Here is a 115,343-nt window from a genome sequence, read left to right as displayed (position 1 = left end):
AAATGACAGGATGCGGCGCGAATTCAGACGACGTGCCTTGCTTGAACTGTATGCCGATCGGCAAATCAATCAACTGACCGACGCCCTGCCCAGATACGGCAATATTTCACCGCAAGGGCTGTGTCAGCATCTGCAGCAGATGTCCGGCCGACGTGCCGCTCTGATCAGTGATCGGCGCCACTTGACCGTGGTGGTCAGCGATGGCAGCCAGCATGCCTATTTCGATGCCAATCTGGGCGAGTGGCGTGGCTATGCCAGTTGGGAGGGGGTGCGGGCGGATCTGGACCGTTGGTTTTTGCGAAGGCATGGTCATACAGGCCAGACCGATGCCACAGGGGCGCCGCTCCTCGACGAGATCCAGCTGATGGATGAAAACGCTGCACAAGCGATGGATCAGGCTTTGCGCCAGGCACTGGCCCGTGGCGACCGGGTCGGTTCGCACGAACTGCTGGGCTGAAAAACGCCGCCCCCGCACTAGGCGGGGGCGGGCAGGGTCAGGCCGGGGTCAGACTCAGTCGCGTTCCAGCGCCAGCGCCACCCCCATGCCGCCGCCGATGCACAGGGTCGCCAGGGCCTTCTTGGCATCACGACGCTGCATTTCGTGCAGCAGGGTGACCAGGATACGGCAGCCGGAAGCGCCGACCGGGTGGCCCAGGGCAATGGCGCCGCCATTGACGTTCAGCTTGGCATTGTCCCACTTCAGTTCACGACCGACGCCCAGTGCCTGGGCGGCAAAGGCTTCGTTGCCTTCGATCAGATCGAGGTCATCCACCGTCCAGCCGGCCTTGGCCAGCACGCGCTGGGTGGCCGGTACCGGGCCCATGCCCATGATCGACGGTTCGACGCCGGCCGAGGCATAGGCCTTGATGCGGGCCAGCGGTTTCAGACCGAGCTGGTCGGCACGGGCGGCGCTCATCATGATCACGGCCGCGGCACCGTCGTTGATGCCGGAGGCATTGCCGGCGGTGACCGTGCCATCCTTCTTGAAGGCGGCGCGCAGCTTGCTCAGACCTTCCAGCGTGGCGCCAGCCTTGATGAACTCATCCTGGGCGAAGGCAATCGGATCGCCCTTGCGCTGCGGGATCAGCACCGGAATGATTTCGTCGACAAAGCGCCCGGCCTTCTGGGCTGCTTCGGCCTTGTTCTGCGAGCTGACCGCAAAGGCATCTTGCTCCTCGCGGCTGATGCCATATTTTTCGGCGATGTTCTCCGCCGTGATGCCCATGTGGTACTGGTTGTAGGCATCGGTCAGCGCGTCATAGACCATGCTGTCGACCAGGGTGGCCGGCCCCATGCGGAAGCCGTCACGCGAGCCCGGCAGCAGGTGCGGGGCGATGCTCATGTTTTCCTGGCCGCCGGCAATCACAATGTCGGCGTCGCCGCAGGCAATGGCCTGGGCGGCCAGATGGGTGACTTTCAGACCGGAGCCGCAGACTTGGTTGATGGTCAGGGCCGGGATCTCGACCGGCAGTCCGGCCTTGATCAGCGCCTGGCGAGCCGGGTTCTGGCCGCAGCCGGCCGTCAGAACCTGACCCATGATCACTTCCGAGACTTGTTCCGGCTTGATGCCGGTCTTTTCCAGCAATGCCTTGATGACGGTGGCGCCCAGTTCATGGGCAGGAATCTTGGCCAGCGAGCCGCCGAAGTTACCGAGGGCAGTGCGGCCTGCTGCGACGATCACGACTTCTTGCATGAGTTTCTCCTGAGAAATGGGGACCGCGACTCAGTCAGGCAGCGCTTGCCGCCACACTGTCACTGCCGCGCCCCAAGTGCCAAACAAGGCGGACATTCTTGTTATGAAAATGCAGGGTGGCGGCCTGCCTGGCGCAGGCCTCCCCCGGGTTACTGAACGTTGGCCAGGGCGGTCGGCATGGCCTTGGCCTTGACATAGCTGCCCGGCGCAGCCTCCAGCGGCGGGAAGCTCTTGTTGCCCAGGGTCTTGGGCGCCGCGACCTTCTTGCCGGATTGCGGGGCGAGCCAGCTGTCCCAGTCCTTCCACCAGCTGCCGGGACGGCTTTCTGCGTGGTCGAACCAGGTCTCGGCATCCAGCGGCAATTCATCGTTGACCCAGTAGTTGCGCTTGTCCTTGGTCACCGGGTTGATCGACCCGGCGATGTGACCGGACGCCCCCAGCACGAAGCGGCGTGAGGGGGCGCCGCTGAAGTACTTCAGACCGGCGCTGGCCGAGGTCCACAGTACGATGTGGTCTTCGCGGGCGGCAAACATGTAGACCGGAATATCGATGGTGCCCAGATCGATCGGCACGCCGCACAGGGTGACGCCACCCGGCTGCACCAGCGCATTGTTGAGGTAGAACTGGCGCAGGAAGAAGGTGTGCATCGGCAGCGGCAGGTCGACGGCATCGTTATTCCAGTAGAGCAGGTCGAACGGTGCCGGGGTCTTGCCGAGCAGATAATTGTTGACCACGTAGTTCCACACCAGGTCGTTGGCACGCAGCGAGGCAAAGGTGCGGCCGATTTCCTTGCCGCTGATGATGCCGCCCTGGGCCATCTTGGCTTCGCGTTGCTCCACCATGTGCTCGTCGATGTACACCTTGATTTCGCCCGGCTCGCTGTGGTCGATCAGCGAGGTCATGAAGGTGGCCGAGTTGACCCAGTCCAGGCCACGGGCCTTCATCACCGCCAGCGAGGTCGCCAGAATCACGCCACCGATACAGAAGCCCAGGGCATTCATCTTCGGCTGGCGGGTAATCTTCTTGACCACTTCGGCGGCTGCCAGCACGCCATCTTCGATGTAATTGTCCCAGGTGAAGTGCTTCATCGACGGCTCGGCCGAGCGCCAGCTGACCAGGAACACCCGGTAACCCTGGGCGACGAAGTGGCGCACCATGGAGTTTTCCGGCTGCAGATCCATCAGGTAGTACTTGTTGATGCAGGGCGGCACGATCAGCAGCGGCATCTCGTACACCTGCTCGGTGGTCGGGGTGTATTGCAGCAGCTCGATCAGCTCGTTGCGGAACACCACCTGGCCCGGGGTGGCGGCGATATTGACGCCGATTTCGAAGCGGCTTTCGTCCGACATCGAAATATGGCCCTTTTCAATATCGGCCATCATGTTCTTCATGCCCTCGACCAGGCTCTCGCCCTTGGTCTCGACGGCATGACGGATCACCTCCGGGTTGGTGAGGATGAAGTTGCTGGGCGACATGGCGTCCAGATACTGGCGGGTGATGAAGGACAGGCGTTCCTTGCTGTCGCCCTCCAGCTGGGCCTGATCGACCATCTGGGTCATCCAGTTGGAGGTCGTGAGGTAGCTCTGCTTGAGATAGCTGTAGAAGGGATGTTCGTTCCATTCCGGCGCGGCGAAACGGCGATCTTTGCTTTCGGGGGCGTCGGCCGCCTGTTGCTGGCCGAGAAACTGCATCCACAGACCCATCTGTTGCTGGTACAGATTATTTTGCAGTGCAAAAAAAGGATTGCTTTCGCTGAACGCCTGGCGCCAGACAGCGAAAGGATTGTTCTGGTCGGCGCCGGACAATGACTCGGTGAACTGCTGGAGCCATTGTTGGTTGGCGGCGGTAAGATTCTCGAAAAACTGATCCAGAGAGACTGTCGTATCCTGACTCAAAATCCACTCCTCAAGCGTGTGTTCGAGAGGGCTGGCGGCCTGGCCGCTGCCCGGGCGCGTCGCTGGAATCTGACGCCGTCATGGACTGACTGTAACAAGAAATTATGACGTTTACACGTTAGCACACATTCATTTACGCAAATTTCCGCTCCTCGGCCCGTCGTCTGTTGCGCAATGCACCATTTTCTTTCTGTTGAAAGCACGGGTGCAAGTGAGATAATCAGACATAATTTTCCAAGGGAGATGTCATGGCACATGTCATGGTAGAGGGCAAACCGACCCAGGTAGGCAGTATTTTCTGTGTCGGACGCAATTACGCCGCCCATATTGCCGAGCTTAACAATGTCCGCGATGCCATGCCGCTGGTTTTTCTGAAGCCGCAGGGGGCCTTGCTGGGGCCGGGGCAGACCTTCTCCTTGCCGGATTATTCGCAGGATGTGCACCACGAGTGCGAGCTGGTGCTGCTGATGGGCGCCGATGCCGATCATGTATCGGCCGAGCAGGCGCTGTCGCTGATTGCCGCTTATGGCATCGGCCTGGATCTGACCGCACGTGATGTGCAGAGCGAACTCAAGGCCAAGGGACATCCCTGGACCCGTGCCAAGGGCTTTCGCGCCTCGGCCTGTGTGTCGGACTTCGTGGCAGCCAGCCGTGTGGCCGATCCGAGCCGTCTGCGCTTTTCCTTCAGCATCAACGGCGAGGTGCGCCAGCGTGGGGATACGGCCATGATGCTGCTCGGCGTGGCCGAGCTGGTGAGCTGGCTGTCGGCGGAATATGGTCTGAAAAAAGGCGATTTGATTTATACCGGTACGCCGGAGGGGGTCGGACCGATCCACGCTGGTGCCGAGCTGGACGCTGAGCTGGAGGGCCTGGTCCGTGCACAATGGGTGGTGGCACGATGAGTCGCAAACCTGCCGAGCCGGTGGAGGAGAGTGGCAAGACCCGGCTGGATAAATGGCTGTGGGCAGCGCGGTTTTTCAAGACCCGCCAGCTGGCGCATGAAGCCATCGAGCTGGGGCGGGTGCTGGTCAACGATGATCGCGTCAAACCTTCGCGGACGGTGAATGTCGGCGACCGTCTGTTCCTGCGACTGAATCAGCTGGAGTACCACGTCACCGTGCTTGGCCTGAGTGCCCAGCGCAAATCGGCCAAGGAGGTGCATCTGCTGTATGAGGAGCGTGCCGAGTCGCTGGCCGCCCGCGAAGAGAAGGCTGCGCTGCTGCGTGCCGAGCGGGCCAGTTTCCCGCATGGAGAAGGGCGTCCGACCAAACGTGCCCGGCGCGACATCATGCGGCTGAAGGATGGCTTTTAGTGACCTCCCTGCTGCCCTTCGCCACGTTCTATTTCTGCTACTTTGCCTATGCCGGGGTATTCAACCCCTTCTGGGGGCTCTACCTCGATTCTCTGTCTTTCTCGCCCTGGCAGATTTCACTGCTGATCGCGCTGTCGACCATGGCGCGTATCGTTGCTCCGGGCTTCTGGGGCTGGCTGGCCGACCGTCGCGGTCAACGCCGGCCGCTGATCATCGTGACCTCGCTGCTGGCTGCGCTGGGTTTTCTGCTGATCTGCCTGCATGACAAGACGTTTGGCTGGGTGTTCGTGTGTCTGGCCGGGGTGCACTTTTTCTGGGCGGCCTCTCTGCCGCTGGTGGAGGCCAGTACCGCGCATCTGACGCGCAGTGAACCCGGGCGTTACAGCCGGGTACGGGTCTGGGGGTCGATCGGTTATCTGATCCTGGTGGTGGCCACCGGTTATGCCCTCGACTGGCTCAAACTCAGTTCGCTGCCCTGGATGGCCTTCGCCTTGCTGTGTGCCGTGCTGTGGTCAGCCTGGCGTCTGCCCGAGGTCGCGGCACCACAGCGGGTGCGCAGTCGGCATTCACTATGGGGCACTCTGCGCCGGCCGGCGGTGATCGCCCTGTTTGCCTGCACCTTCCTCATGGCTTTTGCCTTCGGGCCTTATTACACTTTTTATTCCATTGGCCTGAAGCAGGCCGGTTTTGACAAAAGTCTGATTGGCTGGCTGTGGGCGGTCGGGGTCATGGCCGAGATCGGCGTGTTCTGGTTCATGCCGCGCATCATGCGTGCCATGCCGCTGGAGCGACTGATGCTGCTGTCCCTGCTGGCGGCAGTCGTGCGCTTTGGCGTCATGGCGCTGGCCATCGGCAATCCGCTGCTGGCCGTGCTGGCGCAATTGCTGCATGCGCCAACCTTTGCCATTCATCATGCGGCTTCAATCGGCCTGATTCACCGCCATTTCGAAGAGCAGCATCATGCCAAGGGTCAGGGGCTGTACATCATCTCGTCTTTCGGGATTGGCGGCAGTCTTGGCGGGCTGCTGGCCGGCGCACTCTGGACACACGGCGGGGTGCCGCTGGTTTTCGGTATTTCGGCGGCCGCCGCGCTTGCCGGGGGGCTGGTGGCCTTGCTCGGTTTGCGTCAGACCGTGGGGGCCTCGCCGCGATAGCCCGCTTTTAACCACTTCATTCTGCTGCATTTGGACGTTTCGTCCAACAATTCCGACACCCTGTCCAATGCCCGGTTTTTTCGACAAAAACCGGGCGTTTTGCTGCTTGTAAGCGGTGATGTTGCTATGCAAGAATGGTCAAAATCAAAAAGTTAATAGCCCGTTTGTGCAACATTCCGACCATTCTGATAGTCGAAGCATGCCGGCGGGTGTACTTAAAAATTTGGACAAAGTCGAGAAACCAGAGATGAGCGGACAAACCCTGTACGACAAGCTGTGGGCGCGTCATGTGGTGCATCAGGAGGCTGACGGGACGGTGTTGCTTTACATCGACCGGCATCTGGTGCACGAGGTGACCAGCCCGCAAGCCTTCGAAGGCCTGAAACTGGCCGGGCGCCAGCCGTGGCGCATTCAGTCGGTGGTCGCTACTGCCGATCACAATACCCCTACCGATCATTGGGAGCTGGGCATCCAGGACCCGATTTCGCGTCTGCAGGTCGAAACGCTGGATGCCAATATCCGTGAATATGGTGCGCGTGCCTATTTCCCGTTCCGCGACAGCCGTCAGGGCATCGTGCATGTGATCGGGCCGGAGCAGGGCGCAACGCTGCCGGGCATGACCGTGGTGTGCGGCGACAGCCATACCTCGACTCATGGCGCATTCGGTGCCCTGGCGCATGGCATCGGGACGTCGGAGGTCGAGCATGTCCTGGCGACCCAGTGTCTGGTGGCCAAAAAATCCAAGAACATGCTGGTGCGCGTCGATGGTGTATTGCCTGCCGGCGTGACCGCCAAGGACATGGCACTGGCGATCATCGGCAAGATCGGTACCGCTGGCGGGACAGGCTATGCCATTGAGTTCGGTGGCGCGGCCGTGCGCGCTCTGTCGATGGAAGGTCGCATGACGCTGTGCAATATGGCCATCGAAGCCGGCGCCCGTTCTGGCCTGGTGGCCGTCGATCAGACGACCATCGACTATATCCGGGGTCGTCCGCTGGCGCCGGATGCCGCCCGCTGGGAGGCGGCTGTCGCCGACTGGCTGACCCTGGTGTCCGACGACGATGCGGTGTTCGATGCCGTGGTGACGCTGGATGCCGCCGAGATCGTGCCACAGGTAACCTGGGGTACCTCGCCGGAGATGGTGATCGGTGTGGATGGTCTGGTGCCGGATCCGGCCCGCGAAAGTGACCCGGTCAAACGCGAAAGCATCGAGCGTGCCTTGCACTACATGGGTCTGGCGCCCTACACCCCGATCAGCGAGATTGCCGTCGACAAGGTGTTCATCGGTTCCTGTACCAACTCGCGCATTGAGGATCTGCGAGCGGCCGCTGCCGTGGTGCGTGGCCGCAAGAAGGCCGACAGCGTGCGTCAGGTGCTGGTCGTGCCGGGGTCCGGGCTGGTCAAGGCGCAGGCCGAGGCCGAGGGGCTGCATCAGGTATTTATCGATGCCGGTTTCGAGTGGCGTGAACCGGGCTGCTCGATGTGTCTGGCGATGAATGCCGACCGCCTGGAGGCTGGCGAGCGCTGTGCCGCGACCTCCAACCGCAACTTCGAGGGTCGTCAGGGGCAGGGCGGGCGCACCCATCTGGTGAGTCCGGCCATGGCCGCTGCCGCCGCGGTCAGCGGTCATTTCGTCGACATCCGTACCTTCTGAGGAGCCAGCATGCGAGCCTTTACCACACTCGACGGGCTGGTTTGCCCGCTGGATCGCGCCAATGTCGATACCGACGCGATCATTCCCAAGCAGTTTCTCAAGTCGATCAAGCGCGCCGGTTTCGGTCCGAATCTGTTCGACGAATGGCGTTACCTGGATCATGGCGAGCCCGGCATGGACAATAGCCGCCGCCCGTTGAATGACGATTTCGTGTTGAACATGCCGCGATTCCAGGGCGCACAGATCCTGCTGACGCGCGAGAACTTCGGTTGCGGTTCCAGTCGCGAGCATGCGCCCTGGGCGCTGGAGGATTATGGTTTCCGTGCCGTGATCGCCCCGAGCTTCGCGGATATTTTCTTCAATAACTGCTACAAGAACGGCTTGCTGCCGATTGTGCTCTCGGCGCAGGTGGTCGACCGGCTGTTTGTGGAGTGTGCCACCCACCCCGGGTACCGGTTGACCATCGACCTGGAGAAGCAGGTGGTCAACAGCCCGGCCGGACGCAGTTATCACTTCGAGATTACCGAGCATCGCAAGCATTGCCTGCTCAACGGGCTGGATGAAATCGGCCTGACCTTGCAGCACGCCGACAAGATCCGTGCTTTTGAAACCCGTATCGCGGCCGACAAGCCCTGGTTGCTGTAAGTCGAGGAGACCGACATGAAAATTGCCGTATTGCCCGGTGACGGGATCGGCCCGGAAATTATCGCCCAGGCGTGCCGCGTGCTGGAGGTCCTCAGGGCGGACGGTCTGCCGCTGGAAACCGAATTCGGCGTTTTGGGCGGCGCCGCCTATGACCGCCATGGCGAACCCTATCCCGAGGCGACGCGCCAGCTGGTGCATGCCGCGGATGCCGTGCTGCTCGGTGCCGTCGGCGGGCCGCAGTATGACAAGCTTGACCGTCCCCTGCGCCCCGAGCGTGGCCTGCTGGCCATCCGCAAGGATCTGAACCTGTTTGCCAATCTGCGCCCGGCCGTGCTGTATCCGGAGCTGGCCTCGGCGTCCACCCTCAAGCCGGAGGTGGTGTCCGGACTGGACATCATGATCGTGCGCGAGCTGACGGGTGACATTTACTTTGGCCAGCCGCGCGGCATTTCGGTCAACGAGCTGGGCGAGCGCGAGGCCTACAACACCATGCGCTACAGCGAGAGCGAGGTGCGTCGCATTGCCCATGTGGCCTTTGGCATTGCCATGAAGCGCAACCGCAAGCTGTGCTCGGTCGACAAGGCAAATGTGCTGGAGACCACCGAGTTCTGGAAGGAAATCATGATCGAAGTCGGCCAGGCGTATCCCGAGGTCGAACTCAGTCATATGTATGTGGATAACGCCGCCATGCAGCTGGTGCGCAACCCGAAGCAGTTTGACGTGATGGTGACGGGCAATATCTTCGGCGACATCCTCAGCGATGAAGCCTCGATGCTGACCGGCTCGATCGGCATGCTGCCATCCGCCTCGCTGGACGAGAACAACAAGGGTCTGTACGAGCCCAGTCATGGCTCGGCGCCGGATATCGCCGGACGCGATCTGGCCAACCCGCTGGCGACCATCCTGTCGGCGGCCATGATGTTGCGCTACACCTTCAATCGCAATGACGCTGCCGAACGGGTGGAGAATGCGGTGAAAAAGGTGTTGGCCGCCGGTCTGCGTACCGGGGATATTTATGAGCCGGGCTGTGAAAAGGTCAGCTGCAGTGCCATGGGTGACGCTGTCGTCGCGGCGCTGTGAGCGCCAGACAACAACAGAATGCGAGATTGAAAGGACATCTGATGAGAGTAGGGTTTGTAGGTTGGCGCGGCATGGTCGGCTCGGTGCTGATGCAGCGCATGCAGGAAGAGCGCGATTTTGCCCATATCGATGAGCCGGTGTTTTTCACCACCTCCAATGTCGGCGGCAAGGCACCGGCCATCGGCCGCGAGCTGCCGCCGCTCAAGGATGCCTATGCCATCGCCGAACTGCAGGCGATGGATGTCATCGTGACTTGCCAGGGGGGGGATTACACGAATGAGGTCTATCCCAAGCTGCGAGCTGCCGGCTGGAAGGGCTACTGGATTGATGCCGCCTCGTCGCTGCGCATGGCCGACGACGCGATCATCATCCTCGATCCGGTCAATCGCGATGTGATTGATCGCGGCCTGGGCGAGGGCATCAAGAACTATATTGGCGGAAACTGTACCGTGTCGCTGATGTTGATGTCGTTGTCCGGCCTGTTCCAGCGTGATCTGGTTCAGTGGGTCAGTGCCATGACCTATCAGGCTGCTTCGGGCGGCGGTGCGCAGCACATGCGCGAGCTGCTGACCGGCATGGGCACCCTGCACGGTGCGGTGGCCGCCCAGCTGGCCGATCCGGCCAGCGCCATCCTGGATATTGACCGGGCGGTGACCGCGACCCTGCGCGACGACGCTTTCCCCTGCCAGCAGTTCGGCGTGCCGCTGGCCGGCAGCCTGATCCCCTGGATCGACAAGGATCTGGGTAATGGCCAGTCGAAGGAAGAGTGGAAGGGGCATGCCGAAGCCAACAAGATTCTCGGCCGCGGCGATGACCCGGTGATCGTCGATGGTCTGTGTGTGCGCGTTGGTGCCATGCGTTGCCACAGTCAGGCGCTGACCATCAAGCTGCGTCGTGATGTGCCGCTGGACGAAATCAACGACATGCTGGCCTCGGCGCACCAGTGGGCTCAGGTCGTGCCCAACGAGCGCGAGGCCACCATGCGCGCCCTGAGTCCGGCCGCTGTCAGCGGAACGCTGCGCACCCCGGTGGGACGCCTGCGCAAGCTGGGTATGGGCGGGGAGTATCTCTCGGCCTTTACCGTCGGCGACCAGCTGCTGTGGGGGGCGGCGGAACCGCTGCGTCGCATGCTGCGGATTTTGCTGGAGCGGTAATCAATCCGGACGGACTTTGTAACATTTTCTGATTGAGCGCTAGAATACGGCTTAAATCAGCTCTTATATATCGATCAGGGGCGCGCAAGCGCCCCTGTTGCTTACAGGATTTTCATCATGTCGCAAGCTCTGCAAGTTGCCGTTGTCGGCGCTACCGGTCTGATCGGCCAGGCGCTGCTCGATCTGCTGGCTACCCGCCAGTTCCCCGCCCAGCGTGTCTTTGCCGTTGACGAGTCGCAGCACGAAGGGGAAACGGTCGCCTTTGGCAATCTGGAGCTGGATGTGCAGTCCATCGATGATTTTTCCTTCGAAAACGTCGGCCTGGCGTTTTTTGTCGCCGGCAGCGAACTGTCGCGCCAGCGGGTGCCGGAGGCGCGGGCCGCCGGTGCCAGCGTCATCGATTTCAGTTCGGCGTTTCGCCACGACGAACAGGTAGCTTTTGTCGTGCCGCGCATCAACGGGGCCAGTCTGGCCGCGCAGGAAGACACCTCGCTGGTGTCCGTGCCGAACTGCACGGTCACCCCTCTGGCGGTGGCGCTCAATGCGCTGGCCGGCCATGGCCTGGGCCGGGTGACGGTATCGACCTACCAGTCGGTGTCGGGCAGCGGCCAGCAGGCGCTGGAAACCCTGGCCGACCAGACGACGGCGCTGTTTGCCCAGCGTGAGGTCGAGACGGCGGTTTATCCCAAGCGTATCGCCTTCAACCTGCTGCCGTGCATCGGTGAGGTGGCGGCGGACGGGCACAGCAGCGAAGAGCAGTCGGTGATCGACGAAGTGCGTCGCCTGCTTGGTGTGCCGTCCTTGCCGGTGGAGGTGACCTGCGTGCGGGTGCCGGTGTTCTTTGGTCATGCCTGGGCTGTACATGTGGCACTGGACAAGCCGCTGGAGGTCGATCGGGCCCGCAAGCTGCTGGCTGCCAGCGGCATCCATGTGGTGGATGAGCCGCAACGCGAGGATGGCTATGCCACACCGATGGAAGTGGCCGGCTCCGACCGCATCTGGGTCAGTCGCGTACGCGCTACCCCGGCGGGTTTAGCTTTCTGGCTGACGGCCGATAATGTCCGTGTCGGTGCCGCGCTCAATTGTGTCGAAGTCGCGGAAGTGCTACTCAAGGCCGGCAAGTTGAATTGATGACATAAGGTTTGTGCTGGTCAATTGTTCCAGCACATTCTAATATTGCAGTATTTAGCGCCATTTGGCGTCTGTGCGCCATATGTTGTGTCCCGACCAGCGCGGCGGGTGACGATCTGCCGCGCGAGGAGACGATGTGTTGAGACGATACCTTGCCGGACTGGCCCTGATCCTGTTTGCCGTCTGTGCCCGGGCTGAACTGGGCCCCATCGTGCTGTATTCCCGGCTGGGCGAACCGCTGCGGGCCGAGGTGGCCATTACCCGCCCGGAAGCCATCGACTTCATGCACTGGCGCGTCGGTCTGGCCGATCGGGCCGCCTTCGACAATCTCAACGTGGTGTATCTGCCCGAGCTGGCCGATCTGCGGTTTTCCCTGCGCGCCGGTCCGCGCGGCCCGGTGGTGCTGATCCGTTCGCAAAAGCCGATTCGCACGCCTTATCTGCAATTCGTGCTGGCCCTGAAGACCACCGGCGGGCAGTGGGTAAGCGCTTATGATCTGAAACTCGAGTCGCGTGGCGAGGGGGATGTGGTCGATGTGCCGGTGGAAACCACCCCGGCTGCCAATGCCGCTCCGGCGATGCCGCAGCGGCTGAAGGTCGGCAAGCAGGACAGTCTGGCTTCGCTGGCCGCCCGTGTGCGTCCCAAAGGCGTGGCGCCAGAGCAGGCCATGGCGGCACTGTATCAGGCCAACAAGCGTCAGTTTCTGCCGGGCACTCCGCCGGTGCCGCGCAGTGGCAGTGAACTGCAGGTGCCGTCTGCTGCCGCGATGCGTGCACTGACGCTTGCCCGGGCGCGTGCCATCCTGCATCCGCAAACCCAGGTGGCTGCCCCGCGCAACATTCGTCCTGCGGTCCCCCTGAGCGAACCGCTGCCGCCGCCCGACAAGATTGCCGTGCCGCCGACGGCTGCTGCTCACGCCGCGCCGGCACCGGCACCGGCACCGGCTGGCGCCGCGGCGCATCCGGCCACCGAGGCCCATCCGGCCCCGCCACCGCCGCTCGCGGCCTCACAGATCGCGGCTTATGCCGCTTCCGAGGCGGCTGCGCACGCCAAGATCGATACCCTGCAGCAGCAGGTCCAGCAGCGTGCCGAAGCGCTGAAGAAAGCCAACCAGCATATCGATCAGCTCAACAAGCAGATCAAGTCCTTGCAGGCCTCCGAGGCGGCCACGGCCAATTTGCTGGCCAAGGGTTTCAACTACCGCAACCCGCTGAATCTGGCGATGGCAGCGGGTGCCGTGGCGCTGATTGCCGTGTTGTTCTTCCTGCTCGGGCGTCGCCGTTCGGCCAACGGCAAGAAGAAAGCACCGAAATCTCCGGGCAAGCACCCGCTGGCCACGACCGGCGTGGCCCAGCCCGATCCGGCCGCTGCCGAGGCCAGCGGTCATGGCGATCCGCTGGCGGAGGCAGAGGTGTATCTGGCCTATGGTCATGATGATCAGGCTGAGGACATTCTGCGCAAGGCGCTGGATCAGCATCCGGGACGCCAGGATCTGCGCAGCAAGCTGCTGGAGATCTATGCGGCTCGGCCCGACAAGGTGAAATTCGAAGTGTTGGCGCGTGAGGTGCACGACGCCTATGACGGACGCGGAGCGCTCTGGGAGCGGACCCGCGCCATGGGCGCGGCCATCGATCCGGAAAATCCGCTGTATCTGCCGGAGAACCCGGCGGCGGTGGCGGCCGCGGCGGCGACACCGATGATGGATTTCTCGGCGCTGGAAACGCCGGTGGGTTCGGAGGAGTCCGAAATGTTGCCGGTTTCGCCTGCTGAACCGCCTCTGGCGCTGCCGGAGACTGAACTGCCGGCCGAGGGACAGGTCGAAACCCCTGCAGCTGAAAATTCCGACGGAAACAGCCTGCTGGATTTTGATTTTTCCCTTGAAAACAATGCGTCATTGCCTTCGGCCGAACCGGCATTGGACATCGAGCCTGATTTGTCTATGCTGAATGATCCCGAGCCTGTTGCAGAGGAACCGGTCATTGAGATGCCTCCGGTCGCCGACCCGGTACCGGCCGCTCCCGTTGAAGAGGCGGTGGCCGGGACGGCATCGGCACCTGCCGTCAGCGGTGCCGGAGAGGTCCTGGTGGAAGACATCAGCCTGCCGCCGTCGAAAGACGAGGAGGCCTTGTCGACCAAGCTGGATCTTGCCCAGGTTTATATCGACATGGGCGACAACGAAGGTGCCCGCGAGGTGCTCAACGAACTGATCCGCGAGGCCGGCGGCAAGTTGAAGCAGCGGGCCGAAGACATGTTGGCGCAAGTTGCATGAGTAGCCAGATGAATACGTTGACATTCTGTTTTGTTGCCGCTGCCGGAGGGCAGCAGTGAAGCGTCCGGTACGACGCCAGTTGCTGGCGGTGGCCGTCTCCGGCCTGTTCGCCTGGCCGCATGCCGCCCAGGCAGGGCTGGGGGCGATCGAGGTGCTGTCTGCCCCGGGAGAGGCCTTTACGGCGCTGATTCCCTTTGTGGACGACATGCCGGGCGAGGATGCCGTGGTATCGCTCGCCGATCGCAACCGTTACCCGATGCTGTCTCCCTACAGCAGTTCGGCCGGCCAGCTGCACTTTACCCTGCAAAAATCCGTCGATGGCAAACCGACCGGCATTCTGGTGTTCGGACCGGAGCATTTTGCCGAGAAGGAGCTGGATTTTGCCGTCGCGCTGCGCTGGGCTTCGGGCGGCGCGGTGCGCGAGTACCAGGTCAGCGAACGTCATGCGGCGGCCGGTCAGAAGAAGCGGACGCCGGCTCCTGCGCCGGATCGGAAACCCTCGCTGTTGCCCTCGGTGCATGGCGGTCATGGTCATGTGGCCCTGGGGGACCTGAAGGTCCTGTCCCAGGCGCGTGAACCCCTGCTGGCCGAGGCTCCCCTGCTGGGGGTGGCACCCGCCGATACGGCACGCCTGAAAGTGCGTGTTTCTCCGTTGTCTGCCGCGGGTAAACCCTCTGCCGAGACACTTTCGCTGCTGTCTTCGATGCGCTACTCCGTCATCAGTGGTCCGGATGGCAGCCGGGTGCTGCAGCTGATTTCGACGGAAGCGCTGATGTTGCCGCGGCTGGATTTCCGCCTGGATGTCCGGCTGGATGAAGCGCGGCTGGTTCGCCATTACCAGCTGGACGCGAAGGATCTGCAGATTGTTGTGTCCGAGCAGGCCGAGCCTGCCGCGACCACCGATCTTCAGAGCGAGCGGACAGGCGCCGATGCCGATGGCCGGTTCCTGACCTGGCGCGTTCAGCCAAAGGAGTCCTTGTCGTCGATCGCCAGCCGCTTGCGTCCTGACAGCCTCTCACTGGCCTCGGTCATGCAGCGCCTGTACCGTAACAACCCGGAGGCCTTCATCGCTGGCGATATCAATCGTCTGCGCGCCGGTGTGTTGTTGCGTTATCCGGCACAGTGGTCGCCAAGGCAGGATGCCGCGACGCCGGATGCCTCCCCGGCGTCCGCAGCCGCTGCCGGCCAGCCGGCCGTCGTCCAGCTGAATGCGCCGTTACCCGGCATCGAGGATAGCCAGTCCCGTCTGGCCGACTTGCGCGCCAAGCTGGCGCAGCAAGAGCGCCAACTGTCGGATGCCGACACCATCGCCCGGTCGCTGGAGAAAAAATTGCAGGCCCTGCAGCAGCAAAAATCCGTCGCTGCGCCGCCTGTCGTCAAGGCCAGGTCTTCCTCCTCCATGGTGGCCGCCACCGCCGCCGGGGGCATACTGCTCGCGGCAGCGGTGACGGCCCTGGCTTTGCGCCGCCGCCATCAGCGCCTGCAGGCTCAGCAGGCAGAGGGGCTGGATCGCGGTACCACGGTCGAGGGGATGCGGCAATGGCTGCGCTATGACCCTACCCGGGACGATCTGCGCTATCGCCTGCTGCTGTTGCTGGCCAGTCAGAATGACCGTGAGGGGTTTATCGAGCAGGCTGAAATGGCACGCAGCCGTTTCGATGCGGGGGGCGAGATGTGGCAGGGCGTGTTACGCATGGGTCGCGAGTTGGCGCCGGATCATGACTGGGAGCGTCGTGCGACGGTTGTCGCCCCGGCGGCTGCCGCCATGCCGGAACGCCCTCTGCGCGAGCTGGGTGGCTTGGATGAACTGGCCGATGATCTGGTTGTGTTCCGTGATGCGGCGGTCGATTTTGATACGGCCGAGGCACCGGAATTGCCTCAGCCGATTGATCAGAAAGCCCTGGCACTGCTGTTCCAGGAAATGGGCGATCACAAATCCGCTCAGGAGATGGCACGTCACCCGGGCAGTTGAGCCCGATGCAGAATCTGTCAGGAAGGCCGGACATTTGTCTGGCCTTTTTTATGTCGGCCCCGTGGTCAGACCACCATGGCTTGAGGTAGAGTGAATCATTTGGCGCAGGGATTGGCTGTCGGATCAAGGATGGAATATCAATGAGAATTGCGCTCGGCTTGGAGTATGACGGTCGGGCGTTCGCTGGCTGGCAAACGCAACCGCACGGCAATACGGTACAGGATCAACTCAATCGCGCCCTGAGTGCCATCGCCGGCGTGCCGGTCAGTACCATGGCGGCAGGGCGTACAGATGCCGGGGTGCACGCCTCCAGGCAGGTGGTGCATTTCGATTGCGCCGTGTCGCGCCCGGACAATGCCTGGGTGCGTGGCGTCAACAGCCATCTGCCTGCGGCCATCAGTGTCTTGTGGGCACGTCAGGTTGCGGATGACTTCCATGCACGGTTTTCGGCCTTTTCCCGCAGCTACAGCTACTACCTGCTGACGCATCCGGTGCGTCCGGCCCTGCTGGCAGGCAAGGTGGGCTGGTATCACCAGTCACTGGACGTGGATGCCATGCGCACAGCGGCTGCCTGTCTGATCGGGCGTCATGACTTTTCCAGCTTCCGCGCTGCGGAGTGCCAGGCCAAAAGTCCGGTCAAGGATCTGCAAAAACTGGATCTGGTCGAGCATCAGGGCCTGATTCGCTTCGATCTGCTGGCCGATGCTTTTTTGCATCATATGGTGCGCAATCTGGTGGGGGCGCTGCTGTATGTCGGCAAAGGCGCACTGAGCGTCGATGACATGCGCCAGTTGCTGGCGGCGAGAGATCGCACGACGGCACCGCCGACCTTCATGCCCGATGGGCTGTACCTGACCGGGGTGGGCTATCCGGCGCACTTTAACTTGCCGTCCGAGACGGAGACGGCGCGGCTGACACTATGGAGATGAGGGCATGACCCGGGTGAAGATTTGCGGGATTACCCGCCCTGAAGACGGTGTCGAGGCGGCCCGGCTGGGTGCCGATGCCATCGGGCTGGTGTTCTATCCCAGAAGTCCGCGTCATGTATCGCTGACCGCTGCGCGTCAGGTAGTGGCGGCGCTGCCGCCATTCGTCAGCGTGGTGGCGCTGTTTGTCGATCCGTCGCGCGAGGCGGTCGAGGAGGTCCTGGCCGCCGTGCCGGTGGATGTGCTGCAGTTTCATGGCGATGAGTCTGCCGATTTTTGCCGCGCCTTCGCCCGTCCTTATCTGAAGGCGGTGCGGATGCGGCCGGGGGTGGACTTGCTGGCCCTGGCCGGCGTGTTTCACGATGCAAGAGGCCTGCTGGTGGATGCCTTTGTCGATGGTGTCCACGGAGGGACCGGGACGCGATTCGACTGGTCGTTGTTGCCGGAAAGGTTGCCGGTGCCGCTGATTCTGTCCGGCGGGCTGGATGAGAAAAATGTCGCCGATGCGGTACGGCAGGTGGGTCCTGCTGCCGTGGATGTGTCGAGCGGTGTGGAAGTGTCAAAGGGGATCAAGGATGCCCGCCGCATGGCGGCATTCATTCAAGGAGCAAAGTATGGGTCAGTATGATCTTCCCGATGCCGGGGGCCGTTTCGGCGCCTATGGTGGCATCTATGTGGCCGAAACATTGATGGCGGCCCTTGAGGAACTGAAGGCAGAGTATGCCCGTGCCAAGGCCGATCCGGCCTTCTGGGACGAATACCGTCGCGAGCTGGCGCATTTTGTCGGCCGTCCTTCGCCGATCTACCATGCACGCCGATGGTCGGAAATGCTCGGTGGTGCCCAGATCTATCTCAAGCGGGAAGACCTCAACCATACCGGTGCCCACAAGGTGAACAACACCATTGGCCAGGCCCTGCTGGCCCGCCGCATGGGCAAGAAGCGCGTGATTGCCGAGACCGGTGCCGGTCAGCACGGCGTCGCCTCGGCGACCGTGGCGGCCCGTTACGGCATGGAGTGCGTGGTCTATATGGGGTCGGAAGACATCAAGCGGCAATCGCCCAATGTCTATCGCATGAAACTGCTTGGCGCCACCGTGGTGCCGGTCGAGTCCGGTTCGCGCACGCTGAAGGATGCCCTCAACGAGGCCATGCGCGATTGGGTGACCAATGTCGATACCACGTTCTACATTCTCGGTACGGCTGCCGGTCCGCATCCTTATCCGATGCTGGTGCGTGACTTTCAGCGCGTGATCGGTGAAGAGTGCAAGGTTCAGATGCCGGAAATGATCGGCCGCCAGCCGGATGTGGTGGTGGCGTGCGTCGGGGGAGGCTCCAATGCCATCGGCCTGTTCCATCCCTATATCGATGTGCCGGGCGTGCGCATGGTCGGTGTCGAGGCGGGCGGCGAAGGTCTGGATGGCCTGCGCCATGCCGCGCCGCTGTCAGCCGGTACCCCCGGGGTGCTGCATGGCTTCCGCGGCTATCTGATGCAGGATGCCGATGGCCAGATCATGGAGACCCACTCGGTGTCTGCCGGGCTGGATTACCCCGGCGTCGGTCCGGAGCATTGCTATCTGAAGGACAGTGGTCGCGCCGAATATACCGCCATCAACGATGATGATGCGCTCAAGGCCTTCCATGACTGTTGCCGTATGGAGGGCATCATTCCGGCGCTGGAGTCCAGCCATGCACTCGCCTGGGCCGCCCAGGCGGCGCCAACCATGTCGCGCGACCAGGTGATTCTGGTCAACCTGTCCGGACGGGGCGACAAGGATATCAACACCATTGCCGGCCTGTCCGGCATCAGCCTGTAAGCGGGGGCGCACATGTCGCGAATTGCAGAGTGTTTCAATCGTCTGGCGGGTGAGAAGGCGCTGATTCCGTTTATCACCGCCGGTGATCCCAACCCCAAACTCACCGTCGACCTGATGCATGGTCTGGTGGAGGGCGGGGCGGACATCATCGAACTGGGCGTGCCGTTTTCTGATCCGATGGCGGACGGTCCGGTGATCCAGCGAGCCTCGGAGCGGGCGCTCAAGCACCATGTCAGCCTGACCCAGGTGCTGGAAATGGTCGCCGCATTCCGTCTGGAAAATTCCTATACTCCGGTCGTGCTGATGGGGTATCTCAACCCGGTCTGCGCCATGGGGTTCGAGCGCTTCGCCGAGCGCGCGCGCGCGGTGGGGGTCGATGGCGTGCTGACCGTGGATTGCCCGCCGGAAGAGGCCGAGGCACTGACCGGCGCGCTGACTGCCGCCGGTCTGGATCCGATCTTTCTGGTGGCCCCGACCACGCCGCCGGAGCGGGTGGCGCAGATCGGCCGACTGGCGCGCGGATATGTCTATTATGTGTCGCTAAAAGGCGTAACTGGTGCCGGTCATCTGGACATTGCTGAAGTTACGGGTAAAATTGCCGCCCTTAGGGAGTCAATTCCCGTGCCTATCGGAGTGGGTTTCGGCATTCGTGATGCGGAAACCGCCCGAGCACTGTCAGTCACTGCCGACGCCATTGTGGTGGGCAGCCGACTGGTGCAGGAAATCGAGGCCGCCGAGCCGCAAGCTGCCAAAGGGCGGCTCGCGCGTCTGGTGGCCGAATTGAAATCGGCCATTCGCTAGAGTTTTTGCTCTCTAGCGTGTTGAGCCTGACGTGACGACCCGGCCAGGCCGGGTCGAATTGTCCAAGGAGTCTGCATGAGCTGGTTGAACAAGCTCCTGCCGCCGAAGATCAAGCGCGAAGGTCGCGCGGATCGACCGTCGGCGGTGCCGGAAGGTTTGTGGAGCAAATGCTCCGCATGCGAAGCCGTACTGTATTACACCGATCTCGAGTCCAATCTGCAGGTTTGTCCCAAGTGCGGGCATCATCACCCGCTGCATGCGCGTGCGCGTCTCGAGGTGCTGCTGGATCAGGAAGGCCGGCGCGAAATCGGCAGCGAGGTCAAGCCGGTTGATGTGCTGAAGTTCAAGGACAGCAAGCGTTACATTGACCGCCTGGGTGCCGCCCAGTCCGATACGGCGGAAGACGATGCGCTGGTGGTCATGCAGGGCAGCATCCTGTCGGTACCGGCCGTGGTTGCCGCGTTTGAATTCAAGTTCATCGGCGGTTCGATGGGCTCGGTCGTGGGCGAGCGCTTCGTGCGTGGCGTCCAGGCGGCCGTCGAGGCCCGTGCGCCGTTCATCTGCGTCTCTGCCTCCGGCGGGGCGCGCATGCAGGAAGGGCTGAACTCGCTGATGCAGATGGCCAAGACCAGCGCCGCGCTGGATCTGCTGGCTGAGTCGCGTCTGCCTTTCATCTCCATTCTGACCGATCCCACCATGGGGGGGGTATCGGCATCGTTTGCCTTCCTGGGGGACGTGGTGCTGGCCGAGCCGGGCGCCCTGATCGGCTTCGCCGGCCCGCGCGTCATCGAGCAGACGGTTCGGCAGACCCTGCCGGAAGGTTTTCAGCGTTCCGAGTTCCTGCTGCAGAAGGGCGCCATTGACCAGATCGTCGATCGCCGCGAACTGAAGCAGAAGGTGGCCGACCTGCTGACGCTGCTGATGCGCGAGCCCTCGGTCGCCTGAGTCTGTCCGGCCTGCGCCGGCGATCATGAAAAACGGCAAGCCACACTGGCTTGCCGTTTTTCATGTGTCCGATGCTCAGAAGCGGTCGATGATGTGATTGTCCTGCTCGCCCAGCACATGGGAGGCCGGACCGGTCAGCAACGAGTCCGGCTCGTAGACCACGCGGGTATTCTTGTCCGGGTAGGGCAGGTGCCACAGGAAGTGACGGATGCAGTTGAGGCGCGCCCGCTTCTTGTCATCGGCCTTGATCACGGTCCACGGTGCATCGGCGGTGTCGGTGTGAAAGAACATGGCCTTTTTCGCTGCCGTGTATTCATCCCACTTGTCCAGCGACTGAATGTCGATCGGTGACAGTTTCCAGTGCTTGAGCGGATCGTCCCGGCGCGAAATGAAGCGTCGCAGCTGTTCTTCGCGGCTGACAGAGAACCAGTACTTGAACAGCCTCAGGCCACTGTTGACCAGCATGCGTTCAAACTCCGGTGCCTGGCGCAGGAATTCCAGATACTCGTTCGGTGTGCAGAAGCCCATCACCCGCTCGACCCCGGTGCGGTTGTACCAGGAGCGGTCGAAGAACACCATTTCCCCTGCCGTCGGCAGATGCTGCACATAGCGCTGGAAGTACCACTGGCCGCGCTCGACTTCAGTGGGTTTTTCCAGTGCCACCACCCGGGCGCTGCGCGGGTTGAGGTGCTCCATGAAGCGTTTGATGGTGCCGCCCTTGCCCGCTGCATCGCGCCCCTCGAACAGAATGACGATCCGCTGGCCGGTTTCCCTGACCCAGTTCTGCACCTTGAGCAGTTCGATCTGCAGTTCGGCCTTGATGTGCTCGTACTCCGGCCGGCGCATGCGGGTCTTGTAGGGATAATTGGCCGGCAACGGGGCCGTCGTGCTGTCTTCTGAGGAGCCGCGGGGGGCATGGGCGATCTGCATCGCCATCGGAGACTGGCTGATGGCTTCGATTTCACGCGCTGCCTGGGCTCGGGCCGCAGCGGCGCGCTCGGCCTGGGACGAGCGGGGCTTGCTGCGTGATGCGGTCTTGCTGCGCACCGGTTTGTCACTGCCGGTGGCTGCGGTCTGGGCGTCAGTGGCTTCGGTTGCGGTAGGGGCGGCAACGGGCTCGTCGGCGGGCGAGTCGGGTTGGGGCGTGGTGTCGTTCATGGCAATGACCCTGCAGGAAGCATGGATAGATCTATCCTACTTCTTTGGCATAACGAGGTCGATAGTAATATTGCGCTCTGTCTCGGGTCTGAACTTGGCGCGGCAAATCGGGTACAATCGGCACATTACGCATTAACTCTGGCTACTGATCACATAATGAGCACGGAAAACAACACGCCTGTCGTCAGCAACTTCATCCGCTCCATCATCGACGAGGATCTCGCCTCCGGCAAACATGCCTCGATCGTGACCCGCTTCCCGCCGGAACCGAATGGTTACCTGCACATCGGCCATGCCAAGTCGATCTGCCTGAACTTTGGTCTGGCCGAAGACTACCAGGGGCGCTGCCATCTGCGCATGGACGATACCAACCCGGAAAAGGAATCGGACGAATATGTGCGTTCGATCCAGGACAGCATCCGCTGGCTGGGTTTCCAGTGGGACGGCAATGTGCGTTATGCCTCCGACTACTTTGATGCGCTGTATGACTATGCCGTGGCCCTGATCAAGGCCGGTCACGCCTATGTCTGCGAACTGACGCCGGAGCAGATGCGCGAATACCGCGGCAGCCTGACCGAACCGGGCCGCGACAGTCCGTATCGCAACCGCAGCGTCGAGGAGAACCTCGACCTGTTCACGCGCATGAAGAACGGCGAGTTTCCCGACGGCAGTCGTACGCTGCGCCTGAAGATCGATATGGCCTCCGGCAACGTCAATCTGCGCGACCCGGTGATTTACCGCATCCGCCGCGTGCATCATCACCGTACCGGCGACAAGTGGTGCATCTACCCGATGTACGACTACACCCATTGCATTTCGGATGCGCTGGAAGGCATTACCCACTCGCTGTGCACGCTGGAGTTCGAAGACCATCGCCCGCTGTACGACTGGGTGCTGGATCACCTCGACGTGCCCTGCCACCCGCGCCAGTACGAATTCTCGCGCCTGGAAATGCTCTCGACCCTGACCTCGAAGCGCAAGCTCAATGCCCTGGTGACCGAAGGTCTGGTCAGCGGCTGGGATGATCCGCGCATGCCCACCGTCGAAGGCATGCGTCGCCGTGGCTACAGCCCGGCCGGTATTCGCCTGTTTGCCCAGCGCATCGGCATTTCCAAGAGCAGCAACGTCATCGACATGAGCGTGCTGGAAGGTGCCGTGCGCGAGACGCTGGAGTCGGAAGCACCGCGCATCATGGCCGTGCTCAATCCGATCAAAGTGACGCTGAGCAACTACGATGCCGCCGTGACCGCCTCGCGTAGCGCACCGTTTCATCCGCATCATCCGGAGTTCGGTGAGCGTGATGTGCCGATTGCCCGCCAGATCTGGATCGAGCAGGACGACTTTGCCGAAGTGCCGCCCAAGGGCTGGCAGCGTCTGACGCCGGGGGGTGAGGTGCGTCTGCGTTATTCCTATGTGATCAAGTGCGAAGAGGTGATCAAGGATGAAAGCGGTCGCGTGATCGAACTCAAGTGCTCGATCGACCACGACACGCTGGGCAAGAACCCTGAAGGTCGCAAGGTCAAGGGGGTCATCCACTGGGTCAGCGCCGAGCACGCCATCGAAGCCGAAGTTCGTCTGTACGACCGTCTGTTTACCGAACCGCGCCCGGATGCCATTCGCGGCGAGGACGGTGAATACCTGGACTTCCGTCAGTTCCTCAATCCGGCCTCGCTGGCCGTGACCACGGGCTATCTCGAGGCCTCGGCACTGAATGTGCAGCCGGAGAGCCGCTATCAGTTCGAGCGTCTCGGCTACTTTGTTGCGGATCGCTACGATCACCAGCCGGGCAAGAGGGCGGTATTCAATCGCGCCGTCGGGCTGCGTGATACCTGGAGCAAGTAAGTCTTTCGACATGGCGAACCTCGGTTCGCCATTTTTTTTACTTTGAACGGGATCGTCGCTATGCAGTGTCGTCTTTCCAGTCTGTTGGTCCTGGGGTTGCTGGCCGGCAGCTGGGCGCAGGCCGCTCAGCCGGGCAAAACCTATGATTTCACCATCGTGCACACCAATGATCTGCATGGTCGCTTCTGGCCGGATGCGGACGGTGAGTATGGCCTGGCGGCCCAGAAGGCGCTCATCGACCAGATCCGTGCCGAGGTGCGGCAGGCGGGCGGGCGCACCCTGGTGCTCAATGCCGGTGACGTGAATACCGGTGTGCCCGAGTCGGACATGCAGGACGCCGAGCCGATGTTCCGTGGCATGAATGCCATTGCCTACGATGCCATGGCGCTGGGTAATCACGAGTTCGACAAGCCGCGCAGCGTGTTGCTGCGGCAAAAAGGCTGGGCTGCGTTTCCATTGCTGTCGGCCAATCTCTATCAGGGAAAGACCCGTCCGTTTGCCGCCACGGCCCAATTCGACCTGGGGGGGCTCAAGGTGGCGGTGCTGGGACTGACCACCCCGGATACGCCCAAGCTGGTCAATCCGCAAAACCTGTCCGGCGCACATTTTGTCGCTCCGGAGCGTGAAGCCGCCAAACTGGTGCCGGCCCTGCGCCGCAAGGCCGATGTGGTGATTGCCCTGACGCACCTGGGGTACTACCCCGATGGTCAGCATGGCGTGAATGCCCCGGGCGACGTGGAACTGGCGCGCACGGTACCCGGTATTGACGTCATTGTCGGCGGGCACAGCCATACCGCCGTATGCATGTCCGGTCCCAATCAGCTGGAGACCACCCATCAGCCGGGGGCGCCTTGCCGGCCGGATCAGCAGAATGGCACCTGGATCATGCAGACCGGGGAGTGGGGCAAGTCGGTGGGGTGCGCCGACTTCCGCTACCAGCAGGGTAAGCTGACGCTGGTGCGTTACACCCTGATTCCGGTCAATCTCAAGCATGCCGTGACCAGTCCGGATGGCAAAACCAGCAAGGTGACCTGGGGGGCGCCGATTACGCCGGATCCGGTCATGGTCAGCCTGCTCACGCCGTACCAGCAGAAAGGTCAGCAGGTGCTCTCCCAGCCGGTCGGTCAGCTGGACAGCCCGCTGGATGGTGCCCGTGAGCATGTGCGCAGCCAGCCGACCAGTATGGGACGCTTTGCCGGCGAGGCCTTCATGGCACAGACCGGTGCCGATCTGGCGCTGATGAATGGTGGCGGGGTGCGGGACTCGCTGCCTGCCGGTGCCGTCAGTTATCGGGATGTGCTCAAGGTCTTCCCCTTCGGCAGTACCGTGGTGACGGTCGAACTGCGTGGCGATGCGCTGCTGGACTTGCTGACCAAGGCAGCGCTCATGACGCCGGGCAGTGGCGGCTACCCGCAGATGGCCGGCGTGCGCCTGATCCGGCAGGAGGGCAAACTGACCGGCGTTGAGGTCGGCGGCAAGCCGCTTGATCCGCAGCGTCAGTACAAGCTGGTCACCAACAGCTTTCTCGCGGCGGGGGGCGATGGTTATCCCAGGCTGAATCGTTTGCCCGGCTATGTGGATACCGGGTTTGTCGATGCCGATGTGCTGAAAAACTATCTGGCGGCCAGGAGCCCGATCAAGGCGGCGGATTACGCCCCCTGATCCTGCGGCGCGCTGGCGCGGGCGAAACGCCCGGCCCGGCGCGCCGGACTTCTGCTACAATTCTCGGTCAGTCAACCTCCCTCAACGTCGAATCACCATGCTGAAGCTCTACAATACCCTGTCCAGACAGAAAGAAGTCTTTACCCCGATCGAGGCCAACAAGGTACGTATGTACGTCTGCGGCATGACCGTCTACGACTTCTGCCATCTCGGTCATGCGCGGGTGATGGTGGTATTCGACATGGTGGCGCGCTGGTTGCGGGCCAGTGGTTATGACGTCAACTACGTGCGCAACATCACCGATATTGATGACAAGATCATTCGCCGCGCGGCCGAGAACGGTGAAAGCATCGGCGCGCTGACGCAACGCTTCATTACCGCCATGGATGAAGACAGCGCAGCGCTTGGCGTCGAGCGGCCGAACCACGAACCGCGTGCCACGGCCTATGTGCCGGGGATGATCCACATGATCGAGACCCTGATCGGCAACGGTCATGCCTATGCGGCCAAGAATGGCGATGTGTACTACGCCGTGCATGCTTTCGAGGGCTATGGCAAGTTGTCCGGCAAGAGTCTGGAAGACCTGCGCGCCGGGGAGCGGGTCGAAGTCGATCCGCACAAGCGCGACCCGATGGACTTCGTTTTGTGGAAGGCAGCCAAACCGGGTGAGCCGAGCTGGGATTCCCCCTGGGGGCCGGGCCGTCCGGGCTGGCACATCGAATGCTCTGTCATGAGCGAGCACCTGCTGGGCGAGCATTTCGACATTCATGGCGGCGGCGCGGATCTGCAGTTCCCGCATCATGAGAACGAGATTGCCCAGTCCGAGGGCGCGCATGGTCATGGCTTCGTCAATTACTGGATGCATAACGGCTTCATTCGTGTCGACGATGAAAAAATGTCCAAGTCCCTGGGCAATTTCTTCACCATCCGCGAAGTGCTGCAAAAGTATGATGCCGAAGTGGTGCGCTTCTTTATCCTGCGTGCCCACTATCGCAGTCCGCTGAATTATTCCGATGCTCATCTGGACGATGCGCGTGCCGCCCTGACCCGCCTGTATACGGCACTGAAGAACGTACCGCCGGTGGACGTTCCTCTGGAGTGGCACGATGAGTATGCCGTGCGCTTCAAGGCGGCCATGGATGATGATTTCAATACCGTCGAGGCCATGGCCGTGCTGTTCGATCTGGCCAACGAGGTTCACAAGACTCAGTCGGCCGAGCTGTCCGGTCTGCTGCGTGCGCTCGCCGGTGTACTCGGCCTGCTGCACCGTGATCCGGTGGCGTTCCTGCAAGGCGGGCAGGGCGGGGCGGGCCAGCTGGCCGCCGAAGACATCGAGGCGCTGATTGAGCAGCGCCGCGCCGCGCGAGCCGCCAAGAACTGGGCCGAGTCCGACCGAATTCGCGACCAACTGGCGGCAGAGGGCGTGATCCTGGAAGACAGTGCCGGTGTGACAACCTGGCGTCGTGGCTGATTCCATGGCGGGGTCTTGTCAAGATGAGGTAATCGGCGGATAATCGTCGGTTTCGTCATGCAGTACAGGCAAAACCCCTGTACCCGAGTAAAGGAACGCATCATGCGCAATGATATTCATCCGTCTTACACAGACGTCGCTGTGACCTGCTCCTGCGGCAACACCTTCGTGACCAAGTCCACGATGGCCAAGGAAGCCTTCCACATCGAAGTTTGCTCCAACTGCCACCCGTTCTACACCGGCAAGCAGAAGATCGTCGACACCGCCGGTCGCGTTGACAAGTTCAACCAGAAGTTCGGCAGCTTCTTCAAGCGCGGCTAATTCGCGTCGAAGACTCCAGAAAAGGCAGCCCAGGCTGCCTTTTTTGTTCCTGATGCCATTCATGCTAAGCTGTGGGGCTTCTGAGCAAGTGATTTCCACGGCGTTTGAAGGCAAAAGAGATAACCTGTTCAGAGGGTCCCTGACCCGCAAGCCATTCCGAGGCTGAACATCGCATGCTGACCTATTCCCCTGATCACCAGAACAATCTGCCGCGCCCGACCGAAAAGCCCTGGGTGCTCCTGCTGCTGGCGTTCATCTGGCTGTGGCCGGCCATTATCGGCCATGACCCCTGGAAGCCGGACGAGCCGTTCGTGCTGGCGGTGGTGCAGGACATGCTGGCCCATGGCCACTGGCTGGTGCCCACGTTCCAGGGCGAGCCCTGGCTGAGCAATCCCCCGCTGTATTACTGGGTGGCCAGCTTCTTCGTGCGGCTGTTCTCGCCCTGGCTGCTGCCGGCGCACGATGCGGCGCGGCTGGCGACCCCGTTATTCATGGCGCTGGCGCTGACTTGTGTCGGCGGGGCGGCACGGGAGCTCATCGGACGGCGGCACGGCCGCAGTGCCGTGCTGATTCTGATCGGCTGCATCGGTCTGGTGGAAACCGGTCACCAGATGACCTCCAGCGTGGCCAGTTTTACCGGTTATGCGGCCGCCTTCTACGCGCTGGCTCTGTGCCTGCGCCTGCCGGCACTGTCCGGCGCCCTGCTGGGCCTGGCCAGTACGGTGCTGTTCCTGTCCTCCAGTCTGCTGGATCTGATGCTGCTCTGGTCCGTGGTACTGCTCCTGCCGCTGTTTCCGGCCTGGCGCAACAAGCGTTATGCCATCACGGTGACCATGGCCCTGCTGTTCGGCTTGCCCCTGTTGCTGGTCTGGCCGGTGGCCTTTGCCCGCTACTATCCGGCACTGTTCGATCTGTGGTGGCACGATTATGCCCTGGGTGAACTGGCCGGATTTTCCCGTCCGGACTTCTTCCATGACTCGGGTTATTACCTGAAAACCGCGCTGTGGTATGCCTGGCCTGCCTGGCCGCTGGCGGGGTGGACGCTCTACCGCCGTCGTCATTTTGACAAGCCGATGATGCAGCTGCCGGGTTTGTTCTTTGCCGTGATCATCATCCTGTTGACCCTGTCCGGCATGCAGGCCACCAAGAACACCATGCCACTCCTGCTGCCCCTGGCGCTGATGGCTGCGATCGAGCTGGATACCCTGCGTCGCGGGGCCGCGGCGGCGTTGAACTGGTTTGCCCTGATGACCTTTGGCTTTTTCGGCCTGCTGGTCTGGTTTGGCTGGGCGGCAATGAACTTTGGCTGGCCGGAGCGACTGGCCGGACGGGCACATTATTTCAGCCCCTACTATGTACCGCATGTATCGGTGGCCATGGCGCTGTGCGGCCTGTTTGCCACACTGGTCTGGATCTGGGCCCTGACGCGGCGCAATCTGCGCGGCCGCCAGGCGGTCACCAACTGGGCTGCCGGCCTCACCCTGCTGTGGGGGCTGATCGGCAGCCTCTGGCTGCCCTGGCTGGATGCCCTCAAGAGTTATCGCCCGGTGGTGGTCGACATGGTACGCCACCTGCCGGCGGATGCCGGCTGTGTCTCCACCGGGGTAGGCAATCTGATGGGACGGGTGAGCTGGCAATACTATGCCGGGATGAACCTGTCCTTGCGCGAGTCCGCTTGCGAATTGCGGCTGATCATCCGCCCGCGCAGCATTCTGCCTGATCCGGCCTGGCAGGTGATCTGGCAAGGCAGCCGCCCGCGGGAAGACGACGAGATTTTCGTTCTGGAACGCCGGCGAGCCCACTAGCCAGGTCTGACAGAGACGAGGGCAGCAAGCAGGGGGTCAGGTCTTGAATTTTGCAGCAGGCCGCAAAATTCAAGACCTGACCCCCTGCTTGCGTCTTGAATCAAGTGCGCAGGATGGCCAGGTTTTCGTACAGCTTCAGGGATTCCGGGTTGGCCAGGGCGCCAAGGTTTTGCACCGGTTGTTGGTGCAGGACATGCTTCACCGCCAGTTCGGCAATCTTGCCATTGGCGGTGCGCGGAATATCGGCGATGGCCACAATATGGGCCGGTACGTGGCGCGGGCTGGCGCCTTCACGGATGCGTTCGCGCAGCCGGGCTGCCAGCGCCTCATCGAGATGGAACCCGCGTGCCAGGCGCACGAACAGAATCACTCGCTCATCGTCCTGCCATTGCTGGCCCACCGCCAGCGCTTCTTCCACCTCATCAAAGGCTTCGACCTGACGATAGATTTCCGCCGTACCGATGCGAACGCCACCGGGGTTGAGAACCGCATCGGAGCGGCCATGGATGATCATGCCGTTGTGGGCGGTGATTTCGGCGAAGTCGCCATGCGCCCAGACATTGGGGAAGCGGTTGAAGTAGGCGCGGCGCAGGGCGCTGCCGTCCTCGTCATTCCAGAAAGCGACCGGCATGGACGGGAAGGGGCGGGTGCAGACCAGCTCGCCTTTCTGTTCGCGCAGGATGGTCCCGTGCTCGTCGAACACCTCGACGGCCATGCCCAGCCCGCGGCACTGCAGCTCGCCGCGCCATACCGGCAGATTGGCCGAGCCCAGGGCAAAGCAGGACACGATATCCGTGCCACCGGAGATCGACGCCAGGTTGAGGTCGCGCTTGACCGACTGGTAGACCCAGTCGAAGCCTTCCGGCATCAATGGCGAACCGGTGGAAAAGAGGGTGCGCAGTGAGGGGAAATCATGGCGCTCTCTCGGAACCAGGCCCAGTTTGCGGGTGCTGTCGATGAATTTGGCCGAGACGCCGAAATGGGTGGCGGCGGCGGTTTCGGCGTATTGCCACAGCACATCGCCGGCGGCGGCAAAGGGTGAGCCATCGTAGAGCAGCAGGGTCGCTCCACTGGCCAGGGCGCTCATTTGCCAGTTCCACATCATCCAGCCGCAGGTGGTGAAGTAGAACAGCCGGTCCTGTTTGTGCAAGTCGCCATGCAGCTGATGTTCTTTCATGTGCTGCAGCAGCGTCCCGCCACTGCCATGCACGATGCACTTGGGTTTGCCGGTCGTGCCGCTGGAATACAGAATGAACAGCGGGTGATGGAAGGCGACACGCTCGAAGGTGATGTCACAGGCCGGGTAGGGGGCGACCAGATCGTCGAGGGTGATGCCGCCGGGCAGTGCGCGGGCCACGGCATTGGCATTGTCCAGATAGGGGACGACCACGATGCGGTTCAGCGAGGGCAGCTCGCCGGCCAGATGCGCCAGTTTGTCGCGGTAATCGAAGGCTTTGCCGTTGTACCAGTAGCCATCGGCACAGAACAGAACGCTGGGTCGGGTCTGGCCGAAGCGGTCCAGTGCCGCATCGACGCCGAAGTCCGGCGAGCAACTGGTCCAGATGGCGCCGAGACTCGTGGCGGCCAGCATGGCCGCCAAGGTTTCCGGCAGGTTGGGCAGCCAGCCGGCGACCCGGTCGCCGGGACGGATCCCCTCGGCGCGCAGCGCTTGCTGAAGCCGTGACACCTGTTCGTACAGTTCGCGCCAGCTCCACTGGCGCTGCACCTTGTCTTCTCCCCAGAACACCACCGCCAGCGCTTCATCGCGCCGGCGCAGCAGGTTTTCGGCATAGTTCAGCCTGGCTTCGGGGAAGAAACGTGCTGACTGCATGCTGTCGCCGTGGATCAGCGCCTGGGCGCCCTTGTCGCCTATCACGCCGCAGTAGTCCCACACCAGTGACCAGAAACGCGCCGGATGGTCGATGCTGTACTGCCACAGGGCATCATAGTCGGGCAAATGCTGGTTCCAGCGGGTTCGTGCCAGACGGGTAAAGGCGGTCAGATGTGAGCCGGCCAGCCTGGCCGGACTCGGTTCCCACAGCGGCAGATCTTGCATCATCCCAGCTCCTGGAAATGGTCTAGTGCGTCAGTGTTGGGGTTTCATGGCCAGCGCCAGCTTGCTGCGTGGCGCACTGCCCAGTAATTCGCCGATCCACCAGGCGGTGTCGATCAGGGCGCTCAGCGTGATACCGGTGCGGTAGCCGAGGCCGTGCAGCAGGTAAACCAGCTCTTCCGTGGCCACATTGCCCGAAGCACCTTCGGCGTAAGGGCATCCGCCCAGTCCGCCGACCGAGGCGTCGAAGCAGCGAACGCCGGCCTGCAGCGAGGCATAGATATTCGCCAGCGCCATGCCGCGGGTGTCGTGATAATGGCCGGCCAGCTGGCGCATGGGGACTCGGCGGCCCACGGCATCGAGCATGGCCAGAATACTGCCCGGGGTACCGCAACCGATCGTGTCTCCCAGCGAGATTTCTTCGCAGCCCATCTGATAGAGCGCATGGGCCACCTGGGCGACCTTGTCGGGGGCAATCTCACCCTCATAGGGGCAGCCTGCCACACAGGAGACATAGCCTCGTACCCGGATACCCCGCTCGCGTGCCTGTTCAATGACGGCCTCGAAGCGTTGCAGGCTTTCGGCGATGCTGCACTGGATGTTGCGCTGGCTGAAGGTTTCACTGGCGGAGCCGAAGACGGCGATGTCGCGCGCACCGGCGGTCAGCGCGGCTTCCAGCCCTTTCAGATTGGGCACCAGTACCGGATAGCGTTGCGTGCCGTCGAGGGGGAGCTGTGTCAGCACCGCATCGGACTGAGCCATCTGCGGCACCCGCGCCGGGGAGACCATGGCACCGGCCTCGATGACCGGCAATCCGGCTTCGGCCAGTCGCCGGATCAGGGCCAGCCGCTGCTCGACACGGAGGGGGCGGCTTTCATTTTGCAGACCGTCTCGCGGCCCGACTTCCACAATCCTGACCTGATCGCTCATGTTTCAGTCCTGTGCTTCGAAATCCAGCAGATCGACACCTTCTTCGACCTGCTGTCCGGGGGTGAAATGATAGGCACTGACCTGACCATCCGCCGGGGCGAACAGGGTGTGCTCCATTTTCATCGCCTCCATGATCAGCAGGGCCTGGCCCTTGCGGACCCTGGCGCCGATCTCGGCACACAGCGCCACCACCCGGCCGGGCATCGGCGCCCGCAGGTGGCCGCTGCCGTGCTGATGGCCCTCATTGGCGGCCAGCGGGTCGACCCATGTCAGTGTCAGGGTCTCGCCCTGGTAAAACACAATGCGCTGCTGCTCGCGCTGCAGCACGGTCGCCTGGCAACGCCGGCCGCCGAGGCGGGCGCTGATCACGCCATCGCGCCACTGTACGGCCTCGGCGCGCAGGGTGACATCGCTGATCTGCAGCAGGCATTCATGGCCGCGACGTTGCAGCACGACCGGCAGGGTGTGTTCGCGCCACTGGTACTGCCGGCTTTGGCGTTGTGCCGCGCCGCCCAGGCGCCAGCCGGGGAGGGAACCATCCCAGGGGCCATCGCCACCCGGCGCAGCGGCCAGGCTGTCGGCCAGTGCCAGCAGTGCCAGCGCTTCGGCTGCTGGCGCCGCCGGTGCCGGCAACAGCTCGGCCTGGTAGCGTTCGATGAACCCGGTATCCACTATACCGTCGGCAAATGCTGAATGAGTAACAATTTTGCGCAGGAAGGCAAAGTTGGTGGCGACGCCCGCGACCTGATACGCCGCCAGGGCCTGATCGAGCCGCGCCAGGGCTTCGGCGCGGGTCGGTCCCCAGACGATCAGCTTGGCCAGCATCGGGTCGAACAGCGGGGTGATGGTGTCGCCGGCGACCACGCCACTATCGATGCGCAGCCAATCGCACGGCACCGGGGTCTGCAGGTGCAGCAGGCGTCCGCAGGAGGGCAGGAAGCCAGTCTGCGGGTCTTCGGCGTACAGGCGGGCTTCGATGGCATGGCCATGCAGGGTCAGCTGATCCTGGCGCAGCGGCAGGGGTTCGCCCTGCGCCACACGAATCTGCCAGGCGACCAGGTCCTGGCCGGTGATCATTTCGGTGACCGGATGCTCAACCTGCAGGCGGGTATTCATCTCCATGAAGTAATAGTCGCCGCTTTGACCATCGACGATGAATTCGACCGTGCCGGCACCCAGATAGTCGACGGCCCGTGCGACCCGGCAGGCAGTCTCGCCCATGGCGCGGCGCATGGCCTCGCTCAGCCCGGGGGCCGGGGCTTCTTCCAGCACCTTTTGGTGTCGGCGTTGTACCGAGCAGTCACGCTCAAACAGGTAGACGCACTGGCCATGGCTGTCGGCAAAGACCTGGATTTCGATATGGCGCGGTGCGCTGAGATATTTCTCGATCAGTACGCGGTCATCACCAAAGCTCGCGCGGGCTTCGCGCTGGCAGGAGGCGAGGGCGGCGGCGAAATCGCCGGCCTGCTGAACGATGCGCATGCCCTTGCCGCCGCCCCCTGCACTGGCCTTGATCAGCACCGGGTAGCCAATGCGGTCGGCCTCGGCCGCCAGCAGGGCCGGGTCCTGATTGTCGCCGTGGTAGCCGGGGACCAATGGTATGCCGCTGGGGGCCAGCAGCGCTTTGGCGGCGGATTTGGAGCCCATGGTGGCCAGCGCCGGTTCGCGCGGGCCGATGAACAGGATGCCGGCCTCGCGGCAGGCGCGGGCGAATTCGGCGTTCTCCGACAGGAAGCCATAACCGGGATGGATGGCATCCACGCCGCATTGGCGTGCGATGGCGAGAATGCCGGAGATGTCCAGGTAGCTGTCTGAGGTCAGATGCCAGGCCTGATCGGCCTGTTGCACGAAGGGGGCGGCGGCATCGGCGGCCACATGCACGGCGACGGTCTGGATGCCCATGTTGCGGGCGGTTCGGATCACGCGACAGGCAATTTCGCCGCGATTGGCGATCAGCAGCTTGCGGATCATGCCGATTCTCCCTGCCAGTGTGGCGGTCGTTTGTCGAGGAAGGCCTGCAGCCCTTCGCGTGCTTCCGGGCCTCGGCGCAGCATGGCAATGCGACGTGCGCAGTCGTCGAGCACCTCGTCATCGCCCGGACCGCCTTCGATTAGATTGCGCAGCAGGGCCTTGGCCTGGCTCAGGGCTTCCGGTCCGCCCCGCACGATGTGTTCCGCCAGATGGCTGACGGTACTGTCCAGGGCACTGTCTTCGACCACTTCGTGCACCAGGCCCAGCTTCAGTGCCCGGGCGGCGTCCAGGGTTTCGGCGGTCAGGGCATAGCGACGCGCCTGGCGTACGCCGATGGCTTCGGCGACATAGGGGCCGATGACGGCTGGAATCAGTCCGAGGCGCACTTCCGAAAGGGCAAAGCGTGCTGCCGGCGTGCAAACGGCGATATCGCAGGCGGCGACCAGGCCCATGCCGCCGCCCAGGGCAGCGCCCTGAATACGGGCGATGACCGGCTTGTTCGAGCGGTACAGGGTGCGGAACAGGCGTGCCAGCCGCTGGGCATCGGCCAGATTCTCGGCGTCCCCCAGTTCACCGGCACTTTTCATCCAGTTCAGGTCGGCGCCGGCACAGAAGCTCTTGCCTTGCGAGGCCAGGACGATAACCCGTACCTCGGGCTGGTTTTGCAGGTTAGCCAGGGTATCGGTCAGTTCCAGAATCAGCGCCGGGTTGAAGGCGTTGTGCACCTCGGGGCGGGACAGCCAGATCCATGCCTGGTTGCCGCGCCGTTCCAGTTGCAGTGTGTCACTCATGATGGCCTCACATACGGAACACGCCAAAGCGTGTGCTCTCGATCGGGGCATTCAGGCTGGCATCCAGCGCCAGGGCCAGGACTTCGCGTGTCTGGGCCGGGTCAATCACGCCGTCATCCCACAGGCGGGCGCTGGCGTAGTAGGGGTGCCCCTGCTTTTCGTACTGTTCACGGATCGGTGCCTTGAAGGCGGCTTCGTCCTCGGCACGCCAGGCATCGCCCAGCTGGTCGCGCTTGACCTGGGCCAGCACTCCGGCGGCCTGCTCGCCGCCCATGACCGAGATGCGGCTGTTGGGCCACATCCACAGGAAGCGCGGCCCGAAGGCTCGTCCGCACATGCCATAGTTGCCGGCGCCGAAGCTGCCGCCGATCAGTACGGTGAACTTCGGCACCCGGGCGCAGGCGACCGCATTGACCAGCTTGGCGCCGTCCCGGGCGATGCCGGCATTTTCCGCCTTGCGGCCGACCATGAAGCCGGTGATGTTCTGCAGGAAGATCAGCGGGATGCCGCGCTGGCAGCACAGCTCGATGAAGTGGCTGCCCTTGAGTGCCGACTCGGAGAACAGGATGCCGTTGTTGGCGATGAGGCCGACGCGAAAGCCGTTGAGCCGGGCAAAGCCGGTGACCAGGGTGGTGCCGTAGTTGCGCTTGAACTCGTCGAAATCAGAGTCGTCCACCAGGCGCAGGATGATCTCGCGGACATCAAAGGGTTTTTTGCTGTCGCAGGGAATCACCCCGTACAGCTCGCTGGCCGGGCGGCGTGGTGCGCGGGCGGCGATGCGGTCCAGCTCGCCCTGCTTGCGCCAGTTGAGGCTGGCGACGATCTGGCGTGCCAGTGCCAGGGCATGGCCATCGTTTTCCGCCAGATAGTCGGCGACGCCGGACAGCCGGGTGTGTACGTCGGCACCGCCCAGGTCTTCGGCGCTGACCACCTCACCCGTCGCCGCACGGACCAGTGGCGGGCCGCCGAGGAAAATCGTGCCCTGGTTGCGCACGATGATGGTTTCATCGCTCATGGCCGGTACATAGGCGCCGCCTGCGGTACAGGAACCCATCACCACGGCGATCTGGGCGATGCCGGCCGCCGACAGGTTGGCCTGGTTATAAAAGATGCGGCCAAAGTGATCGCGGTCGGGAAACACTTCGTCCTGCAGCGGCAGGAAGGCACCGCCGGAATCGACCAGGTAAAGGCAGGGCAGGCGGTTCTCCAGCGCGATTTCCTGAGCACGCAGATGCTTTTTGACGGTCATCGGGTAGTAGGTGCCGCCTTTGACCGTGGCGTCGTTGGCGACAATCATGCACTCCACGCCGCTGACCCGGCCGATACCGCACACCATGCCGGCTGCCGGGGCGTCGTTGTTGTACATGTCGAAGGCCGCCAGCGGTGACAGCTCGAGAAAGGGCGAGTCGGCGTCCAGCAGATGGTCGATGCGCTCGCGCACCAGCATCTTGCCGCGTGCGGTGTGCCTGGCAGCGGCACTCGCCCCCCCTCCCTGTGCCACTTGCGCCAGTTTCTGCTGCAGATCGTCGACCAGCGCGCGCATGGCGGCGCTATTGGCCTGAAAGTCGGCAGACTGCGGGGACAGCGTGGTTTCCAGGATGGCCATGGCAGCTCCTTCAGCCTTGTTCGGCCATCAGTTCGCGACCGATCAGCCAGCGGCGGATTTCGCTGGTGCCGGCGCCGATTTCATACAGCTTGGCATCGCGCAGCAGGCGGCCGGCCGGGAAGTCGTTGATATAGCCGTTGCCCCCCAGGCACTGAATGGTTTCCAGCGCCATCTGCGTGGCCTTCTCGGCCGCGAACAGGATGGCGCCGGCGGCATCTTTGCGTACTACGCGGCCTTCCAGACCATTGTCCAGCGCCGTACCGACCGAGTAGACGTAGGCGCGGGTGGCTGAAAGCGAGACATACATATCGGCCAGTTTGCCCTGCATCAGCTGGAAGTCGCCGATGGCACGACCGAACTGCTTGCGTTCCTTCAGGTAGGGCAGGGCCAGGTCCAGACAGGCTTGCATGATGCCCAGCGGGCCGGCTGCCAGCACGGCGCGTTCGTAGTCCAGACCACTCATCAGGACTTTGACGCCGCCGCCGACTTCGCCCAGTACATTGGCACGCGGCACGCGGACTTCGTCGAAGAACAGCGGGTAGGTGTTGGAGCCGCGCATGCCCAGCTTGTCCAGCTTGTTGCCGAAGGAGAAGCCCGGCATGCCTTTCTCTACCAGGAAGGCGGTGATGTCCCGGTCCGAGGTCTTGGCGTAGATCACCAGCACATCGGCGTCGCCCCCGTTGGTGATCCACATCTTCGAACCGTTGAGCACATAGTGATCACCGTCCTCGCGGGCCTTGAGCTGCATGCTGACGACGTCGGATCCGGCATTGGGCTCGGACATCGCCAGCGCCCCGACATGCTCACCGCTGATCAGTTTGGGCAGGAAACGGCGTTTCTGTGCTTCGTTGCCATTGCGGAAGATCTGGTTGACGCACAGATTGGCGTGCGCGCCGTAGGACAGACCGACCGAAGCCGAGGCGCGGCTGATTTCTTCCATCGCCACGATCTGCGCCAAATAGCCCAGTTCGCTGCCGCCGAAAGCCTCGGAGACCGTGATGCCCAGGAGACCCAGGTCTCCCATCTTGCGCCACAGGTCGGCCGGAAACAGATTATCGCGATCGATGTCGGCGGCGCGCGGGGCAATTTCCTGCGTGGCGAAATCGCGCACGCTGTCTCGCAGCATGTCGAGGCTTTGCTGATCCATGGTGTCTCTCCCTGTGGTGTATGCATTAATCATCCATTACGTTTACGTAAACGTCAATACGTATTCGGCGTGGACCGCGGGCGGAGCAGCGTGTACTTCAGGGACTCAGATGCTGGCGATGACCTCGCGGCAATGGGCCGACAGAACGTCGATTTCCTGCAGGACTTCGTCGATGTCCTGGCGCTGGCGCAGCAGCTGGTCGCGGCGTTCGGTCAGCAGTTGCAGCAGCAGATGGGATTGTTGTGCTTCGTCGCGGGCGCGCTGGTAGAGGTCGAGAATTTCGCGGATTTCGGCCAGCGACAGGCCGATGCGCTTGCCGCGCAGGATCAGTTTCAGCCGTGCGCGGTCGCGGCGGGTGAAGATGCGCTGCTGTCCCCGGCGCTCTGGTTCGATCAGCCCCTGTTCTTCGTAGAAGCGGATGGTGCGCGCGGTGACGTCCAGGTCGCGGGCCAGTTCGGAGATGGTGTAAGTGTCCTGTTCCATGTTTTTCTCTGCTTTGCCGGTTTGCCCGGTCTCAGGGCGCGATTGTAGCGTTTAATCTTAAGTGATGGCGGCCAAAGCGCAAATTTTGCCATTGCCGGTGGCCTGCCCATGCGCCATGACAATGATATTTGACGAATGTCCCACAAGCGGCGGCGTTATTGGCTACAATTCGCCCCAACCCTTCACCGAGGAAGCATCATGAGTGCCACCGTATTCGACGATCAAGACCTGGCTCGCCTGGAACATCTGCTCAATCCGCTGTCTGCCGCAGGCAGCACCATGCGTCCGGATGAGGTGCAAGGCTTTTTCGCGGCGCTGATCAGCGGCCCGGATGAAGTACCGGCTTCGTTCTGGTGGTCGGAAGTGCTGGGCGATGCGCCGGCCTTTGCCAACGAGGCCGACAAGGCCGAGTTGCAGACCCTGCTGGAAAAGCTCTACCACGCCACGGCGGATGCCCTGGCCGCGAAAGCGCCGCTGGACCTGATCCTGTATGCCGAGGAAGACTCGGACGAGGCCGATTACTGGCCCTGGTGCAATGCCTATCTGTATGCCCTCGACAGCGTGCCGACCGACTGGTTCGACAAGGCCGACGACGAGGGTTTCGAGGAGCTGCTGCTGCCGGTGATGGCGCTGGGCGGCATGTTCGAGGAAGACGACGGCGACGATCTGGTGGATTTCAGTCCGGAAGAACTGGATGATTTCCGCGACCAGCTGCCGGATGCCGTGCAGGCGGTGTTCAATTACTGGCATGCCAAGGCCAATGCGCCGGCCACCATCCGCCGTGACGGAGACAAGGTGGGCCGCAACGATCCCTGCCCGTGCGGCAGCGGCAAGAAGTACAAGGCGTGCTGCGGCAAGGACGAGTAACGCTCTCGGCCGGTCATGAAAATGCCCCGCACAGTGTGCGGGGCATTTTTGTTGTGAAAGAACCGGCTTACTGCAGGGCGAAGTCGGTGTCCTTCATCAGCGGCTTGGCGCCAGTCTTCAGCTGGGCCAGCAGGCTGTGGGTTTCCGGCAGCAGCTTGGCAAAGTAGAAGCGGGCGGTGGCGATCTTGCCCTTGTGGAAGTCGTCGTCCTGGCCAAAGGACACGGCGGCCATGCGTGCCCACAGCCAGGCATAGGTCAGGTGGCCGATCAGGCGCAGATAGTCGGTTGCCGCGGCACCGACTTCATCCTTGTCCTGCATGGCGGCCATGCCGATCTTGACGCTGACTTCCCCGACTTCTTTCATCAGTTGCACCAGCGGGGCGGTGAATTCGGTCAGTTCGGCACGATCCTGGCTTTCCTTGAGGAACTGCTGGATCAGGCCGGAGAACTGGCGCAGCTTGGCGCCCTGATCGGACAGCACCTTGCGTGCCAGCAGATCCAGCGCCTGGATGCCGTTGGTGCCCTCGTAGAGCTGGGCAATACGGCAATCGCGCACCAGTTGTTCCATGCCCCATTCGCGGATGTAGCCATGACCGCCGAAGACCTGTACCCCCAGGTTGGTGGCGCTGAAGCCATTGTCGGTCATGAAGGCCTTGGCGACCGGGGTCAGCAGGGCGACCAGGTCGGCAGCGGCTTTGCGGGCATCGGCATCCGGATGCTTCTCCTCGATATCCAGCTGCAGCGCCAGGAAGGTGGTCAGGGCGCGGCCGGCCTCGGTGTAAGCCTTTTGGGTCAGCAGCATGCGGCGCACGTCCGGATGCACAATGATCGGGTCGGCGGCTTTTTCCGGTGCCTTCGGGCCATTGAGTGCCCGCATCTGCAGGCGGTCTTTGGCATAGGTCAGCGCGCCCTGATAGGAGGCTTCACCCAGTCCCAGGCCCTGCATGCCGCAGCCCAGGCGCGCGGCGTTCATCATGGTGAACATGCAGGCCAGACCCTTGTTCGGTTCGCCCAGCAGGTAGCCGCGGGCCCCTTCGAAGTTGAGCACGGCCGTGGCGTTGGCGCGGATGCCCATCTTGTGCTCCAGGCTGCCGCAGAAGACCGGGTTGCGGCTGCCGTCTTCGTGGAACTTGGGCACGATGAACAGCGAGATGCCCTTCACGTCTTTCGGCGCATCCGGCAGACGGGCCAGCACCAGGTGGATGATGTTGCCCGCCAGGTCGTGCTCGCCGGCGGAGATGAAGATCTTGGTGCCGGTGATGGCAAAGCTGCCATCACCATTCGGCTCGGCGCGGGTTTTCAGCAGGCCCAGATCGGTACCGCAGTGCGGTTCAGTCAGGCACATGGTGCCGGTCCAGCTGCCATCGACCAGCCTGGGCAGGTACTGGTTCTTCTGTTCGCTGGTGCCATGGGCGTGGATCGCGGCGTAGGCGCCATGCGACAGACCGGGGTACATCGACCAGGCGACGTTGGCCGAGCAGAGCATCTCCATGGCCGGGAAGGCGAGGATCTTCGGCATGCCCAGTCCGCCATACTGCGGGTCGCAGTCCAGTGCCGGGAAGCCGAGCTCGCAATATTGCCTGTAGGCATCGGCGAAGCCGGTCGGCGTGGTGACGCTGTGCGTGGCCGGGTCGAACTGGCAGCCTTGCTCATCGCCCTGACGGTTGAGCGGTGCCAGTTCGTTTTCACAGAAGGTGGCCGCGGCCTCCAGGTAGGAGGCCAGGGTTTCCTTGTCCATGTCCTCGTAGCCCGGCAGGGTCTTCAGGGTTTGCTGCACGGCAAACAGTTCGTTCAGTACAAAGTCGAAATCGCGCAGCGGGGCTTGATAAGCGGGCATCAGTTTCTCCTGGTCTTGCTGTGGTTGGGCAGGGGGCCTTCAGTCGGGGCGGTCGCGGTCGCATGCAGCTCGGGCTGTCTTGTGGCGTGGTCGCGCTCGCCGGAATTGATTCAAACGTTTGTTTAATTTATTTCCGCTGCTTTGACAAGTGTTATATGACATCGGGGAGGGGGGGCGAGGGGGAGCCAGCGTTGTATTTTTGCACTGGCCGCCAGAGACCATTTTTGCTGGGTTTCGGCACATCTGGCGTTCATGTCCTAGAATGAACTCAATATTTTGTGTTTGTCGCTGGCTTGCCTCGGTACAATGGCGCATCGCTGTATCGAACGGTTTTTGCTTTTGGTTTGAAAGGGTTGCCGTGGATTTGACCGAGAAGATGATTGATTCGCAGCTGGTGTTCGAGGGCGGCTTCCTCAAGGTGCGACGCGATCGGATTCAACTGCCGGATGGCAGCGAGGGCTGGCGTGAGTATATCCGTCACCCCGGGGCCGTCGCGGTGCTGGCGCTCACCGATGATCAGCAGGTGGTGCTGGAACGGCAATACCGCTATCCCTCGGGGCGCGAGTTCCTGGAGATTCCGGCCGGCAAGCTGGACCAGGGAGAGTCGCACGAGGCCTGCGGCCGGCGCGAGCTGCTGGAGGAAACCGGCCATGTGGCGCGCGAGTGGGTCTTCCTCGGAACCGCACATCCCTGCATCGGTTATGCCGATGAACAGATCCACTATTTCCTGGCTCGCGGGCTGAGCCAGTCTGCCCGTCAGCTGGATGACGGCGAGTTTCTCGAGGTGGTGACCCTGCCGCTGGCAGAAGTGACCGCCATGACCCTGAACGGAGCCATCTGCGACAGCAAGAGCCTGGTCGGCCTGTACTGGCTGCAGGCTTATCTTGAAGGGAGAATGCCCGGTGCCGTTTGATTCCCACCATAACCGGCGCGGTTCGCGCCGGGTCTCGATGCGCTGCAAGGCCCGCATCAAGTCGCTGCATACCGGTGAAACCCACTACGGCGAGTGTGCCGACATCTCGGTCGACGGCATCGCGCTGCATACCTCTTACGTGCCGCAGTATGGCGAGCACCTGATGGTGCTGGTGTTGACGCCATCCGTGGGCAGCGTGCCCGGTCGTCCTTTCGAAGCCGAGGTTGAGGTTCGCCGCTGCAACGAGCTGGAGCGTCACCGTCTCTACGAGATCGGCGCCAAGATTCTCACCCGTCGTTGAGGTGATAACGTCATGATTCCGTCCTCTGGATCATGTCTTTGACATTTGCCCGACCATGCAACGGTTGCAAATTTTTTTCGCTTTGCGTTTCGTGCCTTTGTTTTTGTTTCTTCAGTGATTTTTCCTGCCGTCGCGGTGTTTGCCGCCTGAAATGACGGATTTATCGGGCTTTCCGGCTTGCGTCACCAGCCTGTCATTGTGCTATACCCTAAAAAAACAGAACGGAATTTGCTGCAGTCACTCTAAGTTGAGCAAGGGGCGCCGGGTGCTTTGATGCAGTCCTGCGTTTCCCTGCAATTTGCCAGGAGAGAGCCATGCACCCGGACATCTTCAGTCAGTACGCCTCGCGCTACGATCGTACCCGCGAAGAAGAATTCACCATCCAGGAATATCTCGAATTGTGCAAGCGTGAGCCCGCGGCCTATGCCACGGCGTCGGAGCGCATGCTGATGGCCATCGGCGAGCCGGAGCTGGTCGATACCCGTCACGATTCCCGCCTGTCGCGTATTTTCAGCAACAAGATCATCAAGGTTTACCCTGCCTTCCGTGACTTCTACGGCATGGAGGAGGTGATCGAGCAGGTGGTGGCCTACTTCCGCCACGCCGCTCAGGGCCTGGAAGAGAAGAAGCAGATTCTGTATCTGCTGGGGCCGGTGGGGGGTGGCAAATCGTCCATCGCGGAAAAACTGAAAGAGCTGACCGAGCTGGTGCCGTTCTATTGCCTGAAGGGCTCCCCGGTCAACGAGTCGCCGCTTGGCCTGTTCAACTATGAGGAAGACGGTCCGATTCTGGAAGAACAGTACGGTATCCCGCGCCGCTACCTGAAGCCGATTCCCAGCCCGTGGGCAGTCAAGCGCCTGCATGAGTTCAATGGCGACATCGGCCAGTTCCGCGTGGTGAAGCGTTATCCTTCCGTGCTGCGCCAGATTGCGGTGGCCAAGACCGAGCCGGGGGACGAGAACAATCAGGATATCTCGTCGCTGGTAGGCAAGGTGGATATCCGCAAGCTGGAGAAGTACGCCCAGGACGATCCGGATGCTTACAGCTACTCCGGCGGGCTGTGCCTGGCCAACCAGGGCTTGCTCGAGTTCGTGGAAATGTTCAAGGCGCCGATCAAGGTGCTGCACCCGCTGCTGACCGCCACCCAGGAAGGCAACTTCAAGGGGACGGAAGGCTTCGGCGCGATTCCGTTTGACGGCATCATCCTGGCGCACTCGAACGAATCGGAGTGGAAGCAGTTCCGCAACAACAAGAACAATGAGGCTTTCCTTGACCGTATTTACATCGTGAAGGTGCCGTATTGCCTGCGCGTCAAGGACGAGATCCGCATTTACGACAAGCTGATCACCAATTCTTCGCTGGGCCGTGCGCCCTGCGCCCCGGGCACGCTGAAAATGATGGCGCAGTTTGCCGTGCTGTCGCGGTTGAAAGAGCCGGAAAACTCGAGCATCTACAGCAAGATGCAGGTCTATGACGGTGAAAACCTGAAAGACACCGATCCGAAGGCCAAGTCGCAGCAGGAGTACCGTGACTTTGCCGGCGTGGACGAGGGCATGAGTGGCCTGTCGACCCGTTTTGCCTACAAGATCCTGTCCAAGGTGTTCAACTTCGACCACAGCGAAGTGGCGGCCAACCCGGTGCATCTGCTGTATGTGCTGGAGCAGCAGGTTGAGCGTGAGCAATTCCCGGCCGAGACCGAGCAGCGCTACATGTCCTTCATCAAGGAGTATCTGGCGCCGAAGTATGTCGAGTTCATCGGCAAGGAGATCCAGACCGCCTATCTGGAGAGCTACTCCGAATACGGGCAGAACATCTTTGATCGTTATGTGACCTTTGCCGATTACTGGATCCAGGATCAGGAATACCGCGATCAGGATACCGGTGAGATCTTCGACCGCAACTCGCTCAACGCCGAGCTGGAAAAGATCGAGAAGCCGGCGGGGATTTCCAATCCGAAGGACTTCCGCAACGAGATCGTCAACTTCGTGTTGCGTGCCCGCGCCAGCGCCGGTGGCAAGAATCCGACCTGGACCAGCTACGAGAAGCTGCGTACGGTGATCGAGAAGAAGATGTTCTCGAATACCGAGGAGCTGCTGCCGGTGATCTCGTTCAATGCCAAGGCCAGTGCCGAGGATGCCAAGAAGCACGAGGATTTCGTCAATCGGATGGTCGAGAAGGGGTATACCGCCAAGCAGGTGCGGCTGTTGTGCGAATGGTATCTGCGCGTGCGCAAGTCGTCATGAACGCACGGCCCTAACCAACCTGACGGGGGGCGCCCGGGACGGGCGCCCCAAGCGAGGTCGCCATGTCCCATCTCATCGATCGTCGTCTCAACGGCAAGAACAAGTCCGCGGTCAACCGCGAGCGATTCCTGCGCCGTTTCAAGGCGCAAATCAAGGAGGCCGTTTCGCGCGCCATCAAGGGGCGCAGCATTACCGATATCGATAGCGGTGAAAAAGTGTCGATTCCGGTCAAGGATATTTCTGAACCGCAATTCCATCATGGCCGTGGCGGGGTGTGGGAGAACGTGCATCCCGGCAACGAGGATTACATCCGGGGAGATCGTATCGACCGTCCGCAAGGCGGCGGTGGTGGCGGTGGCGGCGGCAAGGCCAGCAAGGATGGCTCCGGCGAGGATGATTTCGCCTTCGAGCTGTCGCGCGAAGAGTTCATGAATGTGTTCTTCGATGATCTGGCGCTGCCGAATCTGATCAAGACCCAGCTGATGGGCATCGACGAGCTCAAGTCGGTGCGTGCCGGCTATACCAATGATGGTACGCCGACCAATATCAGCATCGTGCGCTCACTGCGCGGCGCACTGGCGCGCCGGGTGGCCATGGCGGCGCCGACGCTCAATCAGCTCAACGATGCCGAGGAAGAACTCGACGCCCTGATCGAGTCCGACGATGACGTGGCGATCGAGGTGCGCGAACGGCGTGCCAGGATCCATCAGTTGCGCGAGAAGATCGCCAGCATCCCGTTCATCGATCCGTTTGACCTGCGTTACAACAATCGGGTCAAGTTGCCGATGCCGACCAGTCAGGCGGTGATGTTCTGCCTGATGGACGTGTCCGGTTCGATGGATGAGGCCAAGAAGGACATGGCCAAGCGCTTTTTCATCCTGCTGTACATGTTCTTGCAGCGCAATTACGACAAGATCGAGGTGGTGTTCATCCGTCACCATACCAGTGCGGTGGAGGTGGACGAGCATGACTTTTTCCATTCGCGCGAATCCGGCGGCACGGTGGTGTCTTCGGCGCTGAACCTGATGCGTGATGTCATCCAGAAGCGCTATTCGACCAGTGACTGGAATATCTACGCCGCCCAGGCTTCGGACGGTGACAACTGGGACAGTGATTCGGCCAATTGCGCCCGCATTCTGGAAGAACAGCTGCTGCCGTACTGCCAGTACTACGCCTATATCGAAATTACCGACGGTGATCCGCAGAACCTGTGGTACGAGTATCTGAACGTCAAGGAACGCAACCGCCACTTCGCCATGCAGAAGATCAATACGGCGGCGGATATCTATCCGGTGTTCCGCGAGCTGTTCAAGCGTCAGCCTGCGACCAACCGCTGAAGGAGACGTGCCATGACCCCGATTTCGACCGGCTCCGAGTGGACCTTCGATCTGATCAACGACTATGACCGCGAGATCCGCGATATTGCGGTGGGTGAGTTCGGCCTGGATGTGTATCCTGTGCAGCTGGAGATCATCACTGCCGAACAGATGATGGATGCCTATTCCTCGGTGGGCATGCCGGTCAACTATCACCACTGGTCGTTCGGCAAGCATTTCGTCTCGACCGAGAAAAGCTACCGTCGCGGCCAGATGGGGCTGGCCTACGAGATTGTCATCAACTCCAGTCCCTGCATTGCCTATCTGATGGAAGAGAACTCGATGACCATGCAGGCGCTGGTGATTGCCCATGCCGCCTATGGCCACAATTCCTTCTTCAAGGGCAATTATCTGTTCAAGACCTGGACCGATGCCTCGGCCATCATCGATTACCTGGTGTTTGCCAAGAGCTATATCGCCCGTTGCGAGGAGCGTTATGGCATCGATGCGGTGGAGAGTCTGCTCGACTCCTGCCATGCGCTGATGAGCTACGGTGTCGATCGCTACAAGCGCCCGCAGAAGCTGTCGCTGGCCAAGGAACAGGCCCGGCAGGAGGAGCGCGAGCATTATCTGCAGATGCAGGTCAATGACCTCTGGCGCACCATCCCGCGGCGTGAGCGCGACGATGCCGACAAGGCCAGTCTGCGTTTCCCGCCGGAGCCGCAGGAGAATCTGCTGTACTTTATCGAGAAGTCGGCGCCACTGCTGGAGCCGTGGCAGCGTGAAATCGTGCGTATCGTGCGCAAGGTGGCGCAGTACTTCTATCCGCAGCGCCAGACGCAGGTGATGAACGAAGGCTGGGCGACTTTCTGGCACTACACCATCATGAACCGGCTGTTCGACAAGGGGCTGATTACCGATGGGGCGATGCTGGAGTTCCTGCAATCGCATACCAATGTGATCTATCAGCCGCCGGTGACGGCGCGCTGGTACAACGGCATCAATCCGTATGCGCTGGGGTTTGCGATGTTCCAGGATATCCGGCGTATCTGCGAGGCGCCGACCGAGGAGGATCGCGCCTGGTTCCCGGACATTGCCGGTGGCAACTGGCGCGAGGTGCTGGATTTCGCCATGCGTAATTTCAAGGATGAAAGCTTTATTTCGCAGTACCTGTCACCGAACATGATCCGGCATTTCCGCTTGTTCAGCATTCGCGACAATGACCTGGATGACAAGCTGGAAATCACCTCAATCCATGATGACGAAGGCTATCAGGCGGTGCGGCAGAAGCTGTCCGAGCAGTACAACCTCGGTTCGCGCGAACCCAATATCCAGGTCTGGTCGGTCAATGTGCGTGGAGACCGCAGCCTGACCTTGCGGCACAGCATGTATCAGCGCCGTCCGCTGGAGGAGAGCAGTACCGAGGAGGTGCTCAAGCATGTGGCCCGCCTGTGGGGCTTTGATGTGCGGCTGGAGAGCGTGGATGAAACCGGCCATGTCTGCCAGACCTACGAGGCCAAGGCGCTGCCGCTGGAATACCAGATTGCCTGAAGCCTGATGTTTGTCACTCGCACTGGACGGTTTGCTGCAGGTTGACCGTCCAGTCGCTTCCCTGCCAGCCGCTCCCCGGCTGGCAGCGACTTTGTCCCAGCCATTTCCTGATATCGCGTGCCAGTGCCCCGATGTGATGGATTTCCTGACTGTTACCCGCCAGGGCCAGGGTGAAGGGCGAGGTATCCAGGCCCGCCAGCCGGATTTGCAATTGCCGGAAGTCTGCCGGATCGGCATGGCTCAGCTCGACACCGAACCAGACAATGCGGCTGGCAGCCATCAGTGGACGCCGATGATTGGACTGCAGAGTCAGCCAGCCGGCTTTTTGCGCGCGCCTGCCAGCCAGTTCGGTCGGACCCGTTGCGGTTTCGGCGCTCAGGCGTGGCGCCAGGGCCAATAGTCGGCAGGCTTGTTGTCCCTGATTGGTGATGGCGATCAGCCAGCGTTCTTTCATCATGCCCGGGGTTTCGCGCGCCAGCAGTGCCAGGCTGAGCTGGCTGGCCTGGCAAGGTGGCACGATGGATGAAGCAAGAGACAGGCTGCTTGCCGACAGGGTGGCGCACAGCAGGACGGCAGACGGATTCGGACGCATGGTGGCTCCAGCTTGGTGAGGGGGCTCAGTGTGCCGCGCGTCTTGCCGGGCCGCCAATGCGCCGGTTCTTAAAGCGTCAGCGCTGTCCGGCCAGCGCAGCGACCAGTTTGTTGGCCTGATTGATCATCACGCGCGGTGAAACATGGCGGCTGCGGGTCATGGCGACGAAGACGCCGACCTTGTGTTGCGGGTCCATGGCAACGTAGGTCAGGAAGCCCCCGCCGCCCCCGGTTTTCTGCAGCATGGCCGGCTGGCCGTTGCGGGCTTCCATGTACACCCAGCCCAGGCCCAGGGCATCAGCCTGGCCGGCATGGTCCATGCCATTGACCGCCCGCAGGTCCTTGCGGCGGTACACCATCTGCTGGGCACGCTGCGCCACGGCGGTTCGGGGATGCAGCTGGGCTTGCAGCCACAGCGCCATGTCATGCGGGGTGGAGTAGATGCCGCCACTGCCATCGGCCGGCAGGGAGGGGGTGCAGGGGCTGGCGTCAATGCCCTGCATCAGGCGGGCGCATTGTGCCGCACTCGGGGTGAAGGTGGTGTTGCTCATGCCGAGCGGCGCGGTGACCTTGCTGCGCAGCAGTTCGGCATAGGGTTTGCCGCCGGCACGTGCCAGCGCGTCGGCCAGAAAGTCAAAGGCCAGATTGGAATAGGCGGCGCGGGTGCCGGGCACGGCATTGAGACGGCCCTGGCTCATCCATTGCCAGCGTTGTTGCTGCGTCGGCCAGGAAAACACCGGGGCATCGGCCGGGCGCATGCCGGGCATCTCGCGCGGCAGTCCGCTGGTGTGGGTGGCCAGATTGACCAGCCGGATGGTCTCGCCCTTGCTGCCTTGCGGGACGGTGACGCCCTGCGGTGCATATTTCTGCAGCGGGTCGTTCAGGTTGAGCCGGCCCTCCGCGGCAAGGGCGACCAGGACTTCGCTGGTGAACAGCTTGCTGATCGAGGCGATGCGGATCAGTGTGTCGGCTTTGGGAGCTGTCCGATTACCATAACGGGTTTCGCCGAGGTATTTTTGCCAGGTACGGTTGCCATCGACAATGACGACGGTCATGCCGACCGGGCGGCTGCTGGCTTGCATCTGGCGGGTGTATTGCTCGACCAGCCGGTCGGTGCTGTCGGTGGCAGCGTGGCTGAACTGGGGCAGGAGTACCATGCTCAGTCCCAGCGGGAAAAGGTGGCGTGTTTGCAATTTATTTTCCTGATCTAGTCTGCGGCAGTCATCCGGGCTGCCGGTTTGTCATGGCGGCAGTGGCTGCCGCCATCGATGTCTTGTCCGTTACGCTCTGGTAGACGGTTTCAATCGGCTGATGTTCCTGCCAGAGGAACAAAAGCACGTAGTTGTTCATCATTACTGATTAATTCGGCAAGTCTTACGCCATAAATGGCTTCCAGCCTGGCTTTCTGCATCACCTCGCTGGCGGGACCAAAGGCCGCGGCCCGCCCGCCATGTAGCAGCAGCACCCGGTCCGCATGGCGCATCGCCAGATTCAGGTCATGCACGACGGCAATGACGCCCAGCTGGTAGGTATGTGCCAGGTGACGGACCTGATGCATCAGCGCATCGGCCAGACCGAAATCCAGCGCGGCAGTCGGTTCGTCCAGCAGCAGATAGCGCTGTGGCGCGCCGGAGCCGGTGAGCTGCAACAGGGCGCGCGCCAGATGGACGCGCTGTCGTTCGCCGCCGGACAGGGTCTCGAGCCGGCGCTGTGCCAGTTGATCGCATTGCATCAGTTGCATGGCCTGGCGCCAGTCGGCGGCCTGTCTGTCATGCAGATAGCCGCCCATCATCACCAGTTCTGCCGCGGTAAAGCCTGGCTGCCAGCCCGGGTATTGTTCGACCACTGCGCGCAGGCTGGCCAGCGCACGGGCGTCGAGGCCGGCCGGATCATGGTTGCCCAGGCGGATCTCTCCGCTGCTGGGGCGCTGCAGGCCGGAGAGCAGGGACAGCAGCGTGCTCTTGCCCGCGCCGTTGGGCCCGATGATCAGGGTCAGTTCACCGCAGGCGGCCTGCAGCGAGATGTCGTCCAGCAGGACCTTGTCGCCGACCTGCAGTCCCAGTTGACGTGCTTCAAGCATGGGGCCTCCGCTGACTGTTCTGCCAGAGCAACCAGAGGAAGAAGGGGGCGCCGGCCAGACTGGTGATGACGCCGACCGGCAACTCGACCGGGTAGAGCACACTGTGAGCCAGCCAGTCGGCCAGCAGCGCCAGCCAGCCGCCCATCAGCGGTGCGGCAATCAGCAGGCGCCTGGCATGGCTGCCGATGAACTGGCGGGCAAGGTGGGGTGCCATCAGGCCGATGAAGCCGACCATACCGCAGGTCGAGACCACCAGTGCGGTGGCCATGGCGGCCAGCAGGATGACGCGCAGGCCACCCCTGCGGACATCGAAGCCGAGATGGAAGGCGGTGGGGGCGCCCAGCTGCAGGGCGTTGAGCAGGCGCCATTCGCGAAACAGCAGCCAGATGAGCAGCGGGGCGGTCAGCAGGAACAGTCGGGCCTGGTTCCAGTCCGCGTTGGCGAAGCTGCCCATCAGCCAGAAGGTGATGGTGCGCAGCGAGCCGTCGGGCAGGGTGGTGATCAGCAGGGTGAGCAAGCTGCCGAAGACCGCGTTGACGGCAATGCCCGCCAGAATGAGTCGTTCACCGTCGGCGGCATTGCGGCTCATCAGGCAGGTCAGTCCGAGTGCGCCCAGGCCGCCGAGGAAGGCCAGCAGGGAGACCAGGGGAACCGGCAGGGCGAATTGCAGGGCCAGTGCCGCCGACAGGGCGGCGCCGCCACTGATGCCGACCAGCCCGGGTTCGGCCAGCGGATTCTGAAAGCGCGCCTGGATGGCACTGCCGGCGGCAGCGAGCAGGGCGCCTGCCAGGAAGGCCAGAATCTGGCGCGGCAACTGGAGTTGCCAAAGCAACTGGCGTTCGATATCGGGCAGGGTGCCGGTCAGCAGGGTGAGCACCGGCGCAGGGTGTCCGTCGGGTGTCAGGCAGAGCGCCGCCGCCACCGTCAGGAGAATGACGGTGGCCAGCAGCAGTACCAGGGAGAGCAGACGCATCGAAACTTATGCCTCAGCGGAGGCCCAGAACGTCCTGCATGCTGAACAGGCCACGCTGGTGTTGCGCCAGCCAGCCCGCGGCGCGAACGGCGCCCTGGGCGAAGGTGGCACGGCTGGAAGCCTTGTGGGTGATTTCGACGCGTTCGCCCTGGGTGGCGAACATCACCGTGTGGTCGCCGACGATATCGCCGCCGCGCACGGTGGCAAAACCGATGGTCGACGGATCACGTGCACCGGTATGCCCCTCGCGGCCATAGACGGCACAGCTTTCCAGATCGCGCCCCAGGGCATCGGCAACCACCTCGCCCATGCGCAGGGCGGTACCGGAGGGGGCGTCAACCTTGTGGCGATGGTGTGCTTCGATGATTTCGATGTCGTAGCCTTCCGACAGAACGCGTGCGGCGATATCGAGCAGTTTGAAGGTCAGGTTCACGCCGACGCTGAAGTTCGGCGCAAACACGATGCCGATGTCTCCGGCCGCCGCTTCGATGGCCTGCTTGCCTGCCGCGTCAAAGCCGGTGGTGCCGATGATCATGTTGACCTTGTGTTGCCGGCAGGCTTCGAGATAGGTCAGGGTGGCCTCCGGACGGGTAAAGTCGATCAGTACGTCGGCTTCGGCCAGGGCGGCTTGCACATCATGGGTAACCGGTACGCCGGTGTTCAGTCCGGACATCAGTCCGGCATCCTGCCCGATCTGCGGCGCATCCGGGCGATCCAGTGCGGCATGGAGACGGAATTCCTGCGGTCTTTCCAGTACGGCTTCGATCAGGCTGCGGCCCATGCGTCCGCCGGCGCCGACGATGACAACCTTCAATGCACTCATGGCTTCAGTGCCACGGCAGGCGCGGAAGCGTTCAGCGAGGGCGTCGGGACTTCTGCCGGCATGGCATCGCCATCGATCTTGCTGAGCTTGTCATCGGCGAAGGTGACGGTCAGCAGCTTGTCTGCCACTTTCTGGCCGTTGCTGAACAACTGGTATTTGTAGTCCCAACGGTTGGCGTGGAAGCTGTCGGCAATCAGCGGGGTACCGAGCACGAACCGTACCTGCGAGCGGGTCATGCCGAGCTTCAGGCGGGCGACATCATCCTGGGTGATCAGGTTGCCCTGCTGGATCTCCATATGGTAGGCATGCCAGTTTGCGGGATTGAGATAGGTGCAGCCAGAAAGGGCTATGACGGCGACGAAGGTCAGGGCGCGCATGTGACTCCACAACAGGTAGCGAAAAATTCGGGATGAATTAGGCAAACCAGCCAAAAGGCATTATTATGGCCTAAATCTGATGCCACTTTATATCACGATGAGCCAAGCCAGTCACCTCAAAGATATCGGTCTGAAAGCAACCGGCCCCAGGTTGAAAATCCTGGATTTGTTCGAAACTGCCGGATTGCGCCACATGTCCGCAGAGGATGTGTATCGTGCCCTGCTGGCCGAGAATATCGACATCGGTCTGGCCACCATTTACCGAGTGCTGACCCAGTTCGAGCAGGCCGGCATTCTGGTGCGTCACCACTTCGAAACCGGCAAGGCCGTCTACGAGCTCAATCAGGGCGGTCACCACGATCACATGGTCTGTGTGCAGTGCGGCCGGGTGGTCGAGTTCTTTGATCCCGAGATCGAAGCCCTGCAGGACCGGATCGCCGGCGAACACGGCTTTCGCATCATGGAGCATGCGCTTTACATGTATGGCGAATGCCCGGAATGCCTGGCCAAGGATGGAGCCGGTCAGGAGGCCTGATGCTGCCCTGGCTGGGTCGTTCCCCGGTTTTCCCCTCTCCCGATACGGCGCTGGCGGATCCGCCCGGCCTGCTGGCTGCAGGCGGTGACCTGTCGCCGCAACGCTTGCTGGCGGCCTATTCGCAGGGCATCTTTCCCTGGTATGGCCCGGATGAGCCGATTCTCTGGTGGAGTCCGGCGCCGCGCATGGTGCTGTATCCGGCCAATCTCAAGGTCAGCCGCTCTCTCGGCAAAACCTTGCGCAATACCCGCTATGAAATTCGTGTCGATACGGCCTTCCGCGAGGTGATGACCGCCTGCAGTGCGCCGCGCCATGGTCAGCGCGGGACCTGGATCGTGCCGGAGATGATTGACGCCTATTGCCGTCTGCATGCGCTGGGCCATGCCCACAGTTGTGAGACCTGGGTGGATGGCGAGCTGGCGGGGGGCTTGTACGGCATCTCGCTCGGCGGGGTGTTTTTCGGTGAGTCGATGTTTGCCCGGCGCCGTGATGCATCGAAACTGGCCTTTGTCCATCTGGTGCGCCATCTGGCCGCCGGCGGGTGCGGTCTGATCGATTGCCAGATGTATACCGATCATCTGGCAAGCCTGGGGGCTCGGCAGGTTTCACGTCGCGAGTTTCTTGCTACTCTGAAAGAGCAGCTTGCCCTGGCGCAACCGACCAACCTGTGGGAATACCGATACCGCAATGAGCCATCGTGATGCCGGCCAGTTCGTGGCCATCCATTTCTACGCGACGGCGCCCTATGCCTGCAGCTATCTGAGCGGGCGCGAGGCGCGTTCCCAGGTGGCCATTCCCGCCGAGTCGATCGATCGTCGTGTCTACAGTCAACTGGTCCAGCTGGGCTTTCGTCGCAGCGGCCATTACACCTATCGTCCCTATTGCGACATGTGTCAGGCCTGTGTGCCGGTGCGGGTGCCGGTGGCGGATTTTCAGCCCAACCGCAGTCAGCGCCGGGCCTGGAAGCAGCATGCCGACCTGTCGGTGCAATTAACGCCGTTGCGCTACAGCGCCGAGCATTATGATCTTTACCGTCGTTACCAGGCCGCCCGGCATCGGGGGGGCGGCATGTCGGAGGATGATCCGGCGCAGTATGCCGAATTCATTCTCAAGAGCGGGGTGGAGAGCTGGCTGGCGGAGTTCCGTCTGGGCGAGGTGTTGAAGATGGTCAGTCTGATCGACCGTCTGGATGATGGTCTGTCGGCGGTCTATACCTTTTACGAGCCGGAGGATCACCCGGCCAGCTACGGGGTGTACAACGTCCTGTGGCAGATCGACCTCGCACGTCAGCTGGGGCTGAACCATCTTTACCTTGGCTACTGGATCGGCGAGAGCCGCAAGATGGCCTATAAGGCGGCCTACCGGCCGCTGGAAAAGTTGCAGAGTGGTCGCTGGATGCCTTTCGATCCCGGTCTGACAAAATGAAAAACGCCCCGCTAGCGGGGCGTTTTGTCATCTGGCGGGGAAGCTCAGAACGGAACCACCCGGTCGGTGCCACGGCCAGACAGCACGCGCACGCGCTGCTTGACCTCGAACTGTACATCGGCGTCCTGCACGATGGAGACCATGCGGCCACTGTCCAGTTTGACCGTGATTTCCAGCGCGTTCTTGGTGCCAACGGCTTTTTGCGCCGCGTTGGCCCCGAAGCCGCCAGCCAGGGCGCCTACGATGGCGCCGGCGGCATTGGCCTTGCTGCCATTGCCCAGGTTGCTGCCGGCCAGGCCGCCCAGCGCCGCGCCACCCAGGGTCAGCAGCTCGTTATTGCTGCCCTCCATCTTGACCGGATGAACCGAAACCACAGTACCCAGCTGCACGCTCTGTGCCTGGCGCATCTGGTTTTGCGAGTACACCATGGAAGAGTCGTTGCTGGCACAGCCAGTCAGGATGCCGGCGCTGATCAGCGCGCTCATGGCAAGCATCAGTGTTTTATTGGTCATGTAAAGTCTCCCTTTGAGTCGAATCCGGTTCAGGCCTGTGTTGGCGGTGTATTCGCGATGGCGCGGGCACATTCGGCAATCAGACCGGGGCCGCGATAGACCAGGCCGCTGTACAGTTGTACCAGTGTCGCGCCAGCATGGATTTTGTCTGTGGCATCACGACCGCACAAAATACCACCTACGCCTATGATAGGCAAAGCGCCATCAAGTTCCATGGCCAATTGTCTGATCAGTGCCGTGGCCTTGTCTGTCAGTGGCTTGCCCGACAGCCCGCCGGCTTCGCCGGCATGGCGATGACCGGCAATGGCCTCGCGGGCCAGTGTGGTATTGCCGGCGATCACGCCGTCGATCCGGTGCTCGCACAGCAGGCGCGCCACCTCGCTGATCTGCCCGCTCTCAAGGTCGGGGGCGATTTTGACCGCCAGCGGCACATGGCGCCCATATCGGTCAGCCAGGCTGGCCTGACGGGTCTTGAGCGCCCCCAGCAGGGCCGACAGCTCGTCGCCCTGCTGCAGTTGCCGCAGATTCTTGGTGTTGGGCGAGGAAATGTTGACGGCAATATAGCTGGCATGCTCATACACCTTGTCCATGCAGGCCAGGTAATCGTCGGCAGCCCGCTCGATCGGCGTGCTGGCATTCTTGCCGATATTGATCCCCAGGACACCGCGACTGCGCCGGCTGCGCACATGGTCAATCAGCGTGTCGACGCCGAGATTGTTGAAGCCCATGCGGTTGATGATGCCCTCGTGCTCGACAACCCGGAACATGCGCGGCTTGTCGTTGCCGGGCTGTGCACGCGGCGTGATGGTGCCGATCTCGACAAAGCCGAAGCCCATGTCGAACAGGGCGTCGATGTGGGCGCCATTCTTGTCCAGCCCGGCCGCCAGCCCGACAGCATTGGCGAAGGTCAGTCCCATGGCCTGGACCGGCGCCTGCACCGCGGCGGGGGCCGCCAGGCGCATCAGGTGCAGACGGTGGGTCAGTTCCAGCGATGTCAGGGTGAGTTCGTGGGCTTTTTCCGGGTCGAGGCGGAACAGCAGGGGGCGTAACAGCGGGTAGAGCATCGCGGGTCGTCTCCAGCAAAATGCCCGGCATGGCCGGGCATGGAAGGGAATCGCGGGCGATTTTACAGGATCTGGCAGACTTCGTCGAAGTGGAATCTTGGCGAGCGGCCATAGAGCTTGCTGGCTTCACCGTAGCCCAGGTTGATGAGGAAGTTGGCGTGGACATTGCCCTCCGGGAAGAACTCGGCATTGACCAGGTTGGCATCGAAGCCCGACATCGGACCGCAATCCAGACCGAGTGCCCGTGCCGCCAGAATCAGATAGCCACCCTGCAGCGAGCTGTTGCGCATGGCCGTGGCCCGGATCAGCTCATCATGGCCGTTGAACCAGCTCTGGGCATCGGCATGGGGAAACAGCCGCGGCAGATGCTGATGAAAATTCAGATCCATGCCGACAATCACGGTCACGGGGGCTTCGCGGGTTTTTTCCACATTGCCTTCAGCCAGGCAGGGCAGCAAACGCGCCTTGGCCTCGCTGCTGGTAATGAAAACCAGCCGGGCCGGCGAGCAGTTGGCACTGGTCGGGCACTGCTTGAGCAGTTCGAACAGCTGGTGCAGCAGGTCCTCGGATACGGGGCGCTTCTGCCAGTGGCTGTGGGTACGGGCATTGAAGAACAACTGATCCAGAGCCGATTTGCCGATGGGGGTGGTCATGCTGGGTCTCCGTGTTGCCGGGTTTCAGGGCGTTGGTGCGGCGGGAAGGGCGGCTTGCGGTGCCGAAGCGGCAAAATCCTGCAGCGCCTTCATTTGTTCAACCGGGATCGACTGGCCGGGCGACGATGACACATCGTTGGTCAGGACGGTGATGGATACCCGTCGATTGCGCGCGCGTCCTTCGTTGCTGCCGTTGTCTGCGACCGGCATGTTCTCGGCACGGCCGACGGCCACCAGTCGCTGCGGCGTGACGCCATTCTCCTGGAACAGGCGCACCACACTGCCGGCACGTGCGGCGGACAGTTCCCAGTTGGACGGGAAGTTGGCGGTACGGATCGGCACATTATCGGTAAAGCCTTCCACGCTGACCGAGTTGTCCACGTGGGTCAGCAGCGCCGCCAGCTGGGTCATGACGCTGATCGAGGCGCTGGAGGGCTGTGCCTGGCCGGTCTGGAACAGGGCGCTGTCCTTGATTTCGATCTCGATGCCCTTGTTGGTCTGTGAAATCTTGACCTGTCCGCCCTTGACCAGCGGCTCCAGCACCCGGCGCATGTCGGCCGCCAGCTTGCCCAGTTTGGCCTGCTCGCGCAGCAGGGCATCGCTCTGGATGGCCTTGGCGATCGGTTTGGTTTCCGGCACCTGGACCAGGGTGTTGGCGCTGCCGGACGGCGGTGTGGTGTTCAGGGTGATGTTGCTGCCGGAGCGAAAGGCATTGACCAGCGAAGTCGACAGGACGCGGTATTTCCCCTCGTTGAGCGAGGAAATGGCGTACATCACGACGAAGAAGGCAAACAGCAGGGTGATGAAGTCGGCGTAGGAGACCAGCCAGCGCTCGTGGTTGTCATGATCTTCCGGTAACTTGCGTGCCATGTCGTATTCCTCTGCGATGCGCCGCTGTTACAGCAGGCGCGGGTCGAACAGACTCTTGATGCCAGCGCTGAACGCCACGCCGAAGCGGCGTGCCACCCTGCTGGACAGGTCATCCTGCGGTGTGAAGTCCACCGTCTGATCGGTCTTGAACTCGTTGCGCGTCACCGAGGCCACGGTGCCGTAGGCATCCGCCAGACCCAGCGGAATGCTGCGCTCGCCCAGCCAGACCATGCCGCTGAACATGTCCGGCGTTTCTTTCAGGCGCTGACCGCGGCCATCACGCACTGCCTTGATGAACTGGGCATGGATGTCATCCAGCAACTGCTGGCGGATGGCTTCCTGTTTGGGGTTCACCGGCGAGAAGGGGTCGCCCATCGCCTTGTTTTCCCCGGCGGTCTTCAGGCGGCGTTCCACCCCCAGCTTGTCCATCAGCCCGGTAAAGCCGAAACCGTCGGACAGCACACCGATCGACCCGACGATGCTGGCCTTGTCGACGTAAATGCGGTCGGCTGCACTGGCAATATAGTAGCAGCCGGAGGCACACATCTCTTCTACCACCACCACGACCGGAATCGCCGGGTGCAGCTTCTTCTGGCGCCGGATCTCGTCATAGACCATGCCGGACAGAACCGGGCTGCCGCCCGGGCTGTTGGCCTGCAGGATGATGCCGCGCGTGCCCTTGTCGGCATAGGCATCGGCCAGGCCCTGAATCAGCTTGTCGGCGGTATTGTTCTCGCTGCTGATCTCGCCCTGCAGGTTGAGGATGGCGGCGTGGCCGTTGCCGGTCAGGCGCGAAACGGATTTTTCTTCATTGCTCCACAGCATGCTGGCAGCGATGGCGGCGAAGACGGCCAGCCAGGCCAGGCGGAAAAAGATTTTCCAGCGCCGGCTGCGGCGCTGTTCAATCAGGGCGGCGCTGGCAAGTTGTTCCAGCAGGGTGCGTTCCCAGTTTTGATCGCTCACTCGGTGACTCCGGGTTCGGGCCGGTCAGGCGCGGTGATTGGTTTGACATAATATATCATCCCGTTTGACTCTTTGGTGATCACGGGAATCAGGCTTTGCCCCTGGCAGGGGCCGCCGACGCACAGGCCGCTGTCCGGCAGGTAGCGGGCGCCATGCATGCTGCAGATCAGATAGTGCCCGCTCAGGTCGAAAAACTCGCCATCCTGCCAGTCCATCTGGACCGGGATGTGGCGGCAGGCGTTGAGATAGCCATAAACCTTGCCCCGGTAGCGGATGACAAAGGCCGGCAGGGGCTGGGGCGATGCGGGAAAAAGGAAGCGCTGGCCGCGTCCGCGCTCGGGCAGGTCTTCGGAGGGGCAGATCAGGCAATCCTGGTCATCAGCCATGCGTGCAGACTCCGGAAGTCGTCAAACAGGCCGAGGGACGGGCAGCGGGCCAGCGCCTCTCTCTCATGCGCGCCGCCGAGTACCCCGGCGGCCAGTGTGCCCGCCGCTTCGGCCATGCGCAGGTCGTGGCTGGTGTCGCCGACCATCAGGGTACAGGCCGGGTCGGCGCCCAGTTGATCCATCAGCTCCAGCAGCATGGCCGGATGCGGTTTGGACGGGCAGTCATCCTGCGTGCGGGTGGCGGCAAAGTAGTCGCCCAGTCCGCTGCTCTGCAGGGCGCGCTCCAGCCCGCGCCGGCTCTTGCCGGTGGCGACGGCCAGCATCACATCGCGCGCGGACAGCGCCGCCAGGGCTTCGCGTACGCCGTCAAACAGCTCGATTTGTTCATCACCGGTAAAGAAATGCTTGCGATAGGCCGCGACCATTTCCGGGTAGCGGCTGGGTGGCAGGTCAGGGCAGGCGGTGGCCAGCGCCTCGACCAGGCTCAGGCCGATCACCGCGCGTGCCTGATGCAGCGCCGGGACGCGCAGACCCAGCTCGGCGCTGGCCTGACGGATGGCATGGGTGATGTGGCCGGTGGAGTCCATCAGGGTGCCGTCCCAGTCAAAGACGATCAGTTGCAGCGGCTGGTTCATGATGTGGGCAGGCTGTCGAGGAAACGTTGCAATTCGGCGGGCAGCGGGGCTTCGAGAAGCAGCGGGGCGCCGGTCAGCGGGTGGGGCAGGCTCAGGCGCCGTGCATGCAGGAACATGCGTTTCAGCCCACGTTTCTGCAGCTGCTTGTTCAGGGCAAAGTCGCCATATTTCTCGTCGCCGGCAATCGGACAGCCGCTGGCTGCCATATGGACGCGGATCTGGTGGGTCCGGCCGGTACGCAACCGGGCTTCGACCAGTGTGAACTCGCTGAAGCGCTGTTCGACCGCAAAAATGGTGTGCGCGCTCAGCCCCTCGTCGCCGTCGGCGACCTTGACCATGCGCTCGCCATCGCCGGTCGTGAACTTGAACAGGGGCAGCTTGACGTGCTTTTTCTGCGCGTCCCAGTGGCCGACACCCAGGGCCAGATAGCGCTTGTCCGGCACGTTGTCGCGCATCATGTCGTGCAGTTTGACCAGTGCCGAGCGTTTCTTGGCCAGCATCAGCAGGCCGGAGGTCTCGCGGTCGAGGCGATGCACCAGCTCCAGATAACGATATTCGGGATGGCCGCGACGCAGTTGTTCAATGACACCGAATGACACGCCGCTGCCGCCGTGCACGGCTACGCCGGCCGGTTTGTCGATCACCAGCATGGCCTCGTCTTCATACACGACGGGGAAGGTGGCGCCGGGTACCTGACGCTCGTCGCGCTCTGCCAGCCGGATCGGCGGAATGCGCAGGGTATCGCCCAGCTCGAGCCGGCGCGAGGCGTCGGCACGGCCCTTGTTGACCCGTACTTCACCGGAACGCAGGATGCGGTAAATATGGCTTTTCGGCACGCCTTTGAGCAGGCGTACCAGATAGTTGTCGATGCGTTGTCCGGCGCCATCTTCCCCGACCTGGTGGAAGGACACGGAATCTTTGCGAATATCAGTCATTTTGCTTATACTTCCTGCGCTTGACCAAAAAAATGGTCGCGGCAAAACCTGCAGAGCAAGGTCGCGAGCGGTGTCCGCTCATAGACGCTGCTGCTGTGCAGCAATACGGCCGGCAGGGCGATGGCCCTGACCTGACGCCGCAATCTGCGCATGCAGCCAAGGTTAACTCGCTCACCGAAAAGCAGCGATGGTAATGCATTTGGACACATAGCGCACTCACCAGTATTCCATCCCCTGATGCATAAGCCAGTCAGGAGATACCATGGCAAAGTTTGACCCGGCACGGGCGACACGGCGTCGAAAGGTCCTCGCAGGACGGATCGGCGCACGGCAGAAATCACAGCATCGTCCGTGTGACGTACTTCAGGAAGTCGGCTTGATATATTGATTTACCTTGTTCTTTATACAGACACTTCTTTCGGAAAGCGCCCATTTTAGCCACTGGGCCGTCAAATACTTGCTGTGCCCTTGCGTGAGTGCCGCGCAAGGAAAAATAAGATGAAACGCATGCTTTTTAACGCAACGCAGGCCGAAGAGCTGCGCGTTGCGATTGTCGACGGGCAAAAGCTCGTTGACCTTGATATCGAAACCGTGGGCAAGGAGCAGCGCAAGGGGAACGTCTACAAGGGCGTCATCACCCGTATTGAGCCGTCGCTCGAAGCCTGCTTTGTCGACTACGGCACCGAACGTCACGGCTTTCTGCCGTTCAAGGAAGTCTCCCGTACCTATTTCCAGAACTATGATGGCGGCCGCCCGCGCATTCAGGATGTCCTGCGCGAAGGCATGGAAGTCATCGTCCAGGTGGAAAAGGACGAGCGCGGCAACAAGGGCGCGGCCCTGACTACCTATATCAGCCTGGCGGGCCGTTACCTGGTGCTGATGCCCAACAATCCGCGTGGTGGTGGCGTGTCGCGCCGCATCGAAGGGGAAGAGCGCCAGGAGCTGAAAGACCTGCTCGCCCAGCTGGAAGTGCCGCAGGGCATGAGCCTGATCGCCCGCACCGCCGGCATCGGCCGTAACTTCGAAGAACTGCAGTGGGACATGGGTTACCTGCTGCAACTGTGGCGCGCCATCGAAGGTGCCGCCGGCGCCCAGAGCGCACCGTTCCTGATCCTGCAGGAAAGCAGTCTGGTGATTCGCGCCATCCGCGATTACTACCATGCCGATATCGGTGAAATCCTCATCGATACCGAAGAAATCCATGACCAGGCCCGTCAGTTCATCAGCCATGTCATGCCCAATACCCTGAGCCGGGTCAAGCTGTACAAGGACCAGGTGCCGCTGTTCTCGCGCTTCCAGATCGAACACCAGATCGAAACCGCCTTCTCGCGCAGCGTCCAGCTGCCGTCCGGCGGGGCCATCGTGATCGACCATACCGAAGCCCTGGTCTCGGTCGACGTCAACTCGGCACGTGCCACCAAGGGTGCCGACATCGAAGAAACCGCCTTCAAGACCAACCTGGAAGCGGCCGAAGAAATTGCCCGCCAGCTGCGTCTGCGTGACCTCGGTGGCCTGATCGTCATCGACTTCATCGACATGGAAAGCACCAAGAACCAGCGTGATGTCGAAAACCGCCTGCGTGACGTGCTCAAGCACGACCGCGCCCGCGTCCAGATGGGCAAGCTGTCGCGTTTCGGCCTGCTGGAGCTGTCGCGTCAGCGCCTGCAGCCTTCGCTGGGTGAAACCAGTCACCAGCCGTGCCCGCGTTGCCATGGCATCGGCTTCATCCGTGGTACCGAATCCTCCGCCCTGCATATCCTGCGCATCATCCAGGAAGAGGCGATGAAGGAAAATACCGGTGCCGTGCATGCTCAGGTGCCGGTGGACGTGGCCACCTTCCTGCTGAACGAGAAGCGCGCCGAGATCCACATGATCGAAGAGCGCCTGGATGTCAGCGTGGTGCTGATCCCGAACATCTATCTGGAAACGCCGCACTACAAGATCGTGCGCCTGCGCCATGACGACCTGACCGAGCTGGGCGATGCGCCGAGCTACAGCCGTGTCGAAGTGCAGGAAGAAGACATCGTGACCAATTTCGGCCAGGAAAAGCCGAAGGTCGAGCGTCAGGAAGCGGCCGTCAAGGGGATTACCCCGCAACAGCCGGCACCGCAGTCGGCTGCCCGTCCTGCCGCCCGTGCCGTGGTTGAAGAGCCGGGCCTGCTGACCCGCCTGGGTGGCTGGCTGAAGGGCTTGTTCGGCAGCGATGAGGCGCCGCAGGCTCAGCCGGCGAAGAAAACCCCGCAAGTGCGCGAGGCTCAGCGTCCGCCGCGCCGTGGCAATGACCGTCGCCCGGCACAGCAGGGTCGCCGCGAGCAGCGCGACGAGCGCCGTCCGCAGCCTGCTGGTGAAGAGAACCGTCGCCGCAACGCCGGTGCCGCTCAGGCAGACACGCGTGTGGAAGGCCGCAATGCTTCTCGTCCGGAGCGCGCTGAGCGTCCGGAACGCAGCGAGCGTCAGGAGCGAACCGAACGTCCGGAACGTAACGAGCGTCAGGAGCGCAACGAACGTCAGGAACGTCCGGAGCGCAATGAACCGCGTCAGCGCCGTGAACGTGAGCCGCGCGAGAATCGTGAAAACGATGTGACGGGCGAAAGCGTTCGCAGCGAACGCGCCCCGCGTCAGGCTGAACCGCAATCGCGTCGCCGCCAGCCGCTGCCGGTGGAAGAAACCCAGCCGGAAGTGCTCAAGACCGGCGTCGTCGAAGCTGGTGCGGAGCCGGTGGCTGCCGAGCAGACCGAGAATGCCGAGCGCGGTGAGCGTAGCCGTCGTCGCCGCAGCCGTGGTCGTCGTCGCGACAACAGCGAGCAGAACAATGCAGAGCAGGGTGGCGCTGAGCAAGCGGCAGGCGAGCAGCTTGTGTCGGAACAGATTTCCGGCGAAGTGATCGCCCAGCCGGTGGTTGAAGCCGTACCGGTACCCGTTATTGCCCCGGTCGTCGAGGCCGCCCCGCAGGTTGATGTTGTGTCGGCCGAGCCGGTGGACGTGACTCAGCCGGTTGTCGTGGTCAGGGAAGAGCCGGTCGCGCCGCTGGCGGTCGTGCACGAAGTCCCGGCCGTGGTCGACAGCCCGGTGGAGGCTGCCCAGATCGTAGACTCCCCGGCCGTGGAGGCCCCGGCGGTCGAATCGGCTCAGCCGGTGGTCAGTGTGGCCCAGCCCGAGCCTGTCGAGACGACGCCGGTGGTGGTTGCCGAAACGGTAAGCGAGCCGGTGGCTGTGCCGGTCGCGGCCGAGCCGCTGGTGATTGCCGAAGTACAGGCGGCCGAGCCGGTTGTGGAAGCCAAGGTCGAGCCGGTCGTCGAAGCCAAGGTCGAGCCGGTCGTGGCCGAGCCGGCCAAGCCGCTGGATCTGGGTGGGCTGGTGATGGTCAATACCCGTGCCAGCGCACCGGTGGCTGACGTGGCGCCGGCAGAAGAGCCGGTTGCCGGGCTGCGCCGTCGCGATGCCTTGCGCCAGGCACAAGCACCTGCAGCAGCAGAGGTTTCCCTGCAGCAAGTCGAGACCCGCGGCGAGCAGCAATAAAAAGAGTCTGGCCCCGATAAAAAGGGGCTTGACACTACCGAGGGGCATCTGTAAGATACGTGTCTCTCAGGCGATTCCCTGATAGCTCAGTTGGTAGAGCGACGGACTGTTAATCCGCAGGTCGCAGGTTCGAGCCCTGCTCGGGGAGCCACCCCATTCAAAACCCCAGTCAGCAATGACTGGGGTTTTTCGTTATGCTCGTCCTTCCCCAGCCAAACCCGCTAAGATGGGGGGCAAACCGAGAGGACGAAGCATGAATCTGAATCAACATTTTCTGAGCATGGCCTATAACAATGCCTGGGCCAATCACCGCTTGCTGAAAGCCTGTGCGTCGCTGAGTCAGGATGACTATATTGCACCGCGTTGCAGCTTTTTCCCTTCCCTGCGTGAGACGTTTCAGCATCTGCTGGTCGTCGATCAGAGCTATCTGTCGCTGCTGGAGCACGATCTGGTCGGCAAGTTCGACTTTCGCCCCGATTTTTCCGCCGATGGTACCGAGCTGATCACCCTGGCGCAGCTGGACCCTCTGCTGCGCGAGGCCGGCGAGCGACTGATCGCCTATTGTCGTCAGTGTCGAGATGACATGCTGGGATTGCCCCTGCTAGGCGGCAATGCGCAAGGACTTCGCTATGGCAACCGGGCGCGTCTGCTGGCGCACCTGTTCCAGCACCAGATCCATCACCGCGGGCAAATTCATGCCATGCTGGCCGGCACCCGCGTGGCACCGCCGCAGCTGGACGATTTTTTCCGCGCCGACGATGAGGCGGCCCGCGCCGGAGATCTGGCCGAACTGGGCTGGTGCGAGGCCGATTTGTGGTCTGTTCCCCGCTGAGGCGGTGAGGCGGCCCTTGCTGACCATTCGGTCAGCTGCATGATGTTTTTCCCGCTTGATCGACATGAATCATGCCGTTGTCTGCTGCAGACCCCTGCTGAACATGCGATTGTTGGCAATATCGTCATGATTATTTATACAGTTTCAATAAGCTGTTACGAATGGCGTCTGACGCCTGCAATCATGTCACTGCGGGAGATTTTCATGCATACGATCAAGCGAATCAGTCTGTCAGGTCAGGATCCGTGCTGGCCCATCGTTTCCGGCAGCTTGCTGCTGATTCTGAACACTTGCCATGATGGCCGCCTCCGTCTGCTGACACCGGATGGCGAGCGCCGCCTGATCCTCGCTCCGGGGCGCGGCATGCTCTTCGTCGCGGATCAGGGGGTGGTCCATCCTCTGGCTGGTGAGCCACAAGGCTGGGCGATCCCCCTGCCATGGGTTTGCCGCCTGCTGGCATTTGTCGAGCACTGGCGCACCATCCCCCTGCCTGCCGCGAAGCTGCCGGCCTGCCTGACCATCCCCTGCCATGCCTCTCCCCAGACTTTCGAGAACTGGTTCCTGCGCATGTGGCTGTTTGGCCGCGACCCTTTGTTTCACTCGCTGCTGCAACGCTTGCGACGCTGCGAGGGGTATGGACTGATCCGCCACTTGCTGGCCGAACACGAGCAGGCGGTGCCCCTGGCTCAGCTCGCCCGTCGCTATGGGCTGTCGGCCTCGCATTTTCGTCGGCTGGCCCATGACGCCCTGGGGCAAAGTGCCAAATCTGCCATGATGACCTGGCGACTGCGGCGTACCATCCTGGATGCCATCTGTCGGGAGGTCTCCCTGACCTCGCTGGCCATGCAATACGGCTATGCCTCGTCCTCGCACCTGTCGAATGATGCGCGTCGTCAGCTAGGCGTCAGCCCTCAGTGGCTGCTGGGCAGGACTCAGCCCGTCTGAATCGACTCTGTTTCCCGGCATGACCTTTCGGCTCATAGCGACTCCTGATTCGCTCGTCAATGAGCGGAATCTGCAATCTCCTTCGACACGGTCACTTTACGCTGCCTGCACTTCCCCGAGCCTGGCGCCGGGGAGGGTTCTTTCCAATGGCAGGCAAAGCGGAGGTCGGGATGGGCGAGCAGGACAGACTGGTACAGGTCTCGGCGGGGGACGTACAGGAGATCGAGTGGTCGGGGCTTTCACTTGAGGATTGCGTCGGCATGCTGCACCTTCAGCAGCGTCAGGCGGAGGCCGATCGGGTCCTGCGCGCCCTGTGTCTGCTGGACTGGCATCGGCCTGACTATCTGCGCGCCATGGCGCACTCCTGCCGGCTGGGAGGGCGGGTTGAGTGTGCACAGCGGCTGATCCGACTGGCCGAGTTGCTGCAACCAGCACCAAACCTGTTGGTCAAGCAGGCGCGACAGCCCATGGACTACCTCTGAAACTGATCTTTCGATCAGTTCCCTTCATTGCTTTCAGAGTTCTCCGATAGGGGATTCTTACCAATCTCTTCATGATTGCCCGGAATGGATGTGCGGGTTTCCGACCCGTACATCACCGAATCAAAATCAATCATCCGGGATGGTAGTGAGCTATGAGCAGGGATCATGTATTGAACCATGATTATCTTTTTGATGACTTCGTCCTGCATGCCAATGGGGCGATGAGTTTTCATGGCCAGGATGTGTCTATTCCGCCGAAAGAGCTGCAGGTTTTGATTACCTTGCTGGAAGGCAAGGGCAATCTGGTTCACAAGAATTTCATCATTGACAAAGTCTGGGGTGACAACCTTGTGGGCGATGAGTCGCTGACCCGCTGTATCTATTCTTTACGACGCTTGCTGCGCGAATCCAAGAACAACAAGTTCATCGAGACCGTGTACGGCAAGGGCTATCGTTTCTGCAAGCCGGTCACACCAGTGCAGCGTCAGCGCCATCCGTCCCAGGGATACAAACTGGCCATTTTGCCTTTCTCCGGTGGAGAGGCTCGTGAAGCCATGCTGTTGCATGCCCGCCTGATGGATGCGTTTGCTGAACGTCCTCAGCCGGGGATTTCGCTGGTACCGGCCATTCTTACCCGCGGACACGATCGCCCTGAGGAGCTGCTGTCTCTGTGCCGACAGCTGGAGCTGGATTGTTATCTGACCGGTGACTTTTGCCAGGATGGCAGCCAGCGCCTGCTGACCGTTGAGTTAGTGGATGCCAGTAGTCAGCAATTGTTGCTGCGCGAGACCTTTCTGCCCGGCAATGCCGAAACCTGGCCGCAACGCATGGCGGCGGTGGCCGAGCGTGTGCTGGCCCGTCTGACGCAGCCGGGGACCGATGTGCTCAGCGAAGGCAATGGCGAAGTCATGGTGGCTCATGTGATGGCACGGCGCTGTCTGCGTCGCCGGGATCATGGTGATCTCAACATGGCGCAGCAGTATCTGCAGATGGGATTGATGCAGGACCCATTGCATGTGCCCTCCATGGTGTCCATGGCGGAAACCATGCTGGCACAGACCATGCAGGGGTTGATCTGGCCTGCCCGGGCTTTCAGCGAGGCGAGGCCCTTGCTGGAAAAAGTCCTCAGTCTGGCGCCGGGGCAACCCAGCGCGCTGGCGCTGATGGCCTGGCTGACCCGGCTGTCCAGTGATACCGAAGGTGTTGCCGCCGGCCTGTTGCGCCAGGCGCAGCAGGCCGGAACGCCGGCCGAGGTGTGCCTGTACCAGGCCATGTATCGCCTGTCCCAGGGGGAAAACGAGCTGGCGCTGGACCGTCTCAATGCGGGTTTGGCTCGTGATGGTGGCCTGAGCCCTTTGCTGATTTTCAAGATGTGGGGGCTGCATGTCATGGGGCGGGACGAAGAGGCGCATCTGTTCGCCCAGCGTCAGATGGAGCAGACGCCGCCTTCGCCCCTGTTCCTCGCCATGCATGGGCTGGTACTGGCATCACTGGGGCGGCACGATCAGGCGAATCTGCAGGCCGGGCTGGCGGTGCAAACCGCGCCGAATGGCATGCCGGAAAGGATTCTGCAGTTAATCGTCGCGGCGGTAGGCAGTCAGGCGGGCGACGGGCATGAGATGCTGTCACGCTGGATGGGGGAGATCCGCATCCGTTATGGCTGTCCGGGGCTGCTGGCTGTACTGGCATTGGCGCTGGGTGATGAGAATCGCGCCCGTGCCCTGATCCGGGTGGCGCGTGAACAGCGTTGCACCTGGTGGCCGCTGGCACGGCATCTGCCGGCGATGACGACTTTCCTCGCCAGCGAATCCTCCGAGACCTGCTGGCTCTGATCAGCCGAAAGCGGTGTCCGGACGGTGCTGCCGCAAGGCATCGAGCAGCAGGCGCGAACGTGCCGGCAGCCGGCGCTGTGCGGCGACCGCATGAATCTGCGGATCCTCGCCGCGTGCCGAGACCAGGCGGAAGGCCGGGCAAATCCGCTGCAGGCGTCCTGCCTGCACCAGCGGTTCGGCCAGCCAGTCGGAGAGACGGGCGATCCCCAGTCCGGCTTCGGTTGCCGACAGGAGTGCCAGCCCGTTGTCAAAACGATGGCTGGCACGCATGTTCAGACTCACGGCGCGCGTATCGCCAAGAAAGTTCCAGGAGCGCAGAATGCGAGGCGCCGTATGCATCAGGATGGCGTGTTCGCCCAGCGCCTCTGGCTGGGCGGGCTCGCCGTGACGCGCCAGATAGGCCGGACTGGCATACAGGTAGCGACGATAGCCCCACAGGGGATAGCCGATCAGCTCGCTATCCACCGGGAAGGCGCCGCGAATCACCAGGTCCAGCTGCTCCTGTACCGGGTCCAGCATGACATCGCTGTAGCGCACATCGAAGCGCAGCTCCGGGTAGTGCGTGCTCAGGCTGTGCAAAGCCAGGGGCAGGATATGGCAGGACAGACTGTGTGGTGCGGCCAGGCGCAGCCAGCCTCTGGGCGCGGCATTCAGCCGTGACAGTTCATCATCGGCCTCTTCCTGAATCTGCAGGATCTGCCGTGCCGACTCGTAATACAGCTCACCGGCCGGCGTCAGGCTGAATTGCCGCGTTGATCGCGCCAGCAGCAAGGTACTCATTTCGTTTTCCAGCGCCTGAACGGCCCGGGTGACGGCGCTGGGCGAGGCGCCGAGGGCTCGCGCGGCCAGGATGAAGCTCTTTTTCTCCACCACCGTACAGAAGGCCTGGATATTCCAAAGTGATTTCATGGGGCTCCCCCTGCGCAATTCGGTGAATTATTGCAGAAAATGCAACCTTCTGTTGCAACATCAGGGAGCTCGATCGGAGTAAGCTGACGCCATTGTTTCGGAGAGTGTGATGGTGACTTTGACCCTGCTGTGCGTGTTTGCCTATTTTGCCGGTCTGATTGACTCAGCCGTCGGCGGGGGAGGGCTGGTGCAGATTCCGGCGATCTTCACGCTGCTGCCGCGTGAGTTGCCGGTCACGCTGCTGGGCAGCAACAAGCTGGTTTCCGCGCTCGGCACGACCTTTGCCGCGCGCAGCTACCTGCGCCGCGTACGCCTGCCCTGGGCGGTGATTCTGCCCGCCGCCAGCGCGGCCTTCGTCATGGCCTTTGTGGGGGCCGCGGCGGTGTCGATGGTGCCGAAGAATCTGCTGCGCCCCATGGTGCTGGTGCTGATGTTGCTGATTGGCTGGTATACCCTGAAAAAGAAGGATTTCGGGGCGCTGCATGTGCCGCGCGAGATCGGCCAGCGCGAGAAGGCCATGGCGCTGCTGTTCGGTGCCGCCATCGGCTTCTATGATGGCCTGTTCGGGCCGGGGACCGGTAGCTTTCTGATTTTCCTCTTCATCCGCTATTACGGCTTCGACTTTATCCATGCCTCGGCCTCGGCCAAACTGGTCAATCTGGCCACCAATATTGCGGCGCTGGTATTTTTCATTCCGGCCGGCCATGTTCTGTACCGCTACGCCATTCCCATGGGCCTGTGCAATATCCTCGGGGCACTCAGTGGCAGCTGGCTGGCCATCCGTCAGGGTACGGTTTTTGTGCGTAAATTGTTCCTTTGCCTGACCGGGGGGCTGATTCTCAAGCTGGGTTACGATCTGCTGGCGTAGTCGCTGCCCATCCCTGCTGCGGCGGGCATTGCGCCAGGGCCTGGCTGACGCGGCACAGTGTCCGGATGAGTTCAGGAAGCTGGCGCTGGATGTCGGCATCCTGGCCGGCTTCGATGCTTTGCATCAGTTGCTGGACCGGCGCCATATAGGCGGGTGTACAGATCAGCCGCGTCAGACCCTGCAGGTGGTGCAGGGTCTGCGCCAGCTGCTCCCGCTGGCCGGCCTGATCCCGCCTCAGTCGTTGCAGATCGCTTTGCAGGCTTTGTCGTGCCGCCGCCAGAAATTGTTCGCCGAAACTGCGGTCGCCGCGGATCAGCTTGCCCAGTACCGACAGATTCAGTATTTCCCCTGGTTCGATCGGCTGCAGACCCTCCTGCAGATGGCGCAGCAGGTCTTCTGCCGCCACCGGCTTTTCCAGCCAGGCATCGAAGAGATGACCGGTGTGGCAGCGTTCGCTGCCGGTGGTCATGCCGAGGATGGTCTGGGTTGGCCCGCAACCGCGGCGGCGTTCCAGCTGCCGGATGACCCGGCAGACTGTCGGCCCGCTCAGGTCCGGCAGCTGTCGGTCGATCAGCAGTAAATGAAATGGCTGACGCAACCATTGCCGCAATGCCTCCATGCCGCTCGTGCAGGGGGTGACAGCGATCCCCCACTGCTGCAGGGTATGCATCAGCAGCACCCGGTTTGCCACCTCGTCCTCAACCAGCAATACCCGATAACCTGCCAGCCAGGTCCCTTCGGCGGGGGAGCGGACGGGGCCCGCCGTATTGTCCACGGGCACGGGCAGCGTCAGCCGGATCAGCGTGCCTCGCTCCGGCAGACTCTGCACACGCATTTCACCGCCCATCTGACGCAGTAATTGCCGGCTCAGGTGCAGGCCAAGGCCATGTCCGCCATGCCGTTGCCGTGCGGCGGCACCCGCTGCCTGGTAGGGCTGATCCAGTTCGGCACACAACTGTGCCGACATGCCGATTCCGCTATCTCGCACGCAGATCTGCAGCAGGCAGCCCTGGCTGCCATCGGGCTGGCTGCTGGCCTGGACCGAGATCGCGCCGTGCGCAGTATATTTCAGTGCATTGGACAGCAAGTTGTGCAGGATCTGCCGCAAGCGCTGTGCATCCAGTATCACCCGCGGCACCGCCAGTTGCTTGCTGAATGTGAGGCGGAGCCCGCGGCTGGCGGCGATCGGTTGGTAAATCTGCTGCAGCTCGTCAAACAGCGCCTCCAGCTGGCAGGGGGCCGGACACAACGGCCAGGCAGGCTGCTGTGCCTTGCTTTGCGAGATCAGGTCATCCAGCAAGGCCAGCAGTGCGGTGCTGGCCTGCCAGGCCGTCTGGATCATGGCGGTCTTGTCGGCCGGATTGGCCAGCGCCAGCTCCAGCAGACGGCTGATGGCGGCCAGCGGCGTGCGGATTTCATGGCTGAGCAGCGCCTGCATGGCGGCACTTGCCGGCTCGGGCTCTGGTGGCGTTCCGGCCGCGGGTGCGGCAGACGGCGGGAGAGGGCCAGCGCGGCAGGTGAACACGATGACGGCGATCGGCATCAGCAGGGAGAAGAGCAAAAGCGGTAAAGGAAGCTCGCTCAAAGACGCCAGCCACATGAGCGGATCAAAGGCATCTTCAGCCCTGACTTCATGATGGTGGGGCATGGTCACTCCTGATTGTGTTGGTTGAATTGTTTAAAAAAGCGATTTATTTTAAATTATATGCTTAAAGGTCGCCGTGACAAGTCGGCGCGGTGGTGTGCAGCGGTCGGGGACGGGGGATAAAAAAACCCGTACCGGGAGGTACGGGTTGTCTGCTCAGTCAGAAGGGGTTACAGCTTGGCGGCGACCCAGTCGGTGACGCCGGCCAGCGCCTGTGCCAGCGGGGCCGGGTTGGTGCCGCCGGCCTGGGCCATATCCGGACGGCCACCGCCCTTGCCGCCAACCTGCTGGGCGACACTGTTGACCAGTTCGCCGGCCTTGATGCGGCCGGTGAGATCGGCAGTGACTCCGGCGACCAGCGCCACTTTGCCGTCCTGTACCGCCGCCAGTACGATGGCGGCCGATTTCAGCTTGTCTTTCAGCTTGTCCAGGGTTTCGCGCAGTGCATTGCTGTCGGCGCCGGGCAACTCAGCCGCCAGTACCTTGATGCCCTTGATCTCGACAGCCTGATCCACCAGGGCTTCGCCGGCATTGGCCGCCAGCTTTTGCTTGAGCTGGGCCAGTTCCTTGTCCAGCGCACGCGCCTGCTCCTGCAGGGCGCTGACGCGCTGCAGGATCTCGTCGCTCTGCTGGGCTTTCAGGCGCTGGGCCAGTTCGCGCAGCAGGGCATCCTGTGCCTGTACCTGCTGCAGAGCGCCTTCGCCGGTGACGGCTTCGATGCGGCGAACGCCGGCTGCGACGCCACTTTCGCTGACAATCTTGAACAGGCCGATGTCACCGGTGCGGCTGACGTGGGTGCCGCCACACAGTTCGGTGGAAAAGTCGCCCATTTTCAGTACGCGCACTTCATCGCCATACTTCTCGCCAAACAGGGCAATGGCGCCGGCCCGGATGGCTTCGTCGTAGGACATGCTGCTCGCCGTCACCGGATAGTTGGCACTGATCACATGGTTGACCACACGCTCGATCTCAGCCATCTGGGCGGCTGTGACGGCCTCGCCATGGGCAAAGTCGAAACGGGTGCGATCATGGTTGACCAGCGAACCCTTCTGCGCCACATGGCTGCCCAGGACATGACGCAGCGCGGCATGCAGCAGGTGAGTGGCCGAGTGGTTGCGGGCAGTGGCCTGACGCTGATGCAGGTCGATGGTGGCAGCGACACTGTCGCCGACTTTCAGGCTGCCCTTGGCCAGACGGCCCTTGTGACCGAATACGGCGGCCTGGATCTTCTGAGTGTCGACCACATCGAATAGCGCACCGACACCACCGGAAATGGAGATCTCGCCCTGATCGCCGGCCTGGCCACCGCCTTCGGCATAGAACGGGGTCTTGTCCAGCACCACAATACCTTCGTCCCCGGCCTGCAGGCTGTCGACCTGTTCCTGGCCCTTGTACAGGGCCAGCACGGTGGCATCGACACTGGCTTTTTCATAGCCGTCGAAACGGGTGTCGGCGCCGTTGTATTCCACATTGCCGACCATTTTGAAGCTGGAGGCCGCGCGCGCGCGGGCGCGTTGCGCTTCCATCTCGCGCTCGAAGCCTTCGAGATCGGCCTCGATGCCCCGTTCGCGGCAAATGTCGGCCGTGAGGTCCACCGGGAAGCCGAAAGTGTCATACAGCTTGAACAGGGTGGCACCCGCCAGGCGCTGCTGACCGCTGGTCAGCGCGTCTTCCAGCAGGGCCATGCCGTTGTCCAGGGTTTCGGAGAAGCGCAGTTCTTCCTGCTTCAGCGCGTCTTCGATGTCGGACTGGCGTGCGGCCAGGTCCGGGTAGGCGTGCCCCATTTCCTGCACCAGGTCCTTGACCAGCTTGTGCAGGAACAGACCCTTCTGACCCAGTTTGTAACCATGGCGGATCGCCCGGCGGATAATACGGCGCAGGACATAGCCACGGCCATCGTTGGACGGCAGTACGCCATCGGCGATCAGGAAGGACACGGCGCGGATGTGGTCGGCAATCACCTTGAGCGACGGCACGTCCATGCTGAAGGGCACGCCGGTTTCGCGCGCGGCCGCCTTGATCAGTTGCTGGAACAGATCAATCTCGTAGTTGGCATGCACATGCTGCATCACGGCCGAAATGCGCTCCAGCCCCATGCCGGTGTCGACCGAGGGCTTGGGCAGCGGATGCATGGTGCCGCTTTCATCCCGGTTGAACTGCATGAAGACGCAGTTCCAGATTTCGATGAAGCGGTCGCCGTCTTCTTCCGGGCTTCCGGGTGGGCCACCCCAGATGTGGGCGCCGTGATCGTAGAAGATCTCGGTACACGGGCCACACGGACCGGTGTCACCCATTTGCCAGAAGTTGTCCGAGGCGTAGGGCGCGCCCTTGTTGTCGCCGATGCGTACGATCTTGCTTTCCGGTACGCCGATTTCCTTGGCCCAGATATCGAAGGCTTCGTCATCGCTGGCGTAGACGGTCACCATCAGCTTTTCCTTCGGGATGGCCAGCCATTGCGGACTGGTCAGGAATTCCCAGGCGAAGTGGATGGCATCGCGCTTGAAGTAATCGCCGAAGCTGAAATTGCCCAGCATTTCGAAGAAGGTATGGTGACGGGCGGTATAACCGACGTTTTCCAGGTCGTTATGCTTGCCGCCGGCACGAACGCACTTTTGCGAGGAGGTGGCGCGGTTGTAAGGGCGCTTGTCGAAGCCCAGGAACACATCCTTGAACTGGTTCATCCCGGCGTTGGTGAACAGCAGGGTCGGGTCATCCCCCGGAACCAGCGAGCTGGACGGAACGATCTGGTGTCCCTTGGAGGCAAAGAAGTCCAGGAATTTCTGGCGAATTTCAGCAGTTTTCATCGATTTAGTCTGAGTATGTTAGGCGATGGCTGGGGCGGCATGAGTCCGCCATACCTGCCCTGAATGCAATGGCCATAGTTTCGCAAGGCGAGCGCCTGCTGGCAAGCCGTGCGAAGGGTTATTCGCTGTCTTCGAGGCTTCCGGCGAGAATTTTGCGGATGATTTCCTGCGGAAAGCCACGCGAAGCCAGAAAACGCAGCTGACGTGCCTTTTCCTGCGGTGTGGCGGGGAGGGTGCCGAATTTGCGCTGCCAGACGGCGCGGGCAGTGGCCAGATCGTCCTGACCGGCCAGCGCCTGTTCGATCAGTTCGTTGCTCAGGCCTTTTTCACGCATGGCCTGACGCAGGCGCAGACTGCCATATTTGTCGGCCTTGCTGCGGGAAAACTGTTCGGCGAAGCGCTCGTCGGATTGCCAGGCGCGTTCTGCCAGACGCGACAGCACGTCTTCCAGCTCTTCTGCCGACTGGGCGTGCGGACGCAGACGGGTAACAAGCTCGCGGCGCGAGTATTCGCGCCGCGAGAGCAGATCGACGGCTCGCGCCATCAGACTCTTTTCCATGCCTTACAGCACGCTGTCTTCCAGCGTTTCCGGATCGCCACCATCTTCGCTCATGGCGATGGTGACCCCCACGGTTTCACGTACCTTGCGCTCGATGTCCTGGGCGATGGCCGGGTTTTCCTTGAGGAATTCGCGCACATTGTCCTTGCCCTGACCGATCTTCTGGCCGTTATGGCTGTACCAGGCACCCGATTTCTCGATGAAGCCGTGTTGCACGCCCATTTCGATGATTTCCCCTTCACGCGAGATGCCTTCGCCGTAAAGGATGTCGAATTCGGCCTGTTTGAACGGCGGCGAGACCTTGTTCTTGACGACCTTGACGCGGGTTTCGTTGCCGACCACTTCCTCGCCCTTCTTGATGCCGCCGATACGGCGGATGTCGAGACGGACCGAAGCATAGAACTTGAGCGCATTGCCGCCGGTGGTGGTTTCCGGGTTGCCGAACATCACACCGATCTTCATGCGGATCTGGTTGATGAAGATCACCAGCGTGTTGGTGCGCTTGATGTTGCCGGTCAGCTTGCGCAGCGCCTGGGACATCAGGCGGGCCTGCAGACCCACGTGCGAGTCACCCATCTCGCCTTCGATTTCAGCCTTCGGCACCAGTGCGGCGACCGAGTCGACCACGATGACGTCGACGCCGCTGGAACGGACCAGCATGTCGCAGATTTCCAGCGCCTGCTCACCGGTGTCCGGCTGCGAGATCAGCAGATCTTCCACCTTGACGCCCAGCTTCTGGGCATAAACCGGGTCGAGGGCGTTTTCGGCATCGATATAGGCGCAGGTGCCACCCAGTTTCTGTGCCTCGGCGACCACCTGCAGGCACAGGGTGGTCTTGCCGGAGGATTCCGGACCGTAGATTTCGACCACACGGCCACGCGGCAGACCGCCCACGCCGAGTGCCAGATCCAGACCCAGCGAGCCGGTGGAAATCACCTGCAGGTTTTCGGTAATCTGGTTGTCGCTCATGCGCATGATCGAGCCCTTGCCGAACTGCTTCTCGATCTGGGCAAGGGCGGCCGCCAGGGCGCGGCTCTTGTCTTCGGTACGCTCTGCCATGCTATCTCCAATAAATGTATTTGCCGGTAAGGGGCGGATTATCGCACAAACCTCGGGGGTGACAAACGAAACCGGCCAGGCCTTGCCATTTTGCCGGACGTCACCACCTAAGTCTTCAACCGGCAAGCTTTTTTCCTGCAAACAAAGACTTTTGCCCGGTCATTGATGATAGTGTACGTAATCAAAATCGATTTGTCACTTGATATCGTACAAAATCATTTTGCCGCCCGGTCTGCAGACAGACTACTGTTGTCGCCTTGAGGGTTATGCCAGAATGCACAGCATGCTGAATCAACGTTCGGAACGCCTGCTCAAGACCCTGGTCGAGCTGTATATCGCCGATGGCCAGCCGGTCGGTTCGCGCACGCTGGCCATGGCCAGCGGGCTGGAGCTGTCTTCTGCCTCCATCCGCAACATGCTCGCAGACCTCGAGGGCATGGGGCTGGTTGCCGCGCCGCATACCTCGGCAGGTCGCATCCCGACTTCGCGGGGCTACCGGGTCTTCGTCGACCGCCTGCTGACCGTTTCCCCGCTGGAGACCGATGCCGTGCGCGAGCTGGAGTCGGGGCTGCAGCCGGACAGTCCGCAGCGGCTGGTGCATGCCGCTTCCTCGCTGCTCTCGGAACTGACGCATTTCGCCGGCGTGGTGGTCACGCCACAGCGACCCGACGTGGCGTTTCGCCAGGTGGAGTTCCTGCGCCTCTCCGAACGCCGCGTGCTGCTGATTCTGGTCACGCTGGATGGCGATGTGCAGAACCACCTGCTGCAGACCCAGCGTGATTACGCGCCCGGTGAGCTGGTCGAAGCCGGTAATTTCCTCAACCAGCATTATGCCGGTCTGGGGCTGAGCGGCATCGCCTTGCGGCTGGAGGGCGAGCTGCAGGGTCTGCAGCGCGACATCACCGAGCTGATGACGGCCGCCATCGACTTCGGCCGTCAGGCCGCCCGCACCCCGCAGGAGTCGGTGATGATCAGCGGAGGCAGCAATCTGTTGCATGTGCGGGATCTGTCCGAAGACATGAACCGCCTGCGCGAGCTGTTCGACGTCTTCGAACGCAAGACCGAACTGCTCGAATTGCTCAACCAGAGCCGCGAGGCCCAGGGGGTGAGTCTGTACATCGGCGACGAGTCCGGCCTGCTGACGCTGGATGAATGCAGTGTCGTGGCGGCTCCGTACCGTATTAACGGGCAGGTGGTCGGCACGCTGGGGGTCATCGGACCGACCCGCATGGCCTACGAGCGCGTGATTCCGATCGTCGACATTACCGCGCGCCTGGTGTCGAGTGCCCTGTCATTCGGCGAGTAGGCCCCTCGTCCAACCCTAAGAGAATGGATGTCATGAAGAAAAGAATCCTGGCGGCGCTGCTGCTTGCCGCCCCATTGCTGGCCCGGGCCGATGCCGCCTTCCTCGCACGAGCCGACGTGCAGCGCTATATCGACGAGCAGGTTGCCGGCGGCCAGTTCTCCCGGCCGGAACTCGAAGCCGTGTTTGCCAATGTGGAACTCAAGCCGCGCATCATCGAGGTCATGGACCGGCCGGCAACCTCACGCCCCTGGTACCAGTTCCGCAGCAATTTCTACAACGAAAAACTGCTCAATGACGGCGTCGCTTTCTGGAAGGCCCACCCCGACGCGCTGGCCCGCGCCGAACAAACCTACGGTGTGGCGCCGGAGATGATCGTGGCCATTCTGGGCATCGAGACCCACTACGGTCGCAATACCGGCAGTTTCCGCGTGGTGGATGCGCTGTCGACCCTGGGCTTCAACTATCCGCGCCGTGCCGAGTATTTCCGTGGTGAGCTGACGCAGCTGCTGCAACTGGCGCATGAAGAACGCCTCGATCCGCTGACTTTCAAGGGCTCCTACGCCGGCGCCATGGGCTGGCCGCAGTTCATGCCGTCCAGCTTTCGCCAGTGGGCGGTCGATTTCGACCACAGCGGCCATCGCGATATCTGGAACAACCCCGACGATGCCATCGGTAGTGTGGCCAATTACTTCCAGCAGCATGGCTGGATCCATGGCGACGACATTCTGATTCCCGCCGATGTTACCCCGGGACCGCAGGTCGATGCCCTGGTGGCCGACAAGTTCAATCTGCACTACACCGTGGCTGAACTGGCGGGCATGGGCGTGAAGCCGGAAGTGCCGCTGGCGCCGGCGGTGAAGGCGGTGCTGGTGCCGCTCGAGGTCTCGCCTGGGGTGACCGAATACTGGCTGGGGCTGAACAACTTTTATGTGATTACCCGTTACAACAAGAGCACGCTGTATGCCAAGGTGGCCCAGGAAATCGCCAGGGAGATCAAATCGCGCTATGTGGCGGCAGTGTATGCCGACCAGCCGAGCTGATTTTTCCGGAAAACATTTCGCCATCCCGGACAATTGCCATTAGAATCCGCCTCCATGACCTATCAAGTTCTTGCCCGTAAGTGGCGTCCCAAGCGCTTTGCCGACCTGGTCGGCCAGGAGCACGTGGTTCGTGCGCTGTCCAATGCGCTGACCGATGCGCGGCTGCATCATGCCTATCTGCTGACCGGTACGCGCGGGGTAGGTAAAACCACGATTGCCCGCATTCTGGCCAAGAGCCTCAATTGTGAAGTCGGCGTCGGGGCCGAGCCCTGTGGCGAGTGTCCGGCATGCCGGCAGATTGACGCCGGTCGTTTTGTCGATCTGCTGGAAATCGACGCGGCTTCCAATACCGGCATCGACAACATCCGCGAAGTGCTGGAAAACGCCCAGTACGCGCCAAGCATCGGCCGCTTCAAGGTGTACATCATCGACGAAGTGCACATGCTGTCGAAGAGCGCCTTCAATGCCATGCTCAAAACGCTGGAAGAGCCGCCGGCACACGTCAAGTTCATTCTCGCCACCACCGATCCGCAGAAGGTGCCGGTCACCGTGCTGTCGCGCTGCCTGCAGTTCAATCTGCGCAATATGACGCCCCAGCAGGTCTCCGGCCATCTGGCGCACGTGCTGGCGCAGGAGGGCGTCAGCTATGAGGCCCCGGCGCTGGCTTTGCTTGGCCGCGCCGCCTCCGGCTCGATGCGCGATGCCCTGTCGCTGCTTGACCAGGCTATCGCCTACGGGGTGGGTGAAGTCCGGGAAGAGGGCGTCCGTGCCATGCTCGGCGCAGTCGACCGCCGCTACCTTTTCGTGCTGGCCGAGGCCCTGGCCGAGGGGGATGGTGCCAGACTGATGCAGGAAGCCGGCAAGCTGGCCGAGCGCAGCATCGGTTTTGATGGCGCCCTGGCCGAGATGGCCCTGCTGTGGCACCAGGTGGCGCTGATGCAGAGCGTGCCGGCCGCCATTGCCGAGGACGAACCGGAGCGAGAGGCGCTGACCCAGCTGGCTGCGCGCGTGGCGCCGGAAGATGTTCAGTTGTATTACCAGATTGCCCTGCACGGTCGTCGAGACCTGGCGCTGGCACCGGATGAACTGGCCGGTTTCTCCATGACCTTGCTGCGCATGCTGGCCTTCCATCCGCGCCATGCGGGCGAAGTCGCGACGTCTTCGGCGCCGGCCATCCCGCGCGCCCAGTCATCGTCCCATGCGCCGGCGGCACCGGCGGCCCATGCCGCGACAGCGGCGGCGAGTACGGCGACCCCGGCACGTGATCTGCTGGCGCAACTGTCCGGACGCAGCGCCCGTCCTGCCGCACGTGAGCAGGCGGCCGAACCGGCGGCGCCGGAAGAGCCCGAGCCTGCTGCGATACCGGCACCCGCACCCGTTGCGGCGGTACCGCCGACCGCGCCGGTGGCTGCGGCCGCCCGACCCGCCGAGCCTCCGCGGGAGACTGCTGCACCGGCCCCTGTGGTGGCCGCTGCCCCGGCGGTGCGCGAACCCGAGGCGCAGGACAGCCCGCCCTGGGATGACGACGATGACATCCAGCTGGCCACCCCCCGACCGGTCGATGACGACTGGGTGGCCGAGCCGCCGGCAGCGCCGTCCGTGCCGGCGGTGTTTGATGGCGACTGGATCAGCCTGATCGGCGAGCTGGGCCCGCGCATGGGCGCCGCGCGCATGCTGGCACAGAATGCCATGCTCAAGTCCTACGATGGTCAGCTGCTGGCACTGGCGGTGCCGGAAAGCTTTCGCCACCTCGCGGCGCGCGACTATCAGGAAAAACTCAAGAGTGTGCTGGCCGAGCGTTTCGGCAGTGCGCTGCAAGTGACCGTCTCGGTCGAGGATCTTGGCCTGGAAACCCCGGCCATGAAGGATGCCCGCGAACGCCAGACACAACTGGCGGCGGCGCGACAATCACTGGAAAACGATGCCGTGGTTCAGCAGTTCGTGCGCGATTTTGATGCCACACTGCTCACGGATACCATTCAACCCGTTCAGGAGTCGTAAGCAATGTTCGGAAAAGGCGGTATGGCCGGCTTGATGAAGCAGGCGCAGCAAATGCAGGAAAACATGAAAAAGGCGCAGGAAGAACTGGCGCGTATCGAAGTGGAAGGCCAGTCCGGTGCCGGCATGGTCAAGGTCGTCATGACCTGCGGCCACGATGTCAAGCGCGTTGCCATCGACGACAGCCTGCTCAGCGATGCGGCCGATGACAAGGAAATGCTGGAAGACCTGATCGCCGCGGCCATCAACGATGCCGTGCGCAAGGCCGAAGCGACCTCGCAGGAGAAAATGGCCGGCTTCACCAATGGCCTCAGCCTGCCCCCGGGCATGAAATTCCCGTTCTGATGAAAAACCCGCCTTCGCTCGATCAACTGATCGCAGCGTTGAAGGTACTGCCGGGCGTTGGGCCGAAATCGGCCCAACGCATGGCTTTCCACCTGCTGCAGCGCGAACAGGCCGGCGCGGAGAAACTGGCGCGGGCGCTGGATCGTGCCTTGAGCAGTCTGGTGCATTGCGAGCGCTGCAATACCTTCAGCGAAACCCCGCTGTGCAATCTGTGCGCCGACCCCGAGCGCAGCCAGAACCAGTTGTGCGTGGTGGAGATGCCGGCTGACCTGCTGATGCTGGAGCAGGCCCGTTGCTACGACGGCCTGTATTTCGTGCTGATGGGACGCATCTCGCCGCTGGAAGGTCTGGGACCGCGCGAGGCCAATCTCGACAAGCTCTTGCTGCGCGCCCAGGACGGCGTGGTCGAGGAGGTGATTCTGGCGACCAACTTCACCGCCGAAGGGGAGGTGACCGCCCACATGATCAGCGAACTGCTCAAGCAGCGCGGCCTCAAAGTGTCACGCATTGCGCGCGGCATGCCGGTGGGCGGCGAGCTTGAGCACGTCGATCCCGGCACCCTGGCACAAGCCCTGTACGAGCGCCGTACGACCTGACAGCCGTTCAGGCTGTCGGGCCTGTTTCATGGACGGCCACCCCTGTGCCGCCAGCCATCCGGCGAAGGCGGCAAAGCGTGGCCGTTTCTCTTCCCCTGCCGGACAAATCAGATCGTAGCGATAGCCTGACGGACCGGCCGGGAACGGCGCGACCAGGCGTCCGTCGCGCAGTGCTTCCGCCTGCAGCGAACGTCGTCCCATCGCTACGCCCATGCCACTGACCGCCGCCTGCAAGGCCATCTCGGCATATGATTGAACACGGTCTGCCGTTGCTGTACTTCCAGCGTCTCTCCCTGATCGTGCCGCCAGTGTTGCCACGCCAGGGACGGGGACAAGCTGTCGATGGATTCGGTGCAATGAATAAAGCGCGCCCCGGCCAGTGCCTTGACCCCCTGTGCCAGCGCCAGCCGGGCAGCATCGTGCGGACTGCACACCGGCAGCAGCCACTCGTCGTACAGTTGCAGGCAATGAAGAAAGCTGCCGCCCCCAGGGGCGGCAGCTGCAGGCCTCAGGGGCGGTTCAGTATGACACTGAAGGACTGAGGCTCACTCCACGGGCTGCTGCCAGAATGATTGGCCGCCAGCAGTACCCAGATATAGTCGCCGCCGTTTCTGAGTGCCGCATCCGGCGTGACACTGCATGTCCCGCTGGCACAACCCAGCTGATCGGGGGAGAACTGGCCGGTATAGAGGGTGGGGCCGTTGTTTTCGCGCAGATTCAGATAATACCGGGTGGCGCCCGGAACCGGCTGCCAGCGGTAGGTTGGTTTGATCTCGCTGCTGTTGCCGGAGGGGGCCAGCAGGCCGGTCGGTTTGACCGGTACCGGCTCGCCCACGGTCACGGTCACCGTGGCGCTGTTGCCGCTGCCGGCCGCATTGCTGCCGATGACACTGTAGGTCGTGTCATTCTGCGGCGTGACGTCGCCACTGCTGTCAGTGTTGCTCAGGCCAGTATTGGCGCTCCATCGGTAGCTGCTGGCCGCAGGCTGGCAGGATGCGCTCAGATGACTGGGCGATCCACGGCCAACAAAGGCCGGGTCGGCACTCAGGCTGCAAATCGGTACGCCGGCCTTGTTGCCTGACTGGGTGAGGGTGAAAGACTGATCACCAATGGTCAGGTGCGCCGTACGGCTGTCGGTGCTGCGGTTGGCGCCGACCAGGTAACGTACCGTGCCATGACCGGCTCCACTGCTGCCGGCGGTGATCTGCAGCCAGCTGGCGTCGCTGCTGGCGCTCCAGGCGCAGGTCTTGCTGCTGTTGACGCTGACGCTGCTGGAGCCGCCCACGGCGCTCATGGTGCCGCTGTTGCGCGCCAGTTTGAACTGGCATGGCGAGTCGGGCGGGGTGACCGCGCCATCCGCCAGCACCATTTCCGTGCCGAACTGCACGTCGCTGGCCAGCTCGCTGTAGGCGATTTCAAAGAAACCGGCTGTTCCCCAGCTCTCCCCCCAGCTGTTCTTGACGATGAAGGCCTGATCGGCATCATTCCAGCCCACCAGCAACACGGCATGATCGCCTACCCAGTCGCCGCTGACATGCTGGTAGACCCCGCCTGCGTAATAGTAAAAATCATTGAAAACGCGGAACGTGACCACCAGCGGACCCGTCGCGTACAGCGCATTCTTCAGTACATCCACCGTGGCGGTGGCGTTCTGCACCACATACTGCCAACTGTTGATCTTGTAGCTCTGCGACTGCCAGCCCGGGCGCGCGGTACTGCAGCTGCCATTGTCGGCGGTATACGGATAGTAGGCCTCACTGGCGTTGCCGGGAGACTTGAGGAAATTGGAGGCCTGATCCGGCCAGCCCCCGCCGCAATCGCCCGCGCCACTGCACGACAGCACGATCTGTTCGGACAGGTCCAGATTCTTGTCCGGCGTATTGGCGCTGATCAGGGCCCGTGACTCCAGCGCCGCCGTCACGGCAAAGGCCCAGCAACTGCCGCAATTGCCCTGGTTCTTCACCGAGGTGACATAGCTGTGGCCATTCAGGTTGCGCCAGTCAAAGCTGGCGGGAAGGGCCGCCAGCCCCGGCTTGCGCTGCTGGTATTTGGGATTGATGAACGGTGTCTTGTTGCCGCCTGGCTTGAGGCCGGTCAGTCTTTTTTTGGCTTCCGGCGTCCAGTTGGCGACCGGCGTGGCACGAGCTTGCCATTGTGCGCCGCTCTGGCGAATCGCCAGCTGGATGCTGGCCAGCTCACGGGCAACTTGCTGCTCGCTCAGTCTGGCCGGTTCTTCGGGTGCGGCAGCCCAGCCCGGCAAGGCGATCAGCGATAGCGTCAGCAGCATGCACTGCAGCCCGCTGCGCAGGGAAAGAGTCTTCATGGTCGGGGTCCATTCTGTGAAGAGAGACAACGGGCTCACCTGTCATCGGCGGCATCGGGATGATGCGCCGCCGTAGGAGCCTGAGCTGAAGTGTCGGAAGTGGGGCAGGGCGCGGCAACGGATCAATCAACCAGTTGCCGGTGGCCCATTTGACTGCTGTAGTGGGGTGGGCAGCGATTTGCCCGTGTTGCCTTAGTCCTGGCCGCCGCCGGCTTTTCCTGTGGCGGCGGTGCGGAAGGCGGTGGCACGGCTCCACGGGCTGTAGCCACGGCCGTTGGCAGCCAGCACCTGCCACTGATAGTCGCTGCCGGCATTCAGTGAGTTGCTGGCCTTGTACAGGCAAATCCCGGTCGAGGTGGTGCAACCTGCTTCACTGGCCAACAGTGACGTCTGCCATACCATCCGTCCGCTGCTGTCACGTACATACAGGTAATAGCGATCGGCCATGGGCACAGCGCCCCAGCTGAACGTCGTTCGAATCGGCACACTGTCGCCGACCGGGCTGAGCAAGACCGTGGGCGCGGGGGGCGCCGGCGGGTGGACGGGGGCGGTCACGTCGCCGTCGGCCAGCGTCATCTGGGTGGCAAATTGCGAATCACCGCTGATTTCGCTATAGGCAATGCGGAAGAAGCCCGCCTCGCCCCAGCTGGTGTCCCAACTGTTCTTGACGATGAAGGCCTGGTCAGCATCGTTCCAGCCGACAATTACAATGGCGTGATTGCCGACATAATCACCCGCGACATGACGATAGACCCCCGAGCCGTAATAGAAAAAGTCGTTAAAGACCCGCATGGTGGTGACCAGCGGTCCGCTGTTGTAGAGCGCGTTCTTCAGCAGATCAACACTGGGGGTTTGGCCCTGGGTAACGAATTGCCAGCTTTTCAGCCGGTAGCTGGCGTCCTGCCAGCCACTTTGCGCCAGGCTGCATGCCCCGTTGGCGGCGCTGTAGGGGTAATAGCCCTCATCGGCGTTGCCCGTTCGGGTGAGAAAGCCGTTGGCCAGATGCGGCCAGCCGCCATCGCAACTGCCCGCCTGACTGCACGACAGTACGATCTGCTCGGACAGGTCGAGGTTTTTGCCCGGCGTGTTGGCCGAGATCAGCGCGCGCGACTCCAGCGCGGCGGTCACGGCAAAGGCCCAGCAACTGCCGCAGTTCCCCTGGTTCTTGACTGGCGTGACATAGCTGCGCCCGCCGACCGTACGCCAGTCGAACAGGCCGGGTAGCGTACCGGCGCTCGGCTGATAGCGTTTCGTTTCCACGCCGGCCATCACCGGCGGTGCACCCTGCGGGACGCCGGTCAGCCGTTTTTTTTGCTCCAGCGGCAGCTCGGAAACCGGCGATACCCGGGTGCTCCAGCCGGCATCGGTCTGCAGGATGGCCTGATTGATTTGCTGCTGGGTGGCGCTGATCGGCGGCTCGGCATGAGCCGCCGTGACGAACAGCAGCAGTGTCAGCGCTTTGCCGACACGAGAGATCGAGGTTTGCATGAGGACAGAACTCCCATCGTAGAACCGTTTGGCCACCATGGCGGGCACGGTCTGCGCGATCATGGTCTGGCCGCTGTCGGTCAACAACGGTACGGAGCACCAGTTGAGGCGGCGGGAAGTCTGTGCTGAAGTGGAGCGGGGCGGCGCGTGCCGGCGGGCACGCGCACCGGGGAATCAGTGTGCGCCGAGATGGGGGAACAGACGGTACAGACCGTCGACCATGATTTCTACCGACAGGGCGGCCAGCAACATGCCCATGACCCGGTTGACGATATTGATGCCGGTTTTGCCCAGGACGCGACTGATCGGGGTGGCCATGTTCAGGGCGCCGTAGCAGACCACCGCCACCATCAGGCCACTGACGATGATTTTGGCCACATCAATCCAGGTATGGGCGGTCGTGGCGTAAATGATGACCGTGGAGATCGCACCCGGACCCGACATCAGCGGAATGGCGAGCGGCACCACGGCAATATTCGCCTTGGATTCGGCTTCGCTGCGCTCTTCATCGGTGGTCTTGGTCGGTGTTTCCTGGGCGTTCATCATCGCCAGCGCAATCATCAGCACCAGCAGGCCACCGGCAACCTGGAAGGAGCCGATGCTGATGCCGAGGAAGCTCAGCAGGCCCTGGCCCACCAGCGAGAACAGGCAAACCACCGCGGCAATGGTGATCGAGGCCAGCTTGGCGATTTTCTTGCGCTCGGCCTGGCTGCTGTGCGGCGTCAGGCCGATGAAGATCGGCACCGCCGACAGCGGGTTGATCAGCACCAGCAGTGCCATGAAAATTTTGCTAACTTCGAGTTCCATGCCGTCTTTCTGTCAGAAATTTGGGCGGTCTAGGGTAAGAAAAGACTGCCGCGCAAGATGATACCTCAAATCAGCAGGTTTTCCAGCGTATTAAAGTAGACCTGCGTCAAAGGATTGATATCTTGTAGCGCAATTCGCTCGTTCAGCTTGTGGATCGTGGCGTTGACCGGTCCGAATTCGACCAGCTCTCGCGCAATGCGCTTGATGAAACGGCCGTCCGACGTACCGCCGGTGGTGGACAGCTCGGTCTCGATACCGCAGACCGTACGGATCGCCGCACCCATCGCCTGCGTCAGTTTGCCCGGCTCGGTCAGGAAGGGGTTGCCGGACAGCGACCAGCTCAGATCGTAGTCGAGGCCGTGGCGGTCCAGAATGGCATGCACCTTGGCCTGCAGCGATTCGGCGGTGTTCTCTGTCGAGAAGCGGAAGTTGAAGCGCAGCTCGGCGGTGCCCGGAATGACGTTGCTGGCGCCCGTGCCTGACGTCAGGTTCGACACCTGCCAGGAGGTCGGCGGGAAATGCGCGTTGCCATGGTCCCACTCTGTCGCGACCAGTTCGGCCAGCGCCGGTGCCAGCAGGTGAATCGGATTGCGCGCCAGATGCGGATAGGCGATATGCCCCTGCTGCCCCTTGACCACCAGGGTGCCGGACAGCGAGCCACGACGGCCGTTCTTGATGGTATCGCCGAGACGGTCGACCGAGGTCGGTTCGCCGACGATGCAGTAATCAATGCTTTCACCGCGCGCTTGCAGCGCATCGACCACTCGCACCGTACCGTCCACCGCGTCGCCTTCCTCATCCGAGGTGATCAGCAGGGCGATCGAGCCCGGGTGGTCCGGATGCTGAGCCACGAATTGCTCGATGGCACAGACAAACGCCGCGAGCGAGGTCTTCATGTCGGCCGCCCCGCGGCCATACAAGTAACCATCACGGATGGTCGGCTCGAACGGCGGACTGTCCCAGCCATTCAGCGGTCCGCTGGGTACCACATCGGTGTGGCCGGCGAAGCAGACCAGCGGGCCGCTGCTGCCGCGCCGGGCCCAGAAATTGTCGACCTGACCGTGGCGCAGGCGTTCGATCTGGAAGCCGATTGCCTGCAGCCTGGTAATCATCATGTCCTGGCAACCGGCATCGTCGGGGGTGCCGGAGGGCAGTCGGATCAGGGCTTGTGCCAGAGAGAGGGTATCGTTCATCGGCCGAATGCTTCCTGATAGGCGGGTGCGTCAAAGCCCAGCAGGATGCCCCCCTGGTGCACGATCACCGGCCGCTTGATCAGCGAGGTGTGGGTTTCCATCAGCGTCAGAGCCCCGGCCAGCGTGTCGGCCGCGCTCTTCTCGCTTTCCGACAGTGCGCGCCAGGTGGTGCCTTTACGGTTGAGTACCCGGTCCAGGCCGCAGGCCGACACCCAGCGCGTCAGATGCTCGCTGTCGATACCCAGCTTCTTGAAATCATGGAAGGTGTAATCAATGCCCTGCGCTTCCAGCCACTGGCGGGCTTTCTTGACGCTGGCGCAATTGGGGATGCCGTAAACAATGGTCATGGCGCAAGGGGGTAGTGGCGATCAAAGTGATGATCTTATCATCGGCTGCGGCGAGAAACATGATTTTGGGCCCATGGGGTCGGGTTTTTGCAATATCCCGTCCGCATGGGCCCAGTGTTTTGTGCGAGAGCGACAAACAGCGATCAGGCTGCGACTTTGCCAACCTCCTGGTCACGCAGTGCGCGACGCAGAATCTTGCCGACGTTGGTCTTGGGCAGCTCGTCGCGGAACTCGATCTGGCGCGGAACCTTGTAGCCGGTCAGGTTGTGGCGGCAGTACTGCTTGATATCGTCCTCGGTCAGCTTCGGGTCCTTGCGTACCACGAAGATTTTCACCGCCTCGCCGGAGTGTTCGTCCGGCACCCCGATGCAGGCGACTTCCATCACGCCGGGCATGGCGGCGACCACATCCTCGATTTCGTTCGGATAGACATTGAAACCCGACACCAGAATCATGTCTTTCTTGCGGTCAACCAGCTTGACGTAGCCCTCGGGGGTCATCATCGCCATGTCGCCGGTGGCCAGGAAGCCTTCGCTGTCGATGACCTTGGCGGTCTCGTCCGGGCGATTCCAGTAGCCCTTCATCACCTGCGGTCCGCGGATGCACAGCTCGCCGGATTCTCCCATCGGCACCTCGCGTCCTTCACTGTCCCGGATCTGGATCTCGGTCGAGGGAATCGGCAAACCGATGGTGCCGTTATAGGCCGGCATGTCCAGCGGGTTGATGCAGGCCGCCGGCGAGGTCTCGGTCAGACCGTAGGCTTCGGCCAGCGTCACGCCGGTGACGGCCTTCCATTTGTCGGCGACTGCCTTCTGCACCGCCATGCCGCCCCCGAGCGCCAGCCGCCAGGTCGAGAAATCGACCGTGGCAAAATCCGGATGGTTCAGCAGGGCATTGAACAGGGTGTTGACCCCGGTCATCGCGGTGACCTTGTACTTCTTGATCTCTTTGATGAACCCCGGGATATCTCGCGGATTGGTGATCAGGACATTCAGTGCGCCAACCTCGGTGAAGATCATCAAGTTCGCGGTCAGCGAGAAGATATGGTAGAGCGGCAGGGCAGTGATGATGATTTCCTCGCCCTCGCGAATGACCGGCTTCACCCATTCACCGGCCTGCAGCATATTGGCCACGATGTTCCGGTGCAGCAGCATGGCACCCTTGGCGACGCCGGTCGTGCCGCCGGTGTACTGCAGGAAGGCGATGTCCTCGTGGCCGATCTCGACGGGGGTCAGCGGCTGGCGGCGACCTTGCGCCAGTGCATCATTAAAACGGATGTGGCCGCGGATCTGCCAGGCCGGCACCATCTTCTTGATCTTGCGTACCACGAAATTGACCAGTTGCGCCTTGGGGAAGCCCAGCAGGTCGCCAATGGCTGTCACGATGACGTGCTTGACCTTGGTGCGCGGCAGGACTTCTTCCAGCACATTGGCGAAGTTTTCCAGAATCACGATGGTGTCGACGCCGGCATCATTCAACTGATGCTCCAGCTCGCGCGGGGTATAGAGCGGATTGACATTGACCACGGTCAGACCGGCGCGCAGCGCGCCGAAGACACAGATCGGGTATTGCAGCAGGTTGGGCATCATGACCGCAACGCGGGCGCCCTTGGTCAGTTTGAGCTGATGTTGCAGGTAGGAGGCGAAGTGAGCGCTCAAGGCATCCAGCTCGGCATAGCTGAGGATCTTGTCCATATTCGCCATGGCGGGACGATCGCTGAACTTCTTCACGCTGCGTTCAAACACTTCGACGATCGATTTGAACTCATTGATGTCGATGTCGTGGGCGACCCCCGCCTGGTAGTTTTTCAACCAGATCTTATCCATCGTAAGGCTTCTCCGTCGTGCTGCGAGCGCGCACGGGCATGCCGCTGCGTGTGGCTGCTGGCGTCGTCTCGGCGTTGTTTGCGTATTATGGTTATGGCTATGTTTATGACATTCGCGCTGCTAATTTACATAAGGGATTATCTTGCGTCAAAATTGATGAATATGGGGTAGTCGGAAGTAATAGCGACTCGGTTTCCTTTTTGGCCGAAATGCGTTACAATCCCGGCGATTATGGATGGGCGATTCGCCCATTTTTTATTTGTGGGAAAAGCAATGGATGTGCGTTTGCTGCTGGAAAATACGTTGCCGGGCATGGGCTACGAACTGGTTGATCTCGAGCTGGCACCGGGTGGTGGCATGCGGGTATTTATCGACAAGCCCGGTGGCATCACCGTTGAAGACTGCGTGACGGTCAGCAATCACCTGACCCGCCTGTTCATGGTGGAAGAGGTGGATTACGACCGGCTGGAGGTTTCTTCGCCGGGGCTGGATCGCCCCCTGAAGAAGGAAGCCGATTTCGTGCGCTTCACCGGGCAGCTTGCCAAGATCAAGCTGCGCATGCCGATCGAGCAGCAAAAGAAATTTCTCGGCCGACTGTCCGGCTTCGAGGACGGTGTCCTCAAGCTGGAGGTAGAAGGCCGCATCGTGGAAATTCCGTTCGCCAACATCGACAAGGCCAGGCTGGAGCCTGAGTTCTAAAGATCTGGACGGCACTGGGCCACGAACAAGACAAGAATTCCGGAGGATTGCATGAGTCGCGAGATTTTGTTGCTGGTAGATGCGCTGGCGAGCGAAAAGAACGTTAGCAAGGACGTGGTGTTTTCTGCGCTGGAATCGGCGCTGGCTTCGGCCACCAAGAAAAAGTTTGCCGATGACGAGATTGATGTGCGCGTCGAAATCGATCGCCATACCGGCCAGCATCAATCCTTCCGCCGCTGGACGGTGGTTGAGGACGAGCTGCTGGAATTCGACAGCCGCGAACTGTCGCTGACGGATGCCCAGGCGCGTGACCCGAAGCTGGAAGTCGGTGCCGTGATCGAAGAACCGATGGAAGCCGTCGAGTTCGGCCGTATCGGTGCCCAGACCGCCAAGCAGGTCATCCTGCAAAAAATCCGCGATGCCGAACGCGAGCAACTGCTCAATGACTTCCTGCAACGCCGCGAGCACCTGGTGACCGGTACCGTCAAGCGTATCGAACGTGGCAACGCCATCATCGAGTGCGGCAAGCTGGAAGCCGTGCTGCCGCGCGAGCAGATGATCCCCAAGGAAAACCTGCGTGTCGGTGACCGCGTCAAGGCCTTCCTGCTGCGTATCGACCGTCTGGGTCGCGGCCCGCAGCTGGTGCTGTCGCGTACCGCCCGCGAATTCCTGGTCAAGCTGTTCGAGCTGGAAGTGCCGGAAATCGAAGAAGGCCTGCTGGAAATCAAGGAAGCCGCCCGCGACCCGGGCATGCGCGCCAAGATCGCCGTCAAGGCCAACGACCCGCGGATCGACCCGCAGGGTACCTGCATCGGCATGCGCGGTTCGCGCGTGCAGTCGGTGACGCAGGAACTGGCTGGCGAGCGTGTTGACATCGTGCTGTGGGCCCCTGAGCCGGCACAGTTTGTCATCAATGCCCTGTCGCCTGCCGAAGTGAACCGTATTCTGATCGACGAAGACAATCACGCCATGGATGTGGTGGTCGAGGAAGATCAACTGGCGCTCGCCATTGGCCGCAGTGGCCAGAACGTGCGCCTGGCAGCCGAACTGACCGGCTGGTATCTGAATATCATGACCGTGGCCGAAGCCGAAGAGAAGCATCTGGAGGAGGATGCTGCATTGCGAGAACTCTTCGTCAAGAATCTGGGTGTCGATGACGACACCGCCGCAGTCCTGGTGCAGGAAGGGTTTGCCACCCTGGAAGAAGTGGCCTATGTGCCAATCGCCGAAATGCTGGAGATCGAAGGCTTTGACGAAACGCTCGTCAACGATCTCAGAAGCCGTGCCCGTGATGCCCTGCTCAATCAGGCCATCGCCTCGGAAGAGAAGGCCGAATCCGGTCTGGCAGGCTTGCAGGATTTCGAAGGGCTGAGCGCAGAGCATCTGCAGAAGCTGGCCGATAATGGCGTGAACACCCGCGACGATCTCGCTGACCTTGCCGTGGATGATCTCGTAGACATGACTGGCATGGAGGCTGAAACCGCACGCGCAATCATCATGAAGGCGCGCGAGCACTGGTTTGAATGAGTGCCGGGTTTCAGTTAGCAACCGACGAATTTGGGAAAACGCATGGTATTGACGAATGTAAAGCAATTTGCCAGTGAACTGGGTCTGACCCCCGAGCGCCTGCAGGAACAACTGCGCGCAGCCGGGGTGGGTGACCGTTCGCTGGACGCAACCCTGACGGAAAAAGACAAGACACAGCTGCTGGATTACCTCAAGCGCTCCCATGGTGTGCGCGACGAAAGCCGCATCACCGTGACACGCAAGCAGACCAGCGAAATCCGTACCGCTGGCGGGACCGTCAAGGTCGAGACCCGCAAGAAGCGCGTGGTCGTCCGTCCGGAAGAAGCCGAGCCGGTCGCACCGGCTGCCGCCGTTGCCGCCGCACCGGTTGCCGAGGCCAAGCCGGAACCGAAACCCGAGCCGAAGCCGGAGCCCAAGCCCGAACCGAAGCCGGAACCGAAGCCGGAGCCCAAGGTTGAGCCCAAGCCGGAACCGAAGCCGGAGCCCAAGCCCGAGCCCAAGGCGGAAACCCCCGCCGAGCCGGTGCGCGCAGTCCGTCCGACCCCGGCATCCATCCTGTCGCCGGAAGAAATCGCTGCCCGTGAAGCGGAAGAGAAGCGCCAGATCGCTTTCCGTGAGCGTCAGGCTGCGCTGATGAAAGAAAAAATCGAGCGTGAAGAGCGCCGTGCTGCGGCGGCCCGTCAGGCGCAACAGCAGGCCGCCGCGCCCGCGCCGGTTGCTGCTCGTCCTGCCGCCGAAGCCGGCGCCGAGCCGCGCCGTACCGACGCTGCCCGTCCGGCCCGTCCGGCAGGCCAGGGCGCCCCTGGCGGTGCCCGTCCGGGTCAGAACAACGGCCCGCGCAGCGGCGCTCCGCGCCCGGCCGGCGCCGCACCGGCTGCTGCCGGTCAGCCTGCCAATCCGAGCGCCGGTCCGCGTTCGCCGGACAAGAAGCCCGCTTCTGCCGGCAAGAAGGACCGCTGGGACGACAAGAGCAAGGGTGGTCGCGGTCTGAAGGTGCGTGGCGGTGATGCCAGCAATGACTGGAAGTCCAAGAAGGGTGGCCGCAACAAGCATCAGGGCCAGCATGCCTTCCAGGCGCCGACCGAGCCGATCGTGCATGAAGTGCTGGTGCCGGAAACCATTTCCGTCGCTGACCTGGCGCACCGCATGGCCGTCAAGGCTGCCGAAGTGATCAAGATCCTGATGAAGATGGGCATGATGGTGACCATCAACCAGGTTCTGGATCAGGAAACCGCGCTGATCGTGGTCGAAGAGATGGGCCACAAGGGCAAGGCTGCCCAGGCCGATGATCCGGAAGCCTTCCTGGAAGTCACCGAAGGCAGCGCGGTCGAAGTCGTCAAGCTGCCGCGTCCGCCGGTCGTGACCGTCATGGGTCACGTCGACCACGGCAAGACCTCGCTGCTGGACTACATCCGCCGCGCCAAGGTGGCTGCCGGTGAAGCCGGTGGCATTACCCAGCACATTGGTGCCTACCACGTCGAAACCTCGCGTGGCGTCATCACCTTCCTCGACACCCCGGGTCACGAAGCGTTTACCGCCATGCGTGCCCGTGGTGCCAAGGCGACGGACATCGTGGTCCTGGTGGTCGCAGCCGACGACGGCGTGATGCCGCAGACCATCGAAGCCATTCACCATGCCAAGGCTGCCGGTGTGCCGATCGTCGTGGCGGTGAACAAGATCGACAAGCAGGGCGCCAACCCGGAACGCATCCGTCAGGAACTGGTTGCCCAGGAAGTCGTGCCGGAAGACTGGGGTGGCGATACCCAGTTCATCGAAGTGTCCGCCAAGCAGGGCACCAACATCGATGCGCTGCTGGAAGCCATCCTGCTGCAGGCCGAAGTGCTGGAACTGACCGCCGCCCAGGATGCGCCGGCCAAGGGCGTGATCGTCGAGGCCCGTCTCGACAAGGGTCGCGGTCCGGTGGCGACCTTCCTGGTGCAGTCCGGCACCCTGAAGAAGGGTGACATTCTGCTGGCCGGCACGGCTTTCGGTCGCGTTCGCGCCATGATCGACGAAGCCGGCAAGTCGGTGGATGAAGCCGGTCCTTCGATTCCGGTCGAAATCCTCGGTCTGTCCGATGTGCCGTCCGCCGGTGAAGACGCCATGGTACTGGCCGACGAAAAGAAGGCGCGCGAAATCGCCCTGTTCCGTCAGGGCAAGTTCCGCGACGTACGTCTGGCCAAGCAGCAGGCTGCCAAGCTGGAAAACATGTTTGCCCAGATGGCCGAAGGCGAAGTTCGTTCGTTGTCGCTGATCATCAAGGCCGACGTGCAGGGTTCCTACGAAGCCCTGGCACAGAGCCTGCAGAAGCTGTCCACCGACGAAGTGCGCGTCAACATCCTGCACTCCGGCGTGGGTGGCATCACCGAATCGGACATCAACCTGGCCATTGCCTCCAAGGCCATCGTGATCGGCTTCAACACCCGCTCCGATGCGGCAGCACGCAAGCTGGCCGAAGCCGAAGGCGTCGATATCCGCTACTACAGCATCATTTACGATGCCGTGGACGAAGTGAAGGCAGCCCTGTCCGGCATGCTGGCACCGGAGAAGCGCGAACAGATCCTGGGTACCGCCGAGATCCGTCAGGTCATCAACGTCTCCAAGGTTGGCAACATTGCCGGCTGCATGGTGACCGATGGCTTGATCAAGCGTCACGCCCAGTACCGCCTGATCCGCGACAACGTCGTGGTCCACTCGGGCGAGCTCGACTCGCTGCGTCGCTTCAAGGATGACGTGAAGGAAGTCAAGCAGGGTTACGAGTGTGGCCTGATGATGAAGAACTTCAACGACATCCACGAGGGTGACGTACTGGAAGCCTTCGAAATCGTCGAAGTGGCACGTACGCTGTAATCCGGTCGATACGTCCGAAGGCCCGTCTGGCGTCAGCGTTAGGCGGGCCTTGTTTTTCGCGGCGGGCAAGTATGGCGCCTGCCGCCTGAGGAGAAGTGACATGGCAAAAGCCAAACGCGGGTTCGCCCGCACTGATCGCGTAGCCGAACAGATCCGCAAGGAAATGGCCGAGCTGCTGCAAAAAGGTCTGAAAGACCCCCGTGCCGGCTGGATCACCCTGACCACCGTCGAAGTGACCCGCGACTATTCGCACGCCAAGATCTACTACACCGTGATGGACGAAAAGACCCGCGAGGTCACCGCCGAAGCCCTGCGCCACGCCGCCGGCTACCTGCGCGGCGAACTCGGTCGTCGCCTGTCGATCTTCACCACGCCACAACTGCAGTTCGTCTACGACGACTCCATCGAGCGCGGCGTGCGCATGAGCCGCCTGATCGACGAAGTCAACGAAAAAGACCGCATCCCTGCCCGGGAAGAGGGTGACAGCGAGAGCGAAGCCGAATGACCCAGGTGCGTCGCGTCAAACGCAATATCGATGGCGTGCTGCTGCTGGACAAGCCGTATGAAATCAGCAGCAACGGTGCGCTGCAGAAGGCCCGCTGGCTGTACAGCGCTGCCAAGGGTGGCCACACCGGCGTGCTCGATCCGCTGGCCACCGGTCTGCTGCCGCTGTGCTTCGGCGAGGCCACCAAGTTTTGTTCCTACCTGCTGGATGCCGACAAGGCCTACCGTGCCACCGTGCGCTTCGGCCAGGTGACCACCACCGGCGACATCGAAGGCGAAGTGGTGCGCGAACGGCCCGTCACCTTCGATCGCGAGCAACTCCTTGCCGCCATGCAGGCTTTTGTCGGCGAGATCGACCAGGTGCCGCCGATGTACTCGGCGCTCAAGTACCAGGGCAAGGCGCTGTACGAATATGCCCGTGAAGGGGTCGAAATCGAGCGCAAGGCCCGTCGCGTGACCATTCACAGCCTGACCCTGCAATCCTTCGATGGTCTCGAAGCGGTGATGGACGTGATCTGCAGCAAGGGGACCTATGTGCGCACCCTGGCCCAGGACATCGGCGAGCGCCTCGATGCCGGTGCCCACCTGACCGGCCTGCGCCGCACGGCCACAGCGGGTTTCCAGCTGGCAGACGCCATCACCCTGGACCAGCTGGAAGCCCTCGACCTGCCCGGGCGCGATGCCCTGTTGCTGCCTGCTGACGTGCTGGTACAACACTTGCCGGCCATTTCGCTGGATGAAAAGCAGTCGGCGCGCTTTTGTCATGGCCAGGCCGTGCGCATTGACGAAAAGTGTGAGACAATGCTGCGCTTCCGGGTTTACCGACAGGAAACTCGGAAATTTCTCGGTCTGGCCGATGCGCAAGCTGATGGCATGCTGCAACCAGTCAGACTGATGGCGTTCAACGCCGAATGAGAAGGGCGCCGCAAGGCACCCTTCGTGAACGAAGCATGGATGGGTTTCGGCTTGCCGATGCTCGCCTCGCTTGTCGGGCACCTGCCCCAAACCGCAATTGGAGTAACACCGCAATGGCAATGACCGCTGAACAAAAAGCAGCAATCGTTAAAGACTTCCAGCACAAGGAAGGCGACACCGGCTCGAGCGAAGTACAAATCGCCCTGCTGACCGCTCGCATCAACGATCTGACCCCGCACTTCAAGGCCAACACCAAGGATCACCACAGCCGTCGTGGCCTGTTGAAAATGGTTAGCCGCCGCCGTCGCCTTCTGGATTACCTGAAGGGTACCGACGCGGATGCCTACCGCGCCCTGATTGCCCGTCTGGGTCTGCGCAAGTAATACGCAGCAAGGAAAAAGTCGCAGCTGGTCTGCGACTTTTTTCTAACTGTTGCCGGTTTGACCCTCACGCCCGGCGGCATCGCAACCAAGTCACACAAGCAGCAACGGGGGGAGCCTCTAGTCATGATTGTCCTGACGGGCTGTCATCACTAGGGGTTCCCGTTGCACCACGCGATCCGCAGGCACAACAGAAAAGGAACCGCCGTGTTCAAGAAAATCGAAAAGACCTTCCAGCTGGGCAACCAGACCGTCAAGCTGGAAACCGGTGAAGTGGCCCGCCAGGCTTCCGGCGCCGTCATCGTCTCCGTTGAAGAAACCGTCGTCATGGTGGCCGTGGTCGGCTCCAAGAACGTCAAGCCGGGCCAGGACTTCTTCCCGCTGACCGTTGACTACCTCGAGCGCACCTACGCTGCCGGCAAGATTCCGGGCGGCTTCTTCAAGCGCGAAGGCAAGCAGTCCGAGAAGGAAGTCCTGACCAGCCGCCTGATCGACCGTCCGATCCGTCCGCTGTTCCCGGAAGGCTTCTACCATGACGTGCAGATCGTCGCCACCGTCCTGTCGCTGAACCCCGAAGTGGATTCCGACATCCCGGCCATGATCGGTGCTTCCGCTGCCCTGGCCATCTCCGGCCTGCCGTTCAATGGCCCGATCGGTGCCGTGCGCGTCGGCTACGCCGATGGCCAGTACCTGCTCAACCCGACCAAGACCGAACTGCAAACCTCGCAAATGGATCTGGTGGTCGCCGGTACCGAACGTGCCGTGCTGATGGTTGAATCCGAAGCCAAGGAACTGCCTGAGGCCGTCATGCTGGGGGCCGTGGTCTTCGGTCACGAGCAGATGCAGACCGCCATCCGCGCCATCAACGAATTCGCTGACGAAGTCAACCCGGTGATGTGGGACTGGCAGCCGGCAGCGCGTGACGAAGCCCTGGTGGCCCAGATCCGCGACATCGCCGGTGCCAAGCTGGCCGAGGCCTTCCGCCTGCGTCAGAAGCAAGCCCGTACCCAGGCCATCGACGAAGCCTGGGCTGCCGTCAAGGCCGCGCTGATCAACGAAGAAACCGACACCCTGAAGGCCAATGAAATCAAGGGCATCTTCAAGGGGATGGAAGCCGAAATCGTTCGCGGCCAGATCCTGGCCGGCGAGCCGCGTATCGATGGTCGCGATACCCGCACCGTGCGTCCGATCGCCATCAAGACCGGCGTGCTGCCGCGTACCCACGGCTCGGCGCTGTTCACCCGCGGTGAAACCCAGGCCCTGGTCGTGACCACGCTGGGCACCAAGCAGGACGAGCAGATCATCGACGCGCTGGCCGGTGAATACACCGAACGCTTCATGCTGCATTACAACTTCCCGCCGTACTCCACCGGTGAAGCCGGCCGCATGGGCCCGCCCAAGCGCCGTGAAATCGGCCACGGTCGTCTGGCCAAGCGCGCCCTGGTGGCCGTGCTGCCGCCGGAAACCGAATTCGGTTACTCGATGCGCGTGGTCTCGGAAATCACCGAGTCCAACGGCTCCTCCTCGATGGCTTCGGTCTGCGGTGGCTGCCTGTCGCTGCTGTCCGCCGGTGTGCCGCTGACCGCCCACGTGGCCGGCATCGCCATGGGTCTGATCCTCGAAGGCAACCGCTTCGCCGTGCTGACCGACATCCTGGGTGACGAAGATCACCTGGGCGACATGGACTTCAAGGTGGCCGGTACCGCTAACGGCGTGACCGCACTGCAGATGGACATCAAGATTCAGGGCATCACCAAGGAAATCATGCAGGTCGCGCTCGACCAGGCCAAGGAAGGCCGCCTGCACATCCTGGGTCTGATGAAGGATGCCGTCGGCGGTGTACAAGAGCTGTCCACCTACGCACCGCGCCTGTTCACCATGAAGATCAACCCGGACAAGATCCGCGAAGTCATCGGCAAGGGTGGTGAAACCATCCGTTCGATCACCAAGGATACCGGTACCGAGATCAACATCGAGGAAGACGGCACCATCACCATCGCTTCCGTGACGCAGGAAGGCGCAGACGCTGCCCGCAAGCGCATCGAAGAAATCACCGTCGAAGTCGAAGTGGGCAAGGCCTACGAAGGCACCGTGGTCAAGATCCTCGACAACAACGTCGGCGCCATCGTCTCCATCCTGCCGGGCAAGGACGGTCTGGTGCACATCTCGCAAATCGCTCACGAGCGCATCAAGAATGTGTCCGACTACCTGAAGGAAGGCCAGGTCGTACGCGTCAAGGCGATCGAGCAGGACGATCGCGGCCGTATCCGCCTGTCGATCAAGGCCCTGCTGGAAGAAGAAGCCAAGGCTGCTCAGGCCACGGCCGAATCCTTCGGCCTCAAGACCAGCGAATAAGCCGTTTCGCCGTCGCACAAAAAACCCGCCCGTTCTGGCGGGTTTTTTCTTGCCGTCAGGGGGGTTTCGGAGCGCTCTGATAGGGCAAGGCCAGCCGTCAGAAAACAATGCTTTCTCTTGTTGACAAGGAGAAAGCATGTCTTTCAAAAGAAGCAAAATCGCTCTGGCTTGTGCCGCCGCCTGCGCTATGTTGCAAGCAACGGCAGCCCAGGCTGGCAGCATGACGGATGTGTCCAGCGCAGATGGTCCGCTCACACCGACTGCAATCGCAGGCAACGGTTCGATGATCGTGGGCACCGTCGAAACCGCACCGTCCGACAACAGCCTGTTTGTCTGGACCGCCGACACGGGCGTACGCAATCTTGGCTCGCTCGGCATGGGGCTGGTCACCGATGTGGTGCTCTCGGATGACGGACACTATGCCGCTGGTTCCGGGCTGGATGCCGTCGCCCGCGAGAAGGCCTTCCGGGTGAATACCACCACCGGTGCTTTCGAGGATCTCGGTTCATTCGGCAGTACCATGATGGTCAGCGGTATCTCGAAGACGGGTGCTGTCGTCGTCGGGTCGGGCTACATTCCTGGCGATACCGTGCATGGTTTCTATTCGGTCAATGGCGCCCCGGTTCAGGATATGGGCACGCTGGTGGCGGGCGGGGCCTCGCACGTCAATGCCGTAGCGGCGGATGGCAATATGATTGTCGGTGATGCCACCGTTGCCTCCTCTGCCACGCACGCTACCGTGGCCATCCCTAACAGTCCTACCAGCTACGGCGCATGGCGTGATCTGGGGACGCTGGGTGGAACCAACTCGACCGCCATGGCGGTCTCGGATGGCTTTAGCGGTAACTACGTTATTGCCGGCGAATCTGACGATGCATTTGGTAATAACCATGTCTTCAGGATAGATGGCTCTGGTCCGATGGAAGATATCGGCACCCTGGGCGGCGATAACGTCACCTTCGTCGGCATGTCCGGAACGGGCAACCAGATGACCGGCACCTCCGAGATGGCTGATGGCAGCAAGCACGCCTATCGCTATGACAGCACCCTGCTGATGCAGGATCTGGGTACCCTGGGTGGCACCAACTCTGAAGCCACAGCGATCTCGCACGATGGCAGCACCGTCGTCGGCTACAGTGATACTGGCGCCGGTACGGTTCATGCCTTCCGCTCGGTTGACGGCGCGACCATGAACGACCTGGGCACCCTGGGTGGCGATACGTCTACCGCGCTCGCGGTGTCGGATGATGGTCGTATCGTCAGCGGCACCTCCACCACCGCCGGTGGCGACAGCCACATGTTCGTCTGGAAGGCATCGGCTACCGATCCATCCTCGGGTGGCGGCCACATGATCGACGTCGACAACACCCTGAGCGCCATGGGCACCAGCGCCCAGCGCCAGCAAGTGCTGCTCGATACCGCGGCCAGCCAGCTGGACGGCTTGCTGGGCAGTGGTTGTGGCAGTGAAGTGATCGGCCAGCTGTGCCTGGGCATCCAGGGCGGCTACCGTGGGGGCAATGGCGAGCAGGTGAGCGATGGTCTGGCGACGCTGGGCTACCGTCTCGACAGTCAGTGGCAGCTGGGCATGAGCGTCGACAGCAGCCTGCAGCAAACGCTGCCGGGTCAGTACCAGACCCACGGCAATACCATCCCGTCCCTTGGTGCCTATGCCAACTTCCAGCAACAGCGTGATGGCGAAGGCTTCTCGGCCCGTATGGCGCTCGCCTGGAGCCGTCTGGATCTGGACATGACCCGTGATCTGGCGGAGAACACCGAAGCCGGCACCGGCAGCGCCCGCCTGACCGGCAAGGCCGCCAGCCTGCTGGCCAGCTATCGCCTGCGCCATGGCGCCGGCTCGCTGGCCCCCTACGGTGGTCTGCAATACACCTCGATCGAGCGTTCGGCCTATGACGAAGCCAGCGGCGGTGAATTCCTCGCCGGCTACGACGCCTTCCAGCGTCGAGCGACGGCTGCCGTCCTCGGCCTGCGCACCGAGCATCCGTTCGGCGACAAGTGGAGCCTGAGCACCAACCTTGGCGTGGACCATGACCTGAATCGTGCCGACAGCCAGTTTGCTGCTGATATCGATGTGCTGGGCCGTTACCAGAGCAACGCCGACGATGCCAAGCGCACTCGTCTGCACAGCGAGCTGACGGTGAATTACAGCATGGACAAGGCCACCCGCCTGCAGGCCCAGACCTTCTGGGGGCAACAGGCCTATGGCAATGCCGTCAATGGCGTGCGCTTCGGCATGACTCACCAGTTCTGATCAAGTCGTCATCCAGGGGGCCCGGTCTTTCATTGTGCATGGCAAGCACAATGAAAGACCGGGCCCCCTTCTGTTTGCTGCTCTCCGGAAAAATCCTCTCGCGAGCGGCCTTTTTTCCTGCATCGGGGTTAAAATGAGTGGCTGCAGGCGCTCATTCCGTCTGCATGCCATCTTCTCCCTGACTGACTTTAGCCATAAAGGATGATCCATGACCCAGACAGTTTCACGCGCCACGTTCGACCAGGTAATGGTCCCGTCTTACGCTCCGGCCGGCTTTGTGCCGGTGCGAGGTAGCGGTTCGCGCGTGTGGGACCAGGAGGGGCGGGAGTATATCGACTTTGCCGGCGGGATCGCCGTCAACGCGCTGGGTCACTGTCATCCTGAAATGGTGGCTGCGCTGACCGAGCAGGCCGGCAAGCTGTGGCATATCTCCAATCTGTTTACCAATGAGCCCGTGCTGCGACTGGCCGCCTTGCTGACCGGGCTGACCTTTGCCGATCGCGCGTTTTTCTGCAATTCCGGTGCCGAAGCCAATGAAGCGGCACTCAAGCTGGCGCGCAAGTACGCCTGCGACCAGGGGCACAGCCACAAGCAGCGCATCATTGCCTGCCTCAACAGTTTCCACGGGCGCACCCTGTTTACCGTCAGCGTCGGCGGTCAGGCCAAATACCGCGAAGGTTTCGCCCCTCTGCCGCCCGCCATTGATCATGTTCCTTACAACGACATCGCCGCTCTGGCTGCCGCCATGGGCGATGATGTCTGTGCCGTGATCATCGAACCGATTCAGGGGGAGGGTGGGGTTGTGCCGGCCGATCCGGCCTATCTGCAGGCTGCACGCGAGCTGTGTGATCGCCATCAGGCCCTGCTGGTCTTCGACGAGGTGCAAAGCGGCATGGGGCGCACCGGTTCGCTGTATGCCTACATGGACTACGGCATCACCCCGGACATCCTGACCTCGGCCAAGGCGCTGGGTGGCGGCTTCCCCATTGGTGCCATGCTGACCCGCGCGCACGTTGCCGCCAGCTTTACCCCCGGCACACACGGGACCACTTATGGCGGCAACCCGCTGGCCAGCGCCGTGGCGCTGTGTGCCGTCGGCATCATCAGCCGTCCCGAAGTGCTGGCCGGGGTCAGGGCGCGTCACCAGCAACTGCTGGCCGGGCTGCAGGCCCTCAATCAGACCCGCCAGGTGTTTGCCGATATCCGCGGCAAGGGCCTGCTGCTGGGGTGCGAACTGCAAGGCCCGCTGGCCGGTCGTGCCCGGGATGTGCTGACCGCCGCGGAGAAGCAGGGGCTGATGCTGTTGCAGGCTGGCCCTGGCGTGCTGCGTTTCGCCCCCTCGTTGCTGATCGAAGCACAGGACATCGAGCAGGGGCTGCAACGCCTGACTGCCGCACTGGATAGCTTGCTGTAAGTGCCCGCCCGGCGGGCATGGCATATCGACTTTGAACTGGGTCCAATCCTGGCGCGGACGCGAGTCCGCTGCCAGAACGTAACGGGAGTGACACCATGCTGACCGTCCGACCTGTCCGCATCGCGGATTTGCCGGTCATTGAACGTCTGGCCTACGACAGTGGTATCGGCGTGACCAGCTTGCCGGCCGACCGCGATCGGCTGTTTGATCGTATTCAGCGCTCGGTCTCGTCCTTCGAGCACGAGGCCACTGCCGGCGCCGGCTACGAGTACTACGCCTTTGTGCTGGAGAACGATGGCCAGGTCGTCGGTACCGCCGCCCTGGCTTCGGCGGCGGGCTTTGATGAGCCTTTCTACAGCTACCGCAACGAGATCTTCGTGCATGCCTCCAGAACCTTGCGCGTGCATAACCGCGTGCATGTGCTCAATCTGTGTCACGATCTGACCGGCATGGTGCAGCTGTGCGGCTTCCACGTTGATCCGCAGTTCAATCAGCTGGGCGCCGAGCTGCTGTCGCGTGCCCGGCTGATGTTCGTTGCCGGCCAGCGCCTGCGATTTGGCAAACGCATCATTGCCGAGATGCAGGGCTTGCATGACGAGGCCGGTCAGTCGCCGTTCTGGAATGCCATCGGTCGCATTTTCTTCGACATGGATTTCCCCCAGGTCGAACAGGCCTTCATCAGCCACAGCAAGTCTTTTATTGCCGAGCTGATGCCTAACTACCCGATCTATGTCCCCTTGTTGCCCGACGATGCACAGGATGCCATCAGCCAGGTTCATCCCCGCTCCGAGCGCACCTGCCAGATCCTGTCGCGCGAGGGCTTCGAAATGGATCAGTACATCGATATCTTCGACGGCGGTGCTGTCCTGACCGCCGAAATTGACCGCCTGCACACCCTGCAGCACTCACGGCTGTATCGCATCGAGCAGGTCGGCAGCCAGCCGGCAGGTGCCAAGGTGCGCCTGGTCAGCAACGAGCGTTGCGCCAATTATGTGGCGGCACTGGCGCCCAGCGTGCTGGCGGACGGCGTGGTGCAGCTGGAGGCCGATGCCATCGAGGCACTGGGCGTGAGCGCCGGGACCTGGGTCCGCGTCGCCGAGTTGCAACTGGGGTGAAACCGGTCGGGCCTGCGCAGACAGGGCGGGCCCGCCAAAGCCAAATCGGGAATAGACAATCATGATGATCATCCGACCTATCGCACGCGGCGATCTGGATCGCTTCATGGCCCTGGCCAAAGAGGCCGGTGTGGGCATGACTTCGCTGCCGGCCGACGAGCATTGCCTGGCCGAGCGCATTGAGCGCTCGGTCAAATCCTTCGCCGGAGAACTGCCCCAGGTCGAGCAGGGCTATATCTTCGTGCTGGAAGATACGGTGCGCGGGACCATTGCCGGCACTTGCGCCCTGGAAGCCGCCGTCGGTCTCAAGACGCCCTGGTACAACTACCGTATCGGTACCGTGGTGCACGCCTCGGAAGAGCTCGGGGTCTACAAGCGCCACGATGCGCTGTTTCTGTCCAACGACCATACCGGCTTTTCCGAGTTGTGCAGCCTGTTCATGCATCCGGAGTACCGCGCCAACCGCAATGGTTCCCTGCTGTCCAAAAGTCGCCTGCTGTTCATGGCGCAGTTCCCCGACCTGTTCAGCGACGTGGTGGTGGCCGAGCTGCGCGGCGTTTCCGATGCCAGGGGCTCTTCGCCATTCTGGGAGGGACTGGGGCGCCACTTCTTCTCGATGGACTTCTCGCATGCCGATTACCTCACCGGCCTGGGTGAAAAGACCTTTGTCGCCGAGTTGATGCCCAAGCACCCGATCTATATCGAGATGCTGCCCGATGCGGCCCAGGCGGTGATCCGCCAGCCTCATGCTGATACCCGGCCGGCGCTGGAAATGCTGCGTGCTGAAGGCTTCCGCTGCGAGGGCTATGTCGACATCTTTGATGGTGGCCCGACCGTACAGGCCTATCGTCGGGAGATCCGCGCCGTGCGCGACAGCCAGCTGAGGTCGGTGAATCTGGTCGAACAGGCCGTTGAGCAAGGGGAACGGTTGTTGGTGTGCAATACCGACTTTGCCGGCTTCCGGGCGATCCTGGTCTATGGCGATGCCGCCGCAGCCAGTGTATCGCTCAGTGCGGTGCAGTACGACGCACTGGGCCTGGAGGAGGGGGGCAAAGTGCGCTGCGTCAGCCTCTCGCCGCGCGCACAAACCCCGGGTTGATGTCTGAGAGACATCCCGATGACATGATGCATGGCAATAACTGCGTCATGGCTGGCTGACATGCTCCAGGCATGAATATTCCATCTGCAGGCCGCACCTTGGTGCGGCCTTTTGTTTTGTGTACTTGTATTTTGTATACAAGCGAATCTTGTACCGATCTGTTCTCTGGCGGATTTTCGTTTGCGAACAATGATTGCACCAAATGGCGTGACAGACAGGGTGAATTATTCCATTTCCAACAAAATGGCGGATATTTTGCCCCCTTAAAATGTCTTCATATCAATGGTTTCTGATATACAAAACATCTGGCGATGTGGGTGTTTTGTGCGGTAAAAATCCAATAAATTCAAAGACATGCAAAAATCAAAAATAGTTTCGAAAAATGTGCCATTTAACCAATTGTTAAGATTGACAGTTTATTGAGCGCGCAAGCATAATCCGAACGACTGTCGGACAGAACACAATAAACGACAGCATGCGGTGCCAGTGTCGGATTGCATGGATGGCGGGGCAAGGTAACGGGAAAAAAACCACCCTGCAGGACATGGAAGACCGACACGGAGGACGGTGCACAACACTGTCTGCCGCCGGGATAAATAGAACAAGGAGATTTCCCTCGTGGACATTTTTCTGCAGCAGATCCTCAACGGGCTGGTGCTGGGCAGCATTTACGCCCTCATTGCCCTCGGCTACACCATGGTGTACGGGATCATGGGCCTGATCAACTTCGCCCACGGCGAAGTGGTGATGTTCGGCGCCATGGTGACCATCACCGTCATCAGCACACTGGTCGGCGCCGGCATCAATCTGCCGGGACCGATTCTGGTGATCATCGGTCTCCTGATCGCCATTCCTGCTTGTATGCTGATCGGCTTCACCATCGAACGGATTGCCTACCGGCCGCTGCGGGGCGCGCCGAGACTGGCGCCGCTGATCACCGCCATCGGCCTGTCTATCTGCTTGCAGCAGGTGGCCATCCTGATCTGGGGGCGCAACTACATTCCGTTCCCGCCCATCCTCAACCATGACGTCATCTCCATCTTCGGCGCCAGCATCACCAAGTTGCAGATCGTGATCATCGCCCTGTGCCTGGCGATCATGGTCGGTCTGCTGCTCATGGTCGAGAAAACCAAGCTTGGCCGCGCCATGCGCGCCACCAGCCAGAACCCGGCTGTGGCCGGCCTGATGGGCGTCAACGTCAACAGCATCATCTCCGCCACCTTCGTCATCGGCTCCGGCCTCGGCGCCGTGGCCGGTGTGATGGTTGCCACCAACTACGATCAGGCTCACTACTACATGGGCTACATGATCGGTATGAAGGCCTTTACCGCAGCGGTGCTGGGCGGCATCGGCAACCTGGGCGGGGCGGTACTGGGCGGGATTTTGCTCGGCATCATCGAAAGCCTGGGGGCTGGCTATATCGGCGACCTGACCGGTGGCTTCATGGGCAGTAACTACCAGGACGTCTTCGCCTTCGTCGTCCTGATCCTGGTACTGATCTTCCGTCCATCCGGCCTGCTGGGTGAAAAACTGGCCGATCGCGCCTGATCAGGAGAACACCATGAACAACACCATTCGCAACAAGCTGGGTATCTACATCGCCAGTGCCATCGTGCTGGCCGTGTTGCCCTTCGTGGTCGGCGGCTTCCTCGGCAACTCCTGGGTGCGCATCGTCGACTTCGCCCTGCTGTACATCATGCTGGCCCTCGGCCTGAACATTGTGGTGGGCTTTGCCGGCCTGCTCGACATGGGCTACATCGCCTTCTATGCCGTCGGCGCCTACAGCTATGGTCTGATGAGCTCGCCGCAGTTCGGCCTGCACTGGCCGTTCTATGTCACCATCCCGCTGGGCGCGGTGTTTGCCGCCTGCTTCGGCCTGATGCTCGGCACCCCGGTGCTGCGCCTCAAGGGTGACTACCTGGCCATCGTGACCCTCGGCTTCGGTGAGATCATTCGTATCTTCATGAATAACCTCAACCAGCCGATCAATATCACCAATGGCCCGCAAGGCGTGAACCTGATTGACCCGATCCATCTTGGCGGCTTCACCCTGGGCAAGACCCTGGAAATCGGCGGCCTGTCCTTCCCGGTGGTTTACCTGCACTACTATCTGTTCCTGTTCCTGTCGGTCGCCGTGGTCATCATGGCCACCCGCCTGCAGCACTCGCGCATCGGTCGTGCCTGGGTCGCCCTGCGAGAGGACGACGTGGCCGCCGCCGCGATGGGTATCAACATCCGCAACATCAAGCTGCTGGCCTTTGCCCTCGGCGCCTTGTCCGGCGGTATCGCCGGCGGCCTGTTTGCCTCGTTCCAGGGCTTCATTTCGCCCGAATCCTTCGGCCTGATGGAATCGATCATGATTCTGGCCATGGTGGTGCTGGGCGGCATGGGGCATATCCCGGGCGTGGTACTGGGGGCCGTGGTGCTGACCATCGCGCCGGAAATCCTGCGCGATACCATCGGACCGCTGCAAATGAATACCTTCGGACGCATGATCGTCGATCCGGAAAATGCCCGCCAATTGCTGTTTGGTCTGGCACTGGTGGTGATGATGCTGGTACGTCCGGCCGGGATGTGGCCTTCCAAGCGCCGCGCACTCGAGTTTTCCGATGCCAAGGCCAAGGCCAGGGTACAGAAGGGGTAAATCATGGCAGAAGCTTTGCTGAAAATTGAAGGCATCAACAAACGATTCGGTGGTCTGCACGCCCTGTCCGGCGTCAGCCTGGAAATTCCTCGCGGTGCGATCTACGGCCTGATTGGCCCGAACGGCGCCGGCAAGACCACACTGTTCAACGTACTGACCGGCCTGTACATGCCCGACGAAGGCAAGTTCGACTTCGACGGCCATGACCTGTTCCGCGCCAAGCCGCACAAAGTGGTAGCAGCCGGTATTGCCCGTACCTTCCAGAACATCCGGCTGTTTGCCGAAATGACCGCACTGGAAAACGTCATGGTGGGCCGCCATATCAAGAGCCGTGCCGGTGCGCTGGGCGCGGTGCTGCGTGATCCGCGCACCCGGGCCGAAGAAGCCGCCATTCGTGAAAAGGCCTGGGAGCTGCTTGAGTATGTCGGTATCGCCGATGTGGCCGAAGAACGGGCACGCAACCTGTCCTACGGCCACCAGCGCCGGCTGGAAATCGCCCGCGCTCTGGCGACCGAGCCCAAGTTGCTGGCGCTGGACGAACCGGCGGCCGGCATGAACCCGCGCGAAACCGACGACCTCAAGCAACTGATGAGCAAGATCCGTGACGGCGGCGTCACCATCCTGCTGATCGAGCACGATGTCAAACTGGTGATGGGCCTGTGCGATCGCATCGCCGTGCTCGACTATGGCAAGCGCATCGCTGAAGGGGTGCCCGAAGAGGTACGCAAGAACCCGAAAGTGATCGAAGCCTACCTGGGGGTGCCACAAGAATGAATCTCTTGGAAGTTAAAAATCTGCAAGTGGCCTACGGCGGCATCCAGGCCGTCAAGGGGATCGATTTTCACATCAAGCAGGGTGAGCTGGTCACTTTGATCGGCGCCAACGGTGCCGGCAAGACCACCACCCTCAAGACCCTGATCGGCATGGTCAAGAAGAGTGGCGGCAGCATCGAGTTTGAAGGCAAGGACTGTGCCGCCATTCATTCCCACGACTTTGTGCGGCATGGCCTGGTGATGGTGCCGGAAGGGCGCGGCATCTTCCCCAAACTGACCGTCGAAGAAAACCTGCTGATGGGGGCTTACATCCGTAACGACAAAGCGCAGATCCAGGATGAACTGGTTCGCATCTACGACCTGTTCCCGCGGCTGAAGGAACGTTGCAAGCAGCTGGCGGGCACCCTGTCCGGTGGTGAGCAGCAGATGGTGGCCATGGGACGTGCCATGCTGTCCAAGCCGAAGCTGTTGCTGCTGGATGAGCCTTCCATGGGGCTGGCACCGATCATCGTGCAAAAGATCTTCGAAATCATCCAGATGGTGGCGGCCGAAGGGGTCACCATGCTGCTGGTGGAGCAGAACGCCCGCCTGGCGCTGGAAGTCAGTCAGCGCGGCTATGTCATGGAAAGTGGCAAGATCACCATCGGTGGCGATGCCCGCGAGCTGCTCGACGATGAGCGCGTGCGCAACGCCTATCTCGGTGAGTAGGGTAGTAAGCAAGCAATGAGCGCAACGTTCAGCCCCGTCGTCCTGATCCATCAGGCCGCCGGGGCTCTTTTACTCCCCCCCCTGTGCCTCCTCTGGCTGGCCCTGCTCGGGCTGTGGTTCCGGCGCCGCTGGCTGGTGGGCCTGGCCCTGGCCGGCATTTACCTGCTGGCGACCCCGCAAGTGGCCTGGTGGCTGACCCGCCCGCTGGAACCGGTGGTGGCGTCACCCGGCGCCCTGCAGACCATTGATGCCATCGTGGTCCTCGGCGGTGGCAAAGACTTCGCGCCCGAGTACGGTGATGAAGAGCTCTCGTCCGACTCGTTGCTGCGTGTGCGCTATGCCAGCTGGCTGGCCAAGCAACTCGGCAAGCCGCTGCTGGTGACCGGCGGTTCGCCGCTGGGTGGCGAACCCGAGGCTGTCGTGATGGCCCGAACCCTGCAGCGTGACTACCACCTCGACGTACGCTGGGCAGAGAGCCGTGCCAACACCACCGAAGAGAATGCCCGCTACAGCGCTCCCTTGCTTAAGGCAGCCGGCGTGCAGCGTATCGCGCTGGTCTCCAATGCCTGGCACCTGCGCCGGGCACGCGCCCTGTTTGTGCGCCAGGGGTTTGACGTGCTGTCGGCACCGACAGGCTTGAGCCATCCGTCTCCCAGTGCCCTGATCAACTGGTTGCCCAGCGGTACTGCCCAGCGACAGAGCTGGATTGCGCTGCGCGAGTGGGTCGGCATCGCCTGGATGAATTTGCATGCCAATGGGGCAGGCGAGTAGCATCAGCCATTCAAATATACTCAGGGAGCGTCTCATGGATGTCGGTGCCATCATCATCGGTGACGAATTATTGTCCGGCAAACGCAGCGATAAGCATCTGCCCGCCCTGATCCGCCTCCTCGCCGCCCGTGGCATGAAACTCGCCTGGGCCGATTACCTTGGCGACGATCCGCTGCGCATTCAGGCCGCCCTGACACGCGCCTTCGGCAGCGGCGACCTGGTGTTCAGCTTCGGCGGCATTGGCGCCACCCCGGACGACTTCACCCGCGCCTGTGCCGCTGCCGCCTGCGGCCAGCCGCTTGAGTTGCATCCCGAGGCCAAAATCCTGCTGGAGCAGCGCTTCGGTGCCGATGCCTACCCGCACCGCATCCAGATGGGGTACTTTCCGCAAGGCGCGCGGCTGATCCTCAATCCGGTCAATCAGGTGCCCGGCTTCTCCGTCGCGGACGTTCACTTCGTGCCGGGCTTTCCGGCCATGGCCTGGCCGATGATCGAGTCCGTTCTGGATCGTGATTACCGCCACCTGTTCAGTGACCAGCCGGATGTTGACCGCACCCTGATTGCCCTCGAGGCGCGTGAAGGCGATCTGATCGACCTGATGCAGGATTTCGTCCGCCGTTACCCGGCGCTGCGCCTGTCCAGCCTGCCCAGTTTCGGCAACCAGCGCATCAGCCAGATGCACATCGAATTCGGCTTCAACGGCAAGGCCGCCCTGGCCGAAATGGCGCTGGCCGAATTCGCTGCTGCCCTGAAGGCGCGTGGCTACACGTTGCTCGACAGTGTCACGGCGCCGCGTGCCGAATGAGGGATCGGAAAATACCTCTTTACCAGCAGGGCATGCCCTGATAGATTATTCCGCATGAATAGCAAATTTCTTACACAAGGCTGGTGGTGGCTCGACTGATCGAGCGGCCTGCCTGTGTCTGAAACCCAACCAAGCCGCCCGGAAGTTTCGAGCGGCTTTGTCTTGCCTGTCCCCCGCCGAAATCTCCGGGCGCCAACCCCGGAGAAACTCATGCAAGAAGTCAGTTACTGCACCCAGGGCGGCATCGAAGTGCTGCGCCAGACCGAAGAATGTGCCTACCCACAGGCGGGCCGCGCGCTGGTCGAGGCGCTGAATCAGTCGCGTGGTGTCTGGTTCTCTTCCCGCTTTGAATTTCCCGGGCGTTACACCCGCTGGGATATGGGTTTCGTTAATCCGCCTCTGGTGCTGACCACCCGTGGCAGAACTTTTCGTCTTGAGGCCCTCAACGCGCGTGGTCAGGCTCTGCTGCCCGGGCTGGCTGCCATGCTGGCAGATGAGCCGGCGCTGAGTCAGTTGCAGCAAGACGAGCAGACGCTGAGTGGCCAGATTCTGCCGGCCGGCGAGGATTTCAGCGAAGAGCTGCGCAGCCGGCAACCCTCGGCTTTCAGTCTGGTGCGCGCCCTGAGCCGTCTGTTCGCCAGCCCGCAAGACAGTGATCTCGGTCTGTATGGGGCCTTCGGCTACGACCTGGTGTTCCAGTTCGAGCCGATGACGCTGCGCTTGCCCCGGGCTGATGATCAGCGTGATCTGGTCCTGTATCTGCCCGACGAACTGCTGCTGGTGGACCACATGCAACAACGTGCCCGTACCGTGCGTTATGACTTCAGCCTGCAGGGGGAGCGCACCCACGGCCTGCCGCGCCTGGGGGCTGCTGCCCCGTACCACTCCCTGGCCAGCCAGACCCCGGCGGCCTGCGACCATGCCCCCGGCGAATATGCTGCCCAGGTCGAACGCGCACGACAGGCCTTTGCCCGCGGCGATCTGTTTGAAGTGGTGCTGGGCCAATTGTTTGTCGAGCCCTGCAGCGAACAGCCCGGCGTGCTGTTCGACCGGCTGCAGGCCAGCAACCCGGCACCGTATGGCGCCCTGATGAACCTGGGGGAGGGCGAGTTTCTGGTCGCGGCCTCGCCGGAGATGTTTGTGCGCGTCGAAGGCCAGCGTGTCGAGACCTGTCCGATCAGCGGGACCATTGCCCGTGGTCAGGACGCCCTGCAAGATGCCGCCCAGATTCGTACCTTGCTCAACTCCGGCAAGGACGAGTCGGAGCTCACCATGTGTACCGACGTTGATCGCAACGACAAGTCACGCGTTTGTCAGCCGGGCTCGGTGCGCGTCATCGGTCGGCGTCAGATCGAGATGTACTCGCGCCTGATCCATACCGTCGATCACGTCGAAGGCCTGCTGCGCCCAGAGTTCGACGCGCTGGATGCCTTTCTCAGCCATGCCTGGGCCGTGACCGTCACCGGTGCCCCCAAGCGCTCGGCCATTGCCTTCATCGAGGCCCACGAACACTCGCCCCGCCGCTGGTACGGTGGTGCCATCGGACGCCTGACCTTCGACGGCAACATGAACACCGGCCTGACGCTGCGTACCCTGCGCCTCAAGGATGGTGTGGCCGAAGTACGTGCCGGAGCCACATTGCTGTACGACAGTGATGCCGCGGCGGAGGACGCCGAGTGCCACCTCAAGGCCTCGGCCCAGCGTGCCATCCTGCGTCCTGCCGTCACCGCCAGTCTCGCGACCGGGGTGGTGTCCCTGCCGGGTGCCGGCAAGCAGGTACTGCTGATCGATCATGAAGATTCCTTCGTGCATACCCTGGCCGGCTACCTGCGTGTGTCCGGCGCCGAAGTGCACACCCTGCGTGCGCCGCTGGCTCGTCAGCAACTGGCCCAGGGCCTGCGTCCCGACCTGGTGCTGTTGTCGCCGGGGCCGGGCAGACCGGAGGACTTTGCCATGCGCCAGACACTGGAAATCCTGATCGGCCTGTCGATTCCGGTGTTTGGTGTCTGCCTTGGTCTGCAGGGCATGGTGGAGTATTTCGGAGGTCGGCTGGGCCAGTTGCCGCTGCCGGTGCACGGCAAGCCCTCGCCGGTCAGCCGGCTGGGCGGCCGCCTGCTGGCGGACTTGCCAGAGCGCTTCGAGGTGGGGCGCTACCATTCGCTGTATGCCGACCCGGCACACTTGCCGACCTGCCTGCAGGTCACTGCCCGCAGCGAGGATGGTGTGATCATGGCCATTGAGCACCACCAGCTGCCGCTGGCCGCCGTGCAGTTCCACCCCGAGTCGATCATGACACTCGGGGTGGGGCAGGCCTTGATGAATGCGGTGATGGCGAAGCTGGGGGCAACCGGTGAGGGCGCATGCTTGTAGGGCGTGCTCTTGTAAGGCGCACGCTTGTAAGGCGCACTCTTGTAAGGCGCACTCTTCAAGTGCGCCATCATCCGGTATGGCATCGGCGCATTGCATTGGTGCATTGCCTCCGGCGAATGCACCCTACGCGAATGCACCCTGCGCGTATGCACCGGTCGAAAATGCGCTCATCCGTAGGGCGCAATCTTCAATTGCGCCATCATCCGGTATGGCATTGGCGCATGGCATCGGTGCATTGCATTGGTGCATTGCATCGGCGCATTGCATCGGCGCATTGCATCGGCGCATTGCATCGGCGCATTGCCTCCGGCGAATGCACCCTACGCGAATGCACCCTACGCGAATGCACCCTACGCGAATGCACCCTACGCGTATGCACCGGTCGAAAATGCGCCCATTCGTAGGGCGCAATCTTCAATTGCGCCATCATCCGGTATGGCATTGGCGCATGGCATCGGCGCATGGCATCGGTGCATGGCATCGGTGCATTGCCTCCGGCGAATGCACCCTACGCGAATGCACCCTACGTGAATGCACCCTGCGCGTATGCACCGGTCGAAAATGCGCTCATCCGTAGGGCGCAATCTTCAATTGCGCCATCATCCGGTATGGCATTGGCGCATTGCATCGGCGCATTGCATCGGTGCATTGCATTGGTGCATTGCCTCCGGCGAATGCACCCTACGCGAATGCACCCTACGTGAATGCACCCTACGTGAATGCACCCTACGTGAATGCACCCTACGTGAATGCACCTTATGCGGCTAATGCGCCTTCCTGTCTCAGGACGGTTTCCAGCGCGTCAAAACAAACCGGATCGATGGCGCTGTTCAGGTTGGATCGCATGATCTCCAGTGTTTTGTCGACCGGGGTGGCCGGGTGGTAGGGCCGTTCGGCGTTGATGGCGTCAAAGATATCGGCGGTGGTGATAATGCGGGTTTCCAGCGCGATCTGTGCCGCCTTTAGCCCTTTGGGATATCCGCTGCCATCCAGCTTTTCGTGATGGGCACCCGCCACTTGGGCCAGTTCGGCAAACTGGGTGATACGCCGCAGGATATCTTCGGTAAAGCCGGCGTGACGCTGTACTGCCGCCCATTCTTCCGCATCCAGTCGTCCGGGCTTGTCGAGGATAGTGTTGCTGACCCCCAGCTTGCCGACGTCATGCAGCAGGGCGCCGCGCTTCAGCCACCGCCGACGCGTCTCGTCCATGCCCAGCTCGGCGGCGATGCAGTCGGCGTAATGGCCTACTCGCTGGCTGTGACCCGCGGTGAATGGGCTTTTCGAGTCGACCACCCGGCCAAAGCCATCGGCGATTTCGTCCAGATAGTCCTCGTCCAGTGGCACCGTGCAATGGGCCGGTTCCAGCGCCAGCACTGCCGAATCGATGTCCTCGGCCTCCAGCTGCTGCCAGAACGCGTCATCCCTGGCCAGGCCCTGGGCCACTTTCACCAGGGCGGGATCCAGCCAGCCCCCGGCTCGCGCCGTGACCTCCGCCAGTGCGGCCTCCCGGCCATGGGTAATGTTGAACACATCCAGCACTTGGGACAGCAGGGCAATACGGGCATTGAGCGGGATGGCCTCACCCTGAAGACCCAGTGGCCGACCCGAGCCATCCCAGTGTTCATCCAGCGACTGAATGCCGCGGGCGACCTGTTCGTTGAAGCGCAACTGCCGGGCAATATCGGCGCCTCGGTGGCAGCGGGTATTGATCAGCTCATCGGCCATCTGCTTGCCGTGCCGCAGTACATTGAGAATGGATTTCACCCGTTGCGGCCAATTGCCGGCATGAGTGCCGGTATGGTTGAAGACGAAATTCAACATCTGCGGCAGATTGGCCCCCACCATTTTGAACGCTTGTTTGAAGTGACGATCATCCGTCAAATACAACTCGCAAATGCGAGAAGCGTTACTGCTGCAACCCAGGTCTTTCAGCAGGATGGCGTAATAGAGCTCCCACTTTTGTTGCTCGTCCAGGCCGATTGCGGCACCGATGTGCATGCCAATCCAGCAACTGCGGATGCAATGGCCTTCAGGCTGCCCTTCGGTAATGTCGAGGGCGTAACTGAGCGAGCTGATCAGTTCTGACAGTTTCAGGCTGGTGGTCATGGAGAATCCATCGGTTGCGATATCCTGTCAGCATGGTGGAATTTCATGAAAAATAAAAGTGAGTTGCAAATGGCGCATTGCATTGGTGCATTGCATTGGTGCATTGCATTGGTGCATTGCATTGGTGCATTGCATTGGTGCATTGCATCGGTGCATTGCCTCCGGCGAATGCACCCTACGCGAATGCACCCTACGCGAATGCACCCTACGCGAATGCACCCTACGCGAATGCACCCTACGCGAATGCACCCTACGTGAATGCACCGGTCGAAAATGCGCTCATCCGTAGGGCGCAATCTTCAATTGCGCCATCATCCGGTATGGCATCGGCGCATTGCATCGGGCGAATGCGCCTAACCTTTACAGGGTAAAGCTGTTGACGACTTGTGCCAGGCCATTGGACAGTTTTTGCAAGTCCTGAATGATGTGCTCGGTCTGCTGGATCTGGCCGTTCTCGTTCTGGGCGCTCTGCGACATTCTCTCCGCGGCCTGGGCCATGGTCTCTGCCGCGTGTGACTGCTCGTTGGCGGCGTCGCGAATCTCGATGATCTTCTGTCTTACATCGTCCATACATTGCTGGATGGCCGAGATGGACGCCAGTGCCGCTTCGATCTGGGCCACGCCGCTGCTTACGGCATGATTGGTTTGCTGACCACGCTGAATCGCCTGACCGGCCGCCTGGCCCATCGACTCGACCATCTGGTCGATTTCCACCGTGGCCTTGCCAGTGCGCTCAGCCAGTTTACGCACTTCATCGGCGACCACGGCAAAGCCGCGTCCTTGCTCCCCGGCGCGGGCAGCTTCGATCGAGGCATTCAGCGCCAGCAGATTGGTCTGATCGGAAATTTCCTTGATCTCGGCGGCAATCGAACCGATTTGCCGCGAACGTTCACCGAGTGCCGTCATGTCGCTGAGCAAGTCGACCATCGAATGAGAGACTTGACCGATCTCGCCCGCCACGCTGTGCATGGCTTTGACGCTGTCGTTCGACAGGCGTCCGGCCTGCTCGACCACCTGGGTGGTCTGCCGGGTATTGTCGGCAATGTGGGTCACGCTCACGGTGATTTGTTCGATGGTGGCCGCTGTCGATTCGGCCAGTTCGGTGGTGTTGACCGAGTCCTGCGTCAGGGCATGGGCCATGTCTCCCAGGCGATCAACATTGCCATTCAGGTTTTGCGATTGTTGTCGCACCGTCAGCAACTGCTGATGCAACTGTTCCATATGAATATTGAAACTGCTGGCAATTTGTCCGATTTCGTCACGACTTTCCACCTGCAGGCGGCTGGTCAGGTCTCCATGGCCCGAGGTCAGTGCTGCCATCGCACGCTGCAGCTTATCCAGTGGACGGGTAATCGAATTGGCCACCATCCAGATCAGCAATACCGCCACCAGCAGGACCAGCGCACTCACCCCGGCCAGCCACATCACCGTCGTATTGACCGCCTGATAGGCCTCTGCCTCCGAGACCTGCACCACGACAAACCAGCCGGTGCTGGGCATATAGCTCGAGGCGACCACCATCGGCCCCTCCGGCCCGACAAAATGCCCGAGATTGAAGTTGTTCTTCTGCAGCAAGGTTGCCGATACCTCCGCCATGCCCGGCAGTGTCTGCATGCCGACCTTGTTGCTCACCTTCACCAGACTCAGGTCGCGATGAATCTGGATCCCGCCGTTCTGGTCCACCAGAAAGACCTGGCCGTCCTTGCCGATCGAGGTTTGACGCACCTGATTGGCAATGGCGGTCACATTCAGCCCGATACTGGCAATGGCACGATGTCCGG

General features: G+C 62.1%; 101 protein-coding genes and 1 tRNA gene (2 of these 102 cut by a window edge). 63 read left to right on the top strand and 39 right to left on the bottom strand.

All coding sequences use genetic code 11. From position 1 onward, the window contains the following. Window positions 1-457, top strand: the 3' portion of a protein-coding gene (locus JNO51_RS10670; RefSeq protein WP_215776881.1) for a hypothetical protein. It extends 4,586 nt beyond the left edge of the window; the window shows 457 of its 5,043 coding nt (coding positions 4,587-5,043); its start codon lies off the left edge, out of view; its stop codon occupies window positions 455-457. A 54-nt stretch (window positions 458-511) separates the two neighbouring features. Here the strand turns inward: JNO51_RS10670 and JNO51_RS10665 are convergent, their stop codons facing one another. Next, on the bottom strand, window positions 512-1,693 hold the full coding sequence (locus JNO51_RS10665) for an acetyl-CoA C-acetyltransferase (protein WP_215776880.1): 1,182 nt from the start codon (window positions 1,691-1,693) through the stop codon (window positions 512-514). Window positions 1,694-1,842: 149 nt separating this feature from the next. Next, window positions 1,843-3,588, bottom strand: coding sequence for an alpha/beta hydrolase (locus JNO51_RS10660; RefSeq protein WP_215776879.1), 1,746 nt, complete (start codon window positions 3,586-3,588; stop codon window positions 1,843-1,845). Between the two features lie 248 nt (window positions 3,589-3,836). Between JNO51_RS10660 and JNO51_RS10655 the strand changes: the two genes are divergently transcribed. From JNO51_RS10655 to accD, 15 genes are all read left to right on the top strand, one after another. Next, window positions 3,837-4,490 carry a fumarylacetoacetate hydrolase family protein gene (locus JNO51_RS10655; protein WP_215776878.1) on the top strand — a complete coding sequence of 218 codons (654 nt, stop codon included), beginning with the start codon at window positions 3,837-3,839 and terminating at the stop codon, window positions 4,488-4,490. Next, window positions 4,487-4,900 (top strand): RNA-binding S4 domain-containing protein, encoded by a 414-nt coding sequence (locus JNO51_RS10650; RefSeq protein WP_215776877.1) that lies wholly within the window; start codon window positions 4,487-4,489, stop codon window positions 4,898-4,900. Before JNO51_RS10655 ends, JNO51_RS10650 begins: the two co-directional genes overlap by 4 nt. Continuing rightward, window positions 4,900-6,054, top strand: coding sequence for an MFS transporter (locus tag JNO51_RS10645; RefSeq protein ID WP_215776876.1), 1,155 nt, complete (start codon window positions 4,900-4,902; stop codon window positions 6,052-6,054). The genes JNO51_RS10650 and JNO51_RS10645 overlap by 1 nt, the downstream gene beginning before the upstream one ends. Before the next feature lie 247 nt (window positions 6,055-6,301). Continuing rightward, complete coding sequence (gene leuC, locus JNO51_RS10640; RefSeq protein WP_215776874.1) at window positions 6,302-7,708, top strand: 3-isopropylmalate dehydratase large subunit; 1,407 nt, start codon at window positions 6,302-6,304, stop codon at window positions 7,706-7,708. Between the two features lie 9 nt (window positions 7,709-7,717). After that, a complete protein-coding gene (gene leuD / locus JNO51_RS10635) occupies window positions 7,718-8,353 on the top strand; it encodes a 3-isopropylmalate dehydratase small subunit (RefSeq protein ID WP_215776871.1) in 636 nt (211 codons plus the stop codon). A gap of 15 nt (window positions 8,354-8,368) precedes the next feature. Further along, window positions 8,369-9,433, top strand: coding sequence for a 3-isopropylmalate dehydrogenase (gene leuB, locus JNO51_RS10630; protein ID WP_215776869.1), 1,065 nt, complete (start codon window positions 8,369-8,371; stop codon window positions 9,431-9,433). Between the two features lie 41 nt (window positions 9,434-9,474). After that, complete coding sequence (gene asd / locus JNO51_RS10625; protein WP_215776866.1) at window positions 9,475-10,587, top strand: aspartate-semialdehyde dehydrogenase; 1,113 nt, start codon at window positions 9,475-9,477, stop codon at window positions 10,585-10,587. 117 nt (window positions 10,588-10,704) lie between these two features. After that, complete coding sequence (locus JNO51_RS10620; protein ID WP_215776864.1) at window positions 10,705-11,718, top strand: aspartate-semialdehyde dehydrogenase; 1,014 nt, start codon at window positions 10,705-10,707, stop codon at window positions 11,716-11,718. Between the two features lie 139 nt (window positions 11,719-11,857). After that, window positions 11,858-13,987: a FimV/HubP family polar landmark protein gene (locus JNO51_RS10615; protein WP_215776862.1), complete on the top strand. Its 2,130-nt coding sequence runs from the start codon at window positions 11,858-11,860 to the stop codon at window positions 13,985-13,987. A gap of 55 nt (window positions 13,988-14,042) precedes the next feature. Beyond that, window positions 14,043-15,959: a FimV family protein gene (locus tag JNO51_RS10610; protein ID WP_215776860.1), complete on the top strand. Its 1,917-nt coding sequence runs from the start codon at window positions 14,043-14,045 to the stop codon at window positions 15,957-15,959. A gap of 140 nt (window positions 15,960-16,099) precedes the next feature. Continuing rightward, entirely contained in the window at window positions 16,100-16,888 is a 789-nt protein-coding gene (truA, locus tag JNO51_RS10605) for a tRNA pseudouridine(38-40) synthase TruA (RefSeq protein ID WP_215776858.1), read from the top strand. A gap of 4 nt (window positions 16,889-16,892) precedes the next feature. Next, window positions 16,893-17,513 (top strand): phosphoribosylanthranilate isomerase, encoded by a 621-nt coding sequence (locus tag JNO51_RS10600; RefSeq protein WP_215776856.1) that lies wholly within the window; start codon window positions 16,893-16,895, stop codon window positions 17,511-17,513. Beyond that, the gene (gene trpB / locus JNO51_RS10595; protein ID WP_215776854.1) at window positions 17,500-18,699 is read left to right on the top strand and encodes a tryptophan synthase subunit beta; all 1,200 of its coding nucleotides are present in this window, start codon (window positions 17,500-17,502) and stop codon (window positions 18,697-18,699) included. The genes JNO51_RS10600 and trpB overlap by 14 nt, the downstream gene beginning before the upstream one ends. Before the next feature lie 12 nt (window positions 18,700-18,711). Further along, window positions 18,712-19,500 carry a tryptophan synthase subunit alpha gene (gene trpA / locus JNO51_RS10590; protein WP_215776849.1) on the top strand — a complete coding sequence of 263 codons (789 nt, stop codon included), beginning with the start codon at window positions 18,712-18,714 and terminating at the stop codon, window positions 19,498-19,500. Between the two features lie 75 nt (window positions 19,501-19,575). Next, on the top strand, window positions 19,576-20,445 hold the full coding sequence (gene accD / locus JNO51_RS10585) for an acetyl-CoA carboxylase, carboxyltransferase subunit beta (protein ID WP_215776846.1): 870 nt from the start codon (window positions 19,576-19,578) through the stop codon (window positions 20,443-20,445). Window positions 20,446-20,520: 75 nt separating this feature from the next. Here accD and ppk2 read toward each other — a convergent pair whose 3' ends face one another. Next, the gene (gene ppk2, locus JNO51_RS10580) at window positions 20,521-21,603 is read right to left on the bottom strand and encodes a polyphosphate kinase 2 (RefSeq protein WP_252346062.1); all 1,083 of its coding nucleotides are present in this window, start codon (window positions 21,601-21,603) and stop codon (window positions 20,521-20,523) included. Window positions 21,604-21,759: 156 nt separating this feature from the next. On the opposite strand from ppk2, the gene JNO51_RS10575 reads away from it, so the two are divergent. From JNO51_RS10575 to JNO51_RS10555, 5 genes are all read left to right on the top strand, one after another. Beyond that, entirely contained in the window at window positions 21,760-23,445 is a 1,686-nt protein-coding gene (locus tag JNO51_RS10575) for a glutamine--tRNA ligase/YqeY domain fusion protein (RefSeq protein WP_215776844.1), read from the top strand. A 60-nt stretch (window positions 23,446-23,505) separates the two neighbouring features. Beyond that, entirely contained in the window at window positions 23,506-25,107 is a 1,602-nt protein-coding gene (ushA, locus tag JNO51_RS10570; RefSeq protein WP_215776839.1) for a bifunctional UDP-sugar hydrolase/5'-nucleotidase UshA, read from the top strand. Between the two features lie 97 nt (window positions 25,108-25,204). Then, window positions 25,205-26,578, top strand: coding sequence for a cysteine--tRNA ligase (gene cysS, locus JNO51_RS10565; protein WP_215776837.1), 1,374 nt, complete (start codon window positions 25,205-25,207; stop codon window positions 26,576-26,578). Window positions 26,579-26,680: 102 nt separating this feature from the next. After that, window positions 26,681-26,899 carry a 50S ribosomal protein L31 gene (rpmE, locus tag JNO51_RS10560; protein WP_215776834.1) on the top strand — a complete coding sequence of 73 codons (219 nt, stop codon included), beginning with the start codon at window positions 26,681-26,683 and terminating at the stop codon, window positions 26,897-26,899. Window positions 26,900-27,072: 173 nt separating this feature from the next. Further along, on the top strand, window positions 27,073-28,704 hold the full coding sequence (locus JNO51_RS10555; RefSeq protein WP_215776832.1) for a glycosyltransferase family 39 protein: 1,632 nt from the start codon (window positions 27,073-27,075) through the stop codon (window positions 28,702-28,704). 100 nt (window positions 28,705-28,804) lie between these two features. Here the strand turns inward: JNO51_RS10555 and JNO51_RS10550 are convergent, their stop codons facing one another. The 7 genes from JNO51_RS10550 to JNO51_RS10520 form a co-directional block, all read right to left on the bottom strand. Continuing rightward, window positions 28,805-30,763, bottom strand: coding sequence for an acetoacetate--CoA ligase (locus tag JNO51_RS10550; protein ID WP_215776830.1), 1,959 nt, complete (start codon window positions 30,761-30,763; stop codon window positions 28,805-28,807). A 27-nt stretch (window positions 30,764-30,790) separates the two neighbouring features. Next, entirely contained in the window at window positions 30,791-31,687 is an 897-nt protein-coding gene (locus JNO51_RS10545) for a hydroxymethylglutaryl-CoA lyase (protein ID WP_215776828.1), read from the bottom strand. A gap of 3 nt (window positions 31,688-31,690) precedes the next feature. Further along, window positions 31,691-33,658, bottom strand: a complete 1,968-nt coding sequence (locus JNO51_RS10540) for a biotin carboxylase N-terminal domain-containing protein (RefSeq protein ID WP_215776826.1) — start codon at window positions 33,656-33,658, stop codon at window positions 31,691-31,693. Further along, window positions 33,655-34,449, bottom strand: coding sequence for an enoyl-CoA hydratase/isomerase family protein (locus JNO51_RS10535; protein ID WP_252346061.1), 795 nt, complete (start codon window positions 34,447-34,449; stop codon window positions 33,655-33,657). The genes JNO51_RS10540 and JNO51_RS10535 overlap by 4 nt, the downstream gene beginning before the upstream one ends. 7 nt (window positions 34,450-34,456) lie before the next feature. Continuing rightward, on the bottom strand, window positions 34,457-36,055 hold the full coding sequence (locus JNO51_RS10530) for a carboxyl transferase domain-containing protein (protein ID WP_215776823.1): 1,599 nt from the start codon (window positions 36,053-36,055) through the stop codon (window positions 34,457-34,459). 10 nt (window positions 36,056-36,065) lie between these two features. After that, window positions 36,066-37,202, bottom strand: coding sequence for an isovaleryl-CoA dehydrogenase (locus tag JNO51_RS10525; protein WP_215776820.1), 1,137 nt, complete (start codon window positions 37,200-37,202; stop codon window positions 36,066-36,068). A 105-nt stretch (window positions 37,203-37,307) separates the two neighbouring features. Next, the gene (locus JNO51_RS10520; RefSeq protein ID WP_215776818.1) at window positions 37,308-37,685 is read right to left on the bottom strand and encodes a MerR family DNA-binding transcriptional regulator; all 378 of its coding nucleotides are present in this window, start codon (window positions 37,683-37,685) and stop codon (window positions 37,308-37,310) included. A 198-nt stretch (window positions 37,686-37,883) separates the two neighbouring features. On the opposite strand from JNO51_RS10520, the gene JNO51_RS10515 reads away from it, so the two are divergent. Next, a complete protein-coding gene (locus tag JNO51_RS10515; RefSeq protein WP_215776816.1) occupies window positions 37,884-38,552 on the top strand; it encodes a YecA family protein in 669 nt (222 codons plus the stop codon). Between the two features lie 67 nt (window positions 38,553-38,619). Here JNO51_RS10515 and JNO51_RS10510 read toward each other — a convergent pair whose 3' ends face one another. Next, window positions 38,620-40,389, bottom strand: coding sequence for an acyl-CoA dehydrogenase C-terminal domain-containing protein (locus JNO51_RS10510; protein ID WP_215776814.1), 1,770 nt, complete (start codon window positions 40,387-40,389; stop codon window positions 38,620-38,622). Between the two features lie 358 nt (window positions 40,390-40,747). Here JNO51_RS10510 and JNO51_RS10505 point away from each other — a divergent pair, with 358 nt between their 5' ends. The 5 genes from JNO51_RS10505 to JNO51_RS10485 all read left to right on the top strand — a co-directional run bounded on the left by JNO51_RS10505 (window position 40,748) and on the right by JNO51_RS10485 (window position 46,713). After that, the gene (locus JNO51_RS10505) at window positions 40,748-41,302 is read left to right on the top strand and encodes an NUDIX domain-containing protein (RefSeq protein ID WP_215776811.1); all 555 of its coding nucleotides are present in this window, start codon (window positions 40,748-40,750) and stop codon (window positions 41,300-41,302) included. Next, on the top strand, window positions 41,292-41,603 hold the full coding sequence (locus JNO51_RS10500; protein ID WP_252346060.1) for a PilZ domain-containing protein: 312 nt from the start codon (window positions 41,292-41,294) through the stop codon (window positions 41,601-41,603). Before JNO51_RS10505 ends, JNO51_RS10500 begins: the two co-directional genes overlap by 11 nt. Before the next feature lie 314 nt (window positions 41,604-41,917). Further along, window positions 41,918-43,846 carry a PrkA family serine protein kinase gene (locus JNO51_RS10495; RefSeq protein ID WP_215776808.1) on the top strand — a complete coding sequence of 643 codons (1,929 nt, stop codon included), beginning with the start codon at window positions 41,918-41,920 and terminating at the stop codon, window positions 43,844-43,846. Between the two features lie 62 nt (window positions 43,847-43,908). Further along, window positions 43,909-45,183, top strand: a complete 1,275-nt coding sequence (locus tag JNO51_RS10490) for a YeaH/YhbH family protein (RefSeq protein ID WP_215776806.1) — start codon at window positions 43,909-43,911, stop codon at window positions 45,181-45,183. Between the two features lie 12 nt (window positions 45,184-45,195). Then, on the top strand, window positions 45,196-46,713 hold the full coding sequence (locus tag JNO51_RS10485) for a SpoVR family protein (RefSeq protein ID WP_215776804.1): 1,518 nt from the start codon (window positions 45,196-45,198) through the stop codon (window positions 46,711-46,713). Between the two features lie 13 nt (window positions 46,714-46,726). Here JNO51_RS10485 and JNO51_RS10480 read toward each other — a convergent pair whose 3' ends face one another. From JNO51_RS10480 to JNO51_RS10455, 6 genes are all read right to left on the bottom strand, one after another. After that, window positions 46,727-47,305 carry a hypothetical protein gene (locus JNO51_RS10480; RefSeq protein WP_215776801.1) on the bottom strand — a complete coding sequence of 193 codons (579 nt, stop codon included), beginning with the start codon at window positions 47,303-47,305 and terminating at the stop codon, window positions 46,727-46,729. Between the two features lie 76 nt (window positions 47,306-47,381). Beyond that, a complete protein-coding gene (ampH, locus tag JNO51_RS10475) occupies window positions 47,382-48,497 on the bottom strand; it encodes a D-alanyl-D-alanine-carboxypeptidase/endopeptidase AmpH (protein ID WP_215776799.1) in 1,116 nt (371 codons plus the stop codon). A gap of 107 nt (window positions 48,498-48,604) precedes the next feature. Beyond that, window positions 48,605-49,384, bottom strand: a complete 780-nt coding sequence (locus JNO51_RS10470; RefSeq protein ID WP_215776797.1) for an ATP-binding cassette domain-containing protein — start codon at window positions 49,382-49,384, stop codon at window positions 48,605-48,607. After that, on the bottom strand, window positions 49,377-50,357 hold the full coding sequence (locus JNO51_RS10465) for an iron ABC transporter permease (RefSeq protein WP_215776794.1): 981 nt from the start codon (window positions 50,355-50,357) through the stop codon (window positions 49,377-49,379). Before JNO51_RS10465 ends, JNO51_RS10470 begins: the two co-directional genes overlap by 8 nt. Before the next feature lie 13 nt (window positions 50,358-50,370). Further along, entirely contained in the window at window positions 50,371-51,180 is an 810-nt protein-coding gene (gene dapB / locus JNO51_RS10460; protein WP_215776791.1) for a 4-hydroxy-tetrahydrodipicolinate reductase, read from the bottom strand. Beyond that, the gene (locus JNO51_RS10455) at window positions 51,177-51,557 is read right to left on the bottom strand and encodes an outer membrane protein assembly factor BamE (protein ID WP_215776789.1); all 381 of its coding nucleotides are present in this window, start codon (window positions 51,555-51,557) and stop codon (window positions 51,177-51,179) included. Before JNO51_RS10455 ends, dapB begins: the two co-directional genes overlap by 4 nt. 97 nt (window positions 51,558-51,654) lie before the next feature. Here JNO51_RS10455 and fur point away from each other — a divergent pair, with 97 nt between their 5' ends. Genes fur through JNO51_RS10440 form a run of 3 tightly spaced genes read left to right on the top strand, consistent with a single transcriptional unit; the run spans window position 51,655 to window position 53,517 of the window. Further along, entirely contained in the window at window positions 51,655-52,092 is a 438-nt protein-coding gene (gene fur / locus JNO51_RS10450) for a ferric iron uptake transcriptional regulator (RefSeq protein ID WP_252346059.1), read from the top strand. Then, window positions 52,092-52,793 carry a leucyl/phenylalanyl-tRNA--protein transferase gene (gene aat, locus JNO51_RS10445; protein ID WP_215776786.1) on the top strand — a complete coding sequence of 234 codons (702 nt, stop codon included), beginning with the start codon at window positions 52,092-52,094 and terminating at the stop codon, window positions 52,791-52,793. The genes fur and aat overlap by 1 nt, the downstream gene beginning before the upstream one ends. Continuing rightward, window positions 52,780-53,517: an arginyltransferase gene (locus tag JNO51_RS10440; protein WP_215776784.1), complete on the top strand. Its 738-nt coding sequence runs from the start codon at window positions 52,780-52,782 to the stop codon at window positions 53,515-53,517. The genes aat and JNO51_RS10440 overlap by 14 nt, the downstream gene beginning before the upstream one ends. 44 nt (window positions 53,518-53,561) lie before the next feature. On the opposite strand, the gene JNO51_RS10435 is transcribed toward JNO51_RS10440, so the two are convergent. The 8 genes from JNO51_RS10435 to JNO51_RS10400 form a co-directional block, all read right to left on the bottom strand. Next, the gene (locus tag JNO51_RS10435; RefSeq protein WP_215776781.1) at window positions 53,562-54,029 is read right to left on the bottom strand and encodes a glycine zipper 2TM domain-containing protein; all 468 of its coding nucleotides are present in this window, start codon (window positions 54,027-54,029) and stop codon (window positions 53,562-53,564) included. Between the two features lie 29 nt (window positions 54,030-54,058). Further along, complete coding sequence (locus JNO51_RS10430; RefSeq protein ID WP_215776779.1) at window positions 54,059-55,093, bottom strand: quinone-dependent dihydroorotate dehydrogenase; 1,035 nt, start codon at window positions 55,091-55,093, stop codon at window positions 54,059-54,061. Between the two features lie 62 nt (window positions 55,094-55,155). Beyond that, a complete protein-coding gene (locus JNO51_RS10425) occupies window positions 55,156-55,746 on the bottom strand; it encodes a malonic semialdehyde reductase (RefSeq protein WP_215776777.1) in 591 nt (196 codons plus the stop codon). A 24-nt stretch (window positions 55,747-55,770) separates the two neighbouring features. Continuing rightward, window positions 55,771-56,616: a flagellar motor protein MotD gene (gene motD / locus JNO51_RS10420; protein ID WP_215776774.1), complete on the bottom strand. Its 846-nt coding sequence runs from the start codon at window positions 56,614-56,616 to the stop codon at window positions 55,771-55,773. Between the two features lie 27 nt (window positions 56,617-56,643). After that, window positions 56,644-57,579: a S49 family peptidase gene (locus JNO51_RS10415; protein ID WP_215776772.1), complete on the bottom strand. Its 936-nt coding sequence runs from the start codon at window positions 57,577-57,579 to the stop codon at window positions 56,644-56,646. Beyond that, window positions 57,576-57,965, bottom strand: a complete 390-nt coding sequence (locus JNO51_RS10410; RefSeq protein WP_215776769.1) for a Rieske 2Fe-2S domain-containing protein — start codon at window positions 57,963-57,965, stop codon at window positions 57,576-57,578. Before JNO51_RS10410 ends, JNO51_RS10415 begins: the two co-directional genes overlap by 4 nt. Continuing rightward, entirely contained in the window at window positions 57,941-58,600 is a 660-nt protein-coding gene (locus tag JNO51_RS10405) for an HAD-IA family hydrolase (RefSeq protein ID WP_215776766.1), read from the bottom strand. The genes JNO51_RS10410 and JNO51_RS10405 overlap by 25 nt, the downstream gene beginning before the upstream one ends. Continuing rightward, entirely contained in the window at window positions 58,597-59,535 is a 939-nt protein-coding gene (locus JNO51_RS10400; protein WP_215776764.1) for an RluA family pseudouridine synthase, read from the bottom strand. The genes JNO51_RS10405 and JNO51_RS10400 overlap by 4 nt, the downstream gene beginning before the upstream one ends. 498 nt (window positions 59,536-60,033) lie before the next feature. On the opposite strand from JNO51_RS10400, the gene JNO51_RS10395 reads away from it, so the two are divergent. From JNO51_RS10395 to JNO51_RS10370, 6 genes are all read left to right on the top strand, one after another. Beyond that, the gene (locus tag JNO51_RS10395; RefSeq protein WP_215776762.1) at window positions 60,034-63,054 is read left to right on the top strand and encodes an Rne/Rng family ribonuclease; all 3,021 of its coding nucleotides are present in this window, start codon (window positions 60,034-60,036) and stop codon (window positions 63,052-63,054) included. Window positions 63,055-63,129: 75 nt separating this feature from the next. Then, window positions 63,130-63,205, top strand: a tRNA-Asn gene (locus JNO51_RS10390). 102 nt (window positions 63,206-63,307) lie between these two features. Further along, window positions 63,308-63,886, top strand: coding sequence for a DinB family protein (locus JNO51_RS10385; protein ID WP_215776760.1), 579 nt, complete (start codon window positions 63,308-63,310; stop codon window positions 63,884-63,886). A 204-nt stretch (window positions 63,887-64,090) separates the two neighbouring features. Further along, window positions 64,091-64,831 carry an AraC family transcriptional regulator gene (locus tag JNO51_RS10380; protein ID WP_215776758.1) on the top strand — a complete coding sequence of 247 codons (741 nt, stop codon included), beginning with the start codon at window positions 64,091-64,093 and terminating at the stop codon, window positions 64,829-64,831. A gap of 146 nt (window positions 64,832-64,977) precedes the next feature. Beyond that, on the top strand, window positions 64,978-65,313 hold the full coding sequence (locus JNO51_RS10375; protein ID WP_215776755.1) for a hypothetical protein: 336 nt from the start codon (window positions 64,978-64,980) through the stop codon (window positions 65,311-65,313). Window positions 65,314-65,465: 152 nt separating this feature from the next. Then, window positions 65,466-67,145 carry a winged helix-turn-helix domain-containing protein gene (locus JNO51_RS10370; RefSeq protein WP_215776753.1) on the top strand — a complete coding sequence of 560 codons (1,680 nt, stop codon included), beginning with the start codon at window positions 65,466-65,468 and terminating at the stop codon, window positions 67,143-67,145. On the opposite strand, the gene JNO51_RS10365 is transcribed toward JNO51_RS10370, so the two are convergent. Then, entirely contained in the window at window positions 67,146-68,054 is a 909-nt protein-coding gene (locus JNO51_RS10365) for a LysR family transcriptional regulator (RefSeq protein WP_215776750.1), read from the bottom strand. A gap of 109 nt (window positions 68,055-68,163) precedes the next feature. Between JNO51_RS10365 and JNO51_RS10360 the strand changes: the two genes are divergently transcribed. After that, the gene (locus JNO51_RS10360; RefSeq protein ID WP_215776748.1) at window positions 68,164-68,922 is read left to right on the top strand and encodes a TSUP family transporter; all 759 of its coding nucleotides are present in this window, start codon (window positions 68,164-68,166) and stop codon (window positions 68,920-68,922) included. On the opposite strand, the gene JNO51_RS10355 is transcribed toward JNO51_RS10360, so the two are convergent. The 4 genes from JNO51_RS10355 to recA form a co-directional block, all read right to left on the bottom strand. Continuing rightward, window positions 68,894-70,570 carry an ATP-binding protein gene (locus JNO51_RS10355; RefSeq protein ID WP_215776745.1) on the bottom strand — a complete coding sequence of 559 codons (1,677 nt, stop codon included), beginning with the start codon at window positions 70,568-70,570 and terminating at the stop codon, window positions 68,894-68,896. The two genes, JNO51_RS10360 and JNO51_RS10355, sit on opposite strands and share 29 nt — an antisense overlap. Window positions 70,571-70,737: 167 nt before the next feature. Beyond that, window positions 70,738-73,371, bottom strand: coding sequence for an alanine--tRNA ligase (gene alaS / locus JNO51_RS10350; RefSeq protein ID WP_215776743.1), 2,634 nt, complete (start codon window positions 73,369-73,371; stop codon window positions 70,738-70,740). Between the two features lie 118 nt (window positions 73,372-73,489). Then, window positions 73,490-73,930 carry a recombination regulator RecX gene (gene recX / locus JNO51_RS10345; RefSeq protein WP_215776739.1) on the bottom strand — a complete coding sequence of 147 codons (441 nt, stop codon included), beginning with the start codon at window positions 73,928-73,930 and terminating at the stop codon, window positions 73,490-73,492. 3 nt (window positions 73,931-73,933) lie between these two features. Next, window positions 73,934-74,989, bottom strand: coding sequence for a recombinase RecA (gene recA, locus JNO51_RS10340; protein ID WP_215776737.1), 1,056 nt, complete (start codon window positions 74,987-74,989; stop codon window positions 73,934-73,936). Window positions 74,990-75,272: 283 nt separating this feature from the next. Between recA and hrcA the strand changes: the two genes are divergently transcribed. The 5 genes from hrcA to recR are packed head-to-tail and all read left to right on the top strand — an operon-like array spanning window position 75,273 to window position 80,274. Next, entirely contained in the window at window positions 75,273-76,295 is a 1,023-nt protein-coding gene (gene hrcA, locus JNO51_RS10335) for a heat-inducible transcriptional repressor HrcA (protein ID WP_215776735.1), read from the top strand. 32 nt (window positions 76,296-76,327) lie between these two features. Further along, entirely contained in the window at window positions 76,328-77,335 is a 1,008-nt protein-coding gene (gene mltB / locus JNO51_RS10330) for a lytic murein transglycosylase B (protein ID WP_215776732.1), read from the top strand. 54 nt (window positions 77,336-77,389) lie between these two features. Next, window positions 77,390-79,336, top strand: coding sequence for a DNA polymerase III subunit gamma/tau (gene dnaX / locus JNO51_RS10325; protein ID WP_215776730.1), 1,947 nt, complete (start codon window positions 77,390-77,392; stop codon window positions 79,334-79,336). Window positions 79,337-79,339: 3 nt separating this feature from the next. Further along, on the top strand, window positions 79,340-79,678 hold the full coding sequence (locus JNO51_RS10320; protein WP_215776728.1) for a YbaB/EbfC family nucleoid-associated protein: 339 nt from the start codon (window positions 79,340-79,342) through the stop codon (window positions 79,676-79,678). Then, window positions 79,678-80,274 (top strand): recombination mediator RecR, encoded by a 597-nt coding sequence (gene recR, locus JNO51_RS10315; protein WP_215776725.1) that lies wholly within the window; start codon window positions 79,678-79,680, stop codon window positions 80,272-80,274. The genes JNO51_RS10320 and recR overlap by 1 nt, the downstream gene beginning before the upstream one ends. Here recR and JNO51_RS10310 read toward each other — a convergent pair. The 7 genes from JNO51_RS10310 to JNO51_RS10280 all read right to left on the bottom strand — a co-directional run bounded on the left by JNO51_RS10310 (window position 80,179) and on the right by JNO51_RS10280 (window position 88,258). After that, window positions 80,179-80,592 (bottom strand): LysR substrate-binding domain-containing protein, encoded by a 414-nt coding sequence (locus JNO51_RS10310; protein ID WP_215776723.1) that lies wholly within the window; start codon window positions 80,590-80,592, stop codon window positions 80,179-80,181. The genes recR and JNO51_RS10310 overlap by 96 nt on opposite strands. 190 nt (window positions 80,593-80,782) lie before the next feature. Next, entirely contained in the window at window positions 80,783-82,597 is a 1,815-nt protein-coding gene (locus JNO51_RS10305) for a C1 family peptidase (protein WP_215776721.1), read from the bottom strand. A 192-nt stretch (window positions 82,598-82,789) separates the two neighbouring features. Continuing rightward, window positions 82,790-84,085, bottom strand: coding sequence for a C1 family peptidase (locus tag JNO51_RS10300; protein WP_215776719.1), 1,296 nt, complete (start codon window positions 84,083-84,085; stop codon window positions 82,790-82,792). Between the two features lie 174 nt (window positions 84,086-84,259). Then, the gene (locus tag JNO51_RS10295) at window positions 84,260-84,892 is read right to left on the bottom strand and encodes a MarC family protein (protein ID WP_215776716.1); all 633 of its coding nucleotides are present in this window, start codon (window positions 84,890-84,892) and stop codon (window positions 84,260-84,262) included. Between the two features lie 65 nt (window positions 84,893-84,957). Next, window positions 84,958-86,085, bottom strand: coding sequence for a succinyl-diaminopimelate desuccinylase (dapE, locus tag JNO51_RS10290; RefSeq protein WP_215776714.1), 1,128 nt, complete (start codon window positions 86,083-86,085; stop codon window positions 84,958-84,960). After that, entirely contained in the window at window positions 86,082-86,432 is a 351-nt protein-coding gene (locus JNO51_RS10285; protein ID WP_215776712.1) for an arsenate reductase, read from the bottom strand. Before JNO51_RS10285 ends, dapE begins: the two co-directional genes overlap by 4 nt. Before the next feature lie 143 nt (window positions 86,433-86,575). Further along, window positions 86,576-88,258, bottom strand: coding sequence for a long-chain-fatty-acid--CoA ligase (locus JNO51_RS10280; RefSeq protein WP_215776710.1), 1,683 nt, complete (start codon window positions 88,256-88,258; stop codon window positions 86,576-86,578). 38 nt (window positions 88,259-88,296) lie between these two features. On the opposite strand from JNO51_RS10280, the gene JNO51_RS10275 reads away from it, so the two are divergent. The 20 genes from JNO51_RS10275 (at window position 88,297) to JNO51_RS17550 (ending at window position 112,224) form a co-directional block, all read left to right on the top strand. Then, entirely contained in the window at window positions 88,297-88,590 is a 294-nt protein-coding gene (locus JNO51_RS10275; RefSeq protein WP_215776708.1) for a hypothetical protein, read from the top strand. Further along, on the top strand, window positions 88,532-88,957 hold the full coding sequence (gene rimP, locus JNO51_RS10270; protein WP_215776705.1) for a ribosome maturation factor RimP: 426 nt from the start codon (window positions 88,532-88,534) through the stop codon (window positions 88,955-88,957). The genes JNO51_RS10275 and rimP overlap by 59 nt, the downstream gene beginning before the upstream one ends. 51 nt (window positions 88,958-89,008) lie before the next feature. Next, window positions 89,009-90,484: a transcription termination factor NusA gene (nusA, locus tag JNO51_RS10265; RefSeq protein WP_215776703.1), complete on the top strand. Its 1,476-nt coding sequence runs from the start codon at window positions 89,009-89,011 to the stop codon at window positions 90,482-90,484. 42 nt (window positions 90,485-90,526) lie between these two features. Beyond that, window positions 90,527-93,334: a translation initiation factor IF-2 gene (infB, locus tag JNO51_RS10260; protein WP_215776701.1), complete on the top strand. Its 2,808-nt coding sequence runs from the start codon at window positions 90,527-90,529 to the stop codon at window positions 93,332-93,334. A gap of 100 nt (window positions 93,335-93,434) precedes the next feature. Then, window positions 93,435-93,839 carry a 30S ribosome-binding factor RbfA gene (rbfA, locus tag JNO51_RS10255; protein ID WP_215776699.1) on the top strand — a complete coding sequence of 135 codons (405 nt, stop codon included), beginning with the start codon at window positions 93,435-93,437 and terminating at the stop codon, window positions 93,837-93,839. After that, window positions 93,836-94,753 carry a tRNA pseudouridine(55) synthase TruB gene (gene truB, locus JNO51_RS10250; RefSeq protein ID WP_215776697.1) on the top strand — a complete coding sequence of 306 codons (918 nt, stop codon included), beginning with the start codon at window positions 93,836-93,838 and terminating at the stop codon, window positions 94,751-94,753. The genes rbfA and truB overlap by 4 nt, the downstream gene beginning before the upstream one ends. Before the next feature lie 113 nt (window positions 94,754-94,866). Further along, the gene (rpsO, locus tag JNO51_RS10245; protein WP_215776695.1) at window positions 94,867-95,136 is read left to right on the top strand and encodes a 30S ribosomal protein S15; all 270 of its coding nucleotides are present in this window, start codon (window positions 94,867-94,869) and stop codon (window positions 95,134-95,136) included. A 204-nt stretch (window positions 95,137-95,340) separates the two neighbouring features. Continuing rightward, window positions 95,341-97,488, top strand: a complete 2,148-nt coding sequence (pnp, locus tag JNO51_RS10240; protein WP_215776693.1) for a polyribonucleotide nucleotidyltransferase — start codon at window positions 95,341-95,343, stop codon at window positions 97,486-97,488. A 136-nt stretch (window positions 97,489-97,624) separates the two neighbouring features. Continuing rightward, window positions 97,625-99,757, top strand: a complete 2,133-nt coding sequence (locus JNO51_RS10235; protein WP_215776691.1) for a hypothetical protein — start codon at window positions 97,625-97,627, stop codon at window positions 99,755-99,757. 208 nt (window positions 99,758-99,965) lie between these two features. Further along, entirely contained in the window at window positions 99,966-101,171 is a 1,206-nt protein-coding gene (locus JNO51_RS10230; RefSeq protein WP_215776688.1) for an aspartate aminotransferase family protein, read from the top strand. Between the two features lie 95 nt (window positions 101,172-101,266). Continuing rightward, on the top strand, window positions 101,267-102,286 hold the full coding sequence (gene aruF / locus JNO51_RS10225; RefSeq protein WP_215776686.1) for an arginine/ornithine succinyltransferase subunit alpha: 1,020 nt from the start codon (window positions 101,267-101,269) through the stop codon (window positions 102,284-102,286). Between the two features lie 61 nt (window positions 102,287-102,347). Then, window positions 102,348-103,385 carry an arginine N-succinyltransferase gene (gene astA / locus JNO51_RS10220; RefSeq protein ID WP_215776684.1) on the top strand — a complete coding sequence of 346 codons (1,038 nt, stop codon included), beginning with the start codon at window positions 102,348-102,350 and terminating at the stop codon, window positions 103,383-103,385. Window positions 103,386-104,003: 618 nt separating this feature from the next. Next, a complete protein-coding gene (locus tag JNO51_RS10215; RefSeq protein ID WP_215776683.1) occupies window positions 104,004-104,933 on the top strand; it encodes a branched-chain amino acid ABC transporter permease in 930 nt (309 codons plus the stop codon). 13 nt (window positions 104,934-104,946) lie between these two features. Then, complete coding sequence (locus JNO51_RS10210; RefSeq protein WP_215776682.1) at window positions 104,947-106,029, top strand: ABC transporter ATP-binding protein; 1,083 nt, start codon at window positions 104,947-104,949, stop codon at window positions 106,027-106,029. Window positions 106,030-106,032: 3 nt separating this feature from the next. Next, the gene (locus JNO51_RS10205; RefSeq protein WP_215776681.1) at window positions 106,033-106,803 is read left to right on the top strand and encodes an ABC transporter ATP-binding protein; all 771 of its coding nucleotides are present in this window, start codon (window positions 106,033-106,035) and stop codon (window positions 106,801-106,803) included. Then, window positions 106,800-107,510, top strand: coding sequence for an ABC transporter ATP-binding protein (locus JNO51_RS10200; RefSeq protein ID WP_215776680.1), 711 nt, complete (start codon window positions 106,800-106,802; stop codon window positions 107,508-107,510). Before JNO51_RS10205 ends, JNO51_RS10200 begins: the two co-directional genes overlap by 4 nt. 15 nt (window positions 107,511-107,525) lie before the next feature. Then, window positions 107,526-108,281, top strand: a complete 756-nt coding sequence (locus tag JNO51_RS10195; RefSeq protein ID WP_215776679.1) for a YdcF family protein — start codon at window positions 107,526-107,528, stop codon at window positions 108,279-108,281. Window positions 108,282-108,315: 34 nt separating this feature from the next. Then, window positions 108,316-109,086: a molybdopterin-binding protein gene (locus JNO51_RS10190; RefSeq protein ID WP_215776678.1), complete on the top strand. Its 771-nt coding sequence runs from the start codon at window positions 108,316-108,318 to the stop codon at window positions 109,084-109,086. 210 nt (window positions 109,087-109,296) lie between these two features. After that, window positions 109,297-111,456, top strand: coding sequence for an anthranilate synthase component I (locus JNO51_RS10185; protein WP_215776677.1), 2,160 nt, complete (start codon window positions 109,297-109,299; stop codon window positions 111,454-111,456). A gap of 531 nt (window positions 111,457-111,987) precedes the next feature. Then, a complete protein-coding gene (locus tag JNO51_RS17550) occupies window positions 111,988-112,224 on the top strand; it encodes a pentapeptide repeat-containing protein (RefSeq protein WP_371822830.1) in 237 nt (78 codons plus the stop codon). Here the strand turns inward: JNO51_RS17550 and JNO51_RS10175 are convergent. Further along, a complete protein-coding gene (locus JNO51_RS10175; protein WP_215776675.1) occupies window positions 112,213-113,562 on the bottom strand; it encodes an HD-GYP domain-containing protein in 1,350 nt (449 codons plus the stop codon). The two genes, JNO51_RS17550 and JNO51_RS10175, sit on opposite strands and share 12 nt — an antisense overlap. Window positions 113,563-113,620: 58 nt before the next feature. On the opposite strand from JNO51_RS10175, the gene JNO51_RS17545 reads away from it, so the two are divergent. Continuing rightward, window positions 113,621-113,851, top strand: coding sequence for a pentapeptide repeat-containing protein (locus tag JNO51_RS17545; protein ID WP_215776674.1), 231 nt, complete (start codon window positions 113,621-113,623; stop codon window positions 113,849-113,851). Between the two features lie 71 nt (window positions 113,852-113,922). Here the strand turns inward: JNO51_RS17545 and JNO51_RS10165 are convergent, their stop codons facing one another. Beyond that, window positions 113,923-115,343, bottom strand: partial view of a methyl-accepting chemotaxis protein gene (locus JNO51_RS10165; RefSeq protein WP_215776673.1) — the 3' portion only. The gene runs 526 nt beyond the window's last position; only the last 1,421 of its 1,947 coding nucleotides appear in the window; its start codon lies off the right edge, out of view; its stop codon occupies window positions 113,923-113,925.

This window comes from Paludibacterium sp. B53371 (genome assembly GCF_018802765.1).
Classification (GTDB): Bacteria; Pseudomonadota; Gammaproteobacteria; order Burkholderiales; family Chromobacteriaceae; genus Paludibacterium.
Note: the sequence above shows the minus strand (reverse complement) of the source record. Positions and strands in the feature narration are given on the sequence as shown.

Bases quoted from the DNA above. Each gene is read 5' to 3' on its own strand.
- JNO51_RS10665 (WP_215776880.1), bottom strand. From the start codon at position 1,693: ATGCAAGAAGTCGTGATCGTCGCAGCAGGCCGCACTGCCCTCGGTAAC.
- JNO51_RS10655 (WP_215776878.1), top strand. From the start codon at position 3,837: ATGGCACATGTCATGGTAGAGGGCAAACCGACCCAGGTAGGCAGTATT.
- JNO51_RS10650 (WP_215776877.1), top strand. From the start codon at position 4,487: ATGAGTCGCAAACCTGCCGAGCCGGTGGAGGAGAGTGGCAAGACCCGG.
- leuC (WP_215776874.1), top strand. From the start codon at position 6,302: ATGAGCGGACAAACCCTGTACGACAAGCTGTGGGCGCGTCATGTGGTG.
- leuD (WP_215776871.1), top strand. From the start codon at position 7,718: ATGCGAGCCTTTACCACACTCGACGGGCTGGTTTGCCCGCTGGATCGC.
- leuB (WP_215776869.1), top strand. From the start codon at position 8,369: ATGAAAATTGCCGTATTGCCCGGTGACGGGATCGGCCCGGAAATTATC.
- asd (WP_215776866.1), top strand. From the start codon at position 9,475: ATGAGAGTAGGGTTTGTAGGTTGGCGCGGCATGGTCGGCTCGGTGCTG.
- JNO51_RS10620 (WP_215776864.1), top strand. From the start codon at position 10,705: ATGTCGCAAGCTCTGCAAGTTGCCGTTGTCGGCGCTACCGGTCTGATC.
- truA (WP_215776858.1), top strand. From the start codon at position 16,100: ATGAGAATTGCGCTCGGCTTGGAGTATGACGGTCGGGCGTTCGCTGGC.
- JNO51_RS10600 (WP_215776856.1), top strand. From the start codon at position 16,893: ATGACCCGGGTGAAGATTTGCGGGATTACCCGCCCTGAAGACGGTGTC.
- trpB (WP_215776854.1), top strand. From the start codon at position 17,500: ATGGGTCAGTATGATCTTCCCGATGCCGGGGGCCGTTTCGGCGCCTAT.
- trpA (WP_215776849.1), top strand. From the start codon at position 18,712: ATGTCGCGAATTGCAGAGTGTTTCAATCGTCTGGCGGGTGAGAAGGCG.
- accD (WP_215776846.1), top strand. From the start codon at position 19,576: ATGAGCTGGTTGAACAAGCTCCTGCCGCCGAAGATCAAGCGCGAAGGT.
- ppk2 (WP_252346062.1), bottom strand. From the start codon at position 21,603: ATGAACGACACCACGCCCCAACCCGACTCGCCCGCCGACGAGCCCGTT.
- JNO51_RS10575 (WP_215776844.1), top strand. From the start codon at position 21,760: ATGAGCACGGAAAACAACACGCCTGTCGTCAGCAACTTCATCCGCTCC.
- ushA (WP_215776839.1), top strand. From the start codon at position 23,506: ATGCAGTGTCGTCTTTCCAGTCTGTTGGTCCTGGGGTTGCTGGCCGGC.
- cysS (WP_215776837.1), top strand. From the start codon at position 25,205: ATGCTGAAGCTCTACAATACCCTGTCCAGACAGAAAGAAGTCTTTACC.
- rpmE (WP_215776834.1), top strand. From the start codon at position 26,681: ATGCGCAATGATATTCATCCGTCTTACACAGACGTCGCTGTGACCTGC.
- JNO51_RS10555 (WP_215776832.1), top strand. From the start codon at position 27,073: ATGCTGACCTATTCCCCTGATCACCAGAACAATCTGCCGCGCCCGACC.
- JNO51_RS10550 (WP_215776830.1), bottom strand. From the start codon at position 30,763: ATGATGCAAGATCTGCCGCTGTGGGAACCGAGTCCGGCCAGGCTGGCC.
- JNO51_RS10545 (WP_215776828.1), bottom strand. From the start codon at position 31,687: ATGAGCGATCAGGTCAGGATTGTGGAAGTCGGGCCGCGAGACGGTCTG.
- JNO51_RS10540 (WP_215776826.1), bottom strand. From the start codon at position 33,658: ATGATCCGCAAGCTGCTGATCGCCAATCGCGGCGAAATTGCCTGTCGC.
- JNO51_RS10535 (WP_252346061.1), bottom strand. From the start codon at position 34,449: ATGAGTGACACACTGCAACTGGAACGGCGCGGCAACCAGGCATGGATC.
- JNO51_RS10530 (WP_215776823.1), bottom strand. From the start codon at position 36,055: ATGGCCATCCTGGAAACCACGCTGTCCCCGCAGTCTGCCGACTTTCAG.
- JNO51_RS10525 (WP_215776820.1), bottom strand. From the start codon at position 37,202: ATGGATCAGCAAAGCCTCGACATGCTGCGAGACAGCGTGCGCGATTTC.
- JNO51_RS10520 (WP_215776818.1), bottom strand. From the start codon at position 37,685: ATGGAACAGGACACTTACACCATCTCCGAACTGGCCCGCGACCTGGAC.
- JNO51_RS10515 (WP_215776816.1), top strand. From the start codon at position 37,884: ATGAGTGCCACCGTATTCGACGATCAAGACCTGGCTCGCCTGGAACAT.
- JNO51_RS10510 (WP_215776814.1), bottom strand. From the start codon at position 40,389: ATGCCCGCTTATCAAGCCCCGCTGCGCGATTTCGACTTTGTACTGAAC.
- JNO51_RS10495 (WP_215776808.1), top strand. From the start codon at position 41,918: ATGCACCCGGACATCTTCAGTCAGTACGCCTCGCGCTACGATCGTACC.
- JNO51_RS10490 (WP_215776806.1), top strand. From the start codon at position 43,909: ATGTCCCATCTCATCGATCGTCGTCTCAACGGCAAGAACAAGTCCGCG.
- JNO51_RS10485 (WP_215776804.1), top strand. From the start codon at position 45,196: ATGACCCCGATTTCGACCGGCTCCGAGTGGACCTTCGATCTGATCAAC.
- JNO51_RS10480 (WP_215776801.1), bottom strand. From the start codon at position 47,305: ATGCGTCCGAATCCGTCTGCCGTCCTGCTGTGCGCCACCCTGTCGGCA.
- JNO51_RS10470 (WP_215776797.1), bottom strand. From the start codon at position 49,384: ATGCTTGAAGCACGTCAACTGGGACTGCAGGTCGGCGACAAGGTCCTG.
- JNO51_RS10465 (WP_215776794.1), bottom strand. From the start codon at position 50,357: ATGCGTCTGCTCTCCCTGGTACTGCTGCTGGCCACCGTCATTCTCCTG.
- dapB (WP_215776791.1), bottom strand. From the start codon at position 51,180: ATGAGTGCATTGAAGGTTGTCATCGTCGGCGCCGGCGGACGCATGGGC.
- JNO51_RS10455 (WP_215776789.1), bottom strand. From the start codon at position 51,557: ATGCGCGCCCTGACCTTCGTCGCCGTCATAGCCCTTTCTGGCTGCACC.
- fur (WP_252346059.1), top strand. From the start codon at position 51,655: ATGAGCCAAGCCAGTCACCTCAAAGATATCGGTCTGAAAGCAACCGGC.
- aat (WP_215776786.1), top strand. From the start codon at position 52,092: ATGCTGCCCTGGCTGGGTCGTTCCCCGGTTTTCCCCTCTCCCGATACG.
- JNO51_RS10440 (WP_215776784.1), top strand. From the start codon at position 52,780: ATGAGCCATCGTGATGCCGGCCAGTTCGTGGCCATCCATTTCTACGCG.
- JNO51_RS10435 (WP_215776781.1), bottom strand. From the start codon at position 54,029: ATGACCAATAAAACACTGATGCTTGCCATGAGCGCGCTGATCAGCGCC.
- JNO51_RS10430 (WP_215776779.1), bottom strand. From the start codon at position 55,093: ATGCTCTACCCGCTGTTACGCCCCCTGCTGTTCCGCCTCGACCCGGAA.
- JNO51_RS10425 (WP_215776777.1), bottom strand. From the start codon at position 55,746: ATGACCACCCCCATCGGCAAATCGGCTCTGGATCAGTTGTTCTTCAAT.
- motD (WP_215776774.1), bottom strand. From the start codon at position 56,616: ATGGCACGCAAGTTACCGGAAGATCATGACAACCACGAGCGCTGGCTG.
- JNO51_RS10410 (WP_215776769.1), bottom strand. From the start codon at position 57,965: ATGGCTGATGACCAGGATTGCCTGATCTGCCCCTCCGAAGACCTGCCC.
- JNO51_RS10405 (WP_215776766.1), bottom strand. From the start codon at position 58,600: ATGAACCAGCCGCTGCAACTGATCGTCTTTGACTGGGACGGCACCCTG.
- JNO51_RS10400 (WP_215776764.1), bottom strand. From the start codon at position 59,535: ATGACTGATATTCGCAAAGATTCCGTGTCCTTCCACCAGGTCGGGGAA.
- JNO51_RS10395 (WP_215776762.1), top strand. From the start codon at position 60,034: ATGAAACGCATGCTTTTTAACGCAACGCAGGCCGAAGAGCTGCGCGTT.
- JNO51_RS10385 (WP_215776760.1), top strand. From the start codon at position 63,308: ATGAATCTGAATCAACATTTTCTGAGCATGGCCTATAACAATGCCTGG.
- JNO51_RS10380 (WP_215776758.1), top strand. From the start codon at position 64,091: ATGCATACGATCAAGCGAATCAGTCTGTCAGGTCAGGATCCGTGCTGG.
- JNO51_RS10375 (WP_215776755.1), top strand. From the start codon at position 64,978: ATGGCAGGCAAAGCGGAGGTCGGGATGGGCGAGCAGGACAGACTGGTA.
- JNO51_RS10370 (WP_215776753.1), top strand. From the start codon at position 65,466: ATGAGCAGGGATCATGTATTGAACCATGATTATCTTTTTGATGACTTC.
- JNO51_RS10365 (WP_215776750.1), bottom strand. From the start codon at position 68,054: ATGAAATCACTTTGGAATATCCAGGCCTTCTGTACGGTGGTGGAGAAA.
- JNO51_RS10360 (WP_215776748.1), top strand. From the start codon at position 68,164: ATGGTGACTTTGACCCTGCTGTGCGTGTTTGCCTATTTTGCCGGTCTG.
- JNO51_RS10355 (WP_215776745.1), bottom strand. From the start codon at position 70,570: ATGCCCCACCATCATGAAGTCAGGGCTGAAGATGCCTTTGATCCGCTC.
- alaS (WP_215776743.1), bottom strand. From the start codon at position 73,371: ATGAAAACTGCTGAAATTCGCCAGAAATTCCTGGACTTCTTTGCCTCC.
- recX (WP_215776739.1), bottom strand. From the start codon at position 73,930: ATGGAAAAGAGTCTGATGGCGCGAGCCGTCGATCTGCTCTCGCGGCGC.
- recA (WP_215776737.1), bottom strand. From the start codon at position 74,989: ATGGCAGAGCGTACCGAAGACAAGAGCCGCGCCCTGGCGGCCGCCCTT.
- hrcA (WP_215776735.1), top strand. From the start codon at position 75,273: ATGCTGAATCAACGTTCGGAACGCCTGCTCAAGACCCTGGTCGAGCTG.
- mltB (WP_215776732.1), top strand. From the start codon at position 76,328: ATGAAGAAAAGAATCCTGGCGGCGCTGCTGCTTGCCGCCCCATTGCTG.
- dnaX (WP_215776730.1), top strand. From the start codon at position 77,390: ATGACCTATCAAGTTCTTGCCCGTAAGTGGCGTCCCAAGCGCTTTGCC.
- JNO51_RS10320 (WP_215776728.1), top strand. From the start codon at position 79,340: ATGTTCGGAAAAGGCGGTATGGCCGGCTTGATGAAGCAGGCGCAGCAA.
- recR (WP_215776725.1), top strand. From the start codon at position 79,678: ATGAAAAACCCGCCTTCGCTCGATCAACTGATCGCAGCGTTGAAGGTA.
- JNO51_RS10305 (WP_215776721.1), bottom strand. From the start codon at position 82,597: ATGAAGACTCTTTCCCTGCGCAGCGGGCTGCAGTGCATGCTGCTGACG.
- JNO51_RS10300 (WP_215776719.1), bottom strand. From the start codon at position 84,085: ATGCAAACCTCGATCTCTCGTGTCGGCAAAGCGCTGACACTGCTGCTG.
- JNO51_RS10295 (WP_215776716.1), bottom strand. From the start codon at position 84,892: ATGGAACTCGAAGTTAGCAAAATTTTCATGGCACTGCTGGTGCTGATC.
- dapE (WP_215776714.1), bottom strand. From the start codon at position 86,085: ATGAACGATACCCTCTCTCTGGCACAAGCCCTGATCCGACTGCCCTCC.
- JNO51_RS10285 (WP_215776712.1), bottom strand. From the start codon at position 86,432: ATGACCATTGTTTACGGCATCCCCAATTGCGCCAGCGTCAAGAAAGCC.
- JNO51_RS10280 (WP_215776710.1), bottom strand. From the start codon at position 88,258: ATGGATAAGATCTGGTTGAAAAACTACCAGGCGGGGGTCGCCCACGAC.
- JNO51_RS10275 (WP_215776708.1), top strand. From the start codon at position 88,297: ATGCCGCTGCGTGTGGCTGCTGGCGTCGTCTCGGCGTTGTTTGCGTAT.
- rimP (WP_215776705.1), top strand. From the start codon at position 88,532: ATGGATGTGCGTTTGCTGCTGGAAAATACGTTGCCGGGCATGGGCTAC.
- nusA (WP_215776703.1), top strand. From the start codon at position 89,009: ATGAGTCGCGAGATTTTGTTGCTGGTAGATGCGCTGGCGAGCGAAAAG.
- infB (WP_215776701.1), top strand. From the start codon at position 90,527: ATGGTATTGACGAATGTAAAGCAATTTGCCAGTGAACTGGGTCTGACC.
- rbfA (WP_215776699.1), top strand. From the start codon at position 93,435: ATGGCAAAAGCCAAACGCGGGTTCGCCCGCACTGATCGCGTAGCCGAA.
- truB (WP_215776697.1), top strand. From the start codon at position 93,836: ATGACCCAGGTGCGTCGCGTCAAACGCAATATCGATGGCGTGCTGCTG.
- rpsO (WP_215776695.1), top strand. From the start codon at position 94,867: ATGGCAATGACCGCTGAACAAAAAGCAGCAATCGTTAAAGACTTCCAG.
- JNO51_RS10235 (WP_215776691.1), top strand. From the start codon at position 97,625: ATGTCTTTCAAAAGAAGCAAAATCGCTCTGGCTTGTGCCGCCGCCTGC.
- JNO51_RS10230 (WP_215776688.1), top strand. From the start codon at position 99,966: ATGACCCAGACAGTTTCACGCGCCACGTTCGACCAGGTAATGGTCCCG.
- aruF (WP_215776686.1), top strand. From the start codon at position 101,267: ATGCTGACCGTCCGACCTGTCCGCATCGCGGATTTGCCGGTCATTGAA.
- astA (WP_215776684.1), top strand. From the start codon at position 102,348: ATGATGATCATCCGACCTATCGCACGCGGCGATCTGGATCGCTTCATG.
- JNO51_RS10210 (WP_215776682.1), top strand. From the start codon at position 104,947: ATGAACAACACCATTCGCAACAAGCTGGGTATCTACATCGCCAGTGCC.
- JNO51_RS10205 (WP_215776681.1), top strand. From the start codon at position 106,033: ATGGCAGAAGCTTTGCTGAAAATTGAAGGCATCAACAAACGATTCGGT.
- JNO51_RS10200 (WP_215776680.1), top strand. From the start codon at position 106,800: ATGAATCTCTTGGAAGTTAAAAATCTGCAAGTGGCCTACGGCGGCATC.
- JNO51_RS10195 (WP_215776679.1), top strand. From the start codon at position 107,526: ATGAGCGCAACGTTCAGCCCCGTCGTCCTGATCCATCAGGCCGCCGGG.
- JNO51_RS10190 (WP_215776678.1), top strand. From the start codon at position 108,316: ATGGATGTCGGTGCCATCATCATCGGTGACGAATTATTGTCCGGCAAA.
- JNO51_RS10185 (WP_215776677.1), top strand. From the start codon at position 109,297: ATGCAAGAAGTCAGTTACTGCACCCAGGGCGGCATCGAAGTGCTGCGC.
- JNO51_RS17550 (WP_371822830.1), top strand. From the start codon at position 111,988: ATGCACCCTGCGCGTATGCACCGGTCGAAAATGCGCTCATCCGTAGGG.
- JNO51_RS10175 (WP_215776675.1), bottom strand. From the start codon at position 113,562: ATGACCACCAGCCTGAAACTGTCAGAACTGATCAGCTCGCTCAGTTAC.